Genomic DNA, 115,343 nt, shown 5'->3' on the forward strand with positions numbered 1-115,343 from the left:
GACGACCCAGGGACCGGCGGTCGCGCATCCGACGCCGCACCTGGCACTGTACCAGAGGACGGCAGAGGTAACTTACAAGGGACAGGGAGGGGGCCGCCCCGGACGTAGGGCCTTGGGCTTACGCCGCCGCCGCCCGCCCGAGCCGCGCGCAGGCCACCGCGATCCGGTCCATCGCATCCGCCAGCACCGCGTCGTCCACCGCATAGGCGATCCGCAGATAGGGTGACGCCCCGAAGGCGGCGCCGTGCACGACGCCGACGTGGGCGGCGTCGAGAAAATATTCCGCGACGTCGAGATCGCTCGCCAGCACCCGGCCGGCCGGGGTGCGCCGGCCGATCAGGCCGCTGCAGTCGGCAAAGGCATAGAAGGCGCCTTCGGGCGCCGGGCAGGAGAGGCCGTCGATGCGGGCGATCGCGCGGAGCGCGATGTCGCGCCGGACAGCGAGGCGGGCGCGCCAGTCGTCCATGAAGTCGAGGCCGCCCTCCAGCGCCGCCACCGCCGCGGCCTGGCTGATCGAGGCGGCATTGGAGGTCGACTGCGACTGCAGCGTCTGCATCGCGCCGATCAGCCAGGCCGGGCCGGCGGCATAGCCGATGCGCCAGCCGGTCATCGAATAGCCCTTGGAGACGCCGTTGACGGTGAGCGTGCGCGGCCGTAGCCGCGGCTCGACGGCCGCCGGGGTCGCGAACGGCGCGTAGCCGTAGCGGACGTGCTCGTAGATGTCGTCGGCGAGCAGCAGCACGTCCGGGTGGTCGAGCAGTACGTCGGCGAGCCCACGGAGTTCCGCCTCCGAGTAGACCGCACCGGTCGGATTGTTCGGCGAGTTGAGCAGCAGCCAGCGGGTGCGCGGGCCGATCGCGGCGAGAAGTGCCGCCGGCGTCAGCTTCCAGCCGTCCTCGGCCCGGCATGGCACGATCACCGGCTCGCCTTCGGCGAGCGCCACCATGTCGGGGTAGCTCACCCAGTAGGGTGCCGGCACGATCACCTCGTCGCCGGCGGCCACCGTGGCGAGCAGGGCGTTGAAGATCAGCTGCTTGGCGCCGGCCCCGGCGATGATCTCGTCCGCGTCGTAGGCGAGGCCGTTCTCGCGGGCGAACTTCGCCGCGATCGCCGCCTTCAGCGCCGCGGTGCCGGCGACGGCGGTGTACTTGGTGTCGCCGGCCGCGATCGCCGCCACGGCGGCGGCGCAGACGTGCGGCGGGGTGGCGAAATCGAGCTCGCCCTCGCCGAGATTGACCACGGCATGGCCGGCCGCGGTGAGCGCGCGGACCTTGTCGGAAATCGCGGCGGTGGGGGACGGGCGGACGCGCCGCATGCGCGGCGCCAGGGTTTCGAGCGACATCAACGGGCCTCCTGCAATCGCCGCATTGTATCTCTTGATCACTATTATTCAATTTTGAAATCCGGATATATCCGCTGAAATTATCGGCAATTACCGACGCTGCCCGGCTTGTCCGCCCCTCTCCCGCCTCATAGAATTGTATCGTTCGTCTCCAATTCAGCCGGAAAGTGACGCCGCCGCATGGGCTTGATCCTGATTTCGCACGACCGGCCGGAACCGGCGCTCTACGGCGCCATCGCCGGGGCCGCGGCGATGCGGCTCGGGGCGCGGCTGATGCACCTGCCGGCCCGCTTCGACACGGCGCGCTACGCCGACGCCGTGCAGCATGTCACCGCCGGCGGCACGCTGGTGCCGAGCGGCCTCGTCTGGGGCGAGCGCCTCGGCGGGGCGCCGACCGAAGCGCCGTCGTCGCCCGCTGAGATCGCCGCGGCGGCGGCGACCGGAATGGTGCTGCTGCCAATCAATCCCGGCGTCGATCCTGACGCGATCGTTGCGGCCGCCGGCGGCGGCAGCGTCAGGCGGCTCGCCGTCGTCGAGGAGCACGGCGCCTTCCTGCTGATCGACGAAGCCGGCGCGCTCGACACCCGCGCCGGGCGCTGGCGCCGCGACCGGCTCGGCCGGCTGGACGCGGCCGATCTCGCGGCGGACGGCAGCACGGCGCCGGCGCTGGTGATCGCCCTCGTCGGCACCGAGGACGACCATCGCAACGTCTATCCGGCGGCGCTGACGTCGCTCGCCGACGCGGCCGAGGCGGCGGGCTTCCGGCTGGAGCCGGTGTTCCTGCCGCCGCAGGCGCTCGACGCCGCCGGCATGCGGGCGGCGCTGACGGCGGCCGACGGCGTATTGCTGCCGGGAGGCGCCGACATGGCGAACGTCGCCGGCCAGATCGCCGCCGCCCACGCGGCGCTCGACCTCGGCGTGCCGGCGGTCGGGCTCTGCCTCGGCATGCAGACGATGACGACGGCGGTGGCGCAGCGCGCGCTCGGCGCCGCCAGCGCCAATCTCGCCGAGGCCGATCCCGACGCCCCGGTGAAGACCTTCGTGCCGATCGCTGCGGACGGCACCGTGCACCGGCTCGGCGACCGGACGATCCGCACCGAGCCCGGCACGCGGCTCAGCCGGTTGCTCGGCCCGGAGGCGACGATCCGCTGCAACCACCGCTACCGGCTGGCGCCGGACCTCGAGGCGCCGCTCGCCGCCGCGGGCCTGCGGGTCGCGGCGCGCGGCGAAGGCGGCACCATCATCGACGCGGTCGAACTCACGGGCGACGTCTTCTACGCCGGCATGCAGGGACACCCGGAACTCTCCTCGCGCCGCGGCGCCCCGCATCCGCTGCTCGCCGCCTTCATCGCCGCCTGCACCGCGCACCGCGCCGACCAGGCGTAGGCCGACCGGCGGTGCCCCGGCGTTACCCCCTCCCCACCGGCGAAAATTGCTTTATAACGACAAAAGACAGATCGGGCGGCGCAGCGACCGCCCGCGAGGACGGGGATGGAGATGGCCGGGCAGCTCGAGGGCAAGGTGGCGGTGATCACCGCGGCGGCGCAGGGGATCGGGCGGGCCAGTGCGCTGGCGCTCGTCGCCGCCGGGGCCCGGGTGATCGCGACGGACGTCAACGCGGATGCCCTCGCCACCTTCGCGGACCCGCGCATCGACGCCCGCCGGCTCGACGTGCTGGACGGCGCGGCCGTGGACGCCTTCTTCGCCGCCGCCGGCCCGGTCGACATCCTGTTCAACTGCGCCGGCGTGGTGCATTCGGGCAGCATCCTAGAGGCGAGCGACCAGGATCTCGACTTTGCCTTCGACCTCAACGTCAAGGCGATGGTGCGCACGATCCGGGCGGTGCTGCCGGGCATGCTGGCGCGCGGCGACGGCTCGATCATCAACATGTCGTCGGTCGCCTCCAGCGTGAAGGGCGTGCCGAACCGCTTCGCCTATTCGACGACCAAGGCGGCGGTGATCGGCCTCACCCGCTCGGTGGCGGCCGATTTCGTGGCCAGGGGCATCCGCTGCAACGCGATCTGCCCCGGCACGGTGGATTCGCCGTCGCTGCAGCAGCGGCTGCGCGCACAGGGCGACTACGAGGCGGCGCGCGCCGCCTTCGTCGCGCGCCAGCCGATCGGCCGCATCGGCCAGCCCGAGGAGATCGCCGACCTCGTCGTGCATCTCGCCGGCGCGACCTATACCACCGGCAGCATCAGCGTCATCGACGGCGGCTGGACCGCCTGACCCCCGCCGTTTCGGCTTCGCCGGCGCTCCGGCAAAGCTCGCCCGACTTCGCGTCGGCCATTCGAGGAGTTCCCATGAAACTGTTGCGCTACGGCCCCGCGGGCCAGGAAAAGCCCGGCCTGCTCGATGCGGACGGCCGCATCCGCGACCTCTCCGGCGTCGTCGCCGACATCGCCGGCGCCGCGATCGGCCCCGAGGGGCTGGCGAAACTCGCCGCGCTCGACGCTGCCGGCCTGCCGCTCGTCGAGGGCACGCCGCGGCTCGGCCCCTGCGTCGCCGGCACCGGCAAGTTCATCTGCATCGGCCTCAACTATTCCGACCACGCCGCCGAGACCGGCGCCAAGGTACCGCCCGAGCCGATCATCTTCATGAAGGCGACCTCGGCCATCGTCGGCCCGGACGACGCCGTCGAAATCCCGCGCGGCTCGGTGAAGACCGACTGGGAGGTCGAGCTCGGCGTCGTGATCGGCAAGACCGCAAAGTACGTCAGCGAGGCCGAGGCGCTCGATTACGTCGCCGGCTACTGCGTCATCGACGACGTCTCCGAGCGCGCCTTCCAGGTCGAGCGCCAGGGCCAGTGGACCAAGGGCAAATCCTGCGACACCTTCGGGCCGACCGGTCCGTGGCTGGTGACGAAGGACGAGGTCGCCGATCCGCAGAACCTCAAGATGTGGCTGAAGGTCAACGACGAGACCATGCAGAATGGCAGCACCGCCACCATGGTCTACGGCGTCGCCTATCTCGTCTCGTACCTGTCGCAGTTCATGAGCCTGCATCCGGGCGACATCATCTCGACCGGCACGCCGCCGGGCGTCGGCCTCGGCATGAAGCCGCCGCGCTATCTGAAGGCCGGCGACGTGGTCACGCTCGGCATCGAGGGCCTCGGCACCCAGCGCCAGGAGGTGGTGCAGGGCTGAGCGGCCAAGCCGCCATCCGGCACCCACCACCTTGTCCCGAAACGCAAAAGGGGCGCGGCCTGCCGGCCGCGCCCCTTCGCTGTTTCGGCAGAAGTCCGCCCGTCAGCCGGCGCCGGTGATCAGCGGCGACACCTCGACGAAGCCGCGGTAGATCATGTCGACCGAGACATAGAGGATGACGGCGAGGCCGACATAGGCGATCCAGCGGTGCTTGTTGAGCAGCCGGGCGATGAACGAGGCGGCGAGGCCCATCAGCGCGATCGACAGCACGAGGCCGATCACCAGCACGGTCGGATGGTCGCGGGCGGCGCCGGCGACGGCCAGCACGTTGTCGAGCGACATCGAGACGTCGGCAATCACGATCTGCCAGGCGGCCTGGGCGAAGCTCTTGCGCGGCACCCCCTTGGCGATGGTGCCGTCGTGGTTGAGGTCGGCGTCGGCGAGAGCCTCTTCCGCGGCATGCTCCTCGGCGTGCGAGGTGCGCAGCTCGCGCCACATCTTCCACGACACCCAGAGCAGCAGCACGCCGCCGGCGAGCAGCAGGCCGACGATCTGCAGCAGCTGCGTGGTGACGGCGGCAAAGCCGATGCGCATCACGGTGGCGGCGATGATGCCGATCAGGATCGCCTTCGCCCGCTGCTCCTTCGGCAGGCCGGCGGCGGCGAGGCCGATGACGATGGCGTTGTCGCCGGCGAGGACGAGGTCGATCGCGATCACCTGCATCAGCGCGGTGAGCGCTTCGGGTGTCATGAGTTCAGCTATGATGTCGTTCATGCGCAGCCAATCCCTTGCGGTGCGGATCGGCTCGCCCGGAGACCCGGCGCCGGCTGTGGCCGGGCACGCGAGGGGACGTTTGCAGAGGTCGACAGGGGACAGGACCTGCGGCCGGGCCGATCGTGGTACACCCAGTCCGACATCGCAGCGCGTGGCGCTGCCAGAGGGGCCCGGCCTGGTCGCGCCAAAATGCACAACGGCCGACCGGTTGCAAGCGCGCGGGCGCGGCAGCGCGATTTCAATCGATTTGACCCACCGGCCGCCCGACGTCCCCGACGAGATACCGCAGTGACAATTCGGCTCGCCCGACCGATGCTCCGGCTTCAGACGAAAGTCGAATCGGAAGGATCGCGCGGGGGCGGCCGGCAGGCCGACGCGACAGGCCGGTTCCAGACGGGAGATGCATCTTGGCGCGACAGGAAGACGAGACGCTGCACCACATCGTGGTCGTGGGCGGCGGCGCGGGCGGGCTCGAGCTCGTGACCCGGCTCGGCGACAGGCTCGGCAAGACCGGCAAGGCGCGGGTGACGCTGATCGACGGCTCGCGCACCCATCTCTGGAAGCCGCTGCTGCACGAGGTCGCCGCCGGTTCGATGGACGAGGACCGCCACGAGCTCGACTATCTCGCGCATTCGCACTGGCACGGCTACCGCTACCGCTACGGCCGCATGATCGGCCTCGACCGCACGACCAAGCAGGTGCACCTCGGCCCGACCTTCGACGAGGACGGGCTCGAGATCACGCCGCCGCGCTCGTTCTCCTACGACACGCTGGTGATCGCCATCGGCTCGACCACCAACGATTTCGGCACCCCCGGCGCGAAGGACTTCGCCGTGGCGCTGGAGACGCCGGAGCAGGCGGCGCTGTTCAACCGGCGCATCGTCAACGCCTGCTACCGCGCGCACACGCAGAAGGAGCCGATCCGGCACGGCCAGCTGCACGTCGCGATCATCGGCGCCGGCGCCACCGGCACCGAGCTCTCGGCCGAGCTGCACCACACCACCCGCGCGGTGGTCGAATACGGCCTCGACAAGATCGACCCGGACAAGGACCTGCGCATCACGCTGATCGAGGCCGGGCCGCGCATCCTGCCCGCGCTGCCCGAGCGGCTGTCGACTGCGACGGCCGGGCTGCTCGCCGAGCTCGGCGTCGTGGTGCGCACCGGCGCCAAGGTGACCGAGGTGACCGCCGAGGGCGTCAAGCTCGCCGACGGCGGCTTCATCGAGAGCGGCCTCGTGATCTGGGCGGCCGGCGTCAAGGCCCCGGACGTGCTGAAGGATCTCGGCGGGCTGGAGACGACGCGCAGCAACCAGCTCGTGGTGCTGCCGACGCTGCAGACGACGCGCGACCCTGATATCTTCGCGCTCGGCGACTGCGCCGCCTGCCCGCTGCCCGGCGGCGGCTTCGTGCCGCCGCGCGCCCAGGCCGCGCACCAGCAGGCGAGCCACGTCTACGCGCAGATCCGGCGCAGGCTGAAGAGCCAGCCGCTGAAGCCCTTCGTCTACAAGGACTTCGGCTCGCTGGTCTCGCTCGGCCACTATACGACGGTCGGCAGCCTGATGGGCTTCATCGCCGGCAAGTCGATGTTCTTCGAGGGGATGTTCGCGCGGCTGATGTACCGCTCCCTCTACAAGATGCACCAGGTGGCGCTGCACGGCTACGGCAAGGTCATCCTCGGCACCCTCGCCCGCCTGATCATGCGCCGGACAGAACCGCGGGTGAAGCTGCACTGAGGGGAAACCGGTTGCGGGCGGCACCGGCGAGCGCTCTCGTCGTGAGAGAGCGGGGCGAGCGTCTTCGGTTCCCGGGCACACCCCCTCCCCGGTCATGACCCCGGGCTGATCATCGAGCCCGGCGATGACGGCATGGAGGGCGAGGAAAGAGCCGCTTTTCCTTCGCCGCCATGCGGCAGCCCATGACGCCGCCCTCCCCCGCCCTTCGCCCCCGCTCCCCAACATTGGCAAAAATCAATCTTCCGTCGATCGCCGTGAAATCCCCGGACCCGCATTCTCCGCTCCAAGCCCCGCGAAGGGGCGCCGGATTTTGAGAGAACCAAGGAGTTCCGAGCGATGCAGGACCGCACCTCTTCCCCGAAGGCCGCCGCGGGCAAGCGCGGCCGGGTCGTGGCCGTTGCCGCGGCGCTGATGCTGTCGGCGGCGATCGTCGCCCCCAGCGCGCTGCCGCTGATGACGAGCCCGGCCGAGGCCGCCATCCCCGGCATGGACTTCTCCGCGCTGGCGGAGAGCGTGCTGCCGGCGGTGGTCAACATCTCCACCACCCAGAAGGTCGAGCAGACCAATTTCGTCGCACCCGACCTGCCGCAGGGCACGCCGTTCGACGAGTTCTTCCGCCAGTTCCGCGAGCGCCAGGGCCAGCGCTTCGGCCGTGACGGCGAGCGGCCGAACGAGGCGCCGACCCGCCGCGGCATGCCGCAGACGGCGCTCGGCTCCGGTTTCATCATCGATCCGGCCGGCTACATCGTCACCAACAACCACGTCGTCGGCGACGCCAGCGACATCAAGGTGATCCTGCAGGACGGGCGCGAACTGGTCGCCACCCTTGTCGGCACCGACGAGAAGACCGACCTCGCCCTGCTCAAGGTCGAGAGCGACACGCCGCTGCCGCACGTCACCTTCGCGAAAGCCGATGCGATCAAGGTCGGCAAGCCGGTGATGGCGGTCGGCAACCCGTTCGGCCTCGGCGGCACGGTGACTGCCGGCATCGTCTCGGCCCGCGGCCGCGACATCCACTCCGGCCCGTTCGACGACTACATCCAGACCGATGCGGCGATCAACAAGGGCAACTCCGGCGGCCCGCTGTTCGACATGGACGGCAACGTCGTCGGCGTGAACACGGCGATCTACTCGCCGACCGGCGGCTCGGTCGGCATCGGCTTCGCGATCCCCGCGACGCTGGTCGAACCGGTGATCGCGGCGATCCGCGAGCACGGCTCGGTCGAGCGCGGCTGGCTCGGTGTCGCCATCCAGCCGCTCACCGACGAGCTCGCCGAGAGCCTCGGCCTCCCCGGCACCGAGGGGGCGCTGGTCGCCAACGTCACCGCGGACAGCCCGGCGGCGAAGGCCGGCATCGAGCCGGGTGACGTCGTCACCGCCGTCTCCGGCCAGCCGGTGAAGGCGTTCCGCGACCTCGCCCGCCTGGTCGCGGCCGTGCCGCCGGGCTCGGACGCGACGCTCGACGTCGTGCGTGGCGGCGAGAGCCGCAGCATCGAGGTCGCGGTCGGCCTCAGCCCGGCCACCGAGGTCGCCGCCGCCGAAGAGCCGCAGGCGGCGCGCGAGTCCTACGGCCTCGCGCTCGGCCCGGTGACGCCGGAGGTACGCGAGGAACTCGGCCTCGCCGCCGGCAAGACCGGCGCCGTGGTGATGAACGTCGCCCCGGACAGCGTGGCGGCCGAGCAGGGCATCCAGCCGGGCGACCTCATCGTCAAGGTCGGCCGCGACCCCGTCACCGGCCCGCAGGACGCGGTGAAGGCGCTCGATGCCGCCAAGGGCCAGAAGCGGCCGGTGCTGGTGCAGGTCGAGCGCGACGGCAACGCCCGCTTCCTCGCCCTGACCGCCAAGGCCGCCTGACGGCCCGGCCATCCCGACCGATGATCCCGGGGGCGCCCGCGCCCCCGGCCGCTGCTTTCCCCTTTCGGCCGCCCGGCACCCTGCCCCCCACGGTGAACCGGCCGGCCGGACCGACCGCCCCCCGCGCATCCCCCCGCGCCGGGGGGCGGTCTTCACGTCCCGATCCCCGCCGCCGCCGGCCCGCGGGCAGATCCTTCCGGCGAGACCGCCATCATGACCATCGCCTCGCCCCGCCTGCCGGCCGGCTTTGCCGCGCCCGGCGCGGCGCCCGATCCGACCCCCGATCCGGGCCCCGATCCAGCCCCCGATCCGGCCGCTGCGAGCGTGCCGCGGCGCAGCCTGCGCCGGCTGGTGCCGCCGCTCGCCGGCCTCGCCCTCGCGGTCCTCGCGGTCGTGGTGCTGGAGCGCCACGTCACGGCGATCTCGCTCGGGGACGTCAGCGCCGCGCTCGCCGCGATCCCGGCCTCCGCGCTGTTGCTCGCGGTGCTCGCCACCGCCGTCAGCTTCCTCGCCCTCGGCGCCTACGACGTCGTCGCCGTCCGCTCCGTGGCGGGCGACCGGGTCGACGCCCGCGTCGCGATGGCCGCCGGCAGCATGGGCTACGCCGTCTCCAACGCGCTCGGCTTTCCGCTGCTCACCGGCGGCGCGCTGCGCTGGCGCATCTACGCTGCCGAGGGGCTGGGCGCGGGCGACATCGCCGCCGTGGTGGCGCTGTCGTGGTTCGCGCTGATGGCCGGCGTCGTCGCCCTCGTCTCGCTCGCCCTCGTCGCCGATCCCGCCGGCATCCGGCTCTGGCCGTGGCACGACGTGCGGATCGAGGTCGCCGCCGGCGGCGCCGGCCTCGCGCTGCTCGCCGCGGCGGTGACCTGGCTCGCTACCGGCGCGCGGCGGCTCACCGTCGGCCGGGTCGACCTCGCGCTGCCCTCGGGGCGCGCCGCGCTCGCCTATCTCGCCGCCGGCCTCGTCGATCTCGCCGCGGCCGCCGCCGCCCTCTGGGTGCTGCTGCCCACCGGCAGCCAGGGCAGCCTCGCGGGCTTTGCCTTCACCTATGTCGCGGCGATCGTGCTCGGCATCGCCAGCCATGCGCCGGGCGGCCTCGGCGTGTTCGAGGCGACCATGGTGGCCGGCCTCGGCCTCGGCGACCGGCCCGAAGCGCTCGCCGGCCTCGTCGCCTACCGCCTTATCTACACCGTGCTGCCGCTCGGCCTCGCCGCCCTCGGCCTCGCCGTGATCGAACTCCGCCGCAGCCGGGCCGGGCGGCTCGCCGGCGCCCTCCACCGCGCCGTGGCGCCCGCGGTGCCGCCGGCGGCGGCGGCGCTGGTGTTCGGCGGCGGCATCGTGCTGCTCGCCTCGGGAGCCACCCCCGGCGCGCCCGACCGGCTCGATACGCTGGCCGACCTCTTGCCGCTGCCCTTCGTCGAGACCTCGCACCTCGCCGCCAGCCTCGTCGGCCTCGCCCTGCTCGTCGTCGCCCGCGGCCTCTACCGGCGCCTGCGCCGGGCCTACAGCGTCGCCGTGGTGCTGCTCGTCGCCGGCGCCGCCTTCTCGCTGGCGAAGGGGCTCGACTGGGAGGAGGCGAGCGTGCTCGCCGTCACCGCGCTGCTGATCGCGAGCTTCCGCGACGCCTTCTACCGCGCGCCGCTGCCGGGCGGCGGCGGCCTGCGCCTGCTCAGCCCGCACTGGCTCGGCATGGTCGCGGCGACGCTCGCCGCCGCCACCTGGCTCGGCTTCTTCGCCTATCGCGAGGTCGCCTACCAGCACGCGCTCTGGTGGGAATTCGCCTTCGGCAGCGACGCACCGCGCTTCCTTCGGGCGAGCGTCGCCTGCGCCGCGCTGCTCGCCGCCCTCGGCCTCGACATGGTGCTCGGCCGCCGCGCCGCCGGCCGGCCGGACCCGATCACGCCGGAGATCGAGCAGATCGCGGCGGCCGCGCCGAACGCCGGGGCCGCGCTCGCCTTCACCGGCGACAAGCGCTTCCTCGTCGATGCCGGCGGCGCCGGCTTCGTGATGTATGCGGCGAGCGGCGGCAGCCTCGTCGCGCTCGGCGGTCCGGTCACGGCGGGCGAGGACCCCGCCGATCCGGCGGCGGTGCGGCTCGACTGGGCATTCCGCGAACGCGCCGACCAGGCCGGGCTGCGCTGCGTCTTCTACGGCGTCGAGGCGGCGGCGCTGCCGCGCTATCTCGAGATGGGCCTTCAGGCGCTGAAGCTCGGCGAAGTCGCCCGGGTCGATCTCGCCGGCTTCGGCCTCGAGGGATCGGCGCGGCAGGAACTGCGCTACGCCGACCGGCGCGCCGACAAGGAAGGTCTCGTCTTCCGCATCCTGCCCAAGGCCGAGGTCGCCGCCGTGCTGCCGCGGCTGAAGGCTGTCTCGGATGCCTGGCTCGTGGAAAAATCCGGCGCCGAGAAGCGGTTTTCGCTCGGGCGCTTCGATGGCGATTATCTCCGTCGCTTCGACTGCGCGGTGCTGGAGAAGGACGGCGAGATCGTCGCCTTTGCCAATCTCTGGCGCGGCGCCGGGCGGCACGAGATCGCCGTCGACCTGATGCGCTACCTGCCGGGTGTCTCGAAGATCATGATGGACGCGCTGTTCGTGAAGCTGCTGCTCCACGCCAAAGCCGAAGGCTACCGCTGGTTCAACCTCGGCGCCGCGCCGTTCGCGGGCCTTGCCCGCCACCGCCTCGCGGCGCGCTGGAGCCGCCTCGGGGCGCTGCTCTACCGCCGTGGCGGCGACCTCTACCATTTCGAGGGCCTGCGCGCCTTCAAGGCGAAGTTCGGCCCGGTCTGGACCCCGCACTACCTCGTCTGCCCGGCCGGCTTCGACCAGGCGCAGGCGCTGATCGATGTCGGCCGCCTGATCAACGGCAGCCCGCTGGAGATGCTCCGCCGATGATGAAGCCCCTTCTCCGCCGCACCGTGTTCGCGGTGGTCGGCGCCGCCGCCCTGCTCGGCTTCGCCGGCCGCATGCTGCCGCACGGTATTTTCGCGCCGCATCCGGCCGCCGTGGCGCGGGCCGATACCACGATCGAGGCCGAGGGTGTCGCCGCCGCGCTGGAGGCGCCGGACGGCACCGTGCGCGGCCTCGCGATCCTCGTCTCCGACGCCGGTGGCCTCACACCGGCCGATGCCGTGCTCGCCGCCGACCTCACCGGCCGCGGCCTCGCCGTCGCCGCCGTCGATCTCTCCGCCTGGCGCCGGCAGCTCGACACCGGCGACGGCGACTGCGTCTACCTCGGCTCCGCCCTCGAGGGCCTCGCCAAGGCGGCCGCGCGCACGCTGGCGCTCGACAACTACTTCCATCCGGTGGTGATCGGCCGCGGCGAGGGCGGGCTGGCCGCCTATGCGGCGGTGGCCGACGCCCCGGCGGCGACGCTCGCCGGCGCGGTGGTGATCGACCCCGCCCGCCAGTTGCACACCGCCCGGCCGGTCTGCGCCGGGGCGCCCGCCACGCGGTCGCCGACCGGTGGCTATGCCTATGGCCCCGCCGACCGGCTGCCCGAACCGGTCCGCCTGCTGCTGCCCGCCGATACGGCGCAGCCGCTCGGCGGGGCGCTCGCCGGCCGGGCCGGGGTGACGGCGGCGACCGTCGCGGGCGATGCGGCCCGGCTGGCGGCGGCGGCGGATGCCGCGGCGGCGCTGGCGCGGGGCGACGCCGCGGCGGCGGCCCTGCCGGCCATCGACCTGCCGGCCACCGGCACGCCGACGGCGCTTGCGGTGTTCTTTTCGGGCGACGGCGGCTGGCGCGACCTCGACAAGACCATCGGCGAGGCGCTCGCCGCGCGCGGCGTCCATGTCGTCGGCGTCGATTCGCTGCGCTACTTCTGGTCGGCGCGCAGCCCCGAGGAGATGGCGGACGACATCACGGCGCTGGTCGCCCGGGCCGATCCGACCGGACGGCTACCCGTTGCGCTGCTCGGCTATTCCTTCGGCGCCAACACGCTGCCCTTCGCCTATGCCGCCCTGCCGCCGGCGCTCGGCGAGCGCGCCAAGCTCGTCGCGCTGCTGGCGCCCGAGGCAACGACGCGGTTCCAGGTCTCGGTGGCGGGCTGGCTCGGGCTCGGCGGCGATCACGCCGTCGGCCCGGCGATCGCGGCACTGCCGGCCGCGCACACGGTGTGCATCTACGGCGCGGAGGAGCAGGGCACGGCCTGCACGCTGCCCGAACTCCGCCAGACGCCGAAGCTCGAACTCGGCGGCGGCCATCATTTCGATGGAAACTATGCGGCGATCGCCGACCGCATCCTGGGCTGGATCGACGGCACGCAGCCGCTGCCGTCGATCTGAGGGAGTGTGCCGGCGGCGCCGTCAGGAGACGGCGCGGTCGCCCCCGCCGAGCCGCTGGGCGCGCGCCGTGGCGGGCACCTCGGTCGCCTCGTCGGCCGGCGGCCGGTAGACGATGCGCAGGCGCTTGATGCGGCGCGGATCGGCGTCGAGCACTTCGAACTCGTAGCCCGAGTGGTGCGGCAGGGAGATCACCTGGCCGGCGGCCGGGATATGGCCGAGCACGTTGACGAGCAGGCCGCCGAGCGTCTCGATGTCGTCGCCGTAGTCGGAAACGTCGAAGTCGCGCCCGATCGCCGCGACCACGTCCTCGACGGTGGCGCGGGCGTCGGCGAGGAACACGCCGGGCTCGGCCTCGACGATCGTCGGTCCCTCGAACTCGTCGTGCTCGTCGTCGATCTCGCCGACGATGGTCTCGACGATGTCCTCGATCGAGACGAGGCCGTCGACGCCGCCGTACTCGTCGATGACCAGCGCGATCTGGATGTGGGAGCTCTGCATCTGGGAGAGCAATTCGGTCGCCGGCATCGACGGCGGCACGAACAGCAGCTGGCGCACGAGGCCGGTCGCCTCCAGCGGCTGCGACAGGTCGACCGCGCCGATATCGAGCGCCGCGACCACGGTTTCGGCGCTGGCGTCGGCGACGCCCGCCGTACCGGCGGGCAGGTCCGCCGCCACGGGCAGCTTGGCCTGGTCGGTGATGTAGGCCATCAGGTCCTTGATGTGGACCATGCCGATCGGCTCGTCGAGCGTCTCGCGATAGACCGGGGTGCGGGAATGGCCGGAGCGCTCGAAATGCAGCAGCAGCCCGGCGAGGGTGACGTCGACGTCGACCGCGTCGATGTCGGCGCGCGGCACCATCACGTCCTCGACGCGGGTCTCGCGCAGGTGCAGGATGTTGCGCAACATCGCCCGTTCTTCGGGCGTGAACGCCGCGTCGAGGGCGTCGTCGCGGGAGAGCTCGGTCTCGAGGTTCTCCCTGAGCGTGGCGCTCGGCTTCAGGCCGATCATCTCGCGCAGCCGCTCGATCCAGCTGCCGGAGGGCGCCACCTCCTCGCGCTCGCGGCGGTGATCCCTGTCCGCCTCGAGCAATCGTTCGGCCTCGTGGGCCGCCGTTCGGGTCGCGATCGCCGCCGTGGCGGAGATCGCGCTCATACTCTGTGCGTCCGGTTCGCTCATGGTCCCCTGGTCCGTAGCCCCGTCTGGTGCGACACGCCATCGTGCCGCAATGGTGTCCGGGCCCCCGCGTGGTGCGGCGGGCCGAACACCGATCTCAATGTCAGTCGCCCGGCGAACCCGCCCTGACGGGCTCGCTGCCCGCATAGGGGTCCGCGATGCCGAGCCCGCCGAGGATCGCCGTTTCCAGCGCCTCCATCGTCTCGGCCTCGTCCTCCTCGCCATGATCATGGCCGAAGAGGTGCAGCAATCCGTGGACGAGCATATGGGCGAGATGATGCTCGATTGAAAGCCCGGCCTCGTCCGCCTCGCGCGTCACGGTCTCGCGCGCGACGATGATGTCGCCGAGCAGCGGGCCGACCACGGCCTCGTCCGGCTCGTGCATCGGGAACGACAGCACGTTGGTCGCCTTGTCGATGCCGCGGTGGTCGCGGTTGAGCGCGCGGATCGCGGCGTCGTCGGTGAGCACGACGGCGACCTCGGTGCCCGGCAGGATCTCGACCTCGGCCTCCATCGTCGCCGCGACCGCCGCCGCGGCGCGGTCGGCGAGCGCCTGCAGCGCCGCCGGGTCACCCCAGGCCTCGTCCTCGACGATCAGGTCGACGACGAGGCCGAGCCCTTCGGGCCCGTCCTCGCTGTCGTCGTCCGCCACTGCGACCGGCGTCGGTGCGGCGTTGCTCACAGCGCCGGCTCCCGGCTGCCCGCGGCACCGTCGTCGGCGAGCGCCTCCGGCGCCATCACCCGCGGCGTGCGGGCGCGCACCACTTCGCGCGCGGCGAGGCGCTCGCGGCTGTCGGCGTCGTAGGCGGTGACGATGCGCCCGACCAGCTCGTGGCGGACGACGTCGCTCTCGGAGAAGCGCACCTGCACGATGCCCGGCACGTCCTTCAGGATGCGCGTCGATTCGACGAGGCCGGAGACCTGGCCCTGCGGCAGGTCGACCTGGGTCGGGTCGCCGGTGACGAACATCTTCGAGCCGTCGCCGAGACGGGTGAGGAACATCTTCATCTGCACGGCGGTGGTGTTCTGCGCCTCGTCGAGGATGATCGCGGCGTTCTGCAGCGTGCGGCCGCGCATGAAGGCGAGTGGCGCGACCTCGATCGCGCCCGACGCGAGGCCGCGCTCGACCTTCTCCGGCGGCATCATGTCGTGCAGCGCGTCGTAGAGCGGACGCAGGTACGGGTCGATCTTCTCACGCATGTCGCCGGGCAGGAAGCCGAGCCGCTCGCCGGCCTCCACCGCGGGGCGCGACAGGATCAGCTTGGCGACCTCGCCGCGCTCGAGCAGGGCGGCGGCATAGGCGACGGCGAGATAGGTCTTGCCGGTGCCGGCCGGGCCGATGCCGAACACCAGCGAGGCGCGGTCCATGGCGCGGATGTAGGCGTCCTGCGCGGGGTTGCGCGCCATGATGGTTTTGCGCCGCGTCGAGATCTGCGCCAGCTTCAGCCGCGTCTTCGGCTCCAGCGTCGGCAGCGGCAGCTGGGCGCCGACCGCGTTCGCCATGCGGATCGCGCCCTCGACGTCGCCGCCCTGCACGTCGCCGCCCGCCTGCAGCCGGGCATAGAGCGCCTCGAGCACGTCGCGGGCGCGCGCGCAGGCGTCGTGCGGGCCGCGGATCGTCACCTGGTTGCCGCGCGCCACCGCCTCGACGCCGAGCTGCTGCTCGATCAGGGCGAGGTTCTGGTCGAACTGGCCGTAGAGGTGGCCAATCAGGCGGTTGTCGTCGAAAGCCAGCACCACATGCGTCATGTCAGAGGCGTAACTCATCTCGTCTCCAGGTCCCGCAGGTCGGCGAGGGAGCCGTCAAGACGCTCCTCCGGCGGCCAGAGCAATTGAGGGTGAGGGTACGTTCCGGGTGGTGTCGGCGGCGGGAAGCGGGCTGCGTCCGGCCGGGACGGCGTCCGGGGCGGCGGCGAGCCGGCCCCTGAGGGAATTGGGCCCGACGCCGGTCACGAGGACGCGGACGATCGAGCCGATGAGCGCGGCGGGGGCATCGGCCACCACCGACTGGAGATAGGGCGAGCGGCCGATCAGCTGGCCGGGTTCGCGGCCGGGCTTCTCGAACAGGACGTCGAGCGTGCGGCCGACGAGGCTCGCGGCAAAGGCCTGCTGCTGCGCCGTGACGAGCGCCTGCAGCCGTCCGAGCCGCTCGGCCTTGACGGCCTCGTCGACCTGGCCGCCGAGCGTCGCCGCCGGCGTGCCGGGGCGGGGCGAATACTTGAACGAATAGGCGGCGGCGAAGCCGACCTCCTCGATCAGCGACAGCGTCGCCGCGAAATCCGCCTCGGTCTCGCCGGGGAAGCCGACGATGAAGTCGCTGGTGAGCGCGATGTCGGGCCGCGCGGCGCGGATCTTCTCGACGAGGCGCAGGTAGTCGTCCCGCGTATGCCGCCGGTTCATCGCCGCGAGAATCCGGTCGGAGCCCGACTGCACCGGGAGATGCAGGTAGGGCATCACCTCGTGGAGCTCGCGGTGGGCGGCGAGCAGCGCGTCGTCCATGTCGCGCGGGTGGCTGGTCGTATAGCGCAGCCGGTCGATACCGGGGATTTCGGCGAGCCGGGCGAGCAGGTCGCCGAGGCCGGTCGGCGTCCCGTCTGACCCGAGCCCGTGGTAGCCGTTGACGTTCTGGCCGAGCAGCGTCACCTCGCGCACGCCGGCGGCGGCGAGGCGGCGGGCTTCGTCGATGATCTGGTCGACCGGGCGCGACACCTCGGCGCCGCGCGTATAGGGCACGACGCAGAAGGTGCAGAACTTGTCGCAGCCTTCCTGCACGGTGAGGAAGGCGGTGACGCCGCGCGCGCGCGTTGCGGCAGAGGTCGCCGCCGGCAGGTGGTCGAACTTGTCCTCGGCCGGGAAATCGGTCTCAACGACGTTGCCGCTGCGCGCCCTGGCGATCAGGTCGGGCAGGCGGTGATAGGACTGCGGGCCGAACACCATGTCGACCACCGGCGCGCGGCGGACGATTTCCTGGCCCTCGGCCTGCGCCACGCAGCCGGCGACGCCGATCAGCGTCTCGCGGCCGGCGAGCGCCCGCTCTTCCTTCATCACGCGGATGCGGCCGAGCTCGGAATAGACCTTTTCGGCCGCCTTCTCGCGGATATGGCAGGTGTTGAGAATCACGAGGTCCGCGTCTTCGGGCCGATCGGTCGCGACATAGCCCATCGGGGTCAGCGCATCCGTCATACGCTCGCTGTCGTAGACGTTCATCTGGCACCCGTAGGTCTTGATGTAGACTTGCTTTTCGGCCGTCACGTGTGCGGTGCTCTCTCCTGGCTTCCCGTCGTCCGCCGCCTCATTGGCGCGGGATCCGCGGGGTGCCGCCGATCCGATGCCGACGCGGGCGGTGCGCGGTCTCGTCGTCCAGTTCAGGTTTTATCCTGTTTCGCCGACCTTGAGAATAGCGCCGCCGGCCTCTCTCCCGTCCTCAGCGCCGCGCGCCGCGCCACTGGCCGGCCGGGCCGGCGCGCCGGCGCCGCGCAGCGTGGCGGCGAGCATCCGCCGGACCGCCGCCTCCGCCGCCCGCGTCGCCGCCTTGCGGTCGTCGCCGGGCCCGAGCGCGATCGGTGTACCGAACACGACGGTGACGTCGAAGGTTCCCTCGGCGAGCATCGCGAGCAGGTGGGGAGCGAGGTCCATGTCGCCGGTCCAGGAGACCCGCGTCCGGCTCAGCCGGTCGAGCGGCAGGCCGTGCTCGGCGGTATAGACGACCGCGACCGGCTGGATCAGCGCGGCCGCGCCGCCGGCACCCGCCTCCACCGCCCGCCCCGCCGCGCCGACCAGCGCCGAGCGGAACGGCAGCACCGAGGCGCCGTCGCCGGAGGTGCCTTCGGCGAACAGCACGATCACGTCGCCGGCGGCGAGGCGGGCGGCGATCTCGCTCGCCTGCGCGCCGGTGCGGGTGCGCCGGTCGCGCTCGACGAACACCGTGCGCTGCAGCCGGGCGAGCAGGCTGACCACCGGCCAGCCGGCGACTTCGGATTTCGCGACGAAGCTCACCGGCAGCGCCGCGCCGAGCACGACGATGTCGAGCCAGGAGACGTGGTTGGAGAGGAGCAGCAGCGGCCGCCCCGCCGCCGGCGCGCCCTCGCAGGCGATGCGCAGGCCGATCAGGCGGGCGGCGCCGCGGTGCCAAAGGTGCGGCAGGCGGGCGGCGCGCGGCGAGCGGCTGCGGATCGCCAGCCACTGCAGCGGCAGCAGCACGGCCGTCATGCCGGCGAGCGCGCCGATCTTCAGCCCGGCGACGAGCCGCGCGGAAAGGCGCACGGCGTCAGTCCGCCGCGCCGTCGTCGGGAGCGGGTTTCGGCAGCGGCACGGCGTAGAGCTCGAGCCGGTGGTCGACCAGCCGGTAGCCGAGCCGGCGGGCGATCAGTTCCTGCAGCGCCTCGATCTCCTCGCTGCGGAACTCGACGACGGCGCCGCTCCGAAGGTCGATCAGGTGGTCGTGGTGCGCTTCGGGCACCGGCTCGTAGCGGGCGCGGCCGTCGCGGAAATCATGGCGGGCGATGATGCCGGCGTCCTCGAACAGCTTCACCGTGCGATAGACCGTGGAGATCGAGATGCGGTCGTCGATCGCCGACGAGCGGCGGTAGACCTCCTCGACGTCGGGATGGTCGCTCGCCGCGTCCAGCACGCGCGCGATCACCCGGCGCTGCTCGGTCATCCGCATGCCCTTGGCGACGCACTGGTCCTCGAGCGCGAGGCTGCTTTCCGCGTCAGGCGCGCCGGCGTCGAAATGGCTGTCGAAATCGGCGTCGTCGGACATGGCGCCTCGGCTGGCCGGCCGACCCGGTACGGGTGGCGGGGCTGGTCGGAAAACCCGGCGCGGGCGGCGCCCGGCGGCTGCGGCGCTCTAGCCGATGTCCGCCCGCATGACAAGGGCGGCGGCCGAGCCGCCTTCCGGCCGAGCATAATAGTTTCCGCGCCGCCCGGCCACGGTGAAGCCGAGCCGGCGGTAGAGCGCCAGCGCCGCCTGGTTGCCTTCGTCGACCTCGAGGAACAGCGCCTTGACGCGGTCGGCGTAGAGCCGGCGCATCGCCTCGTCCATCACCAGCCGGCCGATGCCGCGGCGGCGGTGCGCCGGCGCGACGGCGAGGGTGAGCACCTCGGCCTCGTCACCGGCGGCGCGCACGATGACGAAGCCGACCGGCCGGCGCGAGCCGAACAGCGAGCCGCGGCGGCCGACGATGGCGATGGTGCGACGGTCGGCGAGCAGCGCCTCGATCTCGGCCGGGCTCCAGCCGCGGTGGAAGGCGCCGGCGTGGATCTCGGCGAGGTCGTCGGCATCGCCGAGGTGGGCGGTGTCGATGATGACGGGGAAGGGATCGAGCCAGTTCATGACGCCGCCTCCACGGCGAAGAGGTGTGCCATCCGCCCGGCCTGGGGCTTGGCGTCGGGCGCCCGGAGATAGAGCGGCGCCGGCGGTCGGACAGCGGGCGCGCGCGCCGCGGCGATCGCCGCCACCTTGCGAATGTCCGGCCCGGCCAGCGGCTCGAGCGGCGGCAGCCGCCGTCCGGCGACGGTGGCGGCATGGGCGAGCAGCGGCGCGCCGCTGCCGATGACGAGGCCGCAGTCGTGCGGCACGCGGTCGAGCGCCGCCGCGACGTCGGCGGCGAAGGGGGCCACCGCTTCGGCGCCGCGGTCGTAGACGGCGGCGTAGACCTCGCCCTTGCGCGCGTCGATCGCCGCAAACACCGGCCCGGACGGCCGCTCGGCCGCGGAGGCAGCGAGCGCCTCCAGCGTATCGACGCCGATCACCGGGCGCCCCAGCGCCAGCGCGAAGCCGCGCGCGGCGGCGAGGCCGATGCGGATGCCGGTGAACGAGCCCGGGCCGATCGTGACGGCGATGCGGTCGGCGTCCTCCAGCTTCGCCCCGTCCTCGGCGAGCACCGCTTCCACCATCGCGAACAGCCGTTCGGCATGGCCGCGCGCCAGCGGTTCGCTCAGCGCCGGGCCACGGCCGGTGGCGGTGACGAAGGCGACCGAGCAGAGGTCGAGGGCGGTGTCGATGGCGAGGATGCGCATGGCACCGGGATAACGGCCCGGCCGCCGGCTGTCGACTGGCAACCGCGTCGCGCCGGCCCGCCGTGGCCGCGGACCCGCACAGTTGGTGCAGGGACCGAAATCAGAGCACGTGGCGCGCGAGGAAGAGGCCGAGGAACAGCGCGCCGATCGACAGCACCACGGAGAGGACGGCATAGGCGAGCGCCTGCACCGGCTCGCCGCGTTCGGCGAGCACCGCGACGTCGAGCGAGAAGGCCGAGAAGGTGGTGAAGCCGCCGAGGATGCCTGTGGTGAGGAAGAGCCGCAGCCCCTGCGGCGCCCCGGCCTTCAGCGCGAAGAGCCCGGCGATCAGGCCCATGGCGAGCGAGCCGAGCACGTTGACCGCGAAGGTGCCGACGGGCAGCGCGCCGCCGAAGGCGCGCAGCGCCAGGAGGTTGACGCCGTGGCGCGCCATGCCGCCGAGGCCGGCGCCGAGGAACACGTAGAGAAAGGCCACGCGGGTCGCTCCGGTCGCGGGGCGCGGGCGGAGCGCGGACGCCCGGCCCGCGTTCCGTCAGAACAGCTTTTCGTAGAGCGCCTGCAGGCGCTCGCGGTAGCGCTCGGAGGAGAACAGCGCCGCCTGGCGCTTGCCCTTTTCCGACAGGCTGGCGCGGAGTTCGGCGTTGCTGTCCATCTCGCGGATCGCTTCGGCGAGCGCTCGGGTGTCGTAGGGATCGACCATCAGCGCGGCGTCGCCGGCGACCTCGGGCGTCGAGCCCTCCGTCGAGGTGATCACCGGCGTGCCGAGGTGCATCGCCTCCAGCACCGGCAGGCCGAAGCCTTCGTAGAGCGAGGGGAAGCAGACTGCCTTGGCGCCGCGGATCGCGCTGACCAGCAGCGGGAACGGCGCGTATTCGAAGCGCCGGATGCGGTCGCGCGTGAAGACGAAATTGTCGATCTGCTCGAGGTAGCGGTTGGTGGAATCGTTGATCAGACGCAGTTCCTGCTCCGACTTCCACGCCTGCGCGCCGATGATGACGAGCGGCGCCTCGATCCGGCTGGCGAGATAGGCCTCGATCAGGCGACCGATGTTCTTCTTCGGCTCGATCGAGCCGAAGAACAGGAAGTAGCCCTTGTACTCGAGCCCGAGCGTGCCCTCGACCTCGCGGCGGACCACTTCTTCCGGCTTGTTGGCGTATTTCGCCGGGATGTCGACCGCCTGGTAGGTGTTGGTGACCTTCTCCTCCGGGCAGCCGAGCATCTCGATGATGTCGCGCCGCGAGGTTTCGGACACCGTGACGATGTGGTCGGAAGATTTCACGATGCGCCGCATCAGGTTGAGGTAGCGGCGCTTGTTGTCGAGGGTCGTATAGGGCAGGCGCAGCGGCACGAGGTCGTGCATCGTGTAGATGTTCTTCGCGCCCTTCACGGTGAGGGGCAGCGGATAGGTCCAGTGCATGATGTCCGGCGTGTCGAGGCCGAGCACCTTGTTGAAGCGGCCGAACAGGTCGAACTGCACCAGCGCGCGGCCGAACAGGTTCGGCGCGTTCCAGATCTGGTCGTAGGCCGGCATGCGCGAGGCGAACGGCTTGGTGATGACCTTGCCGGTGATCGGGATCTTGCCGGCCTTGATGCCGACCGGCGAGGTCATGATCTGCCGCGCATGGCGCAGGTAGAGCAGCCATTTCGGCGGCGTGCCGGCGTAGGGATCGAAGAAGGCGATCTCGCGCATCAGCTGGTTGACGCCGGGCGAGGCGCGGGTGCCGTAGAGGATGTCGGTCTTGTAGCCGAGCTTCTTGCACTCGTAGCTGAGGTTGCGGGCGTACGTCGCGACACCTGTCCCTTTTTCGAGGTTCAGGTTGTACCCGTCGATCATGATCGTCTTCTGAGTCACGACTGCTCCTTCAGGTTCCTCGATGAGGTCGCCGGCGCGCGGTACGCTGCACGCCGCGCCGGCCACCCGGAGGATTGATCAACTCGAACATGCCCGATCCCGTCGCGGCTGAGAACCAGCCCCGTGCCGAAGTCTCGGCAATGGTTCACGGCTGCGCCGGGGCCGGGGCAGGTGCCGCAGGCGGGGCGACCGGCTCCGGTGCGGCGGGCGCCCCTGCAGGCTCCGTGCCGACCGCGCCGCCGAGCGTGGCGCGCAGGCTGGCGCGGTTGGCGTCGCCGAGCAGGCTCCAGACGATGCCCACCACGAAGCCGAGCACCACGAGCCCCGCCGTCACCCGCTGCAGGATGCCGAAGAGGGCGAGCACCGTCGGCAGGATCGCGATCAGCAGCGCATGCTGCACCCCCGCCTCGAGCAGCCAGGCGGCGACGAAGGTGAGGCCGCTGAGCACGATCGCCTTGGCGACGCGCAGGATGATGTCGAAGGTTCCGTCTTCCATGCGGCTCTCTCTTTACGACTCTTGTTCTTCTCGTCGGCCGGTCAGAACGGGATGCGGCCGACGATCTCTTCCGGCAGAGGCCAGTCGGCGCCGTCGGCAGGCACGGCGAGCGGCAGCGGGAAGGCGGCGATCAGCGGGGCGGGGTCGTAGCTCAGCGGCTTCCACTCGGCGTCGATGTAGGCGATCAGCGCCGCCCAGTCGGAGGGCTGGCCGCGGTCCTGCCGGAAGGTCAGCACGCTGTCGGCGCCGGCGCCTGCATAGAAATCGCGCATGCGGTGGTCGATGCGGCTCGACGGGTCGTCGACGGCGGGGCGCGCCGGGCCGCCGGCGAACGGTGCGAACCAGGCGCAGGGGATGCCGTAGGTCTCCGAGATCACCAGCCCGTGCAGACTGGTCGAGAGGATGCGCTGGCAGGAGACGATCTCGCGCACCTTCTCGCGCATCGCCTCCGGCGTCGGCTCGCACCAGGTGTTGATCAGCTTGATGCGGCCGGCGAACTCGGCCGGGATTTCGTAGCGCTTGAAGGCGGCGAGCACCGCCGCCTCGGGCGTCGGCGCATCGTATTCGGAGATGTGCAGGATGACGCCGAGCTCGTGCGTCTTCGGCTCGTCCCGGAACGGCCAGATCCGCGGCAGCACCCAGACCGGATCGCCGTAGACCGCCGGCGCCTTGATGCCTTCGGCGCGCAGCACCTCGGCCGTCTTCGGGCCGCGGGTGGCGTGCACGGTGAAGCTGGTCTCGGGCGGCTTCACGTAGCGGCCGAGCTGGTTGTCGACCGTGTTGCGCGTCGCGTCGAGGCCGGTGCCCCAGAAATGCAGGATGCCGCGGCGCTGGGCGTGGCCGATGGTGCCGACGGCGACGATGCGCTCGATCGGCTGGTCGAAGCCCGCCCGGCGCACCGGCAGCCCGGCCATGGTGGCGACGACGAGGGCGCTCAGCGCGTCGCCGAGGTTGGCGTAGGGATGTTCGGAGGTGGTGGCGACCCAGGAGACCGGCAGCGACGGCGCCGTGCCCGGCGCGGCGCGCATCAGCCGCGACTTCAGCCGCTGCTTCGGGTCCGGCGGCACAATGGTGCGCGGCGGCAGGCCCTTGGTCTCGAGCTTGTCGAGCCGGCGCAGCTCGGCGACGTCGTGCTTCAGCTGCAGTTCGGTCAGCACCGGATTGTCCCAGATCGTGCCGCCCTCGGGGGCGGTGAGCGGATCGAGGTCGATCGGGAACGCCTCGACGAGCGCGTCCTCGTCCAGCGTCTTCGGCTCCCAGGTCCGGTCGATCGCCGCCATCACGTCGGCCCAGTCGGTGCGCTCGCCGCGCGGCTGCGAATAGCCGGCGAGCTTGGGCTGGGCGAGGCCGCGGTAGAGATCGACGATGCGCAGGTCGGTCGGGCCGTCCGGGTCGAGGCTGATGTCGGCGAGGCCGCGCGGCATGCCGCCGGAGCCCGGCGAGAAATAGAGGCAGGGAATCCCGTAGCTCTCGGCGATCACCATGCCGTGCAGGCTGGTCGAGACGATCCGCTCGCAGGCGAGGATCTCGTCGACCTTGTCCTTCAGCGAGACGACGCCGAGCGGCGTCACCGTCGTGATGAGGTGGACGTCGCCCTCGAACTCGGCCGGCACGTCGAAGCGGATCATGTTCGGCCGCGGCACGGCGGTATAGGTGCGGTCGTTGAGCTCGGAGAGGTGCAGGATGACGCCGAGCTTCCACTTCTTCGGCACGCTCGGCCGGTAGACCCGCGGCAGCAGCCAGACCGGATCGCCGTAGACGCCGCTGCCGGGGTTGCCGGCGCCGTTGAGCAGGCGCTCCGACACCGGGCCGCGCGTCGCCTCGACGATGAACGAGCCGTCGCCGGGCGCGATGAACGGCTCGCGCTGGTCCATCGGCGCGGAGGGATTGCGGTGCGCCGAGCAGCCGGTGCCCCAGAACCAGACCTCGCCGTTTGCAAAACCGTGGCCGATGGTGCCGACGGCGGCGAGGCGCAGCGCCTGCGAATTGGTCGGCACGCGGCGGATCGGCCGGCCGGCGAGCAGCGCCACCATCACCGGGGAGAGCGCGTCGCCGAAGTTGAGATAGTCCATTTCCAGCGTCGAGCCGGCCCAGCCGAGCGGGATCACCCCGGTCTCGCGCACATGCTCGGCGAGCGAGCCGGCGCGCGGCCCGCCCTTCGCGAAAGCCGGCGCGGCGGGGGCGGTCGTCTCGGGGGCACCGTTCTCGGTCAGGCTCATCGGCTGGTCCTTCTCGTCTCGCCCGGCGCCGGGCCGGGCGCTGCGCCCGCCTGCCGCCGTAACCGGCGGGGCCTGGCGGCCGCGGGCTTTCGTCGGACATACACCGCCTTGCCCCTGCGAGGCGAGCCCCCACAGGGCCGGCCGGGGTGGGCCGGGCGGCAGAGGGTTACCGCGACAGCAGCGTGCGGAGCAGGCTGCGCTTGCGGCGCGGCGCCTCGGGCGCGCCTTCGGCGGCCACCGGCGCGCGCTTCGGCCCGTGGCCGTAGGGCAGGTCGCGGATCAGCGGCAGGTCGAACACGGTGCCGCCGGCCGGCGCCGTCACGGGCGCGAGCGGCAGCGGCGAGCGCTCGGCGAGCGGATCGGCGTCGAACGGCGTCGGCTCCCAGGCCCGGTCGATCGCGCCCATCAGCGCCGCCCAGTCGGTATGGCTGCGGCGCGGCTGGGAATAGGCCGGGATCGCCGTGCGGCCGAGGCCGCGGTAGAGGTCGGTGATGCGCAGGTCGAGCGTGCCGTCCGGGTCGAGCTCGATCGTGGTCAGGCCGTCGTTGCGGCCGCGCGGCGAAAAATAGAGGCAAGGAATGCCGTAGCTCTCGGCGAACACCATGCCGTGCAGGCTGGTGGAGACGAGGCGGCGGCAGGAGAGGATTTCGTCGAGCTTGCCGCGCATCGCCGCGGCGCTGACGTCGGTGATCGTGTTGATCAGCCGCACGCTGCCCTCGAACTCCGGCGGCACCACGTAGCGCAGGTGCTCGGGCCGCACCGACACGGTCTTCTCGCGGTTGGTGAGGTCGGCGAGGTGCACGATGACGCCGAGGTCCCACTTCTTCTCGGTCGGCGCCGGGTAGAAGCGCGGCAGCAGCCAGACCGGATCGCCGTAGACCGGCGCGCCGACGGCGTTCTCCTCGCCGAGCAGCTGGCGGCCGATCGGGCCGCGGGTGGCGTGGACGCGGAAGCGCGTGCTCGGCGTCGGATGGAACGGGATGCGCTTCTGGCCGACCGCGATCGGGTTGCGCCAGCGCGACGAGCCGGTGCCCCAGACATGCACCTCGCCGCCCTCGAAGCTGTGCGCGATGGTGCCGACCGCCGCCATGCGCGGCTTCGACGACTTGTGCCCGACGTGGCGGACGTCGCGGCCCGACAGCAGCGCCACCATGACGGGGCTCAGCGCATCGCCGAGGTTGACGTAGGTGTTGCTGCTGTCCGCGGCGACCCACGAGAGCGGGACATGGCCGGCGTCGTCGGCGATACGCGTGAAGGTCTGGTCCATATCGATTCCAGTCAGCTCATGTCAGCTCATGGACGGTCGGAAAACGGCCGTCCGACGCGGCCCGCGTCCCGTCCCGGTTCCGCAATGAAGGCCGCGGCCGGCTCCGTGCCGGGCACCGCCGCGAGACGCCGCACCAGGGCGTCGAAAATCTCGAAATGATCGTCCCAGCGCGGCGGCCGGAAGCCGCCGATCCGCGCGACCTGCGCGGCGCGGCGCGGCGAGTCCGGTGCCGCGTAGTCGCGCACGGCTTGCGCCCAGCCGAGGCCGTCGATCGGATCGACGAAATCGGGCACGGCCTGGCCGATCTCTTCCAGCGCCTCGATCGAGGAGGCGATCACCGGCACGCCGAGGCTCATCGCCTCGACCAGCGGCAGGCCGTAGCCCTCGACGAACGACGGAAACAGCACCGCGCGGCTGCCGCGCATCAGCTGCACGAGGGTCTGGTCGGAAAGATCGGCGCATTCGATGAGGTGGTTTCCGAGCGTTCGGCAGCGTTCGACGATGTCGATGACGTTTTCGTTTTCCCAGCCGCGCCGGCCGACCATGACGAGGCGCGGGGCGGAGGGGCCGTGCCGCTCGACCAGATGACGCCAGACATGCAACAGCGAAATGTGGTTCTTTCGCGGCTCGATCGTGCCGATCGTGACGAAATAGGGTTGCGGTGTACATACCGGATCGGCGCTGGACGCCAGCGTCGCATCGATGCCGAGCGGGGCTGCGACCACCTCGGCGACCGGGCGTCCCTCGGCCGCCGCATGGTCGGAAAACACCCGCGCCGTATAGCCGGAGTTGGCGATCACCGCCGCGGCGGTGCCGAGCACCGTCGCCATCCGCCGCCGGTGCTTCGCCTCGTCGGGGGCGCGGGCATATTCCGGATGGGTCAGCGGAATGAGGTCGTGGATGAGGTAAAGTGCCTTCAGCCGGCGCCGTGCCAGCAGGCGCTGCAGGTGCGCCGGGGCGGCGAGGCCCTGGTGCGAGACGTTGACGTAGAGCGCGCCGGCCGGCGGCGGCGGCGCCCGCAACGGTCCGCCGCCGAGGAGCAGCACCTTCAGCGCCGCGCGCAGCGCCGCCGATTCCGATGGCGTCGCCGCGTTCGCCGAGACGGGCCCGACGGAACCGAAGGCACCGGGATCCAGCCCCAGAAAGGCTTCGAGACGGCGCGCCTGGGCGGCGCCCTCGGCCGGGTGGCCGGCGGCCCAGCGGGCGGCGACGTGCTCGATCAGCCGGGCGACGCGGGGCGCCGGCACGTTCCAGGACCAGCCGTCGGTGCGGGCGAGAAATCTGGCACCGGCGACGCGGTCCGGGTGCAGCAGGTGATTGGCATAGGCGAGCTCGACCCGGTCGATCCCCGTCGGCGCCGCCTTCATCGAACGGCGCAGCAACCGGCTGATGTCGAGCACGAGCGTCAATGCATGCCTTTCCGATGCCGGTCTTGTCGCCGGCCGCACCATGGGATCGCGGGGCGGGCCCGGCAGCGCTTCTACACCAAAAAGCGGAGACATGCAGCGTCCGGCGCGCAGGCCCGCCCCGCGGAAACCGGCCCGCCGCCCTGCACGCCGCCGGCCCGGCGGGTGGCGGGCGCCGCCTTCCGATTTGTGTCGCGCCGCGGGACAGGCTAGATACGGCTCGCCGTGGCCGGTCCCGCTCCGCCCGGCAGCGCCCGCCGCCCGCCCGGGCCGTGGCTTCATTTCAACGGGGCCCTGCGAATTTCGATGATCTTTTCGGTTTCCGATTCCCTGCTGCCCAACACCGCGGCCTTCGAGACCACGGCGCTGGTGAAATCGACCGGCTTTCGCGAGTACGACGCCCGCTGGTGGTTCGGCCACCCCGGCTCGGACCGTCCGCCGGAGCTCAATCTCGTCGGCGTCCAGGCGCTGGGGCTCGGCCTCGCGACGCTGCTCGCCGAGCGCGGCGTCAAGCCCGAGGTGGTCGTCGGCCATGATTTCCGCGGCTATTCGCTCGGCATCAAGATCGCCCTCGCGCAAGGGCTGATGGCGGGCGGCTGCCTGGTGCACGACATCGGCCTCGCCGTGTCGCCGATGGCCTATTTCGCCCAGTTCGACCTCGACGTCGCCGCGGTGGCGATGGTCACCGCCTCGCACAACGACAACGGCTGGACCGGCGTCAAGATGGGCTGCGACCGGCCGGTGACCTTCGGGCCGGAGGAGATGGGCCGGCTGAAGCAGATCGTGCTGTCGGGCTCGTTCCGCACCGCCCCCGGCGGCGGCTACCGCTTCGTGCCGGAGGTCGCCGGCCGCTACATCGCCGACCTCACCCGCGGCAAGGCGCTCGGCCGCAAGCTGAAGGTGGTGGCGGCCTGCGGCAACGGCACGGCGGGGGCGTTTGCGCCGCAGGTGCTGGAAGCGATCGGCTGCGAGGTGATCCCGCTCGACACCGAGCTCGACTACACCTTCCCGAACTACAACCCGAACCCCGAGGACATGGAGATGCTCCATGCGATCGCGGCGAAGGTGCAGGAGACCGGCGCCGACATCGGGCTCGGCTTCGACGGCGACGGCGACCGCTGCGGCGTCGTCGACGACGAGGGCCACGAGATCTTCGCCGACAAGATCGGCGTGATGCTCGGCCGCGACCTCTCGGCGCTCTATCCGGACGCCCGCTTCGTCGTCGACGTCAAGTCGACCAGCCTGTTCAACACCGATCCGGTGCTGCAGGCGAACGGCGCCACCACCGATTATTTCAAGACCGGCCACAGCTACATCAAGCGCCGGGTGCGCGAACTCGGCGCCCTCGCCGGCTTCGAGAAGTCGGGCCACTTCTTCTTCAACGCCCCGATCGGCCGCGGCTACGACGACGGCCTCGTCACCGCGATCGCGATCTGCGAGATGCTCGCCCGCAACCCCGGCCGCTCGATGTCGGACCTCTATCGCGCTGTGCCGCGCACCTACGGCTCGCCGACGATGTCGCCGCACTGCGCCGACGAGGTGAAGTACGACGTCGTCGCCCGCGTCACCGCCCGCCTCGTGGCGATGCGCACCGAGGGCACCCCGATCGCCGGCCATGCGATCACCGACATCGTCACCGTCAACGGCATCCGCGTCACCGTCGCCGACGGCACCTGGGGCCTCGTGCGCGCCTCGTCGAACAAGCCCGAGCTCGTCGTCGTGGTGGAAAGCCCGGTCTCCGACGCCCGCCTGCGCGAGATGTTCGCCGCCGTCGACGCGATCCTGCGCGAGAACCCGGAAGTCGGCGCCTACAACCAGACGATCTGAGCCGGCGCTCGCCGGATCTCATACCACCCGCCATCTTGAAACCCGCCGCGCGATGCGGTCGTACTCGTCGAGACGTGGCAAGGGAGTGCCTTGATGACAGCTGGCCAGGAGACCGCGGTGGCTGCCGACGCCCGCATCCTCCCCGTCCTGCTCGCCGGCGGCTCGGGAACCCGGCTCTGGCCGGTGTCGCGCGACGCCATGCCCAAGCAGTTCCAGCCGCTGGTCGGGCCGCTGTCGAGCTTCCAGCAGACCGTGCAGCGGGTCGCCGACCCGGCGCTGTTCGCCGACCCGCTGGTGATCACCAACGAGGCGTTCCGCTTCTTCGTGCGCAAGCAGGTCGCCGACCTCGGCGCCGCGGCGTCGATCGTGCTCGAGCCCGAGCGGCGCGATTCCGCCGCCGCCGTCGCCATCGCCGCCGTGCTCGCCGAGCGACAGGCCCCCGGCACGCTGGTGCTGGCGCTCGCCGCCGACCACATCGTGCTCGACACCGACCTCTTCGCCGAGGCGGTGCGTCTCGGCGCCCGGGCTGCCATCGAGGGGGCGATCGTCGTGTTCGGCCTGACGCCGACCGAGCCGCGCTCGAGCTTCGGCTACATCAAGCCGGGCGAAGCCTACGCCGGCACCGACGACCTGCACGCCGTCGAGCGTTTCGTGGAAAAGCCCGACCGGGCGACCGCGCTCGGCTACATGCGCGACGGCTATCTCTGGAACTCCGGCAACTTCCTGTTCCGCTCCGACGCGATGATCGCCGAGTTCGCGCGCAGCGCGCCAGATATCCTCGCCGCCGCCGAGGCCGCCGTCGATGCCGCCACCACCGATCTCGGCTTCCTGCGCCTCGACCGCGCCGCCTTCGCCGCGGCGCCCAGCACCTCGATCGACTATGCCGTGATCGAGAAGGCGGCGAAGATCGCCGTCGTCACCGGGCGCTTCCGCTGGTCCGACATCGGCAGCTGGGACGCGATCTGGGAGGTGTCGGAGCGCGACGCCGAGGGCAACGCGCTGCACGGCCACGGCGCCTTCGTCGGCAGCCGTGACTGCCTCATTCATTCCGAAGAGACGCTCACCACCGTCGTCGGGCTCGAGGGCATCGCCGTGGTCGCGACCAGCGACGCCGTGATGGTGGTGCCGCGCGAGCGGGCGCAACTCGTCAAGGACGCGGTGGCGCAGCTGAAAGCCGCCGGCCGCGGCGAGGCGGCGCAGCACCGGCACAGCTTCCGCCCCTGGGGCCGCTACGACGACATCGTCACCGGCGACCGGTTTCGCGTGCGCCACATCACGGTGGATCCGGGCGGCGTGCTGTCGCTGCAGAAGCACCTGCACCGCGCCGAGCACTGGGTGGTGGTGAGCGGCACCGCCGAGGTCACCGTCGGCGACGATGTCCGCCTCGTCGCCGAGAACGAATCCCTCTACATCCCCGTCGGCACCATCCACCGCCTCGCCAACCCCGGCCGCATCCCCCTCGAACTGATCGAGGTGCAGACCGGCAGCCACCTGAGCGAGGACGACGTGATCCGGCTCGGGGACATCTATTCGCGGGTGTGAGGGGGGGCGGGCGGCGGCCCCGGCCGGATTGCCATGTCCAGGGCTTGGGGAGGGCGCCACGCACCCTCCCACCGCGGCCCGTCAGACCGGCTGCAGGATTTCCGGCAGCGGCTGCTTGTCCATCCAGTCGAACAGCCGCTCGTAGGCGTCGCGATTGCGGCGCGCCCAGCGCATACCGTCCTTCAGGTCGCCGGGATGCTTGCAGACCGGAATATTGACCCCGGCCGACGAGATCAGGCCTTCGATCTTGTGAGTGTTGCCGGTCAGGGCGACGAACGTCGCGCGGGCACGGCAGGCCGCAAACACCGCATGGTGCCGGCCGGTGACGAGTAGGGACGCCGTCTTCAGCGCGTTGACCATCTCCGACCAGCCCAGCGCCTTCATGTCCATGAACGGGAGCTTTGAAAAGGGGCCGCCCATCGGCCTCACGAAGGAGCCGAATTCGGTCGAATAGAAGTCCGTGACCACCACCTCGCCGCCGTAGTCGACGTGCGGGACCTCGGGGTCGATATCGGCGTAGTACGAAAAGTCGGGGCAGATCGGCGCATCGATACCGGTTTCGGCGAGCAGCGCGTCGCGGCTGATGATCTCGCGCACGTTGATCGAGGCGGCCTGTCGCAGCAGGTCGGCGTCCTGTGCACCGTTCTCCTGCCAGACCGTGTTGAGCAGGTGGAAGGGCTTGCCGCGCTCGGCGGCGGCGCGCAGCAGGTCGATCTTCGACTTGTAGGCCGAGGACCGGTGATGCATCGACCCCTCGCCGTTCGCGACGAGCACGTCGTAGTCGTCGCCCGACGTGAAATCGTAGCGGGCCGACAGCCGCGCGCGCATGAAGTCGATCACGGCCCAGGAGCCGCAGTGATAGCTCGAATGATCGCCGATGAGGCGGACCTTTGGGCGTTCGGTCATTGCGGTCGATTGATTCCTGTATCGTGGAAAAATCGCCTCGCAAGGCAAGGCCAAGCGAGACATGCGACACTAGCCGGGTTCAGTATCCGTCGGCGCCTGAAAGGGCCGGCGGATTCAGTAGTCCCGCACGATGGACCAGCCGTTCTGTTCCACGGTCTCGAGACAAAACTGCTCTTCACTGTCGTAATCGTGCGGCCCGATGTGCACCTTCTGGCGATAGTAGGTATTGGTACGCTTGAAGTCGAAACCGAAGACGGTTGCCGTTTTCACCCCTGACGATGCGACGAGATCGATCACCATGGCTCCGACGCTCGGCCGAGCCTTGAGGCGACCCATCAGTGCCGAGCGTCGTCGGGCGTCGTAGAAAACGATGCCCTCCGGAAGCGCAGGACCCTCGTCCACCCCTTCCTGGTCGAACCAGGACATCCAGATGAGATGGCGCGCCTGAAATGCGTTGACGAATTTGGCGACCGTGTGGAACTGCGCAAAGACGAGAACATCGGTTCGGGAACCCTGGGATTCCGGCTTGGTCGGCACGCCGCGGTTCATGCGAAGCACCAGATCGTGTGCCTCGATCTCCGCACCGTGGTTGCCCGTCAACAGCGATTCCGCGTTGCCAACGATCGCGACCGACTTGCCCGCGAAAAACTCCATGCAGTACTCCAAACGCTGTTCAATGCAGACGTGGATGAACTGTCGGGATAATCGCCATGTGGGTCATGCGCAACCCCAAGCGCCCGTCGAGTATCAAGTCAACGCGCCTGTGCGAGAAGATCGGCGGTGGTTTGGTAGACTAGGGGGCGCGGCAACGTCAAGCCAGCCAAGGGGCCGGCGCGGCGCTCGCGGCTCCACCCGATTGGCTGACCCTGCGCCGCGCACGGATTTCGCCATGATTTGCGCATATATTGATGCAATGCAATATCTCGCCCGTTCACCACGGTTGCCGCGGATATTGCGGGACGGCACAGGATCGGCCGTTCAACGTCGTGCCATGCCGCCGCAACGTATTTCGACAGAGTGGACGCGGTCGCGTTCGGGTCGACCTGAAATTGTCGTAAGGCCCCTGTCCGATGCAAGGCAGCCCTCCACCCCTAAACTCGCTTGTCGGGCCATCCAGGGGTATACGCTTCGTTGATGATGGTTGTTCTATCCGCCCGATCGGATTGCTGATGTATGCGGTGGCGCCGCTCCCGGCCCCTGATGCACAGGGACCTGTTTGCTGGTCATGATGACGGAGATTGCCACGTGATTCAGACCGCGCTGTGGGGAGTGTCCCGTCAGATCGCAACACTCGCGACGATGATCAAATGGGAAATGATGAGCCATAACAACCGCCGTCCGGCGGGGTTCATTGAGGAAGTCCTCGACATCTTCGGAATGGTTGCGATCCTGGTCTTCATGCGTGTCGTGCTTCGTGGCCGCGGCGACAGTTACGGAATGCCGATCGTACCTTTTTTGTTTACAGGGCTTGTCACGATCTGGATGCTCAAGCGGACCTGTAATATCGTTTCTGCAATTCCGAATTCTTTCGGACGATTCCGTGTCTATCAAGGCGTGACGATGCTGGATGTCGCGATCGCGCGTGGCCTCGTGACGATGGTCATCTTCATGGGCGTCGGTGTCGTTCTTTACCTCGGCGCCGTGCTGTTCGGTTTCTCCCCACCGATCCGCAACCTTCCGGCTGTGGTGGGCCTCCAGATGACGGCTGGTCTGATCGGGCTTGGCCTTGGCCTGATCTTCATGGCGCCGTTCTACTACGTGAAGCTGCTGCGTATGCTCATCATCACGTTCGGCGGCCGTATCATGATCTTCATGTCCGGCTGCTTCTACGTGTATCCCGAACTGTCGTACTCGTTGAGGCCTTACGCCGTATGGAATCCTTTGCTGCACCTCAACGACATGGTGCGCGAGGCCTACTTTACGAGTTACACGGCCTCGTGGGTCAGCCCCTCCTACGTGGCAGGGTGGACTGTCGCCATTCTGGGGGCTGGCCTGATTTGTGAACGCGCGTTCCGCAATCACCTTGGCTGGGGGCGCTGGTGATCGACCTCATCGACGTGTCGCTGCGGTTCCAGAACGGCGACGCCCAGATCGACGTGCTGCAGAACGTGAACGCCTCCTTCGATCGGGATGCGACAATTGGAATTCTGGGCGCCCGCGGTTCGGGCAAGACCTCGCTACTCGACATCCTGCACAACACGCTGTTGCCTTCCGCTGGACATGTCGTCCGGCACGGCACGGTGTCATGGCCCCTGGCGACGTTCAGGCCTATCATCTCCGGCATGACGCTCCGGGGCAGCATGGGCATTCTCGCGGGCCTTCATGGCTTCGACTCCGCCGAGCTCATCCGGCGCGCTGCCGAACTTGGGGGGCTCTATGGATATCTCGATGTGCAGCCGCGCAAGCTTTCGCGAGACGTCCGTGGCAGGGCCGCCTATTCCATCGCGCTCGCCCTCGCCTTCGACGTCTACCTGATCGACGAGAACCTGTTTCTCGGCGACGAGGCGTTTCGTGAGCGGAGCAAGATCTACCTGAAGCGGATGCTGCAGCGTCACGCCTTCATCATCGCCAGCCGCATGCCCTCGCTGCTCGAGCGTCATTGCGACATCGTTTACGTTCTGCACGAGGGCAGGCTCAGGAGATACGATGATCCCCATCAAGCCACCAAAGATTTCCAAAGTCTTTGAAATCGATCGCCGGCGCCCGGAGGAGCCCGGAACGGCGATTGATGAGTTCCGCGAAGACCAAGTTGAAGAAGAAGGGATCGTTGCGCGCGCCCAACGCACGCAGATCCGCATCTACGATCCGGCCGTCATCCGTCGGAAAAAGATCAACGGCTGGCTGATCAATCTGTTCTTCCTGCTGATCGCGCCCGCGATCGCCGCAGTTTACCTCTACGGAATCGCGACCGACATGTACAAGGTCGACACGGTGCTGATGATCAAGGCACCGCTGACCGGCTCGAACATGGGCGGCGCCGGCGCTATGACGACGATGCTCGGCAGCCAGAGCTCGACGATGACGCGCGCCATCGACGAGAGCTTCGCGGTCATCGAATACGTCACGTCGCGCGAGGCGTTCCGGGAGTTGCAGCAGAAGGTCGACTTCGCGGAACACTTCAAAAACCCGGATGCGGACTATTTCAGCCGGCTCGAGCCTGATGCCGACTTCGAGGCGGCCTACTCCTATTACAAGAACCATATCGACGTCCGCTACGACGACGTCACCGGACAGATCATCCTCACCACCTACGGCTTCGAGGCCGAAACCGCCGCCACGATTGCCGAGGCGGTGATCGAACTCAGCGAGAACGTGGTGAACTCGTTCAACCAGCGCTCGGAGCGGGACTTCCTCGATCATGTCGAGGACCAGGTCGAGAAGGCCAAGGCGGAACTGCGCCGTGTCGAGGAGGAGGTGACCCAGTTCCGGCTCACCGAGCGGCTGATCGATCCCTCGTCGGATTCCACCGCCCGGGAATCGATCATCACCCAGCTCCTGACGCAGTCGGCGTCGATCCAGGCCGAGATCACCAATCTCGCCAGCCGCGGCATCTCCAGCGAGCAGCAGATCCAGCCGCTGCGCAATCGCCTCGCCGCGATCGAGGAGCAGGTGACCCGCGAGCGCTCGAGCCTCACCGGCGAGAACAGCCCGCTCGCCCCGGTGCTGGCGCGCTACCAGTTCCTGATCGTCGAGCAGACCATCGCCCAGCAGCAGTATACGGCCGCGCTCAACAACCTCTCGAACGCCCAGTTCCAGGCCGGGGCGCAGAAGCTCTACGTGCTCACCGTGGTGCCGCCGCGCCTGCCCGAGCAGGCCCAGTTGCCGGCGCGGCAGTGGAACATGTTCCTCACCTTCCTGTATTCGCTCGGCGGTCTCATCGTGCTGCGCGTGATCATCGCCTCGGTGCGTGACCATATGGTCTAGCCCTGCGGCCGGCGCCGGCCGCTGGACAGGAGCGGCCCGGCTGGCGCATGCTCGCCGAGGTCGTCGGGTCCCGCACCCGGACCGGGCGCGCCGGCCGCCGGCCGGGCGCGCGACCTTTCCCGCAAAGGGCCGCCCGGGGCGGACAGGCCCTGGCGCCGAGGAGAACGACCGATGATGAACTGCGTCAGGGGTTTGGCCGCCGCGGGCCTGATGATCGCGGGCCTGCTGCTTCCCGCCGCACCGGTCGCCGCGGAAACGCCGCGCGACACGCTGGTGATGGCCTGGCAGATCGACGACATCATCACCCTCGACCCGGCCGAGATCTTCGAGTTCTCCGCCTCCGAGATCGCCGGCAACACCTACGAGCGCCTGATCGGCTACGACCTCGCCGACGTCTCGAAGATCTTCGGCGTCGTCGCCGAATCCTGGACCGTTTCCGAGGACGGCCGGACGCTGTCGTTCAAGATCCGCGAGAACAAGCGCTTCGCCTCCGGCAACCCGCTCACCGCCGAGGACGTCGTGTTCTCGCTGCAGCGGGCGGTGAAGCTCGACAAGTCGCCCGCCTTCATCATCGGCCAGTTCGGGCTGACCCCGGCGAACGCCGAGGAGAAGATCCGTCAGACCGGCGACTTCACCTTCGAACTCGAGATGGACAAGCCCTACGCGCCGACCTTTGTGCTCTACTGCCTGACCGCGACGGTCGCCTCCGTCGTCGACAAGGATCTGGTGCTCGCCAACGAGGTCGACGGCGATCTCGGCTACGGCTGGCTGAAGACCAACTATGCCGGCTCCGGCCCGTTCATGATCCGCGACTGGCGCGCCAGCGAGGTGGTGGTGATCGAGAAGAACACCGCCTACACCGGCCCGACCGGCACGCTCGCCCGCGTCGTCTACCGCCACATCGGCGAGACCGCGACCCAGCGCCTGCTGCTCGAGAAGGGCGACATCGACATCGCCCGCAACCTCGGCGCCGAGGAACTCGACGCGCTGGCGTCGAACCCGGACATCCTCGTGCAGAGCGCCCCGAAGGGAACGGTCTACTACCTCGGCCTCAACCAGAAGAACGAGCACCTCGCCAAACCCAAGGTGCGCGAGGCGCTGAAGTATCTCGTCGATTACGACACCATCGCCGCCACCGTGATGAAGAGCCTCGGCACGGCGCACCAGGCCTTCCTGCCGAAAGGCATGCTGGGGGCGGTCACCGACCGGCCGTTCCGGCTCGACGTCGCGAAAGCCAAGGCGCTGCTCGCCGACGCCGGCCTGCCCGACGGCTTCAAGGTCACCATGGACACCCGCAGCCAGCCGGTGATCACCGGCATGGCCGAGGCGATCCAGCAGACCTTCGCCGCCGGCGGCGTCGACCTCGAGATCATTCCGGGCGACGGCAAGCAGACGCTGACCAAGTACCGCGCCCGCCAGCACGACATCTACATCGGCCAGTGGGGCCCGGACTATCAGGACCCGCACACCAACGCCCAGACCTTCGCCTCCAACCCGGACAATTCCGACGAGGGCACGACGAAGACACTGGCCTGGCGCAACGCCTGGGATCCGGGCGCGCTCAACGCCGAGACCGACGCGGCGATCCTCGAGAGCGACCCGGCAAAGCGCGCGGCGATGTACCAGGACCTGCAGCGCAAGGTGATGGCCGACGGCCCCTTCGTCATCGTGCTGCAGCAGGTCGAGGTCGCGGCGGTGCGCAAGCCCGTCGCCGGCTTCGTGCTCGGCCCCTCCTTCGACAGCAACTCGGTCGTCATGGTGACCAAGTAGCGGCCCGCCGGCGGCGCCCGGGATGGCGGTGGCGGCCCCTCGGCGGCAGGATGGCGAGCGCGGCGCTGCGGCGCTGCGCATCCTGATCGCCGTTGCCAAATTCGCGGCGATGCTCGCCGTGACGCTGGTCGGGCTCGCCGCGGTCACCTTCGTCATCGGCCGCGTCGTGCCGATCGACCCGGTGCTCGCGGTCGTCGGCGACCGCGCGCCGCAGCGGGTCTACGACCGCGTCCGCGCCGAAATGGGGCTCGACCTGCCGCTGATCGAGCAGTTCTGGCTCTATCTCTCGCGCATCCTCACCGGCGATTTCGGCCGCTCGGTGCTCACCACCAATCCCGTCCTCACCGACATCGCGCGCTACTTCCCCGCCACCCTCGAGCTCGCGACGCTCGGCACCCTGTTCGGGACGCTGGTCGGCGTGCCGCTCGGCGTGCTCGCTGCGGTGCGCCGCGACACGCTGCTCGACCAGCTCGTGCGCGTCGTCGGCCTCATCGGTTATTCCGTGCCGATCTTCTGGCTCGGGCTGATGGCGCTGCTGGTGTTCTATGCCCGGCTCGACTGGGCGCCGGGGCCGGGGCGGCTCGACATCGCCTACGACTACATCGTGACGCCCGTCACCGGCCTCTTGCTGGTCGACAGCCTGATCGCGGGCGAGCCCGGCGTGTTCTGGAACGCGCTGTCGCACGCCATGCTGCCCGGCCTGGTGCTCGGCTATTTCTCGCTCGCCTACATCAGCCGGATGACGCGCTCGTTCATGCTGCACGAGCTGGCGCAGGAGTACATCGTCGCCGCCCGCGTGAAAGGCCTCTCCGAGACGCGCATCATCTGGCGCCATGCCCTGCGCAACGCCGCTGTGCCCCTCGTCACCGTGATCGCGCTCTCCTACGCCCACCTGCTCGAAGGCTCGGTGCTGACCGAGACGGTGTTCGCCTGGCCGGGGCTCGGCTCCTACCTCACCAATTCGCTGCAGAGCGCCGACATGAACGCCGTGCTCGGCGCGACGCTGGTGATCGGCGCGAGCTTCGTGCTGCTCAACCTCCTCTCCGACATCGCCTATCGCCTGCTCGACCCGAGGACGCGCTGATGGCGGTCCCGACCCCTCCCGCCGCGCAGCATGATCGCGGGTTGCCCGCGCCGCCGGCCGGGCTGAAGGCCTGGCTCACCAGCCCGGCCCCGGCGTCGCGCACGCAGGCCCGGCTCGGCCGGTTCTATCGCGGCTGGCGCGGCTTCGTGCGCAATCCGGCGGCGATGGCCGGCTTCGTCATCGTGCTGCTCCTCCTCGTCGTCGCGGCGAGCGCCGACCTCATTGCCACCCATTCGCCCACCGTCGCCGGCGACCTGCGCACCGAGCGCCTGCTGCCGCCCGGCGGCGAGTTCTGGCTCGGCACCGACGACCAGGCGCGCGATATCTGGTCGCGCATCGTGCACGGCTCGCGGGTGACGCTGGTCGTCGTGCTGCTCGTCTCGGTCATCTCGATGCCGGTCGGCCTCGCCGTCGGCACCGTGTCGGGCTACGCCGGCGGCGTGGTCGACGCGGTGCTGATGCGCATCACCGACATCTTCCTCGCCTTCCCGCGCCTCGTGCTGGCGCTCGCCTTCGTCGCGGCGCTCGGGCCCGGCATCGAGAACGCGATCATCGCCATCGCGATCACCGCCTGGCCGCCCTATGCGCGGCTCGCCCGCGCCGAAGCGCTGCAGCTGCGCGGGGCGGACTTCATCGCCGCGGCGAAGCTGCAGGGTGCCTCGCCGCTCCGGATCGTCGCCGTCCACATCGTGCCGATGTGCATGCCCTCGGTGATCGTGCGGGTGACGCTCGACATGGCCGGGGTGATCCTGATCGCCGCCGGCCTCGGCTTCCTCGGCCTCGGCGCGCAGCCGCCGCAGCCGGAATGGGGCGCCATGGTCGCCTCCGGCCGGCGCTTCCTGATCGACCAGTGGTGGGTGGCGGCGATGCCGGGCGCGGCGATCTTCATCGTCAGCCTCGGCTTCAACCTGCTCGGCGACGGCCTGCGCGACGTGCTCGACCCGAAGGCGGCCGAACGATGAGCGCCGAAAACGCCGCCGGAACGCCGCCGCTGCTCGACGTGAAAAACCTCTCCGTGCGCTATCCGCTGCGCTCCGGCGTCGTCGAGGCGGTGCGCGGGGTCTCCTTCGTGCTCGGGCGCGAGCGGCTCGGCATCGTCGGCGAATCGGGGTCGGGCAAGTCGCAGACCGGGCGCGCCATCCTCGGCCTGACGCCGCAGCCCGGCATCGTCGCCGCCGACCGGCTGCGTTTCGACGGCATCGACCTCCTGTCGTTGCCGCCGCGCGAGATGCGGCGGCTGCGCGGCCGGCGGATCAGCATGGTGATGCAGGACCCGAAATATTCGCTGAACCCGGTGATGACCGTCGGCGCCCAGATCGTCGAGGCCTGCCGGGTCCAGAAGCTCGCCGGCGGGCGCGCCGCGAAGGACCGCGCGCTCGACATGCTGGCGGCGGTGAAGATCGACGACCCGCGCCGCGTCTTCGGCCTCTATCCGCACGAGCTCTCCGGCGGCATGGGCCAGCGGGCGATGATCGCGATGATGCTGGTCGGCGAGCCGGACCTGCTGATCGCCGACGAGCCGACCTCGGCCCTCGACGTCACCATCCAGCTCGAGGTGCTGAAGATCCTCGACGAACTGGTCGCGACGCGCGGCATGGGCCTCGTCTTCATCAGCCACGACCTCCGCCTCGTCGCCTCGTTCTGCGACCGGGTGCTGGTGATGTACGGCGGCCGCATCGTCGAGGAGGTGGCGGCGGCGCGGCTCGGCGAGGCCGGCCATCCCTATACCCGCGGCCTGCTCGGCTCGGCGCCGCGGCTGTCGGGCTCGGTGCATCCGCTGCCGGTGCTGGAGCGCGACCCCGCATGGCTCGCCTGACGCCCCCCGCCGCCGGCACCCCCGCACCTCCCGCGCTGGCGGTCGCCGGGCTCACCGTCGTCTTCGGGCGCGGCGCCGCCGTGATGACCGCCGTCGACGACGTCTCGTTCAGCGTCGCGGCCGGCGAAGCCTATGGCCTCGTCGGCGAATCCGGCTCGGGCAAGTCGACGATCCTGCGCGCGATCACCGGCCTCGTCCGCCCGTCCGCCGGCACCATCAGCATCGCCGGCGAAGCGATTTCCGCCAGTGGGCGCCGGCCGGCCGGCTTCTATCGCTCCGTGCAGATGGTGTTCCAGGATCCCTACGGCTCGCTGCACCCGCGCCGCACCGTCGACCAGACGCTGGCCGAGCCGCTGGCGATCCACAGCCTCGCCGACCGCGAGGCGCGCATCGTCGGCGCCCTCGCCGAAGTCGGGCTCGGCGACGGCTTCCGCTTCCGCTATCCGCACCAGCTTTCCGGCGGCCAGCGCCAGCGTGTCGCCATTGCGCGGGCGCTGATCCTTCGGCCGCGCCTCCTGCTGCTCGACGAGCCGACCTCGGCGCTCGACGTTTCGGTGCAGGCGGAGATCCTCAACCTGCTCGAGCGGCTGCGCGCCGAACTCGGTCTCGCCTATGTCCTCGTCAGCCACGACCTCGCCGTGGTCGGTCACCTCTGCGACCGGCTGGCGATCCTGCGCCGCGGCCGCGTGGTCGAGGAGGCGGGGGCCGACGCCCTGCGCGGCGAGCGCCTCGCCAGCGCCTATGGTGCCGAGCTGATCGCCGCGAGCCGCGGCTTCCGGCGACCCGGTACGCCCGATCCCGCGCCCGATCCGGCGCCGGCCCCCGGGCCCTGAGCCGGGCTCGGCGGCTGCCTTGCGGCTTTGACCCAGATCAAAGCAGCGCCGCGCGCGACGCGGGACGCTGGCTCGGCATCCGGACGGATCGCGCCGAGGACGGTGGCGGCCGACCGGCGGAGAAGCCGTGTCATGCCGCGTCGGATCGTCATCATCCAGGGCCACCCCGATCCGGCGCCGGAGCGGCTGTGCCGGGCGCTGGGGGCAGCCTATGCCCGCGGGGCGGTGGCGGCGGCGCACCAGATCGTCCACGTCGACCTCGCCCGGCTCGAGTTTCCGCTGCTCGCCAGCAACGCCGCCTTCCTCGGCGGCGACATCCCCGAAGCGCTGCGCCCGGCCGCTGAGGCGATCCGCTCGGCCGACCACCTCGTGCTGATCTTCCCGCTCTGGCTCGGCACCATGCCGGCGCTGGTGAAGGCCTTCCTCGAACAGGTCATGCGCCCCGGCACCGCCTTCGCCTACCGCGACAAGGGTTTTCCGGAAAAGCTGCTCGCCGGCAAGTCGGCCCGGCTCGTCGTCACCATGGGCATGCCGGCGCTTGTCTACCGGCTGTGGTTCCGGGCGCACGGCATCCGGGTTCTCGAGCGCAACATCCTGAATTTCGTCGGCGTGAAGCCGGTGCGCACGAGCTGGTACGGCTCGGTCGAGGCGGCCGGCGACGCGGTGCGCCGCGGCTGGCTGGACGAGATGACCGAGCTCGGCCGCCGCGGCGGCTGACCCCGCGCGAAGATCGCCGCGACCTGCCGAACCCGCGGTGACAAGCGCGCGCGGCCCGCATAAAGTCCCTTCCACTATCCATAACAAACAGAACGGCGACGCCGGCCACGGCATCGCCGCCGGGAGGGTTACGCCACATGAGGACCATCAAAGGGCCCGCCATTTTCCTCGCCCAGTTCGCCGGCGACGCGGCACCGTTCAACTCGCTCCCCGCCATCGCCGAATGGGCCGCCTCGCTCGGCTACAAGGGCGTGCAGATCCCGAGCTGGGACGCGCGGCTGTTCGACCTCGAGAAGGCCGCCACCTCGCAGGATTATTGCGACGAGGTCGCCGGCATCCTCGCCGCGCACGGGCTGGTCGTCACCGAGCTTTCGACGCACCTGCAGGGCCAGCTCGTCGCCGTGCACCCCGCCTATGATGCCGCCTTCGACGGCTTCGCCGCCCCCGCCGTGCGCGGCGATCCGGTCGCGCGGCAGGCCTGGGCGACCGAGCAGATGAAGTTTGCCGCGCAGGCGAGCCGCCGGCTCGGCCTGAAAGCCCACGCCACCTTCTCCGGCGCGCTCGCCTGGCCCTACGTCTATCCGTGGCCGCAGCGCCCGGCCGGGCTGATCGAGACCGCCTTCGACGAACTCGCCCGGCGCTGGCGGCCGATCCTCGACGTCTTCGACGAGAACGGCGTCGACGTCGCCTACGAGATCCACCCCGGCGAAGACCTGCACGACGGCGTCACCTTCGAGATGTTCCTCGAGCGCGTCGGCAACCACCCGCGCGCCAACATGCTGTACGACCCGTCGCACTACGTGCTGCAGGCGCTCGACTACATCGACCACATCGAGATCTACCACGAGCGGATCCGCGCCTTTCACGTGAAGGACGCCGAGCTGCGGCCGAACGGCCGCTCCGGCGTCTACGGCGGCTACCAAGCGTGGGCCGACCGGCCGGGCCGCTTCCGCTCGCCCGGCGACGGCGAGGTCGATTTCGGCGCGATCTTCTCAGGCCTGACGAAGCACGGCTTCGACGGCTGGGCGGTGCTCGAATGGGAATGCTGCCTGAAGCATCCGGAGGACGGCGCGCGCGAGGGGGCGGAGTTCATCGCCAGCCACATCATCCGCGTCACCGAAAAGGCCTTCGACGACTTCGCCGACGGTGGCACCGACGAGGCCGCCAACCGCCGCATGCTCGGCCTCGACCGCTGACCCGCAGCCTTCCCGGAGAGCTTTCAGAATGACGATCGGAGCAAACACCAGCGCCGGCATCCCGCGCCGGCTGCGGCTCGGCATGGTCGGCGGCGGCCAGGGCGCCTTCATCGGCGCCGTCCACCGCATCGCCGCCCGCATCGACGACGCCTACGAACTCGTCGCCGGGGCGCTGTCGAGCGATCCCGAGCGGGCCCGCATCTCGGGCGCCGAACTCGGCCTCGCGCCCGAGCGCGCCTATACCTCCTACGAGGGCATGGCGCGGGCGGAAAGCCGCCGCCCGGACGGCATCGACGCCGTCGCCATCGTGACGCCGAACCACATGCACTTTCCCATCGCCAAAACCTTCCTCGAGGCCGGCATCCACGTCATCTGCGACAAGCCGCTGACCTCGACGCTGGAGGATGCGCTGGCGCTGCAGCAGATCGCCGAAGGCTCCGGCAAGCTGTTCGTGCTGACGCACAACTACACCGGCTATCCGATGATCCGGCAGGCGCGGGCGATGATCGCCGAGGGGGCGATCGGCAAGGTGCGCGTCGTGCAGGCGGAGTACCTGCAGGGCTGGCTCGCGACCCGGGTCGAGGACACCGGCTCCAAGCAGGCCGGCTGGCGCACCGATCCGGCGAAATCGGGCGCCGGCGGCTGCATCGGCGACATCGGCACCCACGCCTTCAACCTCGCCGGCTTCGTCACCGGCCTCGAGGTGGAAACGCTGTCGGCCGATCTCTCCACCTTCGTCGAGGGCCGCCGTGTCGACGATCACATCCAGATCCTGCTGCGCTATGCCGGCGGCGCGAAGGGCACGCTGGTCGCGAGCCAGGTGGCGATCGGTTCGGAAAACGGGCTGAAGCTGCGCATCTACGGCGAGACCGGCGGCCTCGAATGGGTGCAGGAGGAGCCGAACCAGCTCTGGTACACGCCGCTCGGCGAGGCAAAGCGCCTGCTGACCCGCGGCGGCGCGGGGGCAGGTCCCGCGGCGAACCGCGTCACCCGCGTCCCCTTCGGCCATCCGGAAGGCTACCTCGAAGGTTTTGCGAACATCTACGTGGAGGCGGCGCGGGCCATCCGCGCCTTCGATGCCGGCACGGCGCTCGATCCCGACGTCGCCTATCCGACGATCGCCGACGGCGTCGCCGGCATGCGCTTCATCGATGCGGCGATCCGCTCGGCGCAAGCCGACGGGCGCTGGACGCCGCTGGTCGGCATAGGCGGCTGACGTCGCCGCGGGTTCCGGGCACAGGCGGCTGACGCCGCCTCAGGCCCGGACCCGCGCCGAACTCGGGTCATAGGGCGGCGCCAGCGTCAGCGCCGCCCGGTGGGTCTCGCCCGCGACGACGAGGGCGAAGTCGCCGGCGAGGAACGCGTCGTCGACGCCGTCCGCGTTGCGCACGTAGCCCCAGCCGATGTTGGCGCCGATGGTGTAACCCCAGCCGCCGCTGGTGAGGTAGCCGACCGGCTTGCCGCCGCGCAGGATCGTCTCGCGGCCGACGAGATGCACCGCGGGGCTCTCGACGAGGAAGCCGGCGAGGCGCTTGGCGAGCGGGGCCTTCGCCTGCGCCTCCAGCGCGGCGCGGCCGATGAAGTCGATGTCGGATTTCAGTTTGACGGCGAAGCCGAGCCCGGCTTCGAGCGGGGTGTCGTTCGGCGTGATGTCCGCCCCCCAGGCCCGGTAGCCCTTCTCGAGCCGCAGCGATTCCATCGCGCGGTAGCCGGCGAGGCGAAGCCCGTGCGCGGCGCCAGCCGCGACCAGCGCGTCGTAGACGTCCGCCGCGGCGCGGGCCGGCATGTGCAGTTCCCAGCCGAGCTCGCCGACATAGGTAACGCGCAGCGCGCGCACCGCATGGCCGGCGATCGTCACGACCCGCACCGCGCCGAACGGGAAGGCGGCGGAGCCGAGATCGGCGTCGGTGACGGCGCCGAGGATCGCCCGCGCGTTCGGCCCCATCAGCGACAGCGTGGCGAACGCCTCGGTGACGTCCTCGCACGCGATGTCGCCGGCCCCGAGGTTGCGGCGGATCCAGTCACCGTCGTGGGTGCGGAAGCCGGTGCCGGTGACGACGTAGAAGTGGTCGTCGGCGAGCATCGCCACGGTGAGGTCGGCCTCGATGCCGCCCTTCGGGTTGAGGAGCTGGGTATAGGCGAGCCGCCCCGGCGCCCGCGCGACGCGGTTGGCGCAGAGCCGCTCCAGCGCGGCGGCGGCGTCGGTGCCGCGGATCTCGAACTTTGCGAACGACGACTGGTCGAACAGTACCGCCGCCTCGCGCGCCGCCGCGTGCTCCTCCCCGACGGCACCGAACCAGTTGGCACGGCCCTGGGACGGGATGTCCCGCGCCTCGCCGCTGGCGGCGGGATCCGCGAACCAGTTCGCCCGCTCCCAGCCGAGCTTGGAGCCGAACACCGCGCCGGCGTCCTTCAGCCGGCCGTAGAGCGGCGAGGCGAGGCGGGGCCGGGCACTCGCATATTCGTCGTGCGGCCAGGCGATGGCGTAGTGCTTGCCGTAGGCCTCGACCGTGCGCTCCAGCGTATAGGCGGGGTCGGCGTGCACGCCGGCGAAGCGGCGGATGTCGACGACCCAGAGGTCCATCGGCGGCGTGCCGTCGGCGACCCAGGCCGCCAGCGCCCAGCCGGCGCCGCCGCCCGACGCGATGCCGAAGGCGTTGAATCCGCAGCCGACGAAGAAGTTCCGGAGCTCCGGCGCCTCGCCGAGGATGAAGTTGCCGTCGGGCGTGAAGCTCTCCGGCCCGTTGATCATCTGCTTGACGCCGACATAGTGCAGCGCCGGCACCCGGGCGATCGCCGATTCCATGTGCGGCTCGAAGTGGTCCCAGTCCTCGTCGAGCAGACTGAACTCGAACGGCCGCGGCACGCCGTTCAGCGCCCAGGGCTTCGGGTTGGTCTCGTAGCCGCCCATGACGAGGCCGCCGACCTCCTCCTTGAAGTAGATCAGCCGGTCGGGGTCGCGCAGCGTCGGCAGCCGGCTCGGCACCCCCGCCACCGTCTCGGTGACGATGTACTGGTGCTGCATCGCCTGCAGCGGCACCGAAACGCCGGCCATCGCGCCGATCTCGCGCGACCAGAGGCCGGCGCAGACGACCACCTTGGCACAAGTGACGGTGCCGGCGTCGGTGACGACCCCGGTGACCGCGCCGCCCGCCGTCTCGAAGCCGGTGACGGTGACGCCCTCGACCAGCTTCGCCCCGTGCATCCGCGCGCCGCGGGCAAGGCTCTGGGTGATGTCGGAGGGGCTCGCCTGGCCGTCGGTCGGCAGGTAGGCGGCGCCGACGAGGTCGTCGATCGCCATCACCGGCCAGAGATCCTGCGCCTCGCGCGGGGTGAGCAGGTGCATGTCGAGGCCGAAGCTCTTCGCCGTCGTCGCCTGGCGCAGGATCTCGGTCCAGCGGTCGGCATTGCAGGCGAGCCGGAGGCCGCCGTTCTGCTTCCAGCCGGTGGCGAGCCCGGTCTCGGCCTCCAGCGTCGCATAGAGCTCGACCGAATATTTCAGCAGCCGGGTGATCGAGGCGGAGGTGCGCAGCTGGCCGACGAGGCCGGCGGCGTGCCAGGTCGAGCCGCCGGTGAGCCGGCCCTGCTCGATCAGCAGCACGTCGGCCTTGTGGTCGCGGGCGAGGTGATAGGCGGTGGAGCAGCCGATGATGCCACCGCCGATGACGACGATCTCGGCGTGGCTCGGCAGGCTGGCCGTCTTGGGGGCGAAATCGGGCGCGACGTTCATCGGATGGTTTCCTCGAACTGGCCGAGGGCGCGCTCGAAGCGGGCGAGGTTCTCGGCCGTATAGGCGACGTAGTCGGCGCCGGGGGCGTCGAGGTGGATTTCGGAGACCATGCTCCACATCGCCTCGCGCAGCAGCGAGGCGGCCTTCATCGCGTCGAAGGCCTTCAGCAGGGCGGGGTCGAGGTCGTCGCCGAAATAGGCGCCGAGCAGCGCGATCTCGGCGTCGCGGCCGAAGCCGGCGTTGCCGGCGAGGTTGGCGAGGTCGAACAGCGGCGTGCCGAAGCCGCCGTACTCCCAGTCGACCAGCCAGTAGCGGTCCGCGCCGCGCAGGATGTTGGCCGGCAGAAGGTCGTGGTGGCCGAAGACGATCGGCAGCGGCACCTGCGCCGCCTCCAGCAGGTCGCTGACGGCGAGGTAGCGCGGCAGCTCGCGCACCAGGCGGTGCCCGGCGGCGCTCAGCGTCGCCGCATAGTCGCGGATGACGTGGAACACCCAGAAGATCGGCGCCGGCCCGACGAGATGGCGCGCCACCTCGCCGTGGCAGCGCCGGATCAGCGGCACGATCTCCGCCCAGTTCGCCGCGACGTCGGCGGCGGTGCAGGCGGTGCACTCGACGAACTCGAACACGGTGATACCCGGCTCGGCGTGCAGCACCGCGGGCGAGAGGCCGGCGGCATGCGCCGCCCGGGCGACGGCAGTCTCCCGGTCGCGGAACACGTGGTGGAACGGCAGGTCGGCGCCGAGGCGCACGACGCGGCGCCGGCCGGCGTCCTCGACGACGAAATTCGCATTGGAGAGACCGCCCGACAGCGGCGCGATCTCGATCGGGCCGGACCAGATCGGCAGACGCCGGATGGCCGCGCGGTTCGCGGTGTCGCTCATCGCCCCCTCCTCGCCGCCGCTTTGCGCATTTCTCCTCGGCCAGGACGGCATTTCCACATCATTCGGGCATCATGTCAACAAAAAGTCACAAAAAGCCTCGCATCCATGGATCTCTCTTTCCGTTTTTGACCGAATGTCATATGATGTCGGTCAGGCTCGGCAAGTCAGGCGACGGCGGAGTGACCATCCTGAACGCGAAGCGACACGGCGACATCCTCCGCATCGTCGGGGAAACCGGCACGATCTCGGTGACCGACCTCGCCCACCGGCTGGGCGTCTCGCTCGAGACGGTGCGCCGCGACGTCCGCCCGCTCGCCGACGCCGGGACACTGCTCAAACTGCACGGCGCGGTGTCGCTGCCCGGCCCGCTGGCCGAGGCGCCGTTCGAGCGGCGCATGCGCGACAACGCCGACGCCAAGCGCGCCGTGGCGGCCCGGATCGCCGCGATGATCGACGACGGCGACGCCGTGATGCTTGACACCGGCACCACGACGAGCTTCCTCGCCCGCGCGCTGATGTCGAAGCGCCGGCTCACCGTCGTCACCAATTCCTCCGACATCGCCCGCACGCTGGCGACCGTCAACGACAACACGGTCTACATGGCCGGCGGGCAGTTGCGCGGCGACAGCGGCGCCGCCTTCGGCGCGGCGGCGATCGCCTTCGTGAAAAGCTTTCGCGTGCGCTTTGCCATCATCACCACGGCCGGCATCGACGCCGGCTGCGGCCTGATGGACTTCGACCTCGCCGAGGCGGAGTTCGCCCGCGCCGTGCTCGAATGCGGCGAGACCCGCCTCGTCGCCACCGACTCGAGCAAGTTCGGGCGCCGCGCGCTGGTGCGCATCTGCGGCTTCGGCGACGTCGACCGCATCGTCACCGACGCCGCCCCGCCGGCCGACATCGCCGAGCAGTTCGCCGCCAACGGCGTCGCCGTCGATCTCGCCTGACGAAAAACCCGGGCCTGACGAAAGACCCGTGCCCTATGCGCGCGGATGCGCCCGGTCGTAGACCTCGAGCAGCCGGGCGGCGTCGATGCCGGTATAGACCTGCGTCGTCGACAGGCTGGCGTGGCCGAGCAGTTCCTGGATGGTGCGCAGGTCGCCGCCGCCGCCGAGCAGGTGGGTCGCGAACGAATGGCGCAGCGCGTGCGGTGTCGCCGTCGGCGGCAGGCCGAGCGCGCCGCGCAGCCGCTCCATGGCGAGTTGCACCGCCCGCGCGCCGAGTGGCCCGCCCTTGACGCCGACGAACAGCGGCCCGTCGGGGGCCAGCGGCCACGGGCAGAGGCTGAGATAGGCGGCGACGCCGGCCGCGACCGGCTCGAGCACCGGCACGATCCGCGTCCGCCCGCCCTTGCCGGTGACGCGCAGCGGGTTGCCGCCGGCGACCGGCGCCTCGGCCCGGGTCAGCGACAGCGCCTCGCCGATGCGGAGGCCGGCGCCGTAGAGCAGGCCGAGCACCGCGGCGTCGCGCGCCGCGACCCACGGCTCGTCCGCCGTCTGCGCGTCGATCGAGACGACGTCGAGCGCCGCATCGGCGGCGAGCGGCTTCGGCAAGCGCCGCGGCCGTTTCGGCGCCCGCACGGCGGCGGCGGCCGCGGACGGTGCGGCGCCCTCGCGCTCGAGATGCCGGATCAGCGAGCGGATGCCGGCGAGCGAGCGGGCGAGCGAGGCAGCGGCGATGTCGTCGCGGCGGCGGTCGGCGAGGAAGGCGCGGAAATCCGCCGGCCGGAGCTGCGCCAGCGCCGCGATGTCGGGCGCGCCGCCGAGGTGGCCGGCGAGGAAGCGCAGGAACTGCGTCACGTCGCGCTCATAGGCCTCGACGGTCTTCGGCGACAGCCGCCGCACGCCCGCGAGCGTCGCCAGCCAGCCGGCGACCTTGGCCGCGAGGTCGGGCGCCATGATCGTCAGCGGGCCGCCGGTGTCCATCGTGGTCTCGCATCCTGCCGTCGCATGTCACCGACCAGCCTTGTCGCAAAAGCTGAACGACGGGTGAACACCGGCCTCAGCCCGGGTTCAGCGGCAGGGCTCTAGAAGGGTGACATGCGGCGCCGTCGAGGGACCAAGCGCCGATGCCACCGGGCCCGGCGACGCGGCCCACCGCCGATGAGGATCCCGTCATGCTCCCGAAGTTCGCTGTTTCGAAGACCGTTCTCTCCGCCGTCGCGGCCGTTGCCTTCGCCGCCGCCGCCCTCGTCTCCGCCTCCGCCCCGGCTGCCGCCGACGGCATCAACGTCCGCGTCGCCATCGGCGCGCCGTTCATCGCCGGCCCCTCGGCGAAGGCGCCGGTGGTCACCGTCGACCACCGCGGCTGGGACGCGCACCGCCCCTACTACCAGGACCGCGGCCGCGACCACGGCCGCGACTGGCACCGCGGCCGCGACCATCGCAATAGCTGGCGCAACGACTGGCGCCCGCAGCGCGTCGTCAAGGTCTGCGAGCCGACCTGGGTGGTGCGCAAGGTCGAGGACCGCCACGGCCGGGTGATCAAGGTGGTGCGCACCCGCACCGAGACCTGCCGCAACGTCTACCGCTGACGCGCGGCCGTCGCCCGGTGACCTGCCTCCGCTTCGGGTGTAGCATTGCACCCGGAGCGGAGGATTTCGCCATGCGGCATCCCGTGATGCGAGCGGTCTCGCGACCGGCCGGAGCAGGGCGCCGGCGGGTGCTTGCGGGCCTCGCCCTCGTGCTGACCATGAGCCTCGTCCCCGCCGCGGTGCCGTCGGCCGCGGCGCACGACTGCAAGTGCCGTTTCGCCGGACGCGACTGGTCGCTCGGCCAGCGCGCCTGCTTCGGCCCGGACGGCGCGTCGCGGCTGATGGAATGCCGCATGAACCAGAACATCACCGCCTGGGTCGAGGTCGCGGACGGTTGCCCGGCCGCGGCGCTCGGCCCGCCGCAGGGGTCGGTTCGCGGCACCCTGCACGGCGATGGCTCGTCCGGTCCCGCCGTCCGCGCGACGCTTTCCGCAGCGTTTCGGGCCTCTGCCGCGGCCCAGCCTTGATTTCCCGCCCACTCCCTGTATATATCGCGTCATTCACCGATCCTTGATGCGCTCGATGAGCGGATTGGGAGTGGGGCCCACCCGGGACCCGCTCTTTTCGGCATAGGCTCAAGGCAAGGATCGCGAACCAGTGTGCCGCGTCAGGCGATGCGGACGACGACAGCGCCGTTCCGGCGAACCCGTGAGCCCGGACAACGGCGCGCCGGCTTCGCGGCGGCGGGAAGACGACGGACCAGGATGACCAGCGCAGAGCGCGACGACGACATCGACGACCGCGACGACGCCCCCAACGGTGCGGCGGGCGACGAGCGTGACGATGCCCTGAACTCTCCCGATCTCGACCTCGGTGACGACGACGATACCGTCGCCATCGGCCCGTCGGTGCATTTCGAGGCGCCGCTCGACGAGCCGCGCCTCGTCGCCGAGACCGGCCCGGCGGCGAAGGTCGCGGCGATCATCGACCCGGTGCTGATCGACATCGGCTACCGCCTCGTGCGCGTCCGCCTCTCCGGCCTCAACGGCGCCACCCTGCAGATCATGGCCGAGCGGCCCGACGGCGGCATGACCGTCGAGGACTGCGAGACGGTCAGCCGCGCGATCTCCCCGGCGCTCGACGTCGAGGACCCGATCGACCGCGCCTACTATCTCGAGGTCTCCTCCCCCGGCATCGACCGCCCGCTGGTGCGGGTCAGCGACTTTGCGCGCTGGGTCGGCTTCGAGGCGAAGGTGGAGCTCGCGGTGCCTGTCGCGGGGCGCAAGCGCTTCCGCGGCTGGCTGCTCGGCGTCGAGGGCGAAGGCAGCGAGGCGACGGCGGGCATCCGGATGCTGCAGCCGCTCGACGACGGCACCAATGAGGCGCGCTTCCCGCTGGCGTCGCTCGAAGAAGCCCGGCTGGTGCTCAACGACGCGCTGATCCGCGCCTCGCTGAGGGCCGGCAAGGCCTGACGGGCGACGAGAGCCCCTCGCGGGCGAAGAGAATGTGACGCGGGCGCCCGGCGGGCGCCTTGGAAGACCAAGACGCCGTCGGCGCGGCGCGGACCAGGGTTCAGGAGAAATAGGCCATGGCAGTCAGTGCGAACCGGCTCGAGCTTCTGCAGATCGCGGACGCGGTTGCCCGTGAGAAGTCGATCGACCGGCAGATCGTGATCGCCGCGATGGAAGACGCGATCCAGAAGGCCGCCCGCTCGCGCTACGGCCAGGAGACCGACATCCGCGCCGAGATCAACGCCCGCACCGGCGAGATCAAGCTGCAGCGGCTGATGGAAGTGGTCGACGCGGTCGAGAACTATTCGACCCAGATCGACCTCGTCGAAGCGCAGCACCGCAACCCCGGCGCCCGCCTCGGCGACTTCATCGCCGATCCGCTGCCCCCCGTCGATTTCGGCCGCATCGCCGCCCAGTCGGCCAAGCAGGTCATCGTGCAGAAGGTGCGCGAGGCCGAGCGTGACCGGCAGTTCGACGAGTACAAGGACCGCATGGGCGAGATCATCAACGGGGTGGTCAAGCGCGTCGAATACGGCAACGTCATCGTCGATCTCGGCCGCGGCGAGGCGATCGTCCGCCGCGACGAGCTGATCCCGCGCGAGGCCTTCCGCTACGGCGACCGCATCCGCGCGCTGGTGCACGACGTGCGCCGCGAGCAGCGCGGGCCGCAGGTGTTCCTGTCGCGCACCCATCCGCAGTTCATGGCGAAGCTGTTCGCCCAGGAAGTGCCGGAAATCTACGACGGCATCATCGAGATCAAGTCGGTCGCCCGCGACCCCGGCTCGCGCGCCAAGATCGCCGTCATCTCCAAGGACAGCTCGATCGACCCGGTCGGCGCCTGCGTCGGCATGCGCGGCAGCCGCGTCCAGGCCGTGGTGCAGGAGCTGCAGGGCGAGAAGATCGACATCATCCCCTGGAACGCCGACGCCGCGACCTTCATCGTCAACGCGCTGCAGCCGGCCGAGGTCGCCAAGGTGGTGCTCGACGAGGACGCCGAGCGCATCGAGGTGGTGGTGCCCGACGAGCAGCTCTCACTCGCCATCGGTCGCCGCGGCCAGAACGTCCGCCTCGCCTCGCAGCTCACCGGCTGGGACATCGACATCCTGACCGAGCAGGAAGAGAGCGAGCGCCGGCAGAAGGAATTCGCCGAGCGCACCGAGCTGTTCATGGCGGCGCTCGACGTCGACGAGGTGGTCGGCCAGCTGCTCGCCACCGAGGGCTTCTCCTCGGTCGAGGACCTCGCCTTCGTCGAGCTCGACGAGATCGCCACCATCGAGGGCTTCGATTCCGACACCGCCGAGGAAATCCAGACCCGCGCCGCCGAGTATCTCGAGGCGCAGGAGCAGGCCCGCGACGAGGAGCGCCGCACGCTCGGCGTCGAGGACCAGCTGAAGGAGATCCCCGGCCTCACCACCGCGATGCTGGTGGCGCTCGGCAAGGACGACATCAAGACCGTCGAGGATCTCGCCGGCTGCGCCACCGACGACCTCGTCGGCTGGACCGAGCGCAAGAACGGCGAGACCACGCGCCACACCGGCACGCTGTCCGCCTTCGACCTGTCGCGCGCCGACGCCGAGCAGATCGTCATGGCCGCGCGCGTCGCGGTCGGCTGGATCGAGGCGGACCCGGCCGAGGCCGAGCTCGACGCCGAGGTCGAGGATGACGCCGAGGCCGAAGTCGACGCGGACGTCGAGTCCGAGGACGAAGTGGACGCCGAAGTCGGCGCCGACGCCGAGCCGGAAACGACCACCGGTCAGGCCTGACGCCGCCGCCGACTGCGCCACGGATCACGTCGCGGCCCCGCGGACACGACCGCGGGGCGCTGCTTGCGCTCGGCGCGCGGGCTCACCATCTCTGGACGGAACAGCCATGGCGCCGGTGAAGGACACCGCCGAGAGGACCTGCCTCGTCACCCGCGAGGCGCAGCCGCCCGGCGGGCTGATCCGTTTCGTGGTCGCCCCCGACGGCGGCGTGATCCCGGATCTGCGCGGCCGGCTGCCCGGACGGGGCGCCTGGGTGTCCGCCCGGCGCGACATCGTCGAGACGGCGGTGAAGAAGAAGCTCTTCGCCCGCGCCTTCAAGGCGGACGTACGCGCCGGGGACGACCTGCCGCAGCAGCTCGAGGACATGCTCGAGGCGGCGGCGCTGTCGGCGCTGTCGATGGCGCGCAAGGCGGGTCTCGTGGTCACCGGCTTCGGCAAGGTGCAGCAGGCGCTGGAACGCGAGACCGTGATCGCGCTGCTCCATGCGATCGAGGCCGCGCCCGACGGCCGGCGCAAGGTCGGACAGTTCGTCCGGCGCCGCGCCGCGTTCGAGGCGGAGTTCGGCGACGAGCGCGTCAAGCGGCGCGAGATAACCGTCATCGGCGGAATCTTCGCCGGGGCGCAATTGGATTTGGCATTGGGCGGCGCTAATGTGATACATGCTGCACTGCTCGCCGGCGGGGCGGGCAACAGCTTCCTCGATCGCGCCGCCGCGCTGGCCCGTTACCGTGGGCTGGCGCTGGACTTGTTGGGGTCGATCCCCGAAGACGGCGGCCTAGCCGGACCGGGCCGCGATGAGAAGACGATACCCGATGACCGGACGCGCGGGATTTCGCCGACAAATGGCGGCCCGCCCGACGATGGCCCGCTGGAATGACTACGGTCCGCAGGATAGAAGACGGCATGAGCGATACGAAGAACACTGACGACAAGACTCTTGGCGTGCCCGCGAAGAAGACGTTGACCCTCCGGCGTACGGTCGAGCAGGGCACCGTCCGGCAGAGCTTTTCGCATGGGCGCACCAAGGCGGTCGTCGTCGAGAAGAAGAAGAGCCGCACGACGCGCGCCGATGAGCCCGCGGCGCAGCAGCCGGCTACGCGCACCGTCGAGCTCGTGCAGACCCAGCGTGAACCGCCGCGCCCGCCGCAGCCGCAGCAGCGCCGCCCCGGCGTCGTGCTGCGCTCGCTGAGCCAGGACGAACTCGACGCCCGCGCCCAGGCGCTGGCCGACGCCCGCGTCCGTGAGGTCGAGGAGCGCCGCCGCGCCGAGGAAGACGCGCGCCGCCGCGCCGAGGAAGAGCGCATCGCCGCCGAGCGCGCCGCCGCCGACGCGAAGGCCGCCGCCGAGGCCGCCAAGCGCGACGCCGAGGAGGCCACCCGCGCCGCTGCGGATGCCGCCGCCAATCCCGCACCCGTCGTCGCCGCGGCTCCGACCGCCGCCACGCCCGACCTTTCGCGGCCGAAGCCGGGCACTGCCCCGGTCGTCGCCCGCGACGTCGAGGAAGAGGACGACGGTCGCCCGAAGACGCCGGGCGTCAAGAAGCCCCGCGCGCCGGAGGTCAAGACCCCCGTCAAGCGCGGTGCCGACGACCGCCGCAAGGGCCGTCTCACCATCACCACCGCCCTCTCCGACGACGACAGCGAGCGCGGGCGTTCGCTCGCGGCCCTGCGCCGCCGCCGCGAGAAGGAAAAGCGGTCGCACCAGAGCGGGCCGCGCGAGAAGGTGATGCGCGAGGTGATCTTGCCCGAGGCGATCACCATCCAGGAACTCGCCAACCGCATGGCCGAGCGCGCCGTCGACGTCATCAAGCTGTTGATGCGCCAGGGGCAGATGCTCAAGATCAACGACGTGATCGATGCCGATACGGCGGAGCTGATCGCGACCGAGATGGGCCATACCGTCAAGCGCGTCGCCGACTCCGACGTCGAGGAAGGTCTCTACGCCGAGGCCGATCACGCCGACGACACGACGCCGCGCCCGCCGATCGTCACGATCATGGGCCACGTCGATCACGGCAAGACCTCGCTGCTCGACGCGCTGCGCCACGCCAACGTGGTCGCCGGTGAGGCGGGTGGCATCACCCAGCACATCGGTGCCTACCAGGTCGAGCAGAACGGCCAGAAGATCACCTTCATCGACACCCCCGGCCACGCCGCCTTCACGGCGATGCGTGCCCGCGGCGCCAAGGCGACCGACATCGTCATCCTGGTGGTGGCCGCCGACGACGGCGTCATGCCGCAGACGGTGGAGGCGATCGCCCACGCCCGTGCGGCGGGCGTGCCGATCATCGTCGCCGTCAACAAGATGGACAAGCCGGACGCCAAGCCCGAGCGCGTCCGCACCGATCTGCTGCGCCACGACATCGTGGTGGAGTCGATGGGCGGCGACACGCTCGAGATCGAGGTCTCGGCGACCAAGAAGATGAACCTCGACAAGCTGCTGGAAGCCATCCTGCTGCAGTCGGAAGTGCTGGAACTCAAGGCCAACCCCGATCGCGACGCCGAAGGCATCGTCATCGAGGCGAAGCTCGACAAGGGCCGCGGCCCGGTCGCCTCGGTGCTGGTGCAGCGCGGCACGCTGAAGGTCGGCGACATCCTCGTCGCCGGCTCCGAGTGGGGCCGCGTCCGCGCGCTGCTCAACGACAAGGGCGCGCAGGTGCCGTCCGCCGGCCCGTCGATGCCGGTCGAAGTGCTCGGCTTCCAGGGCACCCCCGATGCCGGCGACCGCGTCGCGGTGGTCGACAGCGAGGCCCGCGCCCGCGAGATCACCGAGTACCGCATCCGTTCGAAGCGCGAGAACCAGCTGAAGACCGCAGCCGGCACCCGCGGCTCGCTCGAGCAGATGATGACCAAGCTGCAGACCGCCGGCCGCAAGGACTTCCCGCTCGTCATCAAGACCGACGTGCAGGGTTCGCTCGAGGCGATCGTCGGCGCGCTGGAGAAGCTCGGCAACGACGAGGTCGGTGCGCGCATCGTCCACGGCGGCGTCGGCGGCATCACCGAGTCGGACCTCACCCTGGCGGAAGCGTCCGAGGCGGCGATCATCGGCTTCAACGTCCGCGCCAACACGCAGGCGCGGCAGGCGGCCGAGCGTTCGGGCACCGAAATTCGCTACTACAACATCATCTACAACCTCGTGGATGACGTGAAGGCGGCGATGAGCGGCATGCTCAGCCCGGAGCGTCGCGAGACCTTCCTCGGCAATGCGCAGATCCTCGAGATCTTCAACATCACCAAGGTCGGCAAGGTCGCCGGTTGCCGTGTCGTCGAAGGTTCGGTGGAGCGCGGCGCGCAGGTTCGCCTGATCCGCGACAACGTCGTGATCCACGAGGGCAAGCTCGGCACGCTGAAGCGCTTCAAGGACGACGTGAAGGAAGTTCACGCCGGCCAGGAGTGCGGCATGAACTTCGAGAACTACCAGGACATGCGCGCCGGCGACATCATCGAGTGCTTCCGCGTCGAGGAAATCGCGCGCACGCTCTGATCACCCAGGTCCCATACCGCACGGCGAACGGCCGGCCGCCTTCGGGCGCCGGCCGTTCGTTCATCAAGGACCCGCCGGCGACGGCCGTCCGTTTCCGACCGCCGCCGCGAAAACGACTGTCATGACCGTCTTCCAGATCGTGCAGAACGGCAATCACGTCGAACTCGCCACCTCGAAGGGCGTCGTCACCTACGACGTCGACGGCGTCGACCTGCCGAAGCTCACCGACCTCAGCTTCGCGGTGTGGCACCTGCTGCCGCGCGCGATGCTGCGGCGCGGCGGCTACGACATCCACATCGCCGGCCCGGTCGATCCGCTGGTGATCGCCAACGCGGTGCGCTTCTCGCGCACCTTCGAGATGTGGGTGCCCAGCAAATTCCGCGAGGTGCAGATCACCGCCGACGCCGTGCCGGCCCCCGCGCCGCGCCAGCCCGGCGAACTCGTGTGCTATTCGGGCGGCGTCGATTCCACCCACATGCTGCTGCGGCTCGGCCGGCGCGAGACCGAGACGACGGCGCTCACCGTGCACGGCATGGACTACCGCACCGCCAATATCGACGGGTTCAACCGCCTGATCGCGCGCAATGCGCCGCTGCTCGCCCGGCAGAACTACCGGCAGATCACGCTGCGCAGCAATGCGGGGCTCATCGCCAAGGGCTATCACGGCTGGGGCCTCGCGCTCGCCGGCCACATCTTCCTGCTGTCAGGCCTGTTCGGCAGCGCGCGCTTTGCCGCCGACTGCACGCAGGAGATGGACCTCGCCTCGCATCCCTGGGGCATGAACCACGTCACCAACCGCTATCTGCGCGGCAGCCGGATGGTGATGGAATCGCTGTGCGACGACGTCTCGCGCTGCGAGAAGGTTGTCGAGATCGCCAAGGACGACCTCGCGCTGCGCACGATCTCGTTCTGCGGCGTTCGCGAGGCGCGGCCCGACAACTGCGGCCTCTGCGTCAAATGCCTCCGGACCAAGGCGATCTTCGCCGGCATGCTCGGCGAAATTCCGCAGATCTATCGGGCCGAGGGGCTGACCGAGGCAATGATGGACACCGTCGACTGGACGGTGATGCCGGAGTGGCCGGTGTTCATCGACCTCTACCAGAACGTCCGCGCCGCCGGCGGCCTCGACCGCGTGCCGGGCATCCGCCGCTGGGTCGACAAGATCCGCGCCACCAACGCCGCGGAAGCGGCAAGACACATCGAGGCCGGCCGGCCCGTTCCGACGGTTGCGCCGCAGGCCGAACTCGTGAAGGACTAAGGCATGAAACATTCCTCCGGCACCGCGCCGGGCATCCCCTCCCAGCGCCAGCTCCGCGTCGGCGAACTGATCCGCCATGTCGTGGCCGAGATCATCGCGCGCGGCGAGATTTCCGATCCCGAGATCGCCGGCCTGCTGATCACCGTGCCGGAAGTGCGCATGTCGCCCGACCTGAAGCACGCGACGGTGTTCGTGACGCTGACCGCCGGCGGCGACGCCTCGCATGCGGCGAAGCTGCTCGACCGGCACGTCAAGTTCCTGCGCGGCCAGGTCGCTCGCAAGGTGAACCTGAAATACGCCCCGGACATCCGCTTCCGCTACGACAGCCGCTTCGAGGAAAGCGCCCGCATCGACGCGATCCTGCGCTCGCCGCAGGTGGCGCAGGACCTGAAGGGCGACGACGAAGACGGCGACGCGACCTGATCCCACGCGCGGTGCCGACCGCGCGGGATCTGGCGAACCCACCCGTGACCGCACGATCGTCGTGCGATCCCAACGCGTTCCGCGCGCCCGCCGGGTCCAATTCCCGCCGACGCTTCCGGAGATGAAACCGAAGATGGCCCGCAAGCAGAAGAACAACACCGTCCACGGCTGGGTGGTGCTCGACAAGCCCTATGGCATGACCTCGACCCAGGCGGTCGGCGCCGTGAAGCGGCTGGTCGGCACCTCGAAGGCCGGCCACGCCGGCACGCTCGACCCGCTCGCCACCGGCATGCTGCCGATCGCCCTCGGCGAGGCGACCAAGACCGTCCCCTTCGTGATGGACGGGCGCAAGGTCTACCGCTTCACCGTGCGCTGGGGCGCCGAGACCACCACCGACGACACCGAGGGCAGCGTGGTCGCCACCTCCGACCACCGGCCGACGGCCGAGGAGATCGATGCCGTGCTCGACGAGTTCGAGGGCGAGATCAGCCAGGTGCCGCCCGTCTTCTCGGCGATCAAGGTCGACGGCGAGCGCGCCTACGACCTCGCCCGCGCCGGCGAGAGCTTCGAGCTCGAGGCGCGCACGATTTCGGTGCACGCCCTCGATCTCGTCGGCTGTCCCGACGCCGACACCGCGATCTTCGAGGCCGAATGCGGCAAGGGCACCTATGTCCGGGCGCTCGCCCGCGACATCGCCCGCCGGCTCGGCACCTGCGCCCATGTCGCGGAACTGCGCCGTCTGGTGGTCGGCCCGTTCGGCGAGGACGACATGATTTCTCTGGAAATGCTGGAGGAAGTGCGTCATAACCCCGGCGCTGGCGGAGCCCTCTCCGCCGGCCTGATCCGCCCCGTTGAGACCGCGCTGGACGACATCCCGGCGCTGGCCGTTTCGGCAGCGGACGCAAACCGGTTGCGCAATGGGCAACCGGTCTTGCTGCGCGGACGGGATGCTCCGACGTTCGAAGGTTCGGCCTATGCCGTCAGCCAGGGTGACCTGGTGGCGCTGGGCGAACTCGAACAGGGGTCTTTTCATCCGACGCGCGTGTTCAACCTCACCGGCGCCTGACGCGCCGGCGACCTTTTTGAAAGGACTGCCCGATGTCGATCACGAACGAGCGCAAGGCTCAGCTGATCTCCGAATACGCCACCAAGGCCGACGACACCGGTTCGCCCGAGGTCCAGGTGGCGCTGCTCTCCGAGCGCATTTCCAACCTGACCGAGCACTTCAAGACCCACGGCAAGGACAACCATTCCCGCCGCGGCCTCCTGAAGCTGGTCAGCCAGCGCCGCCAGCTCCTCGACTACCTGAAGAAGTCGGACGAGGCGCGCTACACCGGCCTGATCGGCCGTCTCGGCCTGCGCCGCTGACGCCGACGACGTGAAACGGGGGCGGGCCCAGCGCTTCGCCCCTTTTTCTTATGGATCCCCGGTGCCGGCGGCTCAGCCCGCCGCGCCGGACCAGACGCGCGGTGCACCCCCGAGGGGGCGCGACGCGCGGACCGGACCCCGGGCGCCACGGTGGCGCCCCCGGTTCGAAGCTGCGCCTGAAGCTGCGGACCATCCGGGTCCGGCGGGCGCGACGAACAGAGCGGCGTCCCGGACACGGGGCAGGATCGCCAGGGGCTCCGTCCCGACGTCTCTTCCCTCGCCCCCGCGGGGGAAGAGCCTCGAGAGCCTCTCGCCGTCTTGCCCGTGGCCCGCGCCGTGCCACAGGAAAGGCCTACCCATGTTCCATACCCAGCGCGTCCAGATCGAGTGGGGCGGTCGTCCGCTCACCCTGGAAACGGGCCGTATCGCCCGCCAGGCCGACGGCGCCGTCCTCGCCACCTACGGCGAGACCACCGTGCTCGCCACCGTCGTCTCCGCCAAGGAGCCGAAGCCGGGCCAGGATTTCTTCCCGCTCACCGTCAACTACCAGGAGAAGGCCTTCGCCGCGGGCAAGATCCCCGGTGGCTTCTTCAAGCGTGAAGGCCGTCCGTCCGAGCACGAGACGCTGACCTCGCGCCTGATCGACCGGCCGATCCGCCCGCTGTTCCCCGAAGGCTACAAGTGCGACACGCAGGTGATCGTCACCGTGCTGACGCACGACATGGAGAGCGCGCCCGACGTGCTCGCCATGGTCGCCGCCTCGGCCGCGCTGACGATTTCCGGCGTGCCGTTCATGGGCCCGATCGCCGGCGCCCGCGTTGGCTACTTCGACGGTGAGTTCGTGCTGAACCCGCCGGTCGACTCCATGGTCGATTCCAAGCTCGACCTCGTCGTCGCCGGCACCCACGACGCCGTGCTGATGGTCGAGTCGGAAGCGCAGGAACTGCCCGAGGACGTCATGCTCGCGGCCGTCATGTTCGGCCACGCCCAGATGCAGCCGGTGATCGACCTGATCATCAAGCTCGCCGAGCGTTCCGCCAAGGAGCCGCGCGATTTCGTGCTGCCCGACAGCTCCGAGATCGAGCAGGCCGTGCTCGCCGTCGCCGAGGCCGACCTGCGCGAAGCCTACAAGCTGACCGTCAAGCAGGAGCGCTACGCCGCCGTCGACGCCGCGAAGTCGAAGGTCAAGGCCGCGCTGTTCCCGGAAGGCGAAGAGCCGCGCTTCACCAAGGAAGCCGTCGCCGCCGTGTTCAAGGACGTGCAGGCGAAGATCGTTCGCTGGAACATCCTCGACACCGGCAGCCGCATCGACGGCCGTGACCTCGTCACCGTCCGCCCGATCGTCGCCGAAGTCGGCGTGCTGCCGCGCGCCCACGGCTCGGCGCTGTTCACCCGCGGCGAGACGCAGGCCTTCGTGGTGTCGACGCTCGGCACCGGCGAAGACGAGCAGTTCGTCGACGCGCTCGAGGGCACCTACAAGCAGAACTTCATGCTGCACTACAACTTCCCGCCCTATTCGGTGGGCGAGACGGGCCGCATGGGCTCGCCGGGCCGCCGCGAGATCGGCCACGGCAAGCTCGCCTGGCGCGCGGTGCACCCGATGCTGCCGGCCAAGCACGACTTCCCCTACACGATCCGCGTCGTCTCGGAGATCACCGAGTCGAACGGTTCCTCGTCGATGGCCACCGTCTGCGGCGCCTCGCTCGCCCTGATGGACGCCGGCGTGCCGCTGAAGGCCGCCACCGCGGGCATCGCGATGGGCCTGATCAAGGAAGGCGACCGCTTCGCCGTGCTGTCCGACATCCTCGGCGACGAGGATCACCTCGGCGACATGGACTTCAAGGTGGCCGGCACCGAGAACGGCGTCACCTCGCTGCAGATGGACATCAAGATCACCGGCATCACCGAGGAGATCATGAAGGTCGCCCTCGACCAGGCCAAGGGCGGCCGCCTGCACATCCTCGGCGAGATGGCCAAGGCGCTGACCGGCGCCCGCTCCTCGCTCGGCGAGCATGCGCCGCGCATCGAGGTGATCAAGATCCCGACCGACAAGATCCGTGAAGTGATCGGCACCGGCGGCAAGGTGATCCGCGAGATCGTCGAGAAGACCGGCGCCAAGATCAACATCGAGGACGACGGCACCGTCAAGGTCGCCTCCTCGGACAACAAGGCCATCCAGGCCGCGTTGAACTGGATCAAGGGCATCGCCGCCGAGCCGGAAGTCGGCGCCATCTACGAGGGCACCGTCGTCAAGGTCGTCGACTTCGGCGCCTTCGTGAACTTCTTCGGCTCCCGCGACGGCCTCGTCCACGTCTCCCAGCTCGCCGCCCAGCGCGTCGCGAACGTCAAGGACGTGGTCAAGGAAGGCGACAAGGTCTGGGTCAAGCTGATGGGCCTCGACGAGCGCGGCAAGGTCCGCCTCTCCATGAAGGTCGTCGACCAGGCGACCGGCAAGGAGATCAAGGCCGAGGGCGATGCCGCCTGAAGGCGCACGTCAAACCGTTGATCCGAAAGGGGCCGGGCGAGCGATCGCCCGGCCTTTTTCTTGGGCGGGTTCGAACGCCGCGGACGGACGCGGGGAACCGCGATCGCCTTCGGCTGTTGCATCCGGCGCCGCGAGCGTGGAAAGTTGCGCACCTAAATCCTTCCAGATCGATTCCCCCTTGTCGCCGAGAGCCTTCAAAGCATGTCCGAAACCTCGAAGGACGACGATCTCCTGGTGCGCGTCGCGTGGCTCTACCACGTCGGCGGCCAGAGCCAGGAGGAAGTCGGCAACGCCCTCGGCATCTCGCGCTTCCGCGTGACCCGGATGCTGTCGGAAGCCCGTGAGCGCGGCATCGTTCGCATCTCGATCGAGCACGAGACGACCCAGACCCTGCGCGAGGCCGACCGCCTCGTCTCCGGCTATGGCCTGAAAGAGTGCATCGTCACCCCGCCACAGGTGGTCGACCACGCACTGCCGCCGACCGAGGCCGAGGACGACATCGCCCGCCGCGCCGTCGGCATCGCCGCCGCCGGGCTGCTCGCGCGCAAGCTCTCGGTCGATGGGCCGGTGACGATCGGCATCGGCCTCGGCCGCACCGTGTCGCGCATGGCCGACGCGCTGTCGGGCATCCGCAAAAAGGACACCCGCTTCGTCGCCCTCGTCGGCTCGCTGACCCGCACCGCCAAGGCGAACCCGTTCGACGCCTGCATCCGGCTCGCGGCCGCCTGCGGCGGCGAGGCGCATTTCTTCGCCGCCCCCTACATCGTCGACAGCGAGCGCGACTGCGAGGTGATCATGAACCAGCGCATCGTGCGCGAGACGCTGGAGGTCGCCCGCGCGGCGGACGTCTATTTCGTCGGCTGCGGCGAACTCACCGAGGGCTCGACCCTGTTCTCAAGCGGCCTCGTCACCCGCGAGGAGCTCGCCGCGCTGCGAGCTGCGGGTGCCATCGCCGATTCCACCGGCAAGTTCTTCGATGCCCGCGGCCGCCTGGTGCCGACCGACCTCAACTACCGCACCGCCGCCGTCAGCCTCGACGACCTGATGAAGCACGAGGTCGTGCTGGTCGCCGCCGGCCGCCAAAAGGCCGATGCGGTGCGCGCCATGCTGGCGACCGGCATCATCGACCGCCTCGTCGTCGACGGCGACCTCGCCCAGCTGATCGCCTGAGCCCGCCGCGCCGGCCCGTGCCGGCACTTCGCCGCTGACAGCGCGCCGCGCTTCTGGCATGGAAGGGGCATGGGCGACCTCAGGCGCATCCTCGACGACCGTTGGACGGCGGCCGCGATCCTCGCGATCGCGTTCTGGCTGCTGGCCTTTGAGGGCGCCTTCGCCGCGCCGCGCGCGCCCGACCTCGCGAGCCGCCTCGCCGTCCTCTGCGCCGAGGCGGCCACCGGCGGTCCGTCCTCCGGCGCGCCCCACGTCGCCGACTGCACCGTGCACTGCCATGCCGTGCCGACCGGCCCGCTGGCGGGCGCCGCGCCCTCGGCCACGCCGCCGCTCCGGCGCGGAAGCATCGCGACTGACCGCACGCTCGCCGCCTTCGGGGCGCTGTCCCGGCCGCCCGTCGCCAGCCACGGCGCCCGCGCCCCGCCGGCAGCGGCCGACGTCTAGGAAGCGCACGCTTCCCGCAACCCGCCATTTTTGTCTCCGCCGACCGGACTTTCGCGCGCAGCGCGTCACCCGGCGGCGATGCCGGATATCCTCATGCACACCATCCTGCGCTCCCTCCTCGTCGCCCTGCCGCTCGTCGGCGCCGCGGCGGCCACGCCCGTTCTGCTCGCCTCCACCGCGGCCGCGCACGAGTACAAGCTCGGCGACCTCGCGATCGAGCATCCCTGGACCCGGGCGACGCCGCCCGGCGCCCGGGTCGGCGGCGGCTACCTCACCGTCGTCAACGCCGGCGGCACCGACGACCGCCTCGTCTCCGCCACCTCGCCGGCGTCGGCACGGGTCGAGATCCACGAGATGTCCGTCACCGACGGGGTCATGGTCATGCGCCCGCTGCCCGAGGGCCTGCCGATGCCGGCCGGCGCAACCGTCGCGCTCGCCCCCGGCGGCCTGCACCTGATGCTGATCGACCTCGCCGCGCCGCTGGTCGAGGGCGAGCGGGTGCCGGTCGAACTCACCTTCGAGCGCGCCGGCACCGTCTCGGTCGAGCTCGCGGTCGACAAGATCGGCGCCCGCGCCCCGACCGAGGCGCAAGGCGACGGTCACGGCGACGCGCACCAGGGCCACTGATCCCGCCCCCTCGACCGTCCATCGACCTTGTCGCCGCGGCCGCCTTGCCAAAGGCGGGCCGCCGCCCGCCCGCGATCGGTCGCGGACGGGCGGGCGGCGATTGCCGCGGCTGCTGCATTGCGGCACTGTCCGGGGCGAGGACGGAGCGGGCCGGCGGCGCCGGCAGGGAGGGCAGCCTATGCCGACCAAGAACGACGACCGCCTGCTCGGCGCGGCGCGGCGGCTGTTCACGCACCTCCTCGAGATCGCCGGCGGCGGTGTCGGCGTCGAACTCTGGGACGGCTCGGTGCTGCCGGCCGGCCGTGGTGACGATCCCTTGCGCATTGCGGTTGCGGCGCCCGCGGCGATCACCCGCCTCGTCCGGCGGCCGCGCGCGCCGACGCTGATCGACCTCTACGCCGAAGGCCTGCTCGACATCCGCGGTGGCACGCTGTTCGACCTCGCCGCGGCGCGGCCCGCGGTTGCCTCACGGGAGATCCGGCGCCGGCTCGACAAGCGCCTCGTGCTCTCCTGCCTGCTGCCGTTCCTGTTCGCGAAGTCTGCCCCGGCCCTCGCCAGCCTCGACGGCGGCCGCGACGCCAGCCGGGCCCGCGGCAGCGGCAAGGCCGACATCGCCTTCCACTACGATGTCTCCAACCGCTTCTACGAGCTCTTCCTCGACCCGGCGATGGTCTACACCTGCGCCTACTTTCGCGACTGGTCGGGCGATCTCGCCACCGCACAGGCCGACAAGCTCGACATGATCTGCCGCAAGCTGCGGCTGCAGCCCGGCGACCGGCTGCTCGACATCGGCTGCGGCTGGGGCGCGCTGATCGGCCATGCCGCAGAGCACTACGGCGTCACCGCGCTCGGCGTCACGCTGTCGGCCGAGCAGGCCGAGCTCGCCCGCACCCGCCTCGCCGCGCGCGGCCTCGCCGGCCGCACCGAGGTGCGCCTCGTCGACTACCGCGAGGTCGAGGGGCCGTTCGACAAGATCTCGTCGATCGGCATGTTCGAGCACGTCGGCATCGCCCAGCACGCCGCCTATTTCTCGAAGATCCGCGAGCTGCTGCGCCCGGGCGGCGTCTACCTGCACCACGCCATCACCCGGCGCGGCAAGCGCACCGAAAAGGCCTTCGGCGCCAAGCGCGCGGAGTACGAGGCGATGACGCGCTACATCTTCCCCGGCGCCGAGGTCGACCACATCGGCATGACGCTGCGTAACCTGGAGGGCTACGGCTTCGAGGTGCACGACGTCGAGGGCTGGCGCGAGCACTACGGCCGCACCACGGAGCTCTGGGCGCGGCGGTTGATCGACGCCCGCGACGCGGCGATCGCCGAGGTCGGCGAGGCGAAGTACCGGCTCTGGGTGCTCTACCTCTCGGGCGTCTCGCTCGCCTTCCAGCGCGGCACGCTGCAGATCTTCCAGACGGTCGCCACCCGCCGCGGCAAAGGCCCGTCCGGCATGCCGCCGACGCGGGAGGATCTGTATCGGTAGGGGGGAGAGGCGCGGCGTAAACATCCCTCCCCCTTGTGGGGAGGGTGGCCCGGCCGCAGGCCGGGTCGGGAGGGGTTGCAGCCTCGCCTCGAGACGCTGAGAGGCTGTTACCCCTCAAGAAGGAAAGCTTCGGCAACAACATGCGCGACACGGCCAGGGACCGAGTCTTGGGAGAGGCCGTTACCCCTCCCGACCCCGCTCCGCGGGGCCACCCTCCCCACAAGGGGGAGGGATGTTACCCCTCGATCGCCGTGGCGAGCTTCAGCTCCACCATCTCCTCGCCGGCAAAATAGAACAGGCTCTCGAACGGCGTCTCCATGGCGTGCATCCACACCCGCGGATCGACGCCCATCTCGTAGAGGTGGCGCTGGCATTCGGCGGAGACGCGCTGCACCTCGTTCATGTCGCGGGCGGCGTCGACCGGGCCGTCGGAGACCGACAGCACCTGGTGCACGCCAACCGAGGCGTCCGGCGAGACGCGGCGGGTGACGCCGCCGGCGAACACCAGCGGGCAGGACGAGGCGCAGTAGCCGCCGTCGCCGACCAACGTGCCGTATCCGTGGCTGCGGATCAGCTGGCCCATGGCGATGGCGTCGCGCACCGATCCGCCGGGCGAATCGAGCACGACGGTGGTGACGTAGTCGCCGCGCAGCGCGAGTTCCTGCTCCAGCCGCCCGGCGGTGCCCGGCGTGATGGTGCCGATGGCGGCGAGACGGCCGTCGGGGCCGAGTTCGAAGCGCATCGCGGCCGAAAGCTGGGCGTTGCGGTCGGCGTCCTGCGCGCCGCCCGGCGGCACCGGGCTCACCGTCGGCAGGAACGGCCGCGCCGGCCCGGCCTCTTCGGCGGGCAGCGCCGCGTCGGCCGGATGGGTACCGCTGATGCCGAGCAGGTCACCGCCGACCACCACCACGGTGGCGACCAGCATGGCGCCGAACACGACGCGCAGCACCGTCTCGTCCGGCCGGCGCCGCAGCCGCTCGGCCCAGCCGGCCGGCGACCGCGGGGCCCCGACGGGCATCGCACCGCTGCCGGCAACCGGCGCCGTGACGCGCGGCGCGCCGAGCACGTCGCTGCGGCGCCGGCCGAAGCTCATCGGGGCTTCCGGTCGCTGCCGGCGATCGGGTCCGGCCGTCTCGTCGCGCCGCGTCATTCCTTCTTCCCCAGCCGGTTCGAGGGCAGCGGCGTGATCTTGGCGTCATCGACGAGTTGCGCCGACGGGCCGGCCGGCTCTGGTGCGGGCTCGGCCAAGGGCGGCGCCGCCTCGGCATGGGCCGCTTCCGGCCGCGACGTCGGGGCCGGCGCCTCGACCGGCACGGCGACCGGCATCGCGGCCGGCACCGGCGCCGCGAAGGCGAGGCGTTCGTTGTCGACGTCGCGCAGCAGGCGCGCGGCGGTGATCAGGTCGGCGGCGGTCATCGTGCCGGCGCTCGCCACCGGGTCGCCCTCGCGGCGGATCGCGGCGTGCACGACGCAGAGGATGATCACCATCACCGCCGGCAACAGGTCGATCGACACCGCGCCGGCCCAGCTCGGCAGGAAGTCGCCGGCATAGCGCAGCACCGCCTCGGCGGTGGAGACCGGCTGGAACCGCGTCGGCGGCGGCGATTCCACCGAGAGGATTTCCTCGGCGGCATTGGCGAGCGCGACCGACTGCGCCGCGACCGCGCGCTCGACGTTGCCGACGATGGCGGTCTGGCGGCTGGCGAGGTCGGCGCTGGCGCCGTCGGCGACCGGGGCGATGAAGCCGATGGCGAGGTCGTCGGCGGCGCGCTTGACGGCGGCGGCGACCGAGGTCTGCTGCAGGCCGGCGATGGTGCCGATCAGGCCCATCGCCTCGGTGCCGAACGCCTCGGTGCGCGGCGCGACCGGGCCGCCGGCGGACACCAGCTCGCGCATCTTCTGGATATGCGCGCTGCCTTCGGTATAGAGCGCCGCGACGCGCTCGCCGGACGCGCGCACCTCGCCGGCGAGGCCGGTGAGCTGGTTCGACATCTGGCTGAGGAGTTGCACCACGGTGCCCGAGCCCGACGTGCCGGTCAGCGAGCCGTCGTCGCGCTCGGCGTCCGCGAGCCGGGCGAACCGCACCGAGGCCATCTCGATGTCGGGCAGCAGGCTCTGGGCGGCGAGCGCCCGGTTGTGGGCGCGGTCGAGGTCGGCGGAATAGTCTTCCAGCGTATAGGCGAGATGCTGCTCCACCGCCGCGGAGCCGGCGAGCGCCGCGGCGTTGAGCCAGGACGACATCGCGACGATCATCGCCGAGCCGAGCAGCATGGCGAGCGTCAGCACGATGCGACTGCCGAAGTCGCGCACATGCGGCAGGAAGCGCATCATGAACGACCAGAAGGCGTAGATGCCGACCGACACCGCGATCGAGTAGATCGCCGCGGCGAAGGCCACCGTCGCGGCGCTGCCGTCGAGCAGGTCGCGCACGCCGAGATAGGTATAGACGCCGCTCGCCAGCGACAGCACGGCAAGGGTCAGCCGCAGCGTCAGGTCGAGCCCTTGCACGCCGTCACGGAGCGCCGTCGACATCCTGTCCATCTCCTGGTCCGGGAATATTCAGGTTAACGAAACATGAACCGTTCTGCAGCATGGGGGCGAGATTTTGCTCTTTTATGGTTAACAGCGCGGCGCCGGTGTGGCGGCCGCCGCAAGCACGGCCGGAAAACGCGGTGAAAATCCGCGTCGCCTGTCGGCGGGCGCCTTGCCGGTGCGTCAATGGGAAGAGGGGATGCGCCGCATCCCGGCAGCACGGCAATAGGAGGAAACGCCATGCGCGTGATGGTGATCGTGAAGGCGACCGTGGACAGCGAGGCCGGCCTGATGCCCTCGACCGAACTGATGGCCGCGATGGGCGCGTTCAACGAGGAACTGGTCGAGGCCGGCATCATGGTGACCGGCGACGGGCTGAAGCCGTCGTCGGTCGGCTACCGCGTCGTCTTCGACGGCAGCGACCGCACGGTCGTGCCAGGCCCCTTCGCGGCGGTGAACGAACTCGTCGCCGGCTTCTGGGTCTGGCAGGTGAAGGACATGGACGAGGCGCTCGCCTGGGTGAAGCGCTGCCCCAACCCGATGCCGAGCCGCAGCGAGATCGAGGTCCGCCCGTTCTACGAGATGGCGGACTTCGGCGAGGCGATGACACCGGAGCTCGCCGACCAGGAGAACCGCCTGCGCGCCCGTCTCGAGGGCGCGTGAGGGCCTAGATCCCGCCCTCCAGCGCGACGATCGCCGCGGCGAGGTCTTCCGCGGCGCTGCCGACGCTCTTGAAGAGGGTGATCGCGCCCTCCGCCCGCGCCGGCGCGCCGTTGGCGCAAAGCTCGGGCAGCGTGCCGCGCACGTCGCCGGCCGTGATCACCCCGGCGCGGATCGGCAGGATCAGCTCACCGGCCTCGGTGAGCGCGGTCAGGGTGTCGACCCAGATCGCGGCCTTGGCGATCGCGGCGTCGTCCACCTCGCGCATCGCCGGCGTGAAGGCGCCGATCAGGTCGACGTGCTGGCCGGACCGCAGCCAGGCGCCCTGCACCACCGGTTCGGCGGCGAGGGTCGCGCAGGCGACGACGTCGGCGCTTGCGACCCCGGCTTCGAGGTCGGCGCAGAGGTGCGCGTCGATCCCCTCGGCGACGAGCCGCGCCACCAGCCGCTCGGCATTCGCCGCGGTCTTGTTCCAGACGTCGACGCGGGTGATCGGCAGCACGGCGCGGTAGGCGTGCGGCAACTCGCTGGCGACCCGGCCGGCGCCGACGACGAGCAGGCGGGATGACTCCGGCCGCGCGAGCTTCGAGGCGGCGAGCGCCGAGACCGCCGCCGTGCGCCGGGCGGTCAGCGTGCCGCCGTCGAGCAGGGCGAGGTGGCGGCCGGTGCGTTCGTCGAACACGAGGTAGGAGGCGGCGATCGCCGGCAGGCCGCGCGCGGCGTTGCCGGGGGTGACGTTGACGATCTTGACCCCGCCATAGCCCTCCGCCCCCTGCCAGCACGGCATCAGCAGGAGCACCGCGTCCGCCTCGCCGCTGCGCGGCATGGTGTGGTGATGGCGGTCGGGCGCCTCCAGCCCGCTGGCGAGCACCCGGTCGAGGCCGGCGACGAGGCGGTCGTAGGGCAGGCGGGCGGCGGTTTCGTCGGGCGTGAACACGCGCATGGCGGCGGAATCCTCGAAACTCGATGTCAGGAACGGAAGCGGGCGGGATCGAGGGCGGCGGGATCGACCCCGCGCGCCACCATGTCGGCCGGCGGCGCGCCATCGAGCAGCAGCGCCGCCGCATAGCGGCCGATCGCCGGCGACGACTGGATGCCGTAGCCGCCGAGGCCGGCGAGCCAGAAGAAGCCGGGCTGGTCCGGCGCGAAGCCGACGAGGGGCGCGCGGTCGGGCGCGAAGGTGCGCAGGCCCGCCCATTTGTGGGCGATCGCCCGCACCGGCACGGTGGTCGCCTGTTCGAGGTACCAGGCGGCATAGGCGATATCGAGTTCTTCGGGCTGCGCGTCGCAGGGCTCGGTCGGCGTCGCGTCGGCCGGCGACACCATCAGCCGGCCGGCGTCGGGCTTGAAGTAGTAGACCTCGTCGATCTCGTTGATCTCCGGCAGGCTGTTGGCGTCGATCCCAGCGGGCAGGTCGACGGTGATCGCGGTGCGCCGGTACGGGGTGAGGCCGGGCGAGGCGGCGCCGAACAGGGCGGCGACCGGATCGGCCCAGCCGCCGGCGGCGTTGACCACGATTCCGGCGCGGAAGGCGCCGCGCGTCGTCTCCAGCACGAAGCCGTCGCCGTCGCGGCGGGCGGCGGTCAGCGTGGCGCCGAGCTCGATCCGCGTGCCTGTCCGCCGCGCCGAGCGCACGAAGCCCTGCAGCAGGTTTTCCACTTCGACGTCGTAGCAGTCCGGGTCGTAGAAGGCGGCGGCGACGTAGTCCTCGCGCAGGATCGGCGCCCGCGCGATCGCCTCGGCCGGCGTCAGCCATTCGATCGGGCTGCCGCCCGCCGCCCTCTCGCGGGCGAACACCGCGGCGAGGTGGTCCGCCTTCTCGGCGTCGGCGATCAGGAGGTTGCCGCGCGGCTTCAGCAGTTCGACCTCGGCGAATCCCTCGGGTGGCCGGGTGAGGAAATCCCAGCTCACCTCGGCGAGCCGGCCGACCAGCGGCGCGTGAAACCGCCGCGTGAACTCCGCCGCCGAGCGTCCCGTCGAGTGATAGCCGTGCTGCGCCTCGCGCTCGATGAGCAGCACGTCGCGCCGGCCGCCGAGGAAATGCGCCAATGCGGCGCCCGCGATACCGCCGCCGACGATGACGATGTCGAAGCTCTCCGTCATGCCGAAATCACCCTCTTTTCAAGGCGGCACGGCCCGCTGCCGCCACCCGCGCCGGACGCGCCGACACTAGCACGGCGAACCGCTGCCTGACGCGTCCGGCGGCCGCCGGACGGGCTCCGGAGCACCCGGCGGGCGATAGGCGGTTGTATCGGCCCGCACTTTTGGCCGATAAAGGCCTCCTGTGACGCCAGAGAGCGAACGCTCCGACCGTTCGGACCATCGAACCTCACCAGGGAGAAGTCAGACATGCTGCGCCTCAAGACCCTCGCGGTCGCCGCCGTCGTCGCCGCTGCCGTCGCGCTGCCGGCCCGCGCCGAAACCTTCGTCAACATCCTCACCGGCGGTCAGGCCGGCGTCTACTATCCCCTCGGCGTCGCCCTCGAGAAGATCTTCGCCGCCAAGGTGCCGGACGCCCGTCCGTCGGTGCAGGCGACCAAGGCGTCGGTCGAAAACCTCAACCTGCTGCAGGCCGGCCGCGGCGAGATCGCCTTCACCCTCGGCGACAGCCTGCGCGACGCCTACGCCGGCAACGCCGAGGTCGGCTTCGCCCGTCCGCTCGACAAGCTGCGCACCATCGCCGCGATCTACCCGAACTTCATCCAGATCGTCGCCTCGAAGGAATCGGGCATCACCACGCTCGCCGACCTCAAGGGCAAGCGCCTCTCGGTCGGCGCCCCGGCGTCGGGCACCGAGCTCAACGCCCGCGCCGTGCTCGGCGCCGCCGGGCTCAGCTACGACGACCTCGGCAAGGTCGAGTACCTGCCCTTCGCCGAATCGGTCGAGCTGATGAAGAACCGCCAGATCGACGCCACGCTGCAGTCGGCCGGCCTCGGCGTCGCCTCGCTGCGCGACCTCGCCAACTCGGTGGCGATCACCGTGGTCGAGATCCCGGCCGACGCGGTGAACTCGATCGGCGCGCCCTATGCCGCCGGCACCATCCCGGCCGGCACCTACCAGGGCCAGGACGCGGACATCGCCACCGCCACGGTGATCAACTACCTCGTCACCCATTCGGACGTGCCGGAAGAGACCGTCTATGCGATGACCAAGTCGATCTTCGAGAGCCTGCCCGATCTCGCCGCCGCCCACGCCGCGGCGAACGACATCAAGCTCGATGCCGACGCGCTGGTCTCGCCGGCGCCGCTGCATCCGGGCGCCGAGCGCTACTTCAAGGAACAGGGCCTGATGTAAGCCCGGCTCGCCGGCTGATCCTTCGGCCGGCGCGTTTCGCCGGTCCGGCTTCGGCCGGGCCGGCGCCTTCCGCGTCCGGTTTCCGGCGCCCGCCTCGCCCCGCCCGATCGACCGCCTCGACGAACCCCAAGGACGTGCCATGACCGAGACGCGGCCCCCGACCGAGACGCGGCCCATGACCGAAGCCGAGCGCGCCGCGGAAGTGGCCGAGCACATTCCCGGCTGGGGGCTCGGGCGCGGCGCGACGATCCTGTTCTCGGTCGCCGTCGCCTTCTCGGCGTTCCAGCTCTGGACCGCGGCCTACGCGCCGCTGCCGAGCCAGGTGGTGCGCTCGGTGCACGTCGGCTTCCTGCTGCTGCTGCTGTTCGGCCTTGTCGCCAATGCCGATCCGCGCGCCGGCGGCCGCCTGTTCTGGGCGGCGCTCGGGCTCGCCGGCTTTGCCATCGGCTTCTACCACTGGGTGTTCTACCGCGACCTCATCCTGCGCGCCGGCCTGCCGACCGAGACCGACCTCGTCGTCGGCGTCGCGGCGGTGGCGCTGGTCTTCGTCGCCGGCTGGAAGATGATGGGCTGGGGCCTGCCGCTGGTCTGCGCCATCTTCCTCGCCTACGGCCTGTTCGGCCAGTACATGCCGAGCCCGCTCAATCACCGCGGCTACGACTTCGAGCAGGTCGTCGAGGTGCTGTTCCTCGGCACCGAGGGCATCTACGGTACGCCGACCTATGTCTCGTCGAGCTACATCTTCCTGTTCATCCTGTTCGGCTCGTTCCTCGAGCGCGCCGGCATGATCCAGCTCTTCAACGACATCGCCCTCGGCACCGTCGGCCACACCCGCGGCGGCCCCGGCAAGGTCTCGGTCGTCGCCTCGTCGCTGATGGGCACGATCAACGGCTCCGGCGTCGCCAACGTCGTCACCACCGGCGCCTTCACCATTCCGCTGATGAAGCGCTTCGGCTTCAAGCCGGCCTTTGCCGGCGGCGTCGAGGCGACCTCGTCGATGGGCGGCCAGATCATGCCCCCCGTGATGGGCGCCGTCGCCTTCATCATGGCCGAGACCCTCGGCGTCCAGTACGTCACCATCGTCCAGGCGGCGATCGTGCCGGCGATCCTCTACTTCGTCACCGTGTTCTGGATGGTCCACCTCGAGGCCGGCCGGCTCGGCCTCGCCGGGCTGCCGAAGGCCGACTGCCCGAGCGCGCTCGGCGCGATCCGGTCGAAGTGGTTCCTGCTCTTGCCGCTGGTCGCGCTGGTCTGGCTGCTGTTCTCCGGCTACACGCCGCTGTTCGCCGGCACCGTCGGCCTCGGCCTCACCGCGCTGATCGTGCTCGGCATGCCGCTCGGCATGGCGCTCGGGCCGATCCCGCGGGTGCTGTTCTGGGTCGCGCTCGGCCTTTCGGCCGCCGCCGGCTTCGGCACCAGCTTCACCATCGCCGGCACCGAGATCCGCGGCATCACCGTGATCTTCCTGCTCGTGCTGCTGATGGTGCTGGTCAACCTCGTGGTGCGCGGCGGCCGCGCCACGCTGAAGCTCTGCCTCGAAAGCCTCGGCGAGGGCGCGAAGAATGCGCTGCCCGTCGGCGTCGCCTGCGCGCTGGTCGGCATCATCATCGGCGTGCTGGCGCTCACCGGCTCGGCGAGCACCTTCGCCCGTGTCATCGTGGCGGTCGGCGAGAACTCGCTGTTCCTGTCGCTCGTCCTCACCATGCTGACCTGCCTCATCCTCGGCATGGGCGTGCCGACGATCCCGAACTACATCATCACCTCGTCGATCGCCGGCCCGGCGCTGCTCGAACTCGGCGTGCCGCTGATCGTCAGCCACATGTTCGTGTTCTACTTCGGCATCATGGCCGACCTGACGCCGCCCGTGGCGCTCGCCGCCTTCGCCGCGGCACCGATCGCGAAAGTCAGCGGCATGAAGATCGGCCTGCAGGCGGTGCGCATCGCCGCCGCCGGCTTCGTGGTGCCGTTCATGGCGGTCTACGCGCCGACCATCATGCTGCAGGACGGCGGGCCGCTCGCCCTCGCGATCGGCTTCTGGCCGGCCGTCGTCTACACGGTGTTCAAGGCGCTGTTCGCGATCACGCTGTGGGGCATCGCCGGTATCGGCTTCTTCGGCGTGCATCTCCGGGTCTGGGAACGGCTCGCCGCCTTCGTCTCCGCCGCCTTCCTGATCACGGCGCTGCCGATCACCGACGAGATCGGCTTTGCGTCGGGCGCGGTGGTGATCGGCTGGCTGGTGCTGCGCGCCCGCCGGGCGCGGGCGGCGGACGCCGGGGCGCGGTGAGCGCGCTCTGCCTTGCGGGCGGCGCCGAACTCGTGCGCGTCGCCGCCACCGTGTTCACGCTGGCCTGGACGCACACCATCGAGAAGGTGCCGTGGCAGGAGGACTGGCGGATCGAGGGCGCGGACCTCCGGCTGGTCGAGGTCCGGATCAAGGGCTCCGGCGCCGGCATGGAGCCCGCCCCCGACGCGCGGCTCGAAAACGGCTTCTACACCTGGAACCCGGCGGACGACCGACGCGACCGGCTGGTCCTGCGCCGTTCGCCCGCGCCGGGGGTCGGCGACTGGTCGCTCTGCGTCGCCGGCGCCTGCCGCGAACTCGGGGAGATCGTCGGCGCCGACGCCGATCCGGTGACGCTCGCGCCCTGTCCGGATTGAGGCCGCACGCCCGGCGGTGGGTCAGACGCGCAGCCGGGTGATCGCGTCGTCGAAATGCAGCCGCATCAGCCGGCGGGCGTTGTCCGCCTCGCCGCCGTGCACCGCCTCGGCGATGCCGCGGTGGGTGGCGACGACACGGTCCCATTCGGCGCGCTCGCGGATCGCGGCAAGGCCGCCCTGGATCATCTCGCGGATCGACAGCGTCAGCGCCCGGCCGGTGAGCGCGAACACCGGATTGCCGCAGGCCTCGGCGAGCGTCGCGTGGAAGGCGAGGTCGAAGTCGGTGAAGCGGTGCGGGTCGTCGATCGAGGCTTCCATTTCACCTGCGAGATCGAGCAGCCGCGCCGCCTCGGCGTCGCTGCGCCGTGCGGCGGCGAGCGCCGCCGTCTCGCACTCGATGGTGCGCCGGAAGGCGCCGACGTCGCCGACGGAGAACTGCCGCGTCGCGAGGCCGTGGTCGAAGGTGGCGGCGAGCATCACCGGCTCCAGCCGCCGCACCACCGGCCGGCGCCCGTTCGACACCTCGATGATCCCCGACGCTTCCAGCAATTGCATCGCTTCGCGCACGACGCCGCGCGAGACGTCGAGGATCTGGCCGAGTTCGGCGGCGCTCGGCAGCGCATCGCCCGGCTGCAGGCCGTTGGCGGCGATGTGGTGACGCACCCGGTCGGCGACCTGATCGACGAGACTCAGCGATTTCACGGGCAGCATCGAAAAGTCCCTTCTCTATTTCGCCACCATCCGGCTGGACAGCTATACTGTCAACCTGTATGACAGGCCAATAGCTAGTATATCAGTCAGCCGCGAGACCCCCGTGACCGCGATCGCCGCCCCGACCACGCCCCAGCTCACCGTCGCCGCCGGCCGGCGCACGCTGCTCTGCATGGGCGAGCCGATGGTCGAATTCGTGCGCGAGCCCGGTCCCGGCCCGAAGCGCTATCTGCGCGGCTTCGGCGGCGACGTCTCCAATGCCGCGATCGCCGCCGCCCGCCAGGGTGCCGAGGTCGCCTTCTTCACCGCGCTCGGCAACGACGAATTCGGCCGCGACATCCTCGACCTCTGGGCCGACGAAGGCGTCGACGCCTCCGCCGTGCTCCTGCGCGAGGATGCCTCGACGGCTATCTACTTCGTCGACCCGCACGCGGAAGAACGCCGCTTCACCTATTTCCGCGCCGGCTCCGCCGCGAGCCGCGTCACCGCGGCCGACGTGCCGGAAGCGGCGGTGCGGGCCGCCGCTGTGCTGCATCTCTCGGCGATCAGCCAGGCGATCGGGACCGGCCCGGCGGAAGCCGGCTTCCACGCGATGCGCATCGCCCGCGCCGCCGGCACCCTGGTCTCCTACGACACCAACCTGCGCCTGAAGCTCTGGTCGCTGGACACCGCCCGCGCCACCACCGAGGCGGCGCTGCGCCTTGCCGACATCGCGCTGCCGAGCCTCGACGACGCGCGCATCCTGACCGGCCTCGACGACGCCGACGCCATCGTCGACGCCCACCTCGCCCTCGGCCCCGGCATCGTCGTGCTGAAATGCGGCGCCGACGGCGCGGTGATCGCGGCGGGCGGCGAGCGCCGCCGCATCCCGGCAGCGCCGGCCCGCCCGGTCGATTCCACCGGCGCCGGCGACGCCTTCGGCGGCGCCTTTCTCGCCCGCTTCATCGAGACCGGCGACCCGTTCGCCGCCGGCCACTACGCCGCGGCGGTCGCCGCCGCCACGGTGTCGGGCTTCGGCGCGGTCGAGCCGATCCCGCGCCGGGCCGAGGTCGAGGCAATGCTCGGCGCCGCGCCGACCGAACTGGACGCCGCCGCCCCGACCTGACGGGGACGGCGAGGACGGTGCCGGCCTGGAGGGGCGGGCGCTGCATCCGGACACTGACATGACGCATGGGAGGAGAGTGACGTGGCGCTGAACGAGGATCGCCTGTTTCCGGCCGAGCCGGCCACCCGCGCGGTGGCGCGGCGGCTCTATGCCGGCGTCAAGGACCTGCCGATCGTCAGCCCGCACGGCCACACCGATCCGCGCTGGTTTGCCGAGAACGAGCTCTTCCCCGATCCGGCGCAGCTGCTGATCGTGCCCGACCACTACATCTTCCGCATGCTGGCGAGCCAGGGCGTGCCGCTCGAGGATCTCGGCGTGCCGCGCCGCGACGGCGGCGAGGTCGAGACCGACGGCCGCCGCATCTGGCGCCGCTTCGCCGAGAACTTTCACCTGTTCCGCGGCACGCCGAGCCGGCTCTGGCTCGAGCATACGCTGGAGACGCTGTTCGGCATCGACGAGCGCATCTCGGCGGCGAACGCCGACAGCCTCTACGACCGCATCGCCGCGCACCTCGCGCACGACGACTTCCGCCCGCGCGCCCTGTTCGAGCGCTTCAACATCGAGGCGATCGCCACCACCGAGAGCCCGCTCGACGACCTGAAGTGGCACGCGATGATCCGGGAGAGCGGCTGGACCGGCAAGGTCGTCACGGCCTACCGTCCCGACGCCGTGGTCGACCCCGAGTTCGAGGGCTTTGCCGACAATCTCGTGCGCTTCGCCGAACTCACCGGCTGCGACACCGGCACCTTCGCCGGCTATCTCGAGGCGCACCGCGTCCGCCGCGCCTTCTTCAAGAGCTTCGGCGCCACCTCCAGCGACCACGGCCACCCGACGGCGACCACCGCCAACCTCTCGCCGGTCGAGGCCGAGACGCTCTACCGCCGCGTCGTCAAGGGCGAGGCGAGCGCCGCCGACGCCGAGCTGTTCCGCGGCCAGATGCTGACCGAGATGGCGAAGATGAGCCTCGACGACGGGCTGGTGCTGCAGATCCATCCGGGCTCGGTGCGCAACCATTCGCCGGCGCTGTTCCAGCGTTTCGGCCGCGACAAGGGCGCCGACATCCCGAGCCGCACCGACTATGTGCGCGCGCTGAAGCCGCTGCTCGACGCGGTCGGCTTCGAGCCGGGGCTCACCGTCGTCGTCTTCACCCTCGACGAGACCACCTATGCCCGCGAGCTCGCGCCGCTCGCCGGCGTCTACCCGTGCCTCCGGCTCGGGCCGCCGTGGTGGTTCTTCGATTCGCCCGAGGGGATGAAGCGGTTCCGCGAAAGCGCGACCGAAACGGCCGGCTTCTACAACACCGTCGGCTTCAACGACGACACCCGCGCCTTCCCGTCGATCCCCGCCCGCCACGACGTCGCGCGCCGGGTCGACTGCGCCTATCTCGCCGAACTCGTGACGAGTCACCGCCTCGATGAGGACGAGGCACACGAGGTCGCCCACGACCTCGCCTACCGCCTGGCCAAGGAAGCCTACCGGCTCTGAGCCGGACACTTAAGAGGGAGGAACAGACCAATGTCGATCATTACCAAGCTCATGGGCGCGCTCGCGCTTTCCACCAGCCTCATCGCCGGCAGCGCCTTTGCCGCCGACATCGTGCTGCGCTCCGCCGACATTCATCCGGACGGCTACCCGACCGTGGAGGCGGTCAAGTACGTCGGTGAACTCGTCAAGGAACGCACCGGCGGCCGCATCGAGATCCAGGTCTTCCACTCCGCCCAGCTCGGCGAAGAGAAGGACACGATCGAGCAGACGCAGTTCGGCGTCATCGACATGAACCGCATCAACATGGCGCCGCTGAACAATCTCGTTCCCGAGACCTCGATCCCGGCGCTGCCCTTCATCTTCAAGTCGATCGACCACATGCACAAGGTCGTCGACGGCGAGATCGGCGACGAGATCCTCGCCGCCCTCGAGAGCCAGGGCCTGATCGGCCTCGCCTTCTACGACAGCGGCGCGCGCTCGTTCTACACCGTCAACAAGCCGGTGCGCTCGATCGACGATCTCAAGGGCATGAAGATACGCGTGCAGCAGTCCGACATGTGGCTCGCCACGATCGAGGCGCTGGGTGCCAACGCGACCCCGATGGCCTTCGGCGAGGTCTACTCCGCGCTGCAGACCGGCGTCATCGACGGCGCCGAGAACAACTGGCCGAGCCTCGAATCCTCGAAGCACTACGAGGTCGCCAAGTTCTACACCCTGTCCGAGCACTCGATGTCGCCGGAAGTGTTCGCGATCTCGAAGATCAGCTGGGACAAGCTGACGCCCGAGGACCAGGCGATCCTGAAGCAGGCCGCCAAGGAATCGGTCGCCAAGATGCGCGAACTGTGGACCGCCCGCGAGAAGCAGTCCGAGGAGACGGTGCGCGCCGCCGGCGTCGAGGTGATCACCCTCGACAAGGCGCCCTTCGCCGCCGTGATGCAGCCGGTCTACGACCGCTTCGCCTCGACGCCGGAACTGAAGGACCTCGTCGCCCGCATCCAGGCGATCGAGTAAGCACCCGGCCGCGGTCCTGAGGGGGCCGCTGCCGCGAAGATCGATCCGCCGGCGGTGCCGGCGGATCCCCGCCGGGCCGTCGCGCGTCGTTCGGAGACCGTCATGCCGACCAGCAGAGAAAATTACGAGGCCGGCGATCCGGCCGTGGCCGGCGGCGCCTTCTTCGTCGCGAGCTACCGCATCCTGCACCGCCTCGGCACCGTGGCGCTGTGGATCGCCGCCACGGGCCTCGCCTTCATGACCGCCTTCACCGCATGGCAGGTGTTCAGCCGCTACGTGCTGAACCAGTCGCCGAGCTGGACCGAGCCGGTCGCGCTCCTGCTGATGGGCTGGTTCATCTTCCTCGGCGCCGCCGTCGGCGTGCGCGAGGACACCCACCTCGGCTTCGACGTCATAGTCGTCCTGTCCGGCCGGCGCATGCGCAAGGTGCTGCTGACCATCCGCGACCTCGCCACCCTCGGCTTCGGCGGGGCGATGGCCTGGTACGGCCTGCTGCTCGCCATCGGCACCTGGTCGGCGACCATGCCGGCCCTCGGCATTCCGGCCTCGGCCGGCTACGCCTCCGTCGTCATCGGCGGCGTTCTCATCGTCCTGTTTTCGCTCGAGCGCCTCGCGCGACGCTTCGCCGGGCTGGAGATCGCCTGATGACGCTCCTCGTCCTTTTCGGCACCTTCGTGCTGCTGCTGCTGATCGGCACGCCGGTCGCCTTCTGCCTCGGTGTCGCGTCGCTCGCGACCGTGGTCTGGCTCGGCCTGCCGCCGGTGATCGTGTTCCAGCGCCTCGCCTCCGGCGTCTCGTCCTTCTCGCTGATGGCGATCCCGTTCTTCATCTACGCCGGCGACCTGATGGTGCGCGGCGGCATCGCCGCCCGGCTGATCCACTTCGCCGGCACGCTGGTCGGCCACCTGCGCGGCGGCCTCGGCCAGGTCAACATCGCCGCCTCGACGCTGTTCGGCGGCATCTCGGGCTCCGCCGTCGCCGACGCCTCGGCGATCGGCGGCCTGATGATCCCGCAGATGAAGGCGAAGGGCTACGACGTCGACTATGCAGTGAACATCACCGTGACCTCGTCGATCATCGCGCTGATGATCCCACCGTCGCACAACATGATCATCTATTCGATCTCGGCGGGCGGCAAGATCTCGATCGCCGACCTCTTCACCGCCGGCGTCATTCCCGGCCTGATGCTCGCGGTCTCGCTGATGATCACCGCCTGGGTCGTCGCCAAGAAGCGCGGCTATCCGGTCGAGCGCTTCCCCGGCCTCTCGACGATCATGACCGCCGCCGTCGCGGCGATCCCCGGCCTCCTCCTGATCGGCATCATCTTCGGCGGTGTCCGCTCCGGCGTCTTCACCGCCTCGGAAAGCTCGTGCATCGCCATCGTCTACGCCCTGCTGATCACGACGCTGGTCTACCGGTCGATGTCGTGGCGCGAGTTCGTCGAGGCGACCGTCGGTGCGGTGCGCACGACGGCGATGGTGCTGCTCGTCATCGGCTGCGCCGCCTCCTTCGGCTGGCTGCTCGCCTATCTGCAGGTGCCGAGCGCGATGATCGAGTTCATGAAATCGATCTCCGACGAGCCGATCGTGATCTTCCTGCTGATCAACCTGATCCTGCTGCTGCTCGGCACCTTCATGGACATGTCGCCGCTGATCATCATCACCACGCCGATCTTCCTGCCGGTGGTGACGGCCTTCGGCATGGACCCGGTGCACTTCGGCGCGGTGCTGATCCTCAACCTCGGCATCGGCCTCTGCACCCCGCCGGTCGGCTCCGTGCTCTTCGTCGGCTGCGCCGTCGCCAAGATCCCGGTGTCGCAGGCGCTGAAGACGATCTGGCCGTTCTATGGCGCCTCGGTCGCGGTCCTCATGCTGGTCACCTACGTGCCGGCGTTCTCCCTCTGGCTGCCGAGCGTGTTCCGATGAGCCCTGCCGCCCCCGATACCGATCCGGCCGCCGCCCCGGTCCGCCTCTCGGCCGCGACGTTGCCCGGCCTGCCGGCCGGCGTCGCCCGGCCCACCTACGACCGGGCGGGCGTCACCCCCGGCATCGTCCACCTCGGCATCGGCGCCTTCCACCGCGCCCACCAGGCCGTCGCGATCGACGACCTGCTCGCCGCCGATCCTGCCTGGGGCATCATCGGCGCCAGCCTGCGCAGCGCCGACACCGCCGCGGCGCTCGGACCGCAGGACGGGCTCTACGCCCTCGCCGTGCGCCAGGACGAGACGACGGACCTGCGCGTCATCGGCAGCATTCTCGGCGTGCTCGTCGCCCCCGAGGATCCCGAGCGCCTGCTCGCCGCCCTGACCGACCCGCGCGTGCGCATCGTCACGCTCACCGTCACCGAGAAGGGCTATTGCCACGACCCGGCGACCGGCCGCCTCGACGAGGCGCACCCCGACGTCGTCGCCGACCTCGTGCCGGGCGCCGTGCCCCGTTCGGCGATCGGCTACCTCGTCGAGGCGCTCGCCCGCCGCCGCGACGCCGGCACGCCGCCGTTTGCGGTGGTCCCCTGCGACAATCTCCCGTCGAACGGCGCCACCGTGCGCCGCATCGTCACCCGCTTTGCCGAGCTGCGCGATCCGGGGCTCGGCGCCTGGGTTGCCGCCGAGGTCGCCTTCCCCTCCACCATGGTCGACCGCATCGTGCCGGCGACGACGGACGCCGACCGCGCGCTCGTGCAAAGCCGTCTCGGCGTCGCGGATGCGTGGCCGGTGATGACCGAGCCGTTCAGCCAGTGGGTGATCGAGGACAATTTTCCCGGCGGCCGCCCCCGCTTCGAGGACGCCGGCGCGACCATGGTCGCCGACGTCGCCCCGTTCGAGCGCATGAAGCTCAGGATGCTCAACGGCAGCCACTCAACGCTCGCCTATCTCGGCTATCTCGCCGGCCACGAGACCGTCGCCGACGTGATGGCGGACGCAAGCTTCGCCGGCTTCATTGCGGCGTTGATGACCGACGAGATCATGCCGACGCTCACCGTGCCGGGCGCCGATCTCCCCGCCTATCGCGATGCCCTGATCGCCCGCTTCCGCAATCGCGGCCTGAAGCACCGCACCTGGCAGATCGCCATGGACGGCAGCCAGAAGCTGCCGCAGCGCCTGCTCGGCACCATCGCCGACCGCCGAGCGGCCGGTCTCCCCTTCGATCGCCTCGCCCTCGGCGTCGCCGCCTGGATGCGCTACGCCGCCGGCACCGACGAAACGGGCGCCGCGATCGACGTGCGCGATCCGCTGCGCCCCCGCTTCGCCGAGGTCGCCGCCGAGGCCGGCGGTGACCCCGCGCGCCTCGCCGCCGGCTTCCTCGGGCTCGCCGAGGTGTTCGGCGCGCTGGGCAGCGATGCCGTGTTCCGCAGCACCGTCACGGCCGCCTTGAACGACCTCGTCGCCGAGGGCGCCGCCGCCCGCGTCGCGCAGCTTTCCGCCCGGCAGGGCTGACGCGGGACCTCCCCCGCGCCGGCCGCCGACCCGCATCCGCCCGAACAGAGGGGCCAGACCGCCCATGCCGATCGAGACCCGCCACGCGATCCACCCCGAACACGCCTCGATGTTCGACACCGAGGCGCTGCGCGCCAACTTCCTGATCCAGGGCCTGTTCGTGCCCGGCGAGATCAACCTCACCTATTCGCACTACGAGCGCCTCGTCGTCGGCGGCGCCGCCCCGGCGGGCAGCCCCCTGACGCTGGAGCCTGCCAAGGCGACCGGCACGCCGTTCTTCCTCGCCCGCCGCGAGCTCGGCATCATCAACGTCGGCGGCGCCGGCACGGTGACCGCCGACGGCGAGCGCTTCGAGCTCGGTGCCCGCGACGTGCTCTACGTCGCGCAAGGCACGAAGGAGGTGACCTTCGCCTCCGCCGATGCCGCGGCCCCGGCGCTGTTCTACCTCGTCAGCACCCCGGCGCATCAGCGCCACGCCACCCGCCGCATCGCGATCGCCGAGGCGAAGCGCGTCGAGCTCGGCGCGCAGGAGACGGCGAACAAGCGCACCATCTTCCAGCTGATCCACCCGGACGTCTGCACCTCGTGCCAGCTCGTCATGGGCATGACCCAGCTCGAGCCCGGCTCGGTCTGGAACACCATGCCGGCGCACGTGCACGACCGCCGCTCGGAGGCCTATCTCTATTTCGACCTCGCAGCCGGTGCGAAGGTGTTCCACCTGATGGGCGAGCCGGAAGAGACCCGCCACCTCGTCGTCGGCGACCGCGAGGCGATCCTGTCGCCGCCGTGGTCGATTCATTCCGGCTGCGGCACGTCGGCTTATGCCTTCGTCTGGGCGATGGGCGGCGACAACATCGACTACACCGACATGGACCCGGTCACGCTGGAGATGCTGAAGTGAGCGCCTTCGACCTTTCGGGCAAACGCGCGCTGGTCACCGGCGCCAATACCGGCATCGGCCAGGGCATCGCCCTGTCGCTCGCCGCGGCGGGGGCACACGTCGTCGCCGCCGGCCGCTCGTCGATGGACGAGACCCTCGGCCTCGTTTCCGGCCTCGGCGGCAGCGCCGAGGCCGCCAGTCTCGACCTCTCCGATCCGCACGCGGGCGCCGCCCTCGTCGACAGGCTCAATGCCGAGGCGCCGCTCGACATCCTCGTCAACAACGCCGGCATCATCCGCCGCGGCGACGCGGTGGACTTTTCAGAGGCGGACTGGGACGACGTCATGGACGTCAACCTCAAGGCCGCCTTCCTCGCCGCCCAGGCCTTCGGCCGCGCGGCGATCGCCGCGGGCCGGCCGGGCAAGATCGTCAACATCGCCTCGATGCTGTCGTTCCAGGGCGGCATCCGCGTCGTGTCCTACACGGCCTCGAAGCACGGCATCGCCGGCGTCACCAAGCTGCTCGCCTGCGAGTGGGCGGCGAAGGGCATCAACGTCAACGCCGTCGCGCCCGGCTATATCTCCACCAACAACACCGAGACCCTCCGGAACGACGAGACGCGCTTCGTCGACATCCTGAAGCGCATCCCGGCCGCCCGCTGGGGCGAAGCCTCCGACATCGGCGGCGCGGTGGTGTTCCTGTCGTCGGCCGCCGCCGACTACGTGCACGGCGCGGTGATCCCGGTCGACGGCGGCTGGCTCGCGCGCTGATCTTCTTGCCGCGCCGGCGACCGTCGTCGCCGGACCCGACCACCGGCGGCCGCACCATGCGCCGGTCGCCGGCCACCGTTCTCGAGGAGTCTTGCACATGAGCGAAACCATCACGGCCGGCAGCCCGAGCTTCCTCGCCTCGGCCGATGCCCCGATCGAGACGGTGGCGCCCGGCGTCACCCGGCAGATCCTCGTCCACGACGCCTCGATGATGATGGTGCGCGTCGTCTTCGAGGCGGGCGGCATCGGCACGCCGCACTTCCACCCGCACATCCAGTCGTCCTTCGTCGCCCGCGGCAGCTTCGACGTGACCATCTCCGGCGAAACCCGGCGCCTTGCCGCCGGCGACAGCTTCATCGTGCCGACCAACGCCGTGCACGGCGTCGTCGCCCTGGAAGACGCCGAACTGATCGACGTCTTCAGCCCGCGCCGGGATGAGTTCCTGGTGTGATCGGGGGGCGAGTGCCGCGCGCCGCGGCCGCCGACCCGGCGCGGATGATCCAGTGCGGCCCGATCCAGCGCCGGTGACCCCCGCGCCGTTCGACCCGATCCCGCCGACCCCGCGCCGCCCGGCCAGCCACTCCCCTCCATCGGCCATGTCCCCGGTCTGAACATCAAGTCCGGTGACGACGAAGGGGAAGGGCTCGGGTGATAGACGCGGCGGGGCTGACCGGCAAATTGCCCTGCCCGTCACTCATCCCCGTCCGCTCAACTCGCCGCCGGCGCCTCGGCCAGCTCTCCCGCCGCCGCCTCGGCGGGGCCCTCGGGGAGGATCGAGGCGAGCAGGGTTTCGCGGGCGGATTTCAGGTGGGCGCGGCAGCTCGCCTCGAGGCGGGCGGGGTCGGCCGAGCGCAGGGCGGCGATGTAGTCGAGGTGCTCCTCGACGGCGACGCGGTTGCGCAGCTGCTCGTTCGTCTTGTTCCAGTGGTAGTGGTAGTGGAAGATCATCGCGATCACGTCGTAGAAATCGACGACGAAGCGATTGCGCGAGGCCGAGTGGACGAGGCGGTGGAAGCGCTCGTCGAGCTCGGAGAACTCGTTCCAGCGGCGGCCGAAATCGGCGAGCAGGCGGCGGTGGTCGGCCTCGACGCGGTCGAGTTCGGCCCAGGCGGGATGCGCCGCCGGCAGGGCGAGGAAGGCGTGCGCCGAGCGCAACTCGAACATCTCGCGCACTTCGGTGAGCTCCAGCGCGAACTCGCGCGTGAAGCCCTTCAGCACCCAGTGGCTGTTCGGCCGCTTCTCGATCAGGCCGAAGCGGCTGAAGCGGATCAGGAATTCGCGCACCGCCGAGGTGCCGACGCCGATGTCGCGGGCGAGTTCCAGCTCGTTGATCTGCATGCCGGCGCGGCGGTCGCCGGCGAGGATCCGGCGCATGAAGTTGCGCTCGATGATCTCGGACAGCGATTCCGTCTCGCCGTCGGGAAAATAGTCGGCCGGCTCCGGCCGGCGCAGCAGCTGCTTGCGGCGCTTGTCCCACTCGATGACGCCGACCTCGGCGAGCCGCTTCAGCACCGCGCGCACGGTGGTGCGGCTGATCGCGAGGCGGGTGGCGAGTTCCGGCTCGGAGGGCAGCGCATCCATGGTCTCGAACAGGCGCAGGCAGCGGTTGTAGGCTTCCTTGAAGACGTTGTTCTGCTTGGGCATTGCCTGCCTTCTCTCCGGACCGCCGGGCCGGCTGCCGCTGCTGGCGCGATCATGCACGCCGGCGCGGCGCCGTAAAGCACGCCGCGCTCTGGTGCGCCATGGCCGCAGGTCCAACTGTTTTTTATCGAGAATAACTATTGACAGCAAGGGGAGGCTCGCCGATAGCATCGGCGTCGAAACGGCGCACCCTCGCGCGCGCCGGAACCGGAGTGTCGTTCGCGTGACCGATTTCGTGGTGCTGCTGCCGTCCGACAACGTCGCCGTGGCGACCCACGCACTGCCCGCGGGCTTTGCGATCGGCGACGGCGTCGCCACCACCGCCGCCATCGACGGCGGCCACAAGATCGCCCGCGCGGCGATCGGCGCCGGCGAGGCCGTGGTGAAATACGGCCAGGCGATCGGCCGCGCGACGCGCGACATCGCCGCCGGCGAGCACGTGCACTCCCACAATCTCGTCTTCGAGGACAGCCGCCTCGCGGTGACGGCCGGCGGCGACGCCGTGGTCGCGACCGCGGCCGACAAGGCGCGCACCTTCATGGGCTATCGCCGCGCCGACGGCCGCGCCGGCACGCGCAACTTCATCGGCGTGATCGCCAGCGTCAACTGCTCGACCACGGTCTGCCGGGCGATCGCCGAGGCGGCGAACCGGGAGATCCTGCCCGCCTATCCCGAGATCGACGGTTTCGTACCGATCGTGCACGACCAGGGCTGCGGCATGAGCAGCAGCGGCGAGGGCATGCGCGTCCTGCACCGGACGCTCGCCGGCTACGCCCGCCACCCGAACTTCGGCGGCCTCCTGATGGTCGGCCTCGGCTGCGAGGTCAACCAGCTCACCCTCTACGGCCAGAAGGGCGATCCCTCCGCCCGGCGGCATTTCAACATCCAGGATGCCGGCGGCTCGCGCAAAGCGGTGGAGCGGGCGATGGAGACGCTGCGCGAGGTCGCGGCCGAAGCGGCGAAAGCCGTGCGCGAGCCGATCCCGGTCTCCGAGCTCGTCATCGGCCTGCAGTGCGGCGGCTCCGACGGCATGTCGGGCATCACCGCCAACCCGGCGCTCGGCGCAGCCGTCGACATCCTCGCCGCGGCGGGCGGCACCGCGATCCTCTCCGAGACCTCCGAGGTGTTCGGCGCCGAGCACCTCTTGATGGCGCGGGCCGAGCCGGAGGTCGCCGAAAAGCTCGGCGGGCTGATCGAATGGTGGAAGGCCTATGCCGCCATGCACGGCGCTTCGCTCGACAACAATCCCTCGCCCGGCAACAAGCGCGGCGGCCTCACCACGATCCTCGAAAAGTCGCTCGGCGCCGTCGCCAAGGGCGGCCAGACCAGGCTCACCGAAGTCTATCGCTACGCCGAGCAGGTCAAGGCGAAGGGGCTCGTCTTCATGGATACGCCCGGCTACGACCCGGTGTCGGCCACCGGGCAGGTGGCGGGCGGCGCGAATCTCATCGCCTTCACCACGGGGCGCGGCTCCTGCTTCGGCTGCCGTCCGGCGCCGTCCCTGAAGCTCTCCAGCAATTCGGCGCTGTATCGCTCGATGCCCGACGACATGGACATCGACTGCGGCGTCGTCGTCGAGGAGGGGCGGCCGATCGCCGAGATGGGGCGCGAGATCTTCGAGATCTTCATTGCCACCGCCTCCGGCCAGAAGACGAAGAGCGAGGAATTCGGCTACGGCGACAACGAGTTCGTCCCCTGGCACCTCGGCGCGACGCTCTGAGGCGACGCGCGACCGGGCAGAACGGACCGCGACCGGACGTCAGATCCGGCGCGGGGGGAAACGACGGGAGGACGGGCGATGCGTACGCGGCAGATCGGGCGGACGGACCTCGAGGTGACCGAGATCGGCTGCGGCGGCGCGCCGATCGGCGGGCTGTTCCGCGCGGTGTCGCGCGAGGCGGCGCTGGCGACGCTGGAGGTCGCCTGGACCGCCGGGCACCGCTATTTCGATACGGCGCCGTTCTACGGCTTCGGGCTGTCGGAACGGTTCATCGGCGATTTCCTGCGCGACAAGCCCGAGGGCTCGTGGGTGCTCTCGACCAAGGTCGGCCGGCTGCTCCGGCCGGTGCCGCGGTCCGAGGTGCCCGACCACGGCTATGTCGAGCCGCTGCCCTTCACCGTCGACTTCGACTATTCCTATGACGGCATCATGCGCTCGGTCGAGGCGAGCTTCGCCCGGCTCGGGCTCAACCGCATCGACATCCTCTATGTGCACGACATCGGCGTCTTCACGCACGGGGCGGAGGCGACCGTCGGCCATCTGCGGCAGCTGTTCGGCGGCGGCCTCAAGGCGCTGGACGAGCTGAAGTCGGCCGGCGTGATCCGCGCCTACGGGCTCGGCGTCAACGAGGTCGAGGTGTCGGTCGAGGTGCTGTCGCGCAGCCCGCTCGACTGCATCCTGCTCGCCGGCCGCTACACCCTCCTCGACCGCTCGGCGGTGGCAACCCTGATCCCGCTCTGCGAGACACGCGGCTGCTCGCTGGTGATCGGCGGCGTGTTCAATTCCGGCATCCTCGCCACCGGCCCGGTGGAAAACGCCTATTTCAACTACGCCCCGGCCCCGGACGACGTGAAACGCAAGGTCGCGGGACTGGCATCGGTCGCCGCCGAACACGGCATTGCGCTTCCCGCCGCGGCGCTGCAGTTCCCGCTGCGCCATCCGGTGGTGGCGAGCGTGCTGATCGGCGCGGCCGATCCGGCGCTACTCGAGCTCAACATGGACCTCGCGCAGCGCCCCGTGCCGGAGGCGGCCTGGGCCGCCTTCGACGCCCATACGATCGGCTGACGCCGCATTGGCGGGCGCCGTAACCGCCATTTGGAACGTTCATTTCGAAGTGCAGCGCGCCGACATGGGATGTTTCGGGCGAACCGGTCGCAATCGACAGCCTCGCAGGTGGCTGATGTCGTGACTAATGCGACCGCGATGGAAGCTGTGATGTTGCGGAAGGCGCCGGACATGGCACGCCTCGCCAATGGCGCCGGCGACGCATCATGACGCGCGGATATGGAACAAACATTCCATATTGACGACAGAAGAAACACATGCTTCATTCCTGTCGAGCGATGGCCGCTGCCCCGGGGTCCGTGCGCCGCGTCGGTCCACCGACGTGGCGAGCATCATGGGGATCCGGCCGCACGCTCGCTTGCCGAGGGGAGAAACGCTCATGCCACGGCCGCAGGCACCGCTTGCAAGGGAAGAGGCCTTGAGCTACCGTCACGGCAAGATGTCTTTTATCCATAAACAAGACATCCACTAAACGACTGGCAAACGGTCGAGCGGGATCGGATGGCGCCGCCGAATCCCGCGCCCTCGAGGCTCAACAAAAGGCGCCGTCATGGGAAGAACGCCAATGTCCATTTCCAATCGCGAAGCGACCTTCGCCACCGTCACGCGGCGCGTCCTGCTCGGCGCCGCCGCCGCCACCGTCCTCGTCGCCGGCCTCGGCTTCACCGGCCCGGCGCTGGCCCAGCAGCCGACGATCCCGATCATCGTCAAGGACACCACCTCGTTCTACTGGCAGATCGTGCTCGCCGGCGCCCGCGCCGCAGGCCGCGACCTCGGCGTCAACGTGCCCGAGCTCGGCGCCCAGTCCGAAGCCGACATCAACGGCCAGATCTCGATCCTCGAGAACGCCGTCTCCGGCGCCCCGGCCGCGGTGGTGATCTCGCCGACCGAGTTCCAGGCGCTCGGCCGGCCGATCGACGAGGCGGCGAAGTCCGTCAAGATCATCGGCATCGACTCCGCCGCGGATTCGCAGTCGTTCACCTCGTTCCTCACCACCGACAACGTGCAGGGTGGCCGCGTCGCCGCCGACGGTCTCGCCGCGGCGATCACCGAGAAGTACGGCGCCGCCGAGGGTGAAGTCGCCCTGATCACCGCGCTGCCGGGCGTCGGCTCGCTCGACCAGCGCGCCCAGGGCTTCAAGGAGCAGCTCGCCGCGAAGTATCCCGGCCTCAAGCTGATCTCCGACAAGGTCGCCGACGGCCAGGCCACCACCGGCCTCAACATCACGACCGACCTGCTCACCGCCAACCCGAACCTGCGCGGCATCTTCGCCTCGAACCTGATCATGGCGCAGGGCGCGGGCCAGGCGATCGCCGAGAACAAGGTCGCCGACACCGTGAAGCTGATCGGCTTCGACAGCGACGACAAGCTGGTGAAGTTCCTCAGCGACGGCGTCATCGCCGGCCTCGTGGTGCAGGACCCGTTCCGCATGGGCTACGACGGCATCAAGACGGCGCTCGCCGCCTCGAAGGGCGAGACGGTCGAGACCTTCGTCGACACCGGCGCCAACCTCGTCACCAAGGCGAACATGGGCGACGAAAAGATCGCCGCCCTGCTCAACCCGAAGCTCGACTGATCGGGACCCTCGGGATCGCCCCGGCCGCGCCGGGGCGACTTTCCGGAGGATCGCGGGCGAACGCTTGCGGTGCATTGCCCGCCGTTGCCCAGCCTTGCGAGGCGTCTGAACCGAACGCGCCATCGTCCTCCTCCGCCGGAGGTCCGCACGGGCCGGACCGGCGGACGATGGCGCCCCCGCGGCCACTCCCGGGCGCGGTCCCGGTCCGCATCCCGCGATGCGGGCCGGGGTCGCGGCGGGGTCCGGCCGCGGCCGGGCGCGCGTATCGTTCATCGCTGCATCGCGCAGTCTGACTGCCCCCCGTGCCGCCGACGGCACGCAGCGCCGGCGAGGATCCGCCATGATCGGAATTGTCAGCAGAGCCGACACCCACGTCGCCGAAACGCGGGCGGCCGGGCCGATCCTCGAGCTCGTCGGGCTCGAGAAGCGCTACGTCGGCACCCACGCCCTGAAACCCGCGACGCTCGCCTTCGAGGCGGGCGAGATCCACGCCATCGTCGGCGAGAACGGCGCGGGCAAGTCGACCCTGATCAAGCTGCTCACCGGCGTCATCCCGCGCACCAGCGGCGAGATCGTCTGGCAGGGCAAGCCGACCGACCTCTCGACGCCGCACGAGGCGATCGCGCTCGGCATCAACGCCGTGCACCAGGAGGTCGTGCTGTGCCGCCACCTGACGGTGGCCGCCAACATGTTCCTCGGCGAGGAAAAGCGCCGCTTCGGCCTGCTGCAGCACCGCGCCATGGTGCGCGAGGCGCAGGTGATCCTCGACGACCTCGGCTTCGAGATCCCGGCGCACGTGCCGCTCGGCAGCCTCACCATCGGCCAGCAGCAGCTCGTCGCCACCGCGCGCGCCGCGACGCGCGGCACCCGCTTCCTGATCTTCGACGAGCCGACCGCCTACCTCACCCGGCGCGAGGCGGCGCAGCTGTTCGCGCTGATCCGCCGCCTCGAGGCGGAGGGCGTCACCATCGTCTACATCAGCCACCGCATGGAGGAGGTGTTCGAGCTCGCCGCGCGCGTCTCGATCCTGCGCGACGGCACCCTCGTCGGCACGCGGCGGATTTCCGAGACCAACGAGGCCGAGCTGATCGGGCTGATGATCAACCGCTCGCTCGAACAGATCTACCACAAGGACAGCTTCACCCCCGGCGCGACGATCCTCGAGGCGCGCCACCTGTCGGGCAAGGGCTTCGAGGACGTCTCGATGACGGTGCGGGCCGGCGAGATCGTCGGTCTCTACGGCCTGATCGGCGCCGGCCGCTCCGAATTCGTCACCACGCTGTTCGGCCGCGAGGCGCCGAGCGAGGGCCAGATCCTCTGGGAGGGCCAGCCCGTCAACATCCGCAGCCCGCGCGACGCCATCGACCTCGGCATCGCGCTGGCGCCCGAGAGCCGGCGCGACCAGGGGCTGTGCCTCAACCTGCCGGTCGGGCTGAACCTCAACCTCGCCATCTACGACCGGCTGGCGCGCACCGGGCTCGTCTCGCGCAGCGAGGAGGCGAGCGCCGCCGAGCGCCAGATCGCCGATCTCCGGATCAAGACCGCCGGCCGGCACGCGCTCGCCTCCAGCCTGTCGGGCGGCAACCAGCAGAAGATCGTCATCGGCAAGTGGCTGAGCCACGGCGCCCGGCTGTTCATCTTCGACGAGCCGACGGTGGGCGTCGACGTCGGCACCAAGGCGGAGATCTACCGGCTGTTCTCGGCGCTGCTCAGCAACGGCGCCGGCATCATCCTGATCTCGTCCTACCTGCCGGAGGTCTACGAACTCGCCGACCGGCTGCACGTCTTCCGCCGCGGCAAGCTGGTGGCGAGCCACGACTATCGCAGCGCCAGCCACGAGGAAATCCTCGGCGAGGCGATCGGAATCTAGCGGCGGCGCGCGCCGCCGGTCTTACGGCGACGGCCGCCAGCGGCCGCATCCGGTGCCGTTCAGCGGTGCCGACGGGGGAAACGAGATGAGCGAAAGCGAAGAAATCAAGAAGGCCGCCCTGTCGCGAGGCCGGTTCAACATGCTGTTCGGGCTCACCCTGCTCGGCCTGCTGCTGCTGCTCTGGGTCGCGCTCGGCTTTGCCACCACCAGCTTCTGGAGCGCGAACAACATCTCGAACCTGCTGCGCCAGGGCGCGATGATCGCGATCCTCGCCATCGGCCAGACCTTCGTGATCATCACCGGGGGCATCGACCTCTCGGTCGGCGCGATCACCGGCTTCACCAGCGTCATCGTCGCCCTGCTGCTGCAGAGCGGCCTGCCGATCTGGGCGGCGGTGATCCTGACGCTGATGCTCGGGGCGGGCATCGGCATCTTCCACGCCTTCGGCATCGTGCAGCTCGGCCTGCCGCCGTTCATCATCACGCTGGCGACGCTGACCTCGCTGCGCGGCATCGGCCTCTTGATCACCAACGGCGCCACGATCTCGATCACCAACGACACCTTCACCGAGTTCTCGCGCAACGATTTCCTCGGGATCCCGAACCTGTTCTGGATGGTGATCGTGGTCGGATTGCCGGCCTGGGTGCTGCTGCATCACAGCCGCTTCGGCCGCTATCTCTACGCGGTCGGCTCGAACGCCGAGGCGGCGCGCCTGTCGGGCATCAATGTGAAGGGCATCATCTACCTCGCCTACACGATCTCGGCGGTCTGCGCGTCCTTCGTCGGCCTCTTGCTCGCCGCGCGTATCGGCATCGGCAACGCGACGCAGGCCGAAGGGTGGGAACTGCAGGCGATCGCCTCGTCGGTGATCGGCGGCACCAGCCTGTTCGGCGCGGTCGGCTCGGTGCACGGGCCGCTGCTCGGCGCGTTCATTCTCGCGACGATCAACAACGGCGCGAACCTTATGAACGTCAATTCGTTCTGGCAGAGGATCATCACCGGCGTGCTGATCATCGTGATCGTCTATTTCGACCAGCTCCGCCGCCGCGGCCGCTGAGGCCAGACCGCCCGCGGCCGGCCGGACCACGCCGGCCGCCGCCCGCCAGAAGAAGTGAGCCAACTCCCATGAAGGTGCTCGTCTGCGACGCCCCCGGCGCGCTGCGCCTCGCCGAGGCGCCCGACCCCGCGCCGCCAGCGGCCGGCCACGCCGTGGTCCGCGTCGAGCGGGCCGGGATCTGCGGCACCGACTACCACATCTACGAGGGCAAGCATCCGTTCCTGCAATACCCCCGCGTGATGGGCCACGAGCTCTCCGGCACCGTCGCGGTGGCCGGCGAGGGGGTGGACCTCGCGGTCGGCACGCGGGTGGTGGTCAATCCCTACATCGCCTGCGGCCGCTGCATCGCCTGCCGCTCGGGCAAGCCCAACTGCTGCGTCGCGATCTCGGTGCTCGGCGTCCACGGCGACGGCGGCTTTGCCGAGCTGATCACCGTGCCCGCCGGCAACCTCTACGACGCCGGGCCGCTGCCCGCGCGCGACGCGGCAATGGTCGAGTTCCTCGCCATCGGCGCCCACGCCGTGCGCCGGGCGAACGCCGCCGAGCTCGGCCGCGGCAGCCGGGCGCTGGTCGTCGGCGCCGGCCCGATCGGCCTCGGCACGGCGATCTTCGCCCGCATCGCCGGCTACCGGGTAGCGCTGCTCGATGCCGACGCGGAACGCCTCGCCTTCGCCCGCGAAAACCTCGGCTTCGACGGCACCCTGCTCGCCGGGCCGGAGGTCGGCGACGCGGTCGCGGAGCTCACCGGCGGCGAGGGCTTTCCGCTCGTCTTCGACGCGACCGGCAACACGGGCTCGATCGAGGCGGCGTTCGCCCACGTGGCGCACGGTGGCGCGCTGGTGCTCGTCAGCGTGGTGCGCGACCGGATTTCCTTCGCCGACCCCGAGTTTCACAAGCGCGAGATGATGCTGATCGGCAGCCGCAACGCCACCCGCGCCGACTTCGACCATGTAATGGATGCGATCGCCGGCGGCCTGGTGCCGCTCGATGCGCTCGCCACCCACGCGACCACGCTGGAGGGCGCCGCGGCCGACCTGCCGCGCTGGGCGCACGAGAAGAGCGGGCTGATCAAGGCGATCATCACAGTGGCGGACGCCTGATGCGCATCGACGCCCATCAGCACTACTGGGCGATCGCCCGCGGCGACTATGGCTGGATGGGGCCGGCGGTGGCGCCGATCGTGCGCGATTTCGGCCCCGCCGATCTCGCGCCCCACCTCGCCGCCGGCGGCATCGCGGCGACCGTGCTGGTGCAGGCCGCCGACACGGTGGCCGAGACCGAGTACATGCTGTCGCTCGCCGACGCCGAGCCGTCGATCGCCGCCGTGGTCGGCTGGGTCGACCTCGAGGCCGCCGACGCCACGGAAACGCTCGCCCGCCTCGCCCGGCACCCCAAGCTGCGCGGCATCCGGCCGATGCTGCAGGACATCGCCGACACCTTCTGGGTCCTGCGTCCGGCGGTGCTGGAGACGCTGGCCCTGCTCCAGGGTCTCGGGCTTTCCTTCGACGCGCTGATCCAGCCGCGCCACCTGCCGGTGATTGCCGCCCTCGCCGACCGGCTGCCGGGGCTCGCCATCGTCGTCGACCACGGCGCGAAACCGTTCATCGCCAAGGGCGAGCTCGAACCCTGGGCCGCCGACATCGCCGCGCTCGCCCGGCGCGCGCACGTCTGCTGCAAGCTCTCCGGCCTCGTCACCGAGGCGGGCGACGACTGGAGCGCCCCGCGGCTCGCGTCCTACGTCGCGACGCTGCTCGCAGCCTTCGGCCCGGACCGGCTGATGTTCGGCAGCGACTGGCCAGTGGTCAACCTCGCCGGCGGCTACGACGCCTGGCTGGCGACGGCGGAGGCGCTGACGGCGGGGCTTTCGGAGACGGAGAGGGCGGCGGTGTTCGGCGGGACGGCGGCGCGGTTTTATCGCATCGGGTGAGGACGGGGTGCGCGTTCTGCGGGGGCGGAGCCATTATGGTGTGATCCGTCGTCGTCCGGGTCCGCGGACGAGCACGACGGATCTTGCAGGCGGGCGCACAGCCGCGCCGCCAGGCTGACAACCCCTCCATCGTCATTGCCGGGCTTGACCCGGCAACCCAACGGCGCCGCCGGCCTTTACCGCTATCAACGAGGAACCGCGGGACTATCCGCCCAGCGCGTCTCATGCCGCACGGCCATTGGGTCGCCGGGTCAAGCCCGGCGATGACGACCGAGAGGCTGGGAAGTTGCGGCCGCAGTGCCTTCACGGCTCTACCGGACAAGCCCTTTGGCGCTTCGATCCGCACACGATGGCCCGATCGAACCCTTCCGATCCCCTTGCGTCGTCCCCCGCCTTCCCCGCATCATCCCGCAACGCAACAGGAGAGACCCGGCATGGCGGTGCGGCGGGCGAGGGATCGGGTGGCGCTCGACCTCTGGCAGGTGATTGGGGCGGTGGAGGACGTGCCGGCGACGGGTGCGGCGACCACCGTGCTGATGGAGGAGACGCTCGCGGTGTCCCGCGGCCCGGCCGGGATCGCGGTCCACCTCCCCGAAACCGGCGAGGCACTGCCGGTGCTCCTGCGCTACGGCTATGTCTGGACCTCGCTCGGCACGCCGCCGGCCGAGCTGTTCCCGCTGCCCGAATGGGCCGAGCCCGACCGGCGCAATCTCAACGCAGGCACCGTCGGCGTGCACGTCTCGGCGCCGCGGGCGATCGAGAACTTCCTCGACATGGCGCATTTTCCCTATGTCCACACCGGCATTCTCGGCGCCGAGCCGCACACCGAGGTCGAGGACTACGACGTCGAGGTGTCGGACAGCCGCGACGAGGTGCTGGCGACGCGCTGCCGCTTCTGGCAGCCGATGGCGGCGACGACGGCGACCGGGGCGATCATGGCCGACTACGTCTACCGCGTGCCGCACCCCTATTGCGCCGTGCTCTACAAGACCTGCCCGGCCGAGCCGCACCGCCGCGACGTGATCGGCATCCTGCTGCAGCCGGTGAGCGAGGAGCGCGTGCGCGCCCACCTGATGCTGTCGCTGATCGACCACGACAACCCGGACACCGTGCTGCGCCGCTTCCAGCAGACGATCTTCGGCCAGGACAAGCCGATCCTCGAGAACCAGGTGCCGAAGAAATTGCCGCTCGACCCGCGCGCCGAGACGCCGATCCGCGCCGACAAGTCGGCCGTCGCCTATCGCCGCTGGCTGCGCCAGAAGGGCCTCACCTACGGCACCATCCCGGCCGCCGCCTGATGCCGCCCCGCCCCGACCGTCTTGCCGTTTCAGGACCGACATGAGCGAAGCAATCCCCGGCGCCGGCTGGCACCCGATCGCCTCCGGCAGCGACCTCGCCTACCGCCACGTCTTCCACGGCGCGCTGGCGGGGCGCGAGGTCGCCGTCTGGCGCGCCGACGACGACCACGTCAACGTCTGGGAAAACCGCTGCCTGCACCGCGGGGTGAAACTCTCGATCGGCGTCAACGAAGGCTTCGAGCTGAAGTGCCAGTATCACGGCTGGCGCTATGCCAACCGCACCTCGGCCTGCACCTATATCCCCGCCCATCCCGCCGACGCGCCGGCGCGCACCATCGCCAACCGCACCTTCCCGGCCGCCGAGCGCTACGGCCTCGTCTGGTCCGGCGAGGCGGCGACCGGCGTGCCGGAGATTCCGGGCCTTGCCGACGCCGACGCCTTCCCGCTGCGCCCGCTTCCCGTCGATGCACCAGCGGCGTTCGTCGCCGAGCGGCTGGCAGCAGCCGCGGAGGCGATCGGGACGGGCCGCGCGGCGCGGCGGATCGGCGACCTCGCGCTCGCATTCACGGCGGGCGTGCCCGGCAGCGACGACCCGGTCGCGATCACCGTCCTCGTGCAGCCGCTCGCCGCCGGCCGCGCGGTGATCCGGGCGCTGCGGCACGGCCGGCCGACCGCGGACGCCGAACTCGAGGTGCTGCGGCACTGGAACGGCGTGCTGACGGCGCTGCGGGACGCGATCGAGGCGGCCGCCGCAACGCTCGCCCCCGCCGCGCCCGACGCGGCGCCGATCGAGCCGCTGCCGGCGGAACTGGCCGACCTGCCGCCCGCGGCCGCCTTCGGCCGGCGGCCGGCGCTCACGATGCGCATAGCGGAGAAGCAGCCGGCCGGCGATGGCGTGGCGCTGTTCCGGCTCGAACCGCGGGACGGCGTGCTGCCCGGCTTCCAGCCCGGCGCCCACATCGACGTGCACCTGCCGAACGGCCTCGTCCGGCAATATTCGCTGCTGAACGGTCCGGCGGAGACGACGGCCTACCTGATCGCGGTGAAGCGCGAGCCGCAATCGCGCGGCGGCTCGGCGGCGCTGCACGAGACCCTGCGCGTCGGCGACCTCGTCGCCTTGTCGGAGCCGCGCAACAATTTCCCGCTGCGCCGCGACGCCGGCGCGACGCTGTTCCTCGCCGGCGGCATCGGGGTGACGCCGCTGATTGCCATGGCGAAGACGCTGGCGCTCGGCGGCCGGCCGTTCGCCTTCCACGCCTTCGCCCGCGACGCCGCCCGGCTGCCGCTCGGCGCCGAGCTCGGCCGGCTCGGATCGGCGTTCCGGCCGCAGCTCGGGCTCGATGCGGAGGCGCGCAGTGCGGCGATTTCCGGGCTGCTCGCCGGCGGATCGGTGGGGGGCACCGGCGGCCGGCATCTCTACGTCTGCGGCCCGGCCGGCTTCATCGAGCTGGTACGCGCGCAGGCCGCCGCCGCCGGCTGGGCCGAGGCGGCGGTGCATTTCGAATATTTCGCCAACGCCCGCCCGCTCGATCGCTCGCAAGGGTTCGAGCTCGCCCTGTCGCGCTCCTGCCTGACACTGGCGGTGGCGCCGGGCGAGACCATCGTGGAAGCGGTGCGCGCGGCCGGCGTCGACATCGCCACCTCCTGCGAACAGGGCGCCTGCGGCACCTGCCTTGCCACCGTGCTGGACGGCGCGCCCGACCATCAGGACGTCTACCTGACCCCGTCGGAGAAGGCGGCGGGGCGCAGCATCGTCACTTGCGTGTCGCGAGCCCGCTCGGCGCGGCTGGTGCTCGATCTCTGACCGCTGGCCCCCCGCGATGAATTCTTCGTCATGCCGCCGCCGTGGACCCTGATTTCCCGCGGTCTCCGCCATAATCTCATCGTGATGACGGTGGAGCTTGGCTCCGGCAGGGCCGTGGTGCCCTCGGCCGGGTTTGCATCCCGCCCGCGAAGATGAAACGCTCGAGGCTCCGACCCTTCGTGGCCGGACCTTGCAACTGGGGAGGCGTGCTGGTGGCTGTTTCGGGTCTTCGTCGCTTGATCGTGTTCGGGCCGGCGCTCGCGCTGATGGTCTCGAGCCTTGCGAACGCGCAGGAAGCGCCGGCGCCGGCGGAGGCGGCCCCGACCGCTGCCGAGGGCGAATGGCGCCACGCCTCGTCGCTCGTCGGTACGCCGAAGTATCCGGCCGACTTTCCGCATTTCGACTACGTGAACCCCGACGCGCCGAAGGGTGGCGTCGTGCGGCTCTCGGTCAACGGCGGCTTCGATTCGATGAACATCATCCTGCCGCGGGGCGATGCGGCGGCGGGGCTCGGCAACATCTACGAGACGCTGATGACCAGCGCCATGGACGAGATCTCGACCGAATACGGCCTGCTCGCCGAAAGCCTCAAGGTGCCGGACGACATCTCCTCCGTCACCTACCGGCTGCGCGCCGAGGCACGCTGGCACGACGGCGAGCCGGTCACGCCCGAGGACGTCGTCTGGTCGTTCGAGAAGCTGAAGGAGCTGAGCCCGAGCCAGCGCTTCTACTACCAGCACGTCGTCGCCGCCGAGATCACCGGCGAGCGCGAGGTCACCTTCCGCTTCGACGAGACCGGCAACCGCGAGCTGCCGCAGATCGTCGGCCAGCTCCTCGTGCTGCCGAAGCACTGGTGGGAGGGGATGGGCCCGAACGGCGCGACGCGCAACATCGCCGAGACCACGCTGGAGGCCCCGCTCGGCTCCGGCCCCTACCGGATCGACCGCATCGTGCCCGGCCGCACCGTGGCGCTGAAGCGGGTTCCGGACCACTGGGGCAAGGACCTGCCGGTCTACGTCGGCACCAACAACTTCGACGAGATCCGCTACGAGTATTTCCGCGACGGCACCGTCGAGCTCGAGGCCTTCAAGGCCGACCAGTACGACTGGCGCATCGAGTCGACGGCGAAGGACTGGGCGACCGCCTACGACTTCCCCGCCGTGCGCGACGGCCGGGTGATCAAGGCCGAGTTCGAGGAGCCCTACCGCTCGTCCGGCCTGATGGTCGGCTTCGTGCCCAACGTGCGGCGCGAGCTGTTCCAGGACATCCGCGTGCGCGAGGCGCTGAACCTCGCACTCAACTTCGAGGAAATGAACCGCACCACCTTCTTCGGCGCCTATGAGCGGATCAGCAGCTATTTCTTCGGCCTGCCGTTCGCGTCGAAGGGCCTGCCGCAAGGCAAGGAACTCGAAATCCTCGAGAGCGTCCGGGATCAGGTGCCCGAGAGCGTGTTCACCGCCGAGTACAAGAACCCGGTCGTCGCCAACCCGACCGATCACCGCGCCAACCTGCGCGCGGCGCTGCAACTGCTCACCGACGCGGGCTTTGCGCTGCAGGGCGGCAAGCTGATCAACACCAAGACCAGCCGCCCGGTGAGCTTCGAGTTCCTGCTCAACGGCCCGGCCTTCGAGCGCGTCGCCACCCGCTATCAGGCCGACCTCAAGCTGATCGGCATCGACCTCAGGATCCGCGTCGTCGAGAGCTCGCAATACGTCAACCGCCTGCGCGCCCGCGACTTCGACGTGATCTACACCGGCTGGCCCGAAAGCTACTCGCCGGGCAACGAGCAGCTCGACTTCTTCGGCTCCGAGGCCGCCGACCGCGAGGCCTCGCGCAACTGGGGCGGCATCAAGGATCCGGCGGTCGACGCGCTGATCCGCCGCGTCATCCAGGCGCCCGACCGCGAGACGCTGGAAGCCGCCGTCGCCGCGCTCGACCGGGTGCTGCTCGCGAACCACTACGTCGTGCCCGGCTGGACCCTGCGCAAGGCGCGCGTCGCCTACTGGGATCGCTTCGGCCGCCCGGACGCCCTGCCCGAATACAACATCGGCTTCCCCGAGATCTGGTGGGCGAAGACCGACGGCAAGGCCAAGGAGCCCCCGCCCCCGCCGCCGGTGGAGTGAGGGAGAGGGCGCCTCGCGCACGGGGGCGTTCCTCGCCGGGGCCGATACGGCGTCGATCACCGGGCAGGCGGTGGATTGGGATGGCAGGTCGACCCTGTCGTGCAGGGGCGTCCGGGCTGTGCGGCCAGTCCCCCCCTCCCTGACCCTCCCCCTCGAGGGGGGAGGGGATTGTTGGCTTTGCGCAAATGAACTCCGACTTCGCAGCGGCACTCCCGACTCTCTGACTACCCGTCCCCTCCCCCCTCGAGGGGGAGGGTCAGGGAGGGGGGGACCATCCGCGGATCCCCGCGCTCTCGGCGACGCCCCCCCCCCCGAACGCCCGATGCATCGCCTGTGAGCGGGGGACGGGCGCCGAACGAGGGTGATGGATCGCCCGCTGTGGCTCCGGACGGCGCCGGTCGGTCGGGATCAACCTCTTGCGGTCCCGCCTTGCAAACGGAGACGGCCGGTGCGCCCGGCCTCGTCCTTCGAGACGGGCCTGACGGCCCTCCTCAGGATGAGGCCTCCTCAATTTCCGTTTTTATTGCAAGCCTTTATCCTTTTCCCTCATCCTGAGGAAGCCGCGTAGCGGCTGTCTCGAAGGGCGAGGGAAAAGCCGGGGCGTGGCGATCCAGCGCCCTCTCCCCCACCGTTCAGCCCACGCGATTTTCCCCATCCCCCGTTGACAGCACCGCCCGGCTCGGCAAATTATCAACCGATAAACAAATCGCCTCGCATCGCGGGAGCGAGTGCCGCCGATGCGCGGCCGATCGGAGGAAAGCCGCATGACCCGTCCGCCCGTCCTCGATGAGGCTGCGCTTAACCCCGAGCAGAAGCGCGTGCACGACGAGATCCTGTCGGGGCCGCGCGGCATCGTCGAAGGGCCGCTCCGGGTCTGGCTGATGAGCCCGAAGCTCGCCGACCGGGCGCAGGCGCTGGGCGCCTTCTGCCGCTATGACACCAAGCTGCCGCCGCGGCTGTCGGAACTCGCGATCCTCGTCACCGGCGCCTTCTGGAAGGCCGGTTTCGAATGGGCGGTGCATTGCCCGATCGCGCTGAAAGCCGGTGTCGATCCGGCCGTCGCCGAGGCGATCCGCACCGGCGCCGAGCCGGTGTTCACGGCCGAGGACGACGCGGTGGTCTATGCCTTCGCGCGCGAACTGCACACGACGCGCCAGGTGACGAATGCCACCTACGACCGCGCCATCGCGGCGCTGGGGCTCGAGACGACGGTCGAGCTCGTCGGGGTGCTCGGCTACTACACGCTGATCTCGATGACGATCAACGCGTTCCACGTGCCGCTGCCCGAGGGCGCGCCGGATCCCTTCGCCTGATCCGGGCCGCATCGCCCCGCTCAAGCCGCTTCGCCTGAACCAGACGACAATCCGGGCCGGCCGCACGGCGGTCAGAAGCCCGGGCCGCAACGGGAGGACAGTTCCATGGACATCAAGGTCGGCACGGACGCGATCGCCGAGGCCTCGCGCAAGCTCTCCAACTGGGGCCGCTGGGGCGAGGACGATCACAGCGGCACGCTCAACTTCGTCGAGCCGCAGCATATCGTCGAGGCGGCGAAGCTGATCCGCAAGGGCAAGGCCTTCGCGCTCGGCATTCCGCTCGATTCGAAAGGCCCGCAGAACGGCCTGTTCGGCGGCCGCTTCAACCCGATCCACCAGATGCTGGCGACCGGCACCGACGCCGTCGCCGGCAATCAGGACTGGAACGGCCTGCGCTACGCCGACGACACGCTGAACCTCTGCGTCCAGGGCGCGACGCACTGGGATGCGCTCGGCCACATCTTCTACGAGGACAAGGCCTACAACGGCCACGACGCCCGGCTGATCGATTCGCGCGGCCTCGGCGTGCTCGGCATCGAGCACTCGCGCGACAAGATGAACGGCCGCGGCGTGCTGCTCGACATCGCCCGCTTCAAGGGCGTCGACTATCTCGAAGACGGCTACGGCATCTCCAACGCCGAACTCGACGCCTGCGCCGCGGCGCAAGGGGTGGAGATCCGCCGCGCCGACTTCGTCATCGTGCGCACCGGCCAGATGGAACAGCGCCTGAAGACCGGCGACTGGGGCGGCTATGCCGGCGGCGATGCGCCGGGCGTCAAGTTCGAGAACTGCTACTGGTGCCACGAGAAGGAGATCGCCGCGATCTGCTCCGACACCTGGGGCGTCGAGGTGCGGCCGAACGAGACCGGCGAGGCGAACCAGCCGTGGCACTGGGTGGTGATCCCGGCGATGGGCCTCTGCATGGGCGAGATCTTCTACCTGAAGGAACTCGCCGAGGACTGCGCCGCCGACGGCATCTACGAGTTCTTCTTCTGCGGCCCGCCGCTGGTGATCACGGGCGGCACCGGCTCGCCGATTAACCCGCAGGCGATCAAGTAAGCCGGCAGCCGGCGGCGCGCCGGCATGCTATCGAACGGGAGCGGACCGGCCGGCAACCCCGCCGGTCTGCTCCCGATCTGCTGAAGATCCTGCGGAAAGGACTGCGATGCGGACCGTCGTCCCGTTCCCGATCCTGATCCCCTACGGCGTCGAGCGCTGGTCGCCGGACGCGGTGCGGATCGTGCGCTTCGGCGACGGCCGCGCCGAGCTCGATGCAGCCGTGCCGCTCGCCGTCGCCCCGCCCGGCCCCGGCGGCCTCATCCGGCTCAACGCCTGCGGCGCCGACCTGCCGCCGCTCGCCCCGGGCGACCCGGCCGGCCTCGCGCAACGCCTCGAAGGCGCGCTCGCCCGGATGACCGGGGCGTGGAACGCGCAAGGGGTGCGCTTCGTCGCGGGCTGGTTCGCGGCGCTGAACCGCGCGGTCGCGGAGGCAAGGCCGGACCTCGCCGCGCGGCTGGCGCCGTTCGAAGGGCTCTATGCGCCGGAGGATTTCATCTTTTCAGGCCCGGCGCCGCTGCCGCGCGCCTTTCTCTATGCCCCGGACAGCGGTGGCGGCGCGCCGGAAGCGGACTTCGTGCAGGTCGATTTCGCCGCCTGGCTCGGCGGCCGGCCGCTGGCGCTGCTCGCCGCGCAGTCGGCGCTGACTCCCGGCGCCGCCCGGCGACGCAGGGATCGGCTCGGCGCTGCCGGCATCGAGATCGTCAGCTACACCGCCGCCGACATCGCCGACCCGGAGGGGCGGTTCTTTGCAGGGCTGCTCGCCCGGCTCGACGTGCCGTTCCACGTCTCCGAAACGCTGCCGGCGGCGCCCGGCGGGCCGACGCTGCCGCTGTTCTGAGCCTCTTTCATTCGGCCGGCGACTTGCCGGTGACCTGCGACCAGAGGTCGACAAAGCGTTGCCGGCGCAGCGGGTCGGTCATGGCGAGCAGCGCGGCGTTGAGCGGGATCGGCCGGATCGGGCCGCGTGCCGCGGCGCGGATCGTGGTCTGGCCGAGCCCGTCGGTGATCGCGGGATCGATCGCCGACAGCATCGACTCGTGCGCGAAAACCCGCTGGGCCGCCTCCGAGAGCAGGAAGTCGATGAACAGCTCCGCCGCGGCGACGTTCGGCGCGTCCTTCATGATGAAGGCGACGCGCGCGATCACGAACATGAAGTCTTCCGGATAGACGATCTCGATCGGCGCGCCGGCGGCCTTGCGCGCATGGGCATAGGAGCCGAGCACGTTGTAGCCGACGGCGGCCTTGCCCGAGGCGACCAGTTCGACCACCTCGCCGGCGCAGCACGCCGTCATCAGCCCGCCCTCGGCGACGCGGGCGACGAAGGGCCAGAAGTCGCTCATCGCGCTCTGGTCGAAGCTCGCCATCAGATAGCCGATACCGCTCTGGCGGATGTCGTAGGTGGCGACGCGGCCGCGGAACGCCGGGTCGCCGGAGATGAGCGCGGCGAGGCGCTCGCGGGTGCGCGGCACGTCGTCCCCGTCGATCTCGGCCGGATTGACCACGAACACCAGCGGCTCGAAGGTGAAGCCGAAGGCCTCGTCGCGCCAGATCGCCCAGTCCGGCAGGCGCCGCGTCGCCTCCGAAACGTGCGGCCGCGAGAAGCCGTCGTTGACGAGGCGGATCTGCAGGTCGGTCGCCGAGCTGATCACGACGTCGGGCGGCGGCAGCAGCGTGCCGTCGAGCACCTCCTCGTAGAGGCCGACCGTCTCGCGCTCGTGGTAGATCACCCGCATCTCGGGGTAGAGCGCCTCGAAGGCCTTCAGCACCGGCGCCATCGCGTCGATGTCGGTCGAGCCGGCGACGACGAGCTGCTCGGCCGCGGCCGCCGGCCGCGGGAGCGCCGGTCCGGCGGCGAGCAGGGCGAGGGCGGCGAGCGCGGCGCGGAAAGCTCTGGTCGGCCGGCTCATGCGGTCGCCTCGATCGGTTCGGCGCCGAACACGATGCGGGCGGCGAGGCCGCCGCCGGCGCGGTCGGCGAGCACCACCCTGGCGCCGTGCGCTTCGGCGACCCGCGCGACGATGGCGAGCCCGAGCCCCAGCCCGCTGCCGCCGAGGCCGCCGCGCTCGAAACGGCCGAAGATGCGCGCCTTGTCGGCGTCGGGCACGCCCGGACCGCGGTCGGCGACCTCGATCACCGGCCGGCCGGCATCGTCGCGGGCGAGCGCCACGTCGACCGGGCCGTCGGCCGGGCCGTAGGCGACCGCGTTGTCGATCAGGTTGCGCACCGCCTCGCGCAGCGCCACCGGCTCGCCGTCGACGACGAGCCCCTCGGCGCCCTCGGCAATCTCGAGCCGGATCGAGGTCACGGTCTGGTAGGCGAGCACGTCGTTGATCGTCCCGGCGAGCAGCTGGTCGAGGCGGACTGGCTCGGTACGGCCGAGCTGCAGCCGGTTGGCGATGCTGGCGTCGGCGAGCAGCTGGTTGGTGATCCGCGCCGTCGCCACCGCGTTGCGGTGGATGCGGCGGACCTGGTCGGCGAGGGCGGCGGGATCGGTCTCGGTGGCGGCGATCTCGGCCATGGAACGGAGGCTCGCGAGCGGCGTGCGGATCTGGTGCGCGGCTTCCGCGAGGAAGGCGCGGTTGCGGCCGAGCGTCGTCGCGAGGCGCTCGACGAAATGGTTGAGCGTCACCACCAGCGGCGCGATCTCCACCGGCACGGAGGCCATCCGCACCGGCCCGAGGTCGGCCGGCTCGCGCAGTGTCAGGTCACGGTCGAGGGCTGCGACCGGCTTCAGTGCCTGGCGGATCGAGAACGGGATCATCACCACGGCGGCGACCGCCACCAGCACCAGCGGCACCATGGCATAGGCGCGGATCTCGGCCGCGAGCGCCCGGCGCGAGTCCAGCGTCTCGGCCATCACCACCGTGACCCAGCGCGGCGCGCCGGCGACCGTGATCAGGCGGCGGGCGGCGGCGATGCGCACGGGAAACGAGCGGAAGGCGTCATTGGCGAAGGTGACGTCGCGGCCGCGCGGGAAGCTGAGCGCGGGGGTGAAATCCGGATAGCCCGTGATGGTGCGGTCGCGGTCGTCGTGCAGGCGGTAGAAGATCCGGTCCTGCTTCTCGATCGCCAGCATCGAGAAGGCGGCGAGCGGGATGTCGGCGCTGATCTCGCCGTCGACGATCTGCACCGCGTCGGCGACCGACAGGGCGGCGGCGAGCAGCAGCCGGTCGTAGGCCTCGTCGGAGGCGCGCTCGGAGAAGGCGAAGATGATCGTCGCCATCACGCCGAGGAACACCGCCACCGACAGCCCGCCCCAGACGGCGAGGCGGCGGGCGATCGAATAGGAGCCCGCCTCAGCCACGCCGGATCTCGGCGACGTAGCCGAGGCCGCGGATGGTGCGGATCTCGAAGCTCGCGCCCTCCAGCTTGCGGCGCAGCCGCGAGACGTAGAGCTCGACGGCGTTGATGCCGACGTCGTCGTCGAGGCTGAACAGGTGGTCGAGGATCTGCTCCTTGGAGAGCACCCGGCCGCGGCCGACGATGAAATATTCGAGCAGCCGGTACTCGCGGCCGCCGAGCTCGACCGCCGCGCCGTCGATGCTGACGCGGCGGGCGGCGGCGTCGAAGGTGAGGTTGCCGAGGGTGAGACGGCTGGTGCCGAGGCCGTGGCGGCGGCGGAACAGCGCCTGCAGCCGGGCGTCGAGCTCGCGCAGATCAAAGGGCTTGACGAGGTAGTCGTCGGCGCCGAGGCCGAGGTGGTGCACCTTGTCCTCGACGTCGCCGCGGGCGGTCATGATCAGTACGGGCACGCTGTCGCCGCGCCGGCGCAGGCGTTCGAGCAGCACGGTGCCCTCAAGGCCGGGCAGGTTGAGATCGAGCAGCACGGCGTCGAACTCGGCGGTGGCGAGGTGATGGGCGCCGTCGTTGCCGTCGCGGGCGCGCTCGACCACGTGGCCCTGCCGGGTCATGTGGCGCTCGACCGCGAGCCCGAGATCCTCCGCATCCTCGACCAGCAGTATGCGCATCGCGTCCCGCCGCGTTGGCCGCGGCTTCCCTTCGGCGCCGACTGTGGCAGCAAGCGCCGCCCGGCCGCAAGGGGAGGCGACAGGTTGGTGACAGATTGGTGGGCCATCGTCCGCGCGTTCGAACGGCCTCGCGCCGCCGCGGATCTAAATCGATCCGAGTGGCGCCGAAGGCCGCAGACCGATCCGCCGCCGCGGCGCGCGGCCGGGTGACGGGGCCGGGCCAGGCGATGGCGCCGACCGCGCGCCGGGCCTCGCCGGGGCGGCCGGCAAGCACGACGGCGCCGCCGTCCGGGGGAGGAGCCCCGGGCGGCACGCGCGCCGGAAACGACGTGGACATCCACGTGGGAGGAACGACAATGCATTTCGATCGACGCCACTTTCTCGCCCTGACGGCCGGCCTCGCCGCGCTGCCGCTCACCGCCCGCCTCGCGGCGGCCGAGGAGATGTTCGCGCAGTTCCGCTTCTTCGTGCCGGCGAACCCGGGCGGTGGCTGGGACCAGACCGCGCGCACGATGGAGCAGGTGCTGCGCCAGACCGGCCTGATCGGCACCGCGCAGGTCACCAACGTCGGCGGCGCCGGCGGCATCGTCGGCCTGCCGCAGTTCATCAACCAGTGGAAGGGCCAGGGCGACGGCCTGATGATCGGCGGCCTCGTCATGGTCGGCGCGATCATCGCCAACAAGGCGCCCGTCAACCTGTCGATGACCACCCCGATCGCCCGCCTCACCGGCGAGGCCGAAGTGATCGTGGTGCCGAAGGAGAGCCCGTTCCAGACGCTGGCCGACCTGATCGCGGCGCTGAAGGCCGACACGGCTGCCGTCTCGTGGGCCGGCGGCTCGGCCGGCGGCACCGACCACATCACCGCGGGCCTCGTCGCCCAGGCGGCCGGCGCCGATCCGACCAAGGTCGCCTATGTCGCCTATTCCGGCGGCGGCGAGGCGCAGGCGGCGATCCTCGGCAACCAGGTGTCGTGCGGCATCTCCGGCTGGGGCGAGTTCTCCGAGCAGGTCGCGGCCGGCAACATGCGGGCGCTCGGCATCTCGTCGGGGACGCGCGTCGCCGGCATCGACGTGCCGACCTTCAAGGAGCAGGGCGTCGACGTCGAGTTCTTCAACTGGCGCGGCGTGTTCGCGCCGCCGGAGATCTCGGCCGACGACGAGGCGAAGCTCGTCGCGCTGCTCGACGCGATGGTCGCGTCCGATGCCTGGAAGGCCGAGTGCGAGAAGCGCGGCTGGACGCAGATCTACCTGAAGGGCGACGAGTTCGCGGCCTCGCTCGAGAGCGAGATCGCGCGCACCGAAGCGATCCTGAAGACCCTCGGCCTCGCCTGAGCCCGCTGCCCGGCAGGCGCCCCGCCCCGCCGGTGAACCGTCAAGACTGAGCGGCGGCGGACGCCTGTTCCGCCGCCGAACGGCTTCCCGCGCCATGCGGTCCTCGTGCAGAGGCCCGGCGCGTTCAACAGGATCGATGCCATGATACCCCGCTCCCAGCGCGGCGCGCTCGCCGTCGGCCTCGCCGTCGCGACGATCGGCCTCGCCGTGCTCGCCATCACCCTGCAGGTGCAGACCTCGCCGATGTATTCCCGGGTCGGGCCGACCGCGTTCCCCTACGGGATCGGCGCGGTGCTCAGCCTGCTCGGCCTGCTCCTGATGCTCGACGCCCGGCGCGGCAGCTGGATCTGCGAGGCGACCGAGACCAATGCCGACAAGCCGGACTGGAAGGCGATCGCCATCATCGTCACCGGCTTCGTCGCCGCGATGATCCTGGTTGCGACCGTCGGCTTCATCATCGCCGCGACGGCACTGTTCACCGCCGCGACGATCGCCTTCGGCCTGCGCAAGCCGGTGAAGTCGGCGGCGATCGGCTTCGTCATCGCCTTCATCGCCTACTTCACCTTCGCCAAGCTGCTCGGCCTCAGGATGGGTACCGGCATCATCGAGAGGTTCCTCTGATGGATTCGCTCGCCTCGCTCGCGCACGGCTTTTCCGTCGCGCTCACGCCGGTCGCCATCCTCTGGTGCATGCTCGGCGTCACGCTCGGCACCGCCATCGGCGTGCTGCCCGGCCTCGGACCGGCGCTCACCATCGCGCTGCTCCTGCCGATCACCTTCCAGGTCGAGGCGACCAACGCCTTCATCCTGTTCGCCGGCATCTATTTCGGCGCGATGTTCGGCGGCTCGACCACCTCGATCCTGATCAACACCCCCGGCGAGAGCGCGACCATCGTCACGGCGCTCGAGGGGCACAAGATGGCGAAGAAGGGCCGCGGCGCCCAGGCGCTCGCCACCGCCGCGATCGGCTCCTTCGTCGCCGGCACCATCGGCGTCATCGGCATCACCTTCCTCGCACCCGTCGTCGTCTCGTTCGCGCTGCGCTTCGGGCCGCCGGAGTATTTCGCGCTGATGGTGCTCGCCTTCATCACCGTCTCGGCGGTGCTCGGCGTCTCGCGGTTGCGCGGCCTGACCAGCCTGTTCATCGGCCTTCTGATCGGCCTCGTCGGCATCGACCTGCAGACCGGCCAGGCCCGCTTCACCTTCGGCGTGCCGGAACTGCTCGACGGCATCGACGTCGTGGTGATCTGCGTCGGCCTGTTCGCCGTCGGCGAGACCTTCTACCTCGCCGGCCGCCACTACATGGGCCAGGACGAGATCGTGCCGATCCGCGGTTCGCTGTGGATGAGCCGGAGCGACTGGGCGCGCTCGTGGAAGGGCTGGCTGCGCGGCGCCTTCATCGGCTTCCCGATCGGCGCGCTGCCGGCGGGCGGCGCCGAGGTGCCGACCTTCCTGTCCTACTGGCTGGAAAAGCGGCTCTCGAAGCACCCGGAGGAATTCGGCCACGGCGCCATCGAGGGCGTCGCGGGTCCGGAGGCGGCGAACAACGCCTCGGCCGCCGGCGTGCTGGTGCCGATGCTGACCCTCGGCCTGCCGACCTCGGCGACCGCCGCGATCATGCTGTCGGCGTTCCAGAGCTACGGCATCAACCCCGGCCCGATGCTGCTGTCGACCCAGCCCGACCTCGTCTGGGGCCTGATCGCCAGCCTCTACATCGCCAACGTGCTGCTGCTGGTGCTCAACCTGCCGCTGGTCGGCCTCTGGGTGCGCATCCTGCACATCCCGAAGCCCTACCTCTATGCCGGCATCCTGATCTTCGCGATGGTCGGGACCTACGGCATCAGCCAGTCGGTGTTCGACCTCGGCCTGCTGCTCGCCGTCGGCTTCCTCGGCCTTTTGATGCGGCTCTACGACTTCCCGACCTCGCCGGTGATCATCGGCATGATCCTCGGGCCGCTCGCCGAGCAGGAGTTCCGCCGCGCGATGATCACCAGCCAGGGCGACGTCACGGTGTTCTTCACCCGGCCGCTGTCGCTGTCGCTGATCGTGATCGCGCTGGCGCTGCTGTTCGTGCCGCCGCTGATCGGCTTCATCCGCTCCCGGCGCCAGCGCACCAACGCCGCCGCCTGACGCGGCGCGAGACCGCAAACGACGAAGGGCCCGCCTCGGTCGACGAGGCGGGCCCTTCTTGTTTTGCCGCGGCGGCGAGATCCGTCCCAGTTTCCAAGTGCAGTCCTCAGACGCCGGTGACCGGCCGCGGCCGGCTGCCGTCGGTGAAGCGGGTGAAGCGGAAGTCGGTCGGGTCGGTGAAGGGGGTGGCGCCGGTGACGAGGTCGGCCATCAGCCGGCCCGCCGCCGGGCCGACGCCGAAGCCGTGACCCGAGAAGCCGGTGGCGAGGTAGAAGCCGGGAATTTCGTCGAAGCCGGAGATCACCGGCACCGCGTCCGGCGTCGCGTCGATCATGCCGGCCCACTGCTGCGCGATCGTCGCCTTGGCGAAGGCCGGGAACGCCTTGCCGGCGGCGGCGAAGGCCTGGCGGTTCATCCACTCGACCGGTTCGGGATCGAGGGTGCGCACGCGCTCGAACGGCGAGGGCCTATCCATTGCCGCCGGGCGCCAGTTGAGGAACTCCTCCTTGAAGCGGCCGTCGAGGCGCAGCGACAGGTTGGCGAACTCCAGCATCAGGGCGGGGAGAAAATCCCAGGCGAAGCGGAAGCTGTCGGGGACGATCGAATAGAGATTGCTGCGGCCGTTGGCGATCGTGTAGCCGCCGTCGAGGCGCTTGCGGAAGGCAAAGCCCGGCAGCCAGCCCTCGCCGTCCGGCCCGCCCTCGACCGGGCCGGTGCGCAGCACCGTCGCCTGGACTTTCAGCTGCGGCAGGCGGATGCCGAGCGGCAGGGTGAAGAGCCGCGACCAGGCGCCGCCGGCGAACACCACGGTATCGGCGGCGACACGGCCGCGCTCGGTGACGATGCCGGCGACCCGGCCGGCGGCGATGTCGAGCCCGCGCACCGCGCAGCGCTCGACGATGAGGCCGCCGCGGCGGCGCACCTCGGCGGCGATCGCCGGCACCGCCTTCTGCGGCTCGGCGCGGCCGTCGGTCGGCGTCCACATCGCGCCGTGGTAGCGGCGGCCGGCGCCGGTGAGGATCGCGGCGGTCTCGTCCGCGCCGATCATGTGCGACGACATCTGGTGCGGCCGGGCGTGCTCCAGCCAGTCCTCGTAATAAGCGACGTCCTTGTCGTTCTCGCAGACGAAGATCGTGCCGGTGCGGCGAAAGCCGGTCTCGGCGCCGACGAGGGCGTTCATGTCGGCCCACATGTCGACGGCGGCGATCGCCAGCGCGATCTCGCGCGGATCGCGCCGCGCGGCGCGGCACCAACCCCAGTTGCGGCTCGACTGTTCGCCGGCGAGGTGGCCCTTCTCGCAGACCAGCACCTTCAGCCCCCGCTGCACCAGCGCCAGCGCCGTGCAGATGCCGATGATGCCGCCGCCGACGATGGCGACGTCGACATGGGACGGCAGGTGGGTGTCGGTCTCGACCGGATCGATCGGCGGCCCCATCAGCGGGCCCCCGCCGGACGGCTGGGGCGCGGCGCGGCCCGAAGCGGCGGCGCGCCTGCGCGGCGGGTCGGCCCGGGGCTGCGGTCCGGCCGGATCATCTGGAATTTCGGGTGCACGTCAGGCTCCGGACAGGAAGGCGCCCCGATGATCCGCGCCGCAACGGGCGCCGTCAAGCCGCATGCTGCAGCTGCGAGCATGGCCACCCGCGCCGCGCGGCCGCCGCGCTCGCCGCCGGCCTGATGTGTGTGCGCCGCCGATCTTTCGGCCGGAGATTATCTTGACTGTAGTTCTCCGGTTATCTATCGCCAAGCCGGCAAAGCAGCCGGCCGGTCCGGTGCCGGATCGGGGGAGCATGATGGCAGCGGTCACCTTCGTCGCCGATCTCGCTCGGTATGGCGCCGCGCCGGCCCTCGTCGTCGACGGACAGCCGCCGATCAGTCATGCGGAGCTCGCCGCGCGGGCGGCCCGTTTCGGCGCCGGCCTCGCCGCACGGCTCGGTCCCGGCAAGCATCTCGTCGCCATCGAGGCCGCGGCATCGGAACACGCCGTGGTCGCCTATCTCGGCACGCTCGGCGCCGGGCACGCCGTGCTGCTGCTGCCGCCGGACGACGAGGTGGCCGTCGCCGCGGCCGAGGCGACCTACCGGCCCGACACGGTGTTCCGCCGGGCCGGCGGCCGCTGGCGCCTGATGGACGGCGCGGTGGACGCCGGGGCGCCGAGGCGCGGCGCCGATGCCGCCCTCCATCCCGATCTCGCCCTCGTCATGACCACCTCCGGCAGCACGGGCCACGGCAAGGGCGTGCGGATTTCGGCAGAGGCGCTCTCGGCGAATGCCGCGGCGATCGCGGCGACGCTGGGCCTTTCGCGTGACGACCGCGCGTCGCTGTTGCTGCCGCTGCACTATTGCTACGGCCTTTCCGTCCTCAACGCCCATCTCGCGGCGGGGGGCAGCGTGCATCTCGCCGGCCGCTCGGTGCTCGCGCCCGACTTCGCCGCCGCCTTCGAGGCCGCCGGCTGCACCACCCTCGCCGGCGTTCCCTTCACCTTCGAACTGCTCGAGCGGACCGGCTTTCGCGAGCGGTTGCCGGCGACGCTGCGGCTGATGACGGTGGCCGGCGGCCGGCCGGACTCCCGGATCGTCGCGCGCTACGAGGCGGCCCTCGCCGCCCGCGGTGGCCGGATGTTCGTGATGTACGGCCAGACCGAGGCGACCGCCCGCATGGCGATCCTGCCCGCGGCCACGGCGCTGGGCCGGCCGGACTGCATCGGCGAGGCGATTCCCGGCGGCAGCTTCCTGCTGCGCGACGACGCCGGCCGGGTGATCGACGGCCCCGGCGGGCCGGGCGAACTCGTCTACCGCGGCCCCAACGTGATGATGGGCTACGCCGAAATCCGCGCCGACCTCGCCCGCGGCGCCGAGGTCGAGGAGCTCGCCACCGGCGACCTCGCCTGCCGCGAGCCCGACGGGCTCTACCGGCTGGTCGGCCGGCGACGCCGGATCTCGAAGATCGCCGGCGTGCGGGTCGGTCACGACGCGCTGGAAGCCGCGCTCGCCGAGCGCGGTATCGCCGCGGCCGTGGTCGGCGACGACGCCCGCGTGCTCGCCGCCTACACCACCGACGTTGCGCCGGCCGAGGTGACAGCGCTGCTGGCGGCCGCCGGCCGGCTGACGGGCGCCCAGGTCGCGGCGATCCGGCTCGGCGAGCTGCCACGGCTCGCCTCGGGCAAGATCGACTACGAGCAACTGCGCGGCCACCTCGCGGCGGCAGCCACCACCCCGGCGCGCCGGGCGGCGGGGGAACCGCTGCTCGAGGTCTACCGCCGCAGCTTCTTTCCCCACCCGGTGGCGGAGAGCGACAGCTTCGCCGGCCTCGGCGGCGATTCGCTGCGCCACGTCGAGATCGCCATGGCGCTGGAGCGCCGGCTCGGCGCCGTGCCGGCCGGCTGGGAGGCGCAGACGGTCGCGGCGCTCGCCGCGCAGGCGCCGGCCGGGCGCGGCGGACGCATGCCGGTGCCGACCGAGATCCTGTTGCGGCCGCTGGCGATCCTGCTCGTGGTGATCCAGCATGCGACGCTCTGGCCGGTGCCGGGCGGGGCGGCGGCGATGATGGTGCTGATCGGCTTCGGCCTCGCCCGGTTCCAGCTGCCGTCGCTCGCGGCGGGCGACGTCGGCCGGGTGTTCCGGCCGCTGGCCCTGGTGCTGCCACCCTATTTCGCGATCGTCGCCGCCTACACGCTCGCCTGGGGCGAGGTGCCGTGGGCCTCGGTATTCCTCACGGGCAACTTCGGCCTCGCCGACCCGGTGCACCACAGCATGGTGCCCTACCTCTACTGGTTCGTGGAAGCCTATGCCCAGCTGCTGCTGGTCGTCGCCGGGCTGTTCCTCGTGCCGGCGGTGCGCCGGGCCGCGGCGGCCGATCCGTTTCGCCTCGGGCTCTGGCTGCTCGCCGGCGCCCTGCTGCTGCGCGCCGGCAGCGAGGCGATCTGGCCGCTCGGGGGCCGGGCGATCTTCACCCTGCCGCACGTCGCGCTGCTCGCCGCCTTCGGCTGGTGCGCCGCCCTCGCCGGCACGTCGCGGCGCCGGCTGCTGGTGCTCGGCCTCGCCGTCGCGGTGATGCCCGTGCTCGCCTATGCCGGGGGCAACTGGACCGGATCATGGGTCAAGTTCGGGCTGCAGGTCCTGGTGCTCGCCGCGCTGCTCTACCTGCCGCAGGTGCCGCTGCCGCGGCGGCTCGCGGCGCCGGTGCTGGCGCTCGCGGCGGCAGGCTACCACGTCTATCTCGTCCACCGCTTCGTGCCCGAACTGCTGCTCGCGCCGCTCGAGCCGCAGCTCCCGCACGGCGTGTTCACCCTGCTCGCGGTCACCGGCGGCGTGGGGCTCGGGCTTCTCGCCTGGCGCGCCGAGGCCCGGTTGCGCGCGCTCTTGCGCGGACGGCGCAGCCGCGCGGCCCGGCCGGCCGTCGGCGCCGGCGCCTGAGCGGAGGAGACGCCCCGCGGGTGCGCCGCTGACCCGCGGACCCGCGCTGGGGCGCCCTGTCGCGGGGCACCGGCGAGACGGCGCGCGAGCGGACAGGATAAACTCGGCCTGTCCGCCTTCCCCGAGCCCGGTGCGCCGCCCGAGATGTCCCCGTCGCCCTCCGCCTTACCGCCGGCCAGCTCCGGCGCGATCCCGGCCCGCTTCAACCTCGCGCGGCACTGCCTCGGCCGCAACGCC

General features: G+C 70.8%; 98 protein-coding genes (1 of these 98 running past the window's edge). 67 read left to right on the forward strand and 31 right to left on the reverse strand.

Annotated features, from left to right (window positions below):
• Window positions 1-118 precede the first annotated feature (118 nt).
• Window positions 119-1,342, reverse strand: a complete 1,224-nt coding sequence (locus tag I5731_RS07310; RefSeq protein WP_197310717.1) for a pyridoxal phosphate-dependent aminotransferase — start codon at window positions 1,340-1,342, stop codon at window positions 119-121.
• A 180-nt stretch (window positions 1,343-1,522) separates the two neighbouring features.
• Here I5731_RS07310 and I5731_RS07315 point away from each other — a divergent pair, with 180 nt between their 5' ends.
• From I5731_RS07315 to I5731_RS07325, 3 genes are all read left to right on the forward strand, one after another.
• A complete protein-coding gene (locus tag I5731_RS07315; protein WP_197310718.1) occupies window positions 1,523-2,728 on the forward strand; it encodes a glutamine amidotransferase-related protein in 1,206 nt (401 codons plus the stop codon).
• A 111-nt stretch (window positions 2,729-2,839) separates the two neighbouring features.
• Complete coding sequence (locus I5731_RS07320) at window positions 2,840-3,571, forward strand: SDR family oxidoreductase (protein ID WP_197310719.1); 732 nt, start codon at window positions 2,840-2,842, stop codon at window positions 3,569-3,571.
• 74 nt (window positions 3,572-3,645) lie between these two features.
• Complete coding sequence (locus I5731_RS07325; RefSeq protein WP_197310720.1) at window positions 3,646-4,488, forward strand: fumarylacetoacetate hydrolase family protein; 843 nt, start codon at window positions 3,646-3,648, stop codon at window positions 4,486-4,488.
• Window positions 4,489-4,590: 102 nt separating this feature from the next.
• On the opposite strand, the gene I5731_RS07330 is transcribed toward I5731_RS07325, so the two are convergent.
• Window positions 4,591-5,262 (reverse strand): TerC family protein, encoded by a 672-nt coding sequence (locus I5731_RS07330; protein ID WP_210336263.1) that lies wholly within the window; start codon window positions 5,260-5,262, stop codon window positions 4,591-4,593.
• Between the two features lie 404 nt (window positions 5,263-5,666).
• Here I5731_RS07330 and I5731_RS07335 point away from each other — a divergent pair, with 404 nt between their 5' ends.
• The 4 genes from I5731_RS07335 (at window position 5,667) to I5731_RS07350 (ending at window position 13,132) form a co-directional block, all read left to right on the forward strand.
• The gene (locus I5731_RS07335) at window positions 5,667-6,995 is read left to right on the forward strand and encodes an NAD(P)/FAD-dependent oxidoreductase (protein ID WP_407941835.1); all 1,329 of its coding nucleotides are present in this window, start codon (window positions 5,667-5,669) and stop codon (window positions 6,993-6,995) included.
• 336 nt (window positions 6,996-7,331) lie between these two features.
• Entirely contained in the window at window positions 7,332-8,849 is a 1,518-nt protein-coding gene (locus I5731_RS07340) for a DegQ family serine endoprotease (protein ID WP_197310722.1), read from the forward strand.
• Between the two features lie 213 nt (window positions 8,850-9,062).
• The gene (mprF, locus tag I5731_RS07345; protein WP_197310723.1) at window positions 9,063-11,741 is read left to right on the forward strand and encodes a bifunctional lysylphosphatidylglycerol flippase/synthetase MprF; all 2,679 of its coding nucleotides are present in this window, start codon (window positions 9,063-9,065) and stop codon (window positions 11,739-11,741) included.
• On the forward strand, window positions 11,738-13,132 hold the full coding sequence (locus I5731_RS07350; protein ID WP_235981624.1) for an AcvB/VirJ family lysyl-phosphatidylglycerol hydrolase: 1,395 nt from the start codon (window positions 11,738-11,740) through the stop codon (window positions 13,130-13,132). Before mprF ends, I5731_RS07350 begins: the two co-directional genes overlap by 4 nt.
• 21 nt (window positions 13,133-13,153) lie before the next feature.
• Here I5731_RS07350 and I5731_RS07355 read toward each other — a convergent pair whose 3' ends face one another.
• The 14 genes from I5731_RS07355 to I5731_RS07420 form a co-directional block, all read right to left on the reverse strand.
• Window positions 13,154-14,308 (reverse strand): hemolysin family protein, encoded by a 1,155-nt coding sequence (locus I5731_RS07355; protein ID WP_197310724.1) that lies wholly within the window; start codon window positions 14,306-14,308, stop codon window positions 13,154-13,156.
• A gap of 100 nt (window positions 14,309-14,408) precedes the next feature.
• Window positions 14,409-14,987, reverse strand: coding sequence for an rRNA maturation RNase YbeY (gene ybeY / locus I5731_RS07360; protein ID WP_328838361.1), 579 nt, complete (start codon window positions 14,985-14,987; stop codon window positions 14,409-14,411).
• Entirely contained in the window at window positions 14,984-16,072 is a 1,089-nt protein-coding gene (locus I5731_RS07365) for a PhoH family protein (protein ID WP_197310725.1), read from the reverse strand. Before I5731_RS07365 ends, ybeY begins: the two co-directional genes overlap by 4 nt.
• A 36-nt stretch (window positions 16,073-16,108) precedes the next feature.
• Complete coding sequence (miaB, locus tag I5731_RS07370; protein WP_328838364.1) at window positions 16,109-17,557, reverse strand: tRNA (N6-isopentenyl adenosine(37)-C2)-methylthiotransferase MiaB; 1,449 nt, start codon at window positions 17,555-17,557, stop codon at window positions 16,109-16,111.
• Window positions 17,558-17,677: 120 nt separating this feature from the next.
• The gene (locus I5731_RS07375; protein ID WP_328838366.1) at window positions 17,678-18,568 is read right to left on the reverse strand and encodes a lysophospholipid acyltransferase family protein; all 891 of its coding nucleotides are present in this window, start codon (window positions 18,566-18,568) and stop codon (window positions 17,678-17,680) included.
• 4 nt (window positions 18,569-18,572) lie between these two features.
• Window positions 18,573-18,971 (reverse strand): Fur family transcriptional regulator, encoded by a 399-nt coding sequence (locus tag I5731_RS07380; RefSeq protein WP_235981656.1) that lies wholly within the window; start codon window positions 18,969-18,971, stop codon window positions 18,573-18,575.
• A gap of 183 nt (window positions 18,972-19,154) precedes the next feature.
• Window positions 19,155-19,640, reverse strand: coding sequence for a ribosomal protein S18-alanine N-acetyltransferase (rimI, locus tag I5731_RS07385; protein WP_197310727.1), 486 nt, complete (start codon window positions 19,638-19,640; stop codon window positions 19,155-19,157).
• Window positions 19,637-20,326: a tRNA (adenosine(37)-N6)-threonylcarbamoyltransferase complex dimerization subunit type 1 TsaB gene (tsaB, locus tag I5731_RS07390; RefSeq protein ID WP_197310728.1), complete on the reverse strand. Its 690-nt coding sequence runs from the start codon at window positions 20,324-20,326 to the stop codon at window positions 19,637-19,639. The genes rimI and tsaB overlap by 4 nt, the downstream gene beginning before the upstream one ends.
• A 100-nt stretch (window positions 20,327-20,426) precedes the next feature.
• On the reverse strand, window positions 20,427-20,801 hold the full coding sequence (gene crcB / locus I5731_RS07395; RefSeq protein ID WP_197310729.1) for a fluoride efflux transporter CrcB: 375 nt from the start codon (window positions 20,799-20,801) through the stop codon (window positions 20,427-20,429).
• Window positions 20,802-20,858: 57 nt separating this feature from the next.
• On the reverse strand, window positions 20,859-22,178 hold the full coding sequence (locus tag I5731_RS07400) for a glycosyltransferase family 4 protein (protein WP_328838370.1): 1,320 nt from the start codon (window positions 22,176-22,178) through the stop codon (window positions 20,859-20,861).
• A 145-nt stretch (window positions 22,179-22,323) separates the two neighbouring features.
• Window positions 22,324-22,674 carry a hypothetical protein gene (locus tag I5731_RS07405; RefSeq protein ID WP_197310730.1) on the reverse strand — a complete coding sequence of 117 codons (351 nt, stop codon included), beginning with the start codon at window positions 22,672-22,674 and terminating at the stop codon, window positions 22,324-22,326.
• A 41-nt stretch (window positions 22,675-22,715) separates the two neighbouring features.
• Entirely contained in the window at window positions 22,716-24,893 is a 2,178-nt protein-coding gene (locus I5731_RS07410; RefSeq protein ID WP_235981626.1) for a polysaccharide pyruvyl transferase family protein, read from the reverse strand.
• Window positions 24,894-25,059: 166 nt separating this feature from the next.
• Window positions 25,060-26,160, reverse strand: a complete 1,101-nt coding sequence (locus I5731_RS07415; protein WP_197310731.1) for a polysaccharide pyruvyl transferase family protein — start codon at window positions 26,158-26,160, stop codon at window positions 25,060-25,062.
• A 26-nt stretch (window positions 26,161-26,186) separates the two neighbouring features.
• The gene (locus tag I5731_RS07420) at window positions 26,187-27,560 is read right to left on the reverse strand and encodes a glycosyltransferase family 4 protein (RefSeq protein WP_328838531.1); all 1,374 of its coding nucleotides are present in this window, start codon (window positions 27,558-27,560) and stop codon (window positions 26,187-26,189) included.
• A gap of 312 nt (window positions 27,561-27,872) precedes the next feature.
• On the opposite strand from I5731_RS07420, the gene I5731_RS07425 reads away from it, so the two are divergent.
• Window positions 27,873-29,393 (forward strand): phosphomannomutase/phosphoglucomutase, encoded by a 1,521-nt coding sequence (locus I5731_RS07425; RefSeq protein WP_197310733.1) that lies wholly within the window; start codon window positions 27,873-27,875, stop codon window positions 29,391-29,393.
• Between the two features lie 93 nt (window positions 29,394-29,486).
• On the forward strand, window positions 29,487-30,935 hold the full coding sequence (locus I5731_RS07430; RefSeq protein WP_197310734.1) for a mannose-1-phosphate guanylyltransferase/mannose-6-phosphate isomerase: 1,449 nt from the start codon (window positions 29,487-29,489) through the stop codon (window positions 30,933-30,935).
• Between the two features lie 81 nt (window positions 30,936-31,016).
• Here the strand turns inward: I5731_RS07430 and I5731_RS07435 are convergent, their stop codons facing one another.
• A complete protein-coding gene (locus tag I5731_RS07435; RefSeq protein ID WP_197310735.1) occupies window positions 31,017-31,841 on the reverse strand; it encodes a polysaccharide pyruvyl transferase family protein in 825 nt (274 codons plus the stop codon).
• A 114-nt stretch (window positions 31,842-31,955) separates the two neighbouring features.
• A complete protein-coding gene (locus tag I5731_RS07440) occupies window positions 31,956-32,495 on the reverse strand; it encodes a glycosyltransferase family 29 protein (protein ID WP_197310736.1) in 540 nt (179 codons plus the stop codon).
• Window positions 32,496-33,086: 591 nt separating this feature from the next.
• Between I5731_RS07440 and I5731_RS07445 the strand changes: the two genes are divergently transcribed.
• The 11 genes from I5731_RS07445 to I5731_RS07495 all read left to right on the forward strand — a co-directional run bounded on the left by I5731_RS07445 (window position 33,087) and on the right by I5731_RS07495 (window position 44,397).
• A complete protein-coding gene (locus I5731_RS07445) occupies window positions 33,087-33,884 on the forward strand; it encodes an ABC transporter permease (protein ID WP_197310737.1) in 798 nt (265 codons plus the stop codon).
• Window positions 33,881-34,528, forward strand: a complete 648-nt coding sequence (locus I5731_RS07450) for an ATP-binding cassette domain-containing protein (RefSeq protein ID WP_197310738.1) — start codon at window positions 33,881-33,883, stop codon at window positions 34,526-34,528. Before I5731_RS07445 ends, I5731_RS07450 begins: the two co-directional genes overlap by 4 nt.
• Window positions 34,488-35,765, forward strand: coding sequence for a hypothetical protein (locus I5731_RS07455; RefSeq protein WP_197310739.1), 1,278 nt, complete (start codon window positions 34,488-34,490; stop codon window positions 35,763-35,765). The genes I5731_RS07450 and I5731_RS07455 overlap by 41 nt, the downstream gene beginning before the upstream one ends.
• Window positions 35,766-35,939: 174 nt before the next feature.
• Window positions 35,940-37,535, forward strand: a complete 1,596-nt coding sequence (locus I5731_RS07460) for an ABC transporter substrate-binding protein (RefSeq protein ID WP_235981629.1) — start codon at window positions 35,940-35,942, stop codon at window positions 37,533-37,535.
• A 22-nt stretch (window positions 37,536-37,557) separates the two neighbouring features.
• Window positions 37,558-38,619 carry an ABC transporter permease gene (locus I5731_RS07465; protein ID WP_197310741.1) on the forward strand — a complete coding sequence of 354 codons (1,062 nt, stop codon included), beginning with the start codon at window positions 37,558-37,560 and terminating at the stop codon, window positions 38,617-38,619.
• On the forward strand, window positions 38,619-39,581 hold the full coding sequence (locus I5731_RS07470; RefSeq protein ID WP_197310742.1) for an ABC transporter permease: 963 nt from the start codon (window positions 38,619-38,621) through the stop codon (window positions 39,579-39,581). The genes I5731_RS07465 and I5731_RS07470 overlap by 1 nt, the downstream gene beginning before the upstream one ends.
• Window positions 39,578-40,435, forward strand: coding sequence for an ABC transporter ATP-binding protein (locus I5731_RS07475; RefSeq protein WP_197310743.1), 858 nt, complete (start codon window positions 39,578-39,580; stop codon window positions 40,433-40,435). The genes I5731_RS07470 and I5731_RS07475 overlap by 4 nt, the downstream gene beginning before the upstream one ends.
• Window positions 40,423-41,268, forward strand: a complete 846-nt coding sequence (locus I5731_RS07480) for an ABC transporter ATP-binding protein (protein WP_407941830.1) — start codon at window positions 40,423-40,425, stop codon at window positions 41,266-41,268. The genes I5731_RS07475 and I5731_RS07480 overlap by 13 nt, the downstream gene beginning before the upstream one ends.
• 132 nt (window positions 41,269-41,400) lie before the next feature.
• Window positions 41,401-41,985 (forward strand): NAD(P)H-dependent oxidoreductase, encoded by a 585-nt coding sequence (locus I5731_RS07485; protein ID WP_197310744.1) that lies wholly within the window; start codon window positions 41,401-41,403, stop codon window positions 41,983-41,985.
• Window positions 41,986-42,122: 137 nt separating this feature from the next.
• On the forward strand, window positions 42,123-43,181 hold the full coding sequence (locus I5731_RS07490) for a sugar phosphate isomerase/epimerase family protein (protein WP_197310745.1): 1,059 nt from the start codon (window positions 42,123-42,125) through the stop codon (window positions 43,179-43,181).
• A gap of 28 nt (window positions 43,182-43,209) precedes the next feature.
• A complete protein-coding gene (locus I5731_RS07495) occupies window positions 43,210-44,397 on the forward strand; it encodes a Gfo/Idh/MocA family protein (protein WP_197310746.1) in 1,188 nt (395 codons plus the stop codon).
• A gap of 39 nt (window positions 44,398-44,436) precedes the next feature.
• Here I5731_RS07495 and I5731_RS07500 read toward each other — a convergent pair whose 3' ends face one another.
• Both I5731_RS07500 and I5731_RS07505 read right to left on the reverse strand, forming a co-directional pair.
• Window positions 44,437-46,911, reverse strand: coding sequence for a GcvT family protein (locus I5731_RS07500; RefSeq protein ID WP_197310747.1), 2,475 nt, complete (start codon window positions 46,909-46,911; stop codon window positions 44,437-44,439).
• The gene (locus tag I5731_RS07505; protein WP_197310748.1) at window positions 46,908-47,792 is read right to left on the reverse strand and encodes a choline/ethanolamine kinase family protein; all 885 of its coding nucleotides are present in this window, start codon (window positions 47,790-47,792) and stop codon (window positions 46,908-46,910) included. The genes I5731_RS07500 and I5731_RS07505 overlap by 4 nt, the downstream gene beginning before the upstream one ends.
• A 185-nt stretch (window positions 47,793-47,977) precedes the next feature.
• Between I5731_RS07505 and I5731_RS07510 the strand changes: the two genes are divergently transcribed.
• Window positions 47,978-48,736 (forward strand): DeoR/GlpR family DNA-binding transcription regulator, encoded by a 759-nt coding sequence (locus I5731_RS07510; protein ID WP_197311155.1) that lies wholly within the window; start codon window positions 47,978-47,980, stop codon window positions 48,734-48,736.
• Between the two features lie 33 nt (window positions 48,737-48,769).
• Here the strand turns inward: I5731_RS07510 and I5731_RS07515 are convergent, their stop codons facing one another.
• Complete coding sequence (locus tag I5731_RS07515) at window positions 48,770-49,714, reverse strand: tyrosine recombinase XerC (protein WP_197310749.1); 945 nt, start codon at window positions 49,712-49,714, stop codon at window positions 48,770-48,772.
• Between the two features lie 191 nt (window positions 49,715-49,905).
• On the opposite strand from I5731_RS07515, the gene I5731_RS07520 reads away from it, so the two are divergent.
• The 15 genes from I5731_RS07520 (at window position 49,906) to I5731_RS07590 (ending at window position 66,271) form a co-directional block, all read left to right on the forward strand.
• Window positions 49,906-50,322, forward strand: a complete 417-nt coding sequence (locus tag I5731_RS07520; RefSeq protein ID WP_197310750.1) for a hypothetical protein — start codon at window positions 49,906-49,908, stop codon at window positions 50,320-50,322.
• A gap of 128 nt (window positions 50,323-50,450) precedes the next feature.
• Window positions 50,451-50,789, forward strand: coding sequence for a hypothetical protein (locus tag I5731_RS07525; RefSeq protein WP_197310751.1), 339 nt, complete (start codon window positions 50,451-50,453; stop codon window positions 50,787-50,789).
• 237 nt (window positions 50,790-51,026) lie between these two features.
• Entirely contained in the window at window positions 51,027-51,734 is a 708-nt protein-coding gene (rimP, locus tag I5731_RS07530; protein WP_197310752.1) for a ribosome maturation factor RimP, read from the forward strand.
• Window positions 51,735-51,850: 116 nt separating this feature from the next.
• The gene (gene nusA / locus I5731_RS07535; protein WP_197310753.1) at window positions 51,851-53,536 is read left to right on the forward strand and encodes a transcription termination factor NusA; all 1,686 of its coding nucleotides are present in this window, start codon (window positions 51,851-51,853) and stop codon (window positions 53,534-53,536) included.
• A 106-nt stretch (window positions 53,537-53,642) separates the two neighbouring features.
• A complete protein-coding gene (locus I5731_RS07540) occupies window positions 53,643-54,413 on the forward strand; it encodes an RNA-binding protein (protein WP_197310754.1) in 771 nt (256 codons plus the stop codon).
• A gap of 26 nt (window positions 54,414-54,439) precedes the next feature.
• Window positions 54,440-57,019 carry a translation initiation factor IF-2 gene (gene infB / locus I5731_RS07545; RefSeq protein ID WP_197310755.1) on the forward strand — a complete coding sequence of 860 codons (2,580 nt, stop codon included), beginning with the start codon at window positions 54,440-54,442 and terminating at the stop codon, window positions 57,017-57,019.
• A 121-nt stretch (window positions 57,020-57,140) separates the two neighbouring features.
• Window positions 57,141-58,277, forward strand: a complete 1,137-nt coding sequence (locus tag I5731_RS07550; RefSeq protein ID WP_197310756.1) for a hypothetical protein — start codon at window positions 57,141-57,143, stop codon at window positions 58,275-58,277.
• 3 nt (window positions 58,278-58,280) lie between these two features.
• On the forward strand, window positions 58,281-58,700 hold the full coding sequence (rbfA, locus tag I5731_RS07555; RefSeq protein ID WP_197310757.1) for a 30S ribosome-binding factor RbfA: 420 nt from the start codon (window positions 58,281-58,283) through the stop codon (window positions 58,698-58,700).
• Between the two features lie 121 nt (window positions 58,701-58,821).
• The gene (truB, locus tag I5731_RS07560; protein WP_407941831.1) at window positions 58,822-59,766 is read left to right on the forward strand and encodes a tRNA pseudouridine(55) synthase TruB; all 945 of its coding nucleotides are present in this window, start codon (window positions 58,822-58,824) and stop codon (window positions 59,764-59,766) included.
• Between the two features lie 32 nt (window positions 59,767-59,798).
• A complete protein-coding gene (rpsO, locus tag I5731_RS07565; RefSeq protein WP_197310759.1) occupies window positions 59,799-60,068 on the forward strand; it encodes a 30S ribosomal protein S15 in 270 nt (89 codons plus the stop codon).
• A gap of 358 nt (window positions 60,069-60,426) precedes the next feature.
• Window positions 60,427-62,553 carry a polyribonucleotide nucleotidyltransferase gene (pnp, locus tag I5731_RS07570; protein ID WP_197310760.1) on the forward strand — a complete coding sequence of 709 codons (2,127 nt, stop codon included), beginning with the start codon at window positions 60,427-60,429 and terminating at the stop codon, window positions 62,551-62,553.
• A 201-nt stretch (window positions 62,554-62,754) separates the two neighbouring features.
• Entirely contained in the window at window positions 62,755-63,723 is a 969-nt protein-coding gene (locus I5731_RS07575; protein WP_197310761.1) for a sugar-binding transcriptional regulator, read from the forward strand.
• 69 nt (window positions 63,724-63,792) lie between these two features.
• Window positions 63,793-64,167, forward strand: a complete 375-nt coding sequence (locus tag I5731_RS07580; protein ID WP_197310762.1) for a hypothetical protein — start codon at window positions 63,793-63,795, stop codon at window positions 64,165-64,167.
• Between the two features lie 93 nt (window positions 64,168-64,260).
• A complete protein-coding gene (locus I5731_RS07585) occupies window positions 64,261-64,794 on the forward strand; it encodes a copper chaperone PCu(A)C (RefSeq protein ID WP_197310763.1) in 534 nt (177 codons plus the stop codon).
• A gap of 178 nt (window positions 64,795-64,972) precedes the next feature.
• A complete protein-coding gene (locus tag I5731_RS07590) occupies window positions 64,973-66,271 on the forward strand; it encodes an SAM-dependent methyltransferase (protein WP_197310764.1) in 1,299 nt (432 codons plus the stop codon).
• 235 nt (window positions 66,272-66,506) lie between these two features.
• On the opposite strand, the gene I5731_RS07595 is transcribed toward I5731_RS07590, so the two are convergent.
• Entirely contained in the window at window positions 66,507-67,364 is an 858-nt protein-coding gene (locus I5731_RS07595; protein ID WP_235981631.1) for a COG3904 family protein, read from the reverse strand.
• 53 nt (window positions 67,365-67,417) lie between these two features.
• Window positions 67,418-68,803 (reverse strand): hypothetical protein, encoded by a 1,386-nt coding sequence (locus I5731_RS07600; protein WP_197310765.1) that lies wholly within the window; start codon window positions 68,801-68,803, stop codon window positions 67,418-67,420.
• 240 nt (window positions 68,804-69,043) lie between these two features.
• Between I5731_RS07600 and I5731_RS07605 the strand changes: the two genes are divergently transcribed.
• Complete coding sequence (locus I5731_RS07605; RefSeq protein ID WP_197310766.1) at window positions 69,044-69,466, forward strand: YciI family protein; 423 nt, start codon at window positions 69,044-69,046, stop codon at window positions 69,464-69,466.
• A 4-nt stretch (window positions 69,467-69,470) separates the two neighbouring features.
• On the opposite strand, the gene lhpI is transcribed toward I5731_RS07605, so the two are convergent.
• Complete coding sequence (gene lhpI, locus I5731_RS07610) at window positions 69,471-70,406, reverse strand: bifunctional Delta(1)-pyrroline-2-carboxylate/Delta(1)-piperideine-2-carboxylate reductase (protein WP_197310767.1); 936 nt, start codon at window positions 70,404-70,406, stop codon at window positions 69,471-69,473.
• Between the two features lie 26 nt (window positions 70,407-70,432).
• Window positions 70,433-71,566 carry an NAD(P)/FAD-dependent oxidoreductase gene (locus I5731_RS07615; RefSeq protein WP_197310768.1) on the reverse strand — a complete coding sequence of 378 codons (1,134 nt, stop codon included), beginning with the start codon at window positions 71,564-71,566 and terminating at the stop codon, window positions 70,433-70,435.
• A gap of 246 nt (window positions 71,567-71,812) precedes the next feature.
• Here I5731_RS07615 and I5731_RS07620 point away from each other — a divergent pair, with 246 nt between their 5' ends.
• The 3 genes from I5731_RS07620 (at window position 71,813) to I5731_RS07630 (ending at window position 75,415) form a co-directional block, all read left to right on the forward strand.
• Window positions 71,813-72,757: a TAXI family TRAP transporter solute-binding subunit gene (locus tag I5731_RS07620; RefSeq protein WP_197310769.1), complete on the forward strand. Its 945-nt coding sequence runs from the start codon at window positions 71,813-71,815 to the stop codon at window positions 72,755-72,757.
• Between the two features lie 175 nt (window positions 72,758-72,932).
• Window positions 72,933-75,041 (forward strand): TRAP transporter permease, encoded by a 2,109-nt coding sequence (locus I5731_RS07625; RefSeq protein ID WP_197310770.1) that lies wholly within the window; start codon window positions 72,933-72,935, stop codon window positions 75,039-75,041.
• Window positions 75,038-75,415, forward strand: a complete 378-nt coding sequence (locus I5731_RS07630; protein ID WP_328838380.1) for a DUF1850 domain-containing protein — start codon at window positions 75,038-75,040, stop codon at window positions 75,413-75,415. The genes I5731_RS07625 and I5731_RS07630 overlap by 4 nt, the downstream gene beginning before the upstream one ends.
• Window positions 75,416-75,436: 21 nt before the next feature.
• Here the strand turns inward: I5731_RS07630 and I5731_RS07635 are convergent, their stop codons facing one another.
• Window positions 75,437-76,126 (reverse strand): FadR/GntR family transcriptional regulator, encoded by a 690-nt coding sequence (locus I5731_RS07635; RefSeq protein WP_197310771.1) that lies wholly within the window; start codon window positions 76,124-76,126, stop codon window positions 75,437-75,439.
• A gap of 103 nt (window positions 76,127-76,229) precedes the next feature.
• On the opposite strand from I5731_RS07635, the gene I5731_RS07640 reads away from it, so the two are divergent.
• From I5731_RS07640 to I5731_RS07680, 9 genes are all read left to right on the forward strand, one after another.
• A complete protein-coding gene (locus tag I5731_RS07640) occupies window positions 76,230-77,231 on the forward strand; it encodes a sugar kinase (RefSeq protein ID WP_328838382.1) in 1,002 nt (333 codons plus the stop codon).
• 81 nt (window positions 77,232-77,312) lie between these two features.
• Window positions 77,313-78,716 carry a glucuronate isomerase gene (uxaC, locus tag I5731_RS07645; protein ID WP_197310772.1) on the forward strand — a complete coding sequence of 468 codons (1,404 nt, stop codon included), beginning with the start codon at window positions 77,313-77,315 and terminating at the stop codon, window positions 78,714-78,716.
• A 30-nt stretch (window positions 78,717-78,746) separates the two neighbouring features.
• On the forward strand, window positions 78,747-79,727 hold the full coding sequence (locus tag I5731_RS07650) for a TRAP transporter substrate-binding protein (protein WP_197310773.1): 981 nt from the start codon (window positions 78,747-78,749) through the stop codon (window positions 79,725-79,727).
• Window positions 79,728-79,829: 102 nt separating this feature from the next.
• Entirely contained in the window at window positions 79,830-80,372 is a 543-nt protein-coding gene (locus I5731_RS07655; RefSeq protein WP_197310774.1) for a TRAP transporter small permease, read from the forward strand.
• Entirely contained in the window at window positions 80,372-81,652 is a 1,281-nt protein-coding gene (locus tag I5731_RS07660) for a TRAP transporter large permease (RefSeq protein WP_197310775.1), read from the forward strand. Before I5731_RS07655 ends, I5731_RS07660 begins: the two co-directional genes overlap by 1 nt.
• Entirely contained in the window at window positions 81,649-83,163 is a 1,515-nt protein-coding gene (locus I5731_RS07665; protein ID WP_197310776.1) for a mannitol dehydrogenase family protein, read from the forward strand. The genes I5731_RS07660 and I5731_RS07665 overlap by 4 nt, the downstream gene beginning before the upstream one ends.
• 64 nt (window positions 83,164-83,227) lie before the next feature.
• Window positions 83,228-84,064, forward strand: a complete 837-nt coding sequence (gene kduI, locus I5731_RS07670; protein ID WP_197310777.1) for a 5-dehydro-4-deoxy-D-glucuronate isomerase — start codon at window positions 83,228-83,230, stop codon at window positions 84,062-84,064.
• Window positions 84,061-84,813: a 2-dehydro-3-deoxy-D-gluconate 5-dehydrogenase KduD gene (gene kduD, locus I5731_RS07675; RefSeq protein WP_197310778.1), complete on the forward strand. Its 753-nt coding sequence runs from the start codon at window positions 84,061-84,063 to the stop codon at window positions 84,811-84,813. Before kduI ends, kduD begins: the two co-directional genes overlap by 4 nt.
• Before the next feature lie 97 nt (window positions 84,814-84,910).
• Window positions 84,911-85,264: a cupin domain-containing protein gene (locus tag I5731_RS07680; RefSeq protein WP_197310779.1), complete on the forward strand. Its 354-nt coding sequence runs from the start codon at window positions 84,911-84,913 to the stop codon at window positions 85,262-85,264.
• A gap of 257 nt (window positions 85,265-85,521) precedes the next feature.
• On the opposite strand, the gene I5731_RS07685 is transcribed toward I5731_RS07680, so the two are convergent.
• Complete coding sequence (locus I5731_RS07685) at window positions 85,522-86,457, reverse strand: GntR family transcriptional regulator (RefSeq protein WP_197310780.1); 936 nt, start codon at window positions 86,455-86,457, stop codon at window positions 85,522-85,524.
• Between the two features lie 220 nt (window positions 86,458-86,677).
• On the opposite strand from I5731_RS07685, the gene I5731_RS07690 reads away from it, so the two are divergent.
• The 13 genes from I5731_RS07690 to I5731_RS07750 all read left to right on the forward strand — a co-directional run bounded on the left by I5731_RS07690 (window position 86,678) and on the right by I5731_RS07750 (window position 104,104).
• Window positions 86,678-88,174, forward strand: coding sequence for a UxaA family hydrolase (locus tag I5731_RS07690; protein WP_197310781.1), 1,497 nt, complete (start codon window positions 86,678-86,680; stop codon window positions 88,172-88,174).
• A gap of 78 nt (window positions 88,175-88,252) precedes the next feature.
• Window positions 88,253-89,239: an aldo/keto reductase gene (locus tag I5731_RS07695; RefSeq protein WP_197310782.1), complete on the forward strand. Its 987-nt coding sequence runs from the start codon at window positions 88,253-88,255 to the stop codon at window positions 89,237-89,239.
• A gap of 565 nt (window positions 89,240-89,804) precedes the next feature.
• Window positions 89,805-90,815 (forward strand): ABC transporter substrate-binding protein, encoded by a 1,011-nt coding sequence (locus tag I5731_RS07700; protein WP_197310783.1) that lies wholly within the window; start codon window positions 89,805-89,807, stop codon window positions 90,813-90,815.
• 340 nt (window positions 90,816-91,155) lie between these two features.
• Complete coding sequence (locus I5731_RS07705; RefSeq protein ID WP_197310784.1) at window positions 91,156-92,685, forward strand: sugar ABC transporter ATP-binding protein; 1,530 nt, start codon at window positions 91,156-91,158, stop codon at window positions 92,683-92,685.
• Between the two features lie 85 nt (window positions 92,686-92,770).
• Window positions 92,771-93,742, forward strand: a complete 972-nt coding sequence (locus tag I5731_RS07710; protein ID WP_197310785.1) for an ABC transporter permease — start codon at window positions 92,771-92,773, stop codon at window positions 93,740-93,742.
• A gap of 68 nt (window positions 93,743-93,810) precedes the next feature.
• A complete protein-coding gene (locus tag I5731_RS07715) occupies window positions 93,811-94,842 on the forward strand; it encodes a zinc-binding alcohol dehydrogenase family protein (protein ID WP_197310786.1) in 1,032 nt (343 codons plus the stop codon).
• Entirely contained in the window at window positions 94,842-95,669 is an 828-nt protein-coding gene (locus I5731_RS07720) for an amidohydrolase family protein (protein WP_407941832.1), read from the forward strand. The genes I5731_RS07715 and I5731_RS07720 overlap by 1 nt, the downstream gene beginning before the upstream one ends.
• 434 nt (window positions 95,670-96,103) lie before the next feature.
• Window positions 96,104-96,967 carry an aromatic ring-hydroxylating oxygenase subunit alpha gene (locus I5731_RS07725; protein ID WP_197310787.1) on the forward strand — a complete coding sequence of 288 codons (864 nt, stop codon included), beginning with the start codon at window positions 96,104-96,106 and terminating at the stop codon, window positions 96,965-96,967.
• A 40-nt stretch (window positions 96,968-97,007) separates the two neighbouring features.
• Window positions 97,008-98,771: a Rieske 2Fe-2S domain-containing protein gene (locus I5731_RS07730; RefSeq protein WP_197310788.1), complete on the forward strand. Its 1,764-nt coding sequence runs from the start codon at window positions 97,008-97,010 to the stop codon at window positions 98,769-98,771.
• Window positions 98,772-99,037: 266 nt separating this feature from the next.
• A complete protein-coding gene (locus I5731_RS07735) occupies window positions 99,038-100,894 on the forward strand; it encodes an extracellular solute-binding protein (protein ID WP_197311160.1) in 1,857 nt (618 codons plus the stop codon).
• 764 nt (window positions 100,895-101,658) lie between these two features.
• A complete protein-coding gene (locus tag I5731_RS07740; RefSeq protein ID WP_197310789.1) occupies window positions 101,659-102,207 on the forward strand; it encodes a carboxymuconolactone decarboxylase family protein in 549 nt (182 codons plus the stop codon).
• Between the two features lie 105 nt (window positions 102,208-102,312).
• Window positions 102,313-103,266 (forward strand): cyclase family protein, encoded by a 954-nt coding sequence (locus I5731_RS07745; RefSeq protein ID WP_197310790.1) that lies wholly within the window; start codon window positions 102,313-102,315, stop codon window positions 103,264-103,266.
• A 106-nt stretch (window positions 103,267-103,372) separates the two neighbouring features.
• Window positions 103,373-104,104 (forward strand): hypothetical protein, encoded by a 732-nt coding sequence (locus I5731_RS07750; protein WP_197310791.1) that lies wholly within the window; start codon window positions 103,373-103,375, stop codon window positions 104,102-104,104.
• Window positions 104,105-104,111: 7 nt separating this feature from the next.
• Here the strand turns inward: I5731_RS07750 and I5731_RS07755 are convergent, their stop codons facing one another.
• From I5731_RS07755 to I5731_RS07765, 3 genes are read right to left on the reverse strand one after another with little or no spacing between them, the layout of a single operon-like run.
• Entirely contained in the window at window positions 104,112-105,173 is a 1,062-nt protein-coding gene (locus tag I5731_RS07755) for an ABC transporter substrate-binding protein (protein WP_197310792.1), read from the reverse strand.
• On the reverse strand, window positions 105,170-106,570 hold the full coding sequence (locus I5731_RS07760) for a sensor histidine kinase N-terminal domain-containing protein (RefSeq protein ID WP_197310793.1): 1,401 nt from the start codon (window positions 106,568-106,570) through the stop codon (window positions 105,170-105,172). The genes I5731_RS07755 and I5731_RS07760 overlap by 4 nt, the downstream gene beginning before the upstream one ends.
• Window positions 106,563-107,234, reverse strand: coding sequence for a response regulator transcription factor (locus I5731_RS07765; protein WP_197310794.1), 672 nt, complete (start codon window positions 107,232-107,234; stop codon window positions 106,563-106,565). Before I5731_RS07765 ends, I5731_RS07760 begins: the two co-directional genes overlap by 8 nt.
• A 356-nt stretch (window positions 107,235-107,590) precedes the next feature.
• Here I5731_RS07765 and I5731_RS07770 point away from each other — a divergent pair, with 356 nt between their 5' ends.
• The 3 genes from I5731_RS07770 (at window position 107,591) to I5731_RS07780 (ending at window position 110,694) form a co-directional block, all read left to right on the forward strand.
• Entirely contained in the window at window positions 107,591-108,565 is a 975-nt protein-coding gene (locus I5731_RS07770; protein ID WP_197310795.1) for a Bug family tripartite tricarboxylate transporter substrate binding protein, read from the forward strand.
• A gap of 141 nt (window positions 108,566-108,706) precedes the next feature.
• Window positions 108,707-109,186, forward strand: a complete 480-nt coding sequence (locus I5731_RS07775) for a tripartite tricarboxylate transporter TctB family protein (RefSeq protein ID WP_197310796.1) — start codon at window positions 108,707-108,709, stop codon at window positions 109,184-109,186.
• Complete coding sequence (locus I5731_RS07780) at window positions 109,186-110,694, forward strand: tripartite tricarboxylate transporter permease (RefSeq protein WP_197310797.1); 1,509 nt, start codon at window positions 109,186-109,188, stop codon at window positions 110,692-110,694. Before I5731_RS07775 ends, I5731_RS07780 begins: the two co-directional genes overlap by 1 nt.
• A gap of 106 nt (window positions 110,695-110,800) precedes the next feature.
• On the opposite strand, the gene I5731_RS07785 is transcribed toward I5731_RS07780, so the two are convergent.
• On the reverse strand, window positions 110,801-112,132 hold the full coding sequence (locus I5731_RS07785) for an NAD(P)/FAD-dependent oxidoreductase (RefSeq protein ID WP_197311161.1): 1,332 nt from the start codon (window positions 112,130-112,132) through the stop codon (window positions 110,801-110,803).
• 349 nt (window positions 112,133-112,481) lie between these two features.
• Here I5731_RS07785 and I5731_RS07790 point away from each other — a divergent pair, with 349 nt between their 5' ends.
• Together I5731_RS07790 and I5731_RS07795 are read left to right on the forward strand one after the other, a co-directional pair.
• A complete protein-coding gene (locus I5731_RS07790) occupies window positions 112,482-115,106 on the forward strand; it encodes an AMP-binding protein (RefSeq protein ID WP_197310798.1) in 2,625 nt (874 codons plus the stop codon).
• Window positions 115,107-115,250: 144 nt separating this feature from the next.
• On the forward strand, window positions 115,251-115,343 hold the 5' end (the start) of the coding sequence (locus I5731_RS07795; protein WP_197310799.1) for an acyl-CoA synthetase. 1,470 nt of this gene lie beyond the right edge of the window; the window shows 93 of its 1,563 coding nt (coding positions 1-93); the start codon lies at window positions 115,251-115,253; its stop codon lies beyond the right edge, outside the window.

The sequence above is a fragment of the Methylobrevis albus genome, from assembly GCF_015904235.1.
Lineage (GTDB): Bacteria > Pseudomonadota > Alphaproteobacteria > Rhizobiales > Pleomorphomonadaceae > Methylobrevis_A > Methylobrevis_A albus.

Excerpts from the sequence above, each read along its gene's own strand:
- I5731_RS07595 (WP_235981631.1), bottom strand. The coding sequence starts at position 67,364 with ATGAGCTTCGGCCGGCGCCGCAGCGACGTGCTCGGCGCGCCGCGCGTC.
- I5731_RS07755 (WP_197310792.1), bottom strand. The coding sequence starts at position 105,173 with ATGAGCCGGCCGACCAGAGCTTTCCGCGCCGCGCTCGCCGCCCTCGCC.
- I5731_RS07620 (WP_197310769.1), top strand. The coding sequence starts at position 71,813 with ATGCTGCGCCTCAAGACCCTCGCGGTCGCCGCCGTCGTCGCCGCTGCC.
- I5731_RS07710 (WP_197310785.1), top strand. The coding sequence starts at position 92,771 with ATGAGCGAAAGCGAAGAAATCAAGAAGGCCGCCCTGTCGCGAGGCCGG.
- I5731_RS07750 (WP_197310791.1), top strand. The coding sequence starts at position 103,373 with ATGCGGACCGTCGTCCCGTTCCCGATCCTGATCCCCTACGGCGTCGAG.
- I5731_RS07340 (WP_197310722.1), top strand. The coding sequence starts at position 7,332 with ATGCAGGACCGCACCTCTTCCCCGAAGGCCGCCGCGGGCAAGCGCGGC.
- I5731_RS07765 (WP_197310794.1), bottom strand. The coding sequence starts at position 107,234 with ATGCGCATACTGCTGGTCGAGGATGCGGAGGATCTCGGGCTCGCGGTC.
- I5731_RS07435 (WP_197310735.1), bottom strand. The coding sequence starts at position 31,841 with ATGACCGAACGCCCAAAGGTCCGCCTCATCGGCGATCATTCGAGCTAT.
- I5731_RS07735 (WP_197311160.1), top strand. The coding sequence starts at position 99,038 with ATGGTCTCGAGCCTTGCGAACGCGCAGGAAGCGCCGGCGCCGGCGGAG.
- I5731_RS07355 (WP_197310724.1), bottom strand. The coding sequence starts at position 14,308 with ATGAGCGAACCGGACGCACAGAGTATGAGCGCGATCTCCGCCACGGCG.
- I5731_RS07490 (WP_197310745.1), top strand. The coding sequence starts at position 42,123 with ATGAGGACCATCAAAGGGCCCGCCATTTTCCTCGCCCAGTTCGCCGGC.
- I5731_RS07325 (WP_197310720.1), top strand. The coding sequence starts at position 3,646 with ATGAAACTGTTGCGCTACGGCCCCGCGGGCCAGGAAAAGCCCGGCCTG.
- I5731_RS07515 (WP_197310749.1), bottom strand. The coding sequence starts at position 49,714 with ATGGACACCGGCGGCCCGCTGACGATCATGGCGCCCGACCTCGCGGCC.
- I5731_RS07615 (WP_197310768.1), bottom strand. The coding sequence starts at position 71,566 with ATGACGGAGAGCTTCGACATCGTCATCGTCGGCGGCGGTATCGCGGGC.
- I5731_RS07770 (WP_197310795.1), top strand. The coding sequence starts at position 107,591 with ATGCATTTCGATCGACGCCACTTTCTCGCCCTGACGGCCGGCCTCGCC.
- I5731_RS07410 (WP_235981626.1), bottom strand. The coding sequence starts at position 24,893 with ATGAGCCTGACCGAGAACGGTGCCCCCGAGACGACCGCCCCCGCCGCG.
- lhpI (WP_197310767.1), bottom strand. The coding sequence starts at position 70,406 with ATGCGCGTGTTCACGCCCGACGAAACCGCCGCCCGCCTGCCCTACGAC.
- I5731_RS07665 (WP_197310776.1), top strand. The coding sequence starts at position 81,649 with ATGAGCCCTGCCGCCCCCGATACCGATCCGGCCGCCGCCCCGGTCCGC.
- I5731_RS07425 (WP_197310733.1), top strand. The coding sequence starts at position 27,873 with ATGATCTTTTCGGTTTCCGATTCCCTGCTGCCCAACACCGCGGCCTTC.
- tsaB (WP_197310728.1), bottom strand. The coding sequence starts at position 20,326 with ATGCGCATCCTCGCCATCGACACCGCCCTCGACCTCTGCTCGGTCGCC.
- I5731_RS07405 (WP_197310730.1), bottom strand. The coding sequence starts at position 22,674 with ATGGAAGACGGAACCTTCGACATCATCCTGCGCGTCGCCAAGGCGATC.
- truB (WP_407941831.1), top strand. The coding sequence starts at position 58,822 with ATGAAACCGAAGATGGCCCGCAAGCAGAAGAACAACACCGTCCACGGC.
- I5731_RS07475 (WP_197310743.1), top strand. The coding sequence starts at position 39,578 with ATGAGCGCCGAAAACGCCGCCGGAACGCCGCCGCTGCTCGACGTGAAA.
- I5731_RS07365 (WP_197310725.1), bottom strand. The coding sequence starts at position 16,072 with ATGAGTTACGCCTCTGACATGACGCATGTGGTGCTGGCTTTCGACGAC.
- I5731_RS07500 (WP_197310747.1), bottom strand. The coding sequence starts at position 46,911 with ATGAACGTCGCGCCCGATTTCGCCCCCAAGACGGCCAGCCTGCCGAGC.
- rimP (WP_197310752.1), top strand. The coding sequence starts at position 51,027 with ATGACCAGCGCAGAGCGCGACGACGACATCGACGACCGCGACGACGCC.
- I5731_RS07320 (WP_197310719.1), top strand. The coding sequence starts at position 2,840 with ATGGCCGGGCAGCTCGAGGGCAAGGTGGCGGTGATCACCGCGGCGGCG.
- I5731_RS07540 (WP_197310754.1), top strand. The coding sequence starts at position 53,643 with ATGGCGCCGGTGAAGGACACCGCCGAGAGGACCTGCCTCGTCACCCGC.
- I5731_RS07790 (WP_197310798.1), top strand. The coding sequence starts at position 112,482 with ATGATGGCAGCGGTCACCTTCGTCGCCGATCTCGCTCGGTATGGCGCC.
- I5731_RS07590 (WP_197310764.1), top strand. The coding sequence starts at position 64,973 with ATGCCGACCAAGAACGACGACCGCCTGCTCGGCGCGGCGCGGCGGCTG.
- I5731_RS07520 (WP_197310750.1), top strand. The coding sequence starts at position 49,906 with ATGCTCCCGAAGTTCGCTGTTTCGAAGACCGTTCTCTCCGCCGTCGCG.
- rimI (WP_197310727.1), bottom strand. The coding sequence starts at position 19,640 with ATGAACTGGCTCGATCCCTTCCCCGTCATCATCGACACCGCCCACCTC.
- I5731_RS07720 (WP_407941832.1), top strand. The coding sequence starts at position 94,842 with ATGCGCATCGACGCCCATCAGCACTACTGGGCGATCGCCCGCGGCGAC.
- I5731_RS07455 (WP_197310739.1), top strand. The coding sequence starts at position 34,488 with ATGATCCCCATCAAGCCACCAAAGATTTCCAAAGTCTTTGAAATCGAT.
- I5731_RS07625 (WP_197310770.1), top strand. The coding sequence starts at position 72,933 with ATGACCGAAGCCGAGCGCGCCGCGGAAGTGGCCGAGCACATTCCCGGC.
- I5731_RS07550 (WP_197310756.1), top strand. The coding sequence starts at position 57,141 with ATGACCGTCTTCCAGATCGTGCAGAACGGCAATCACGTCGAACTCGCC.
- I5731_RS07715 (WP_197310786.1), top strand. The coding sequence starts at position 93,811 with ATGAAGGTGCTCGTCTGCGACGCCCCCGGCGCGCTGCGCCTCGCCGAG.
- I5731_RS07470 (WP_197310742.1), top strand. The coding sequence starts at position 38,619 with ATGGCGGTCCCGACCCCTCCCGCCGCGCAGCATGATCGCGGGTTGCCC.
- I5731_RS07440 (WP_197310736.1), bottom strand. The coding sequence starts at position 32,495 with ATGGAGTTTTTCGCGGGCAAGTCGGTCGCGATCGTTGGCAACGCGGAA.
- I5731_RS07480 (WP_407941830.1), top strand. The coding sequence starts at position 40,423 with ATGGCTCGCCTGACGCCCCCCGCCGCCGGCACCCCCGCACCTCCCGCG.
- I5731_RS07605 (WP_197310766.1), top strand. The coding sequence starts at position 69,044 with ATGCGCGTGATGGTGATCGTGAAGGCGACCGTGGACAGCGAGGCCGGC.
- I5731_RS07485 (WP_197310744.1), top strand. The coding sequence starts at position 41,401 with ATGCCGCGTCGGATCGTCATCATCCAGGGCCACCCCGATCCGGCGCCG.
- I5731_RS07695 (WP_197310782.1), top strand. The coding sequence starts at position 88,253 with ATGCGTACGCGGCAGATCGGGCGGACGGACCTCGAGGTGACCGAGATC.
- I5731_RS07580 (WP_197310762.1), top strand. The coding sequence starts at position 63,793 with ATGGGCGACCTCAGGCGCATCCTCGACGACCGTTGGACGGCGGCCGCG.
- pnp (WP_197310760.1), top strand. The coding sequence starts at position 60,427 with ATGTTCCATACCCAGCGCGTCCAGATCGAGTGGGGCGGTCGTCCGCTC.
- I5731_RS07730 (WP_197310788.1), top strand. The coding sequence starts at position 97,008 with ATGAGCGAAGCAATCCCCGGCGCCGGCTGGCACCCGATCGCCTCCGGC.
- I5731_RS07725 (WP_197310787.1), top strand. The coding sequence starts at position 96,104 with ATGGCGGTGCGGCGGGCGAGGGATCGGGTGGCGCTCGACCTCTGGCAG.
- I5731_RS07635 (WP_197310771.1), bottom strand. The coding sequence starts at position 76,126 with ATGCTGCCCGTGAAATCGCTGAGTCTCGTCGATCAGGTCGCCGACCGG.
- rbfA (WP_197310757.1), top strand. The coding sequence starts at position 58,281 with ATGAAACATTCCTCCGGCACCGCGCCGGGCATCCCCTCCCAGCGCCAG.
- I5731_RS07575 (WP_197310761.1), top strand. The coding sequence starts at position 62,755 with ATGTCCGAAACCTCGAAGGACGACGATCTCCTGGTGCGCGTCGCGTGG.
- I5731_RS07415 (WP_197310731.1), bottom strand. The coding sequence starts at position 26,160 with ATGGACCAGACCTTCACGCGTATCGCCGACGACGCCGGCCATGTCCCG.
- I5731_RS07465 (WP_197310741.1), top strand. The coding sequence starts at position 37,558 with ATGGCGGTGGCGGCCCCTCGGCGGCAGGATGGCGAGCGCGGCGCTGCG.
- mprF (WP_197310723.1), top strand. The coding sequence starts at position 9,063 with ATGACCATCGCCTCGCCCCGCCTGCCGGCCGGCTTTGCCGCGCCCGGC.
- nusA (WP_197310753.1), top strand. The coding sequence starts at position 51,851 with ATGGCAGTCAGTGCGAACCGGCTCGAGCTTCTGCAGATCGCGGACGCG.
- I5731_RS07655 (WP_197310774.1), top strand. The coding sequence starts at position 79,830 with ATGCCGACCAGCAGAGAAAATTACGAGGCCGGCGATCCGGCCGTGGCC.
- I5731_RS07775 (WP_197310796.1), top strand. The coding sequence starts at position 108,707 with ATGATACCCCGCTCCCAGCGCGGCGCGCTCGCCGTCGGCCTCGCCGTC.
- I5731_RS07315 (WP_197310718.1), top strand. The coding sequence starts at position 1,523 with ATGGGCTTGATCCTGATTTCGCACGACCGGCCGGAACCGGCGCTCTAC.
- rpsO (WP_197310759.1), top strand. The coding sequence starts at position 59,799 with ATGTCGATCACGAACGAGCGCAAGGCTCAGCTGATCTCCGAATACGCC.
- I5731_RS07660 (WP_197310775.1), top strand. The coding sequence starts at position 80,372 with ATGACGCTCCTCGTCCTTTTCGGCACCTTCGTGCTGCTGCTGCTGATC.
- I5731_RS07600 (WP_197310765.1), bottom strand. The coding sequence starts at position 68,803 with ATGTCGACGGCGCTCCGTGACGGCGTGCAAGGGCTCGACCTGACGCTG.
- I5731_RS07310 (WP_197310717.1), bottom strand. The coding sequence starts at position 1,342 with ATGTCGCTCGAAACCCTGGCGCCGCGCATGCGGCGCGTCCGCCCGTCC.
- I5731_RS07430 (WP_197310734.1), top strand. The coding sequence starts at position 29,487 with ATGACAGCTGGCCAGGAGACCGCGGTGGCTGCCGACGCCCGCATCCTC.
- I5731_RS07650 (WP_197310773.1), top strand. The coding sequence starts at position 78,747 with ATGTCGATCATTACCAAGCTCATGGGCGCGCTCGCGCTTTCCACCAGC.
- kduI (WP_197310777.1), top strand. The coding sequence starts at position 83,228 with ATGCCGATCGAGACCCGCCACGCGATCCACCCCGAACACGCCTCGATG.
- I5731_RS07505 (WP_197310748.1), bottom strand. The coding sequence starts at position 47,792 with ATGAGCGACACCGCGAACCGCGCGGCCATCCGGCGTCTGCCGATCTGG.
- I5731_RS07740 (WP_197310789.1), top strand. The coding sequence starts at position 101,659 with ATGACCCGTCCGCCCGTCCTCGATGAGGCTGCGCTTAACCCCGAGCAG.
- I5731_RS07380 (WP_235981656.1), bottom strand. The coding sequence starts at position 18,971 with ATGCGGATGACCGAGCAGCGCCGGGTGATCGCGCGCGTGCTGGACGCG.
- I5731_RS07680 (WP_197310779.1), top strand. The coding sequence starts at position 84,911 with ATGAGCGAAACCATCACGGCCGGCAGCCCGAGCTTCCTCGCCTCGGCC.
- infB (WP_197310755.1), top strand. The coding sequence starts at position 54,440 with ATGAGCGATACGAAGAACACTGACGACAAGACTCTTGGCGTGCCCGCG.
- I5731_RS07685 (WP_197310780.1), bottom strand. The coding sequence starts at position 86,457 with ATGCCCAAGCAGAACAACGTCTTCAAGGAAGCCTACAACCGCTGCCTG.
- I5731_RS07705 (WP_197310784.1), top strand. The coding sequence starts at position 91,156 with ATGATCGGAATTGTCAGCAGAGCCGACACCCACGTCGCCGAAACGCGG.
- I5731_RS07350 (WP_235981624.1), top strand. The coding sequence starts at position 11,738 with ATGATGAAGCCCCTTCTCCGCCGCACCGTGTTCGCGGTGGTCGGCGCC.
- I5731_RS07460 (WP_235981629.1), top strand. The coding sequence starts at position 35,940 with ATGAACTGCGTCAGGGGTTTGGCCGCCGCGGGCCTGATGATCGCGGGC.
- I5731_RS07745 (WP_197310790.1), top strand. The coding sequence starts at position 102,313 with ATGGACATCAAGGTCGGCACGGACGCGATCGCCGAGGCCTCGCGCAAG.
- I5731_RS07700 (WP_197310783.1), top strand. The coding sequence starts at position 89,805 with ATGTCCATTTCCAATCGCGAAGCGACCTTCGCCACCGTCACGCGGCGC.
- I5731_RS07585 (WP_197310763.1), top strand. The coding sequence starts at position 64,261 with ATGCACACCATCCTGCGCTCCCTCCTCGTCGCCCTGCCGCTCGTCGGC.
- I5731_RS07495 (WP_197310746.1), top strand. The coding sequence starts at position 43,210 with ATGACGATCGGAGCAAACACCAGCGCCGGCATCCCGCGCCGGCTGCGG.
- I5731_RS07780 (WP_197310797.1), top strand. The coding sequence starts at position 109,186 with ATGGATTCGCTCGCCTCGCTCGCGCACGGCTTTTCCGTCGCGCTCACG.
- I5731_RS07330 (WP_210336263.1), bottom strand. The coding sequence starts at position 5,262 with ATGAACGACATCATAGCTGAACTCATGACACCCGAAGCGCTCACCGCG.